Annotated in this window: 99 protein-coding genes, 2 tRNA genes and 1 riboswitch (1 of these 102 running past the window's edge); of the genes, 52 read left to right on the top strand and 49 right to left on the bottom strand. The window is 63.7% G+C overall.

The window, feature by feature from the left end:
- The 6 genes from QFZ88_RS03735 to QFZ88_RS03760 all read right to left on the bottom strand — a co-directional run.
- Window positions 1-1101, bottom strand: partial view of an NAD(P)/FAD-dependent oxidoreductase gene (locus QFZ88_RS03735; protein WP_024926830.1) — the 5' portion only. The gene continues 78 nt to the left of window position 1, outside the view; 1101 of the gene's 1179 nt are visible here — the first part of the coding sequence; its start codon is at window positions 1099-1101; its stop codon lies beyond the left edge, outside the window.
- A gap of 93 nt (window positions 1102-1194) precedes the next feature.
- A complete protein-coding gene (locus QFZ88_RS03740) occupies window positions 1195-1935 on the bottom strand; it encodes a dienelactone hydrolase family protein (protein ID WP_373426365.1) in 741 nt (246 codons plus the stop codon).
- Between the two features lie 68 nt (window positions 1936-2003).
- A complete protein-coding gene (locus QFZ88_RS03745; RefSeq protein WP_024926828.1) occupies window positions 2004-3317 on the bottom strand; it encodes a CynX/NimT family MFS transporter in 1314 nt (437 codons plus the stop codon).
- A complete protein-coding gene (locus QFZ88_RS03750) occupies window positions 3314-3991 on the bottom strand; it encodes a FadR/GntR family transcriptional regulator (protein ID WP_024926827.1) in 678 nt (225 codons plus the stop codon). Before QFZ88_RS03750 ends, QFZ88_RS03745 begins: the two co-directional genes overlap by 4 nt.
- 171 nt (window positions 3992-4162) lie before the next feature.
- Window positions 4163-4882, bottom strand: coding sequence for a hypothetical protein (locus QFZ88_RS03755; RefSeq protein ID WP_373426366.1), 720 nt, complete (start codon window positions 4880-4882; stop codon window positions 4163-4165).
- Between the two features lie 130 nt (window positions 4883-5012).
- Window positions 5013-6587 carry a trimethylamine methyltransferase family protein gene (locus QFZ88_RS03760; RefSeq protein ID WP_024926825.1) on the bottom strand — a complete coding sequence of 525 codons (1575 nt, stop codon included), beginning with the start codon at window positions 6585-6587 and terminating at the stop codon, window positions 5013-5015.
- Between the two features lie 253 nt (window positions 6588-6840).
- Between QFZ88_RS03760 and QFZ88_RS03765 the strand changes: the two genes are divergently transcribed.
- On the top strand, window positions 6841-7539 hold the full coding sequence (locus tag QFZ88_RS03765; protein ID WP_024926824.1) for a corrinoid protein: 699 nt from the start codon (window positions 6841-6843) through the stop codon (window positions 7537-7539).
- Window positions 7540-7597: 58 nt separating this feature from the next.
- On the opposite strand, the gene QFZ88_RS03770 is transcribed toward QFZ88_RS03765, so the two are convergent.
- Entirely contained in the window at window positions 7598-7732 is a 135-nt protein-coding gene (locus QFZ88_RS03770) for an entericidin A/B family lipoprotein (RefSeq protein WP_065998064.1), read from the bottom strand.
- A gap of 104 nt (window positions 7733-7836) precedes the next feature.
- Between QFZ88_RS03770 and QFZ88_RS03775 the strand changes: the two genes are divergently transcribed.
- The 11 genes from QFZ88_RS03775 (at window position 7837) to QFZ88_RS03825 (ending at window position 19369) form a co-directional block, all read left to right on the top strand.
- Window positions 7837-8517, top strand: a complete 681-nt coding sequence (locus QFZ88_RS03775; protein ID WP_024926823.1) for a DUF1638 domain-containing protein — start codon at window positions 7837-7839, stop codon at window positions 8515-8517.
- Between the two features lie 128 nt (window positions 8518-8645).
- Window positions 8646-9221, top strand: coding sequence for a DUF4893 domain-containing protein (locus QFZ88_RS03780; protein ID WP_024926822.1), 576 nt, complete (start codon window positions 8646-8648; stop codon window positions 9219-9221).
- Window positions 9222-9338: 117 nt separating this feature from the next.
- Window positions 9339-10118 (top strand): formyl transferase, encoded by a 780-nt coding sequence (locus tag QFZ88_RS03785; protein ID WP_024926821.1) that lies wholly within the window; start codon window positions 9339-9341, stop codon window positions 10116-10118.
- A gap of 53 nt (window positions 10119-10171) precedes the next feature.
- A complete protein-coding gene (locus QFZ88_RS03790) occupies window positions 10172-11080 on the top strand; it encodes a fatty acid desaturase (RefSeq protein WP_210270964.1) in 909 nt (302 codons plus the stop codon).
- Between the two features lie 1044 nt (window positions 11081-12124).
- Entirely contained in the window at window positions 12125-12427 is a 303-nt protein-coding gene (locus QFZ88_RS03795) for a virulence factor (protein ID WP_024926819.1), read from the top strand.
- Window positions 12420-13058: a methylenetetrahydrofolate reductase C-terminal domain-containing protein gene (locus tag QFZ88_RS03800; RefSeq protein WP_024926818.1), complete on the top strand. Its 639-nt coding sequence runs from the start codon at window positions 12420-12422 to the stop codon at window positions 13056-13058. Before QFZ88_RS03795 ends, QFZ88_RS03800 begins: the two co-directional genes overlap by 8 nt.
- Window positions 13055-14155, top strand: coding sequence for a methylenetetrahydrofolate reductase (locus tag QFZ88_RS03805; protein ID WP_024926817.1), 1101 nt, complete (start codon window positions 13055-13057; stop codon window positions 14153-14155). Before QFZ88_RS03800 ends, QFZ88_RS03805 begins: the two co-directional genes overlap by 4 nt.
- A 78-nt stretch (window positions 14156-14233) precedes the next feature.
- Complete coding sequence (locus QFZ88_RS03810) at window positions 14234-15205, top strand: methyltetrahydrofolate cobalamin methyltransferase (protein WP_024926816.1); 972 nt, start codon at window positions 14234-14236, stop codon at window positions 15203-15205.
- 15 nt (window positions 15206-15220) lie between these two features.
- On the top strand, window positions 15221-17299 hold the full coding sequence (locus QFZ88_RS03815) for an ASKHA domain-containing protein (protein WP_024926815.1): 2079 nt from the start codon (window positions 15221-15223) through the stop codon (window positions 17297-17299).
- A 314-nt stretch (window positions 17300-17613) separates the two neighbouring features.
- Window positions 17614-18285 (top strand): L,D-transpeptidase, encoded by a 672-nt coding sequence (locus QFZ88_RS03820; RefSeq protein WP_024926814.1) that lies wholly within the window; start codon window positions 17614-17616, stop codon window positions 18283-18285.
- Window positions 18286-18445: 160 nt separating this feature from the next.
- Window positions 18446-19369 (top strand): alpha/beta hydrolase fold domain-containing protein, encoded by a 924-nt coding sequence (locus tag QFZ88_RS03825; RefSeq protein WP_024926813.1) that lies wholly within the window; start codon window positions 18446-18448, stop codon window positions 19367-19369.
- A gap of 11 nt (window positions 19370-19380) precedes the next feature.
- On the opposite strand, the gene QFZ88_RS03830 is transcribed toward QFZ88_RS03825, so the two are convergent.
- Window positions 19381-20280 carry a LysR substrate-binding domain-containing protein gene (locus QFZ88_RS03830; protein WP_024926812.1) on the bottom strand — a complete coding sequence of 300 codons (900 nt, stop codon included), beginning with the start codon at window positions 20278-20280 and terminating at the stop codon, window positions 19381-19383.
- A 186-nt stretch (window positions 20281-20466) separates the two neighbouring features.
- Between QFZ88_RS03830 and QFZ88_RS03835 the strand changes: the two genes are divergently transcribed.
- The 3 genes from QFZ88_RS03835 to QFZ88_RS03845 all read left to right on the top strand — a co-directional run bounded on the left by QFZ88_RS03835 (window position 20467) and on the right by QFZ88_RS03845 (window position 22396).
- Complete coding sequence (locus QFZ88_RS03835) at window positions 20467-20649, top strand: hypothetical protein (RefSeq protein ID WP_024926811.1); 183 nt, start codon at window positions 20467-20469, stop codon at window positions 20647-20649.
- A gap of 330 nt (window positions 20650-20979) precedes the next feature.
- Window positions 20980-21114 carry a hypothetical protein gene (locus QFZ88_RS03840; RefSeq protein WP_137900549.1) on the top strand — a complete coding sequence of 45 codons (135 nt, stop codon included), beginning with the start codon at window positions 20980-20982 and terminating at the stop codon, window positions 21112-21114.
- A gap of 262 nt (window positions 21115-21376) precedes the next feature.
- On the top strand, window positions 21377-22396 hold the full coding sequence (locus QFZ88_RS03845) for a GlxA family transcriptional regulator (RefSeq protein ID WP_210270965.1): 1020 nt from the start codon (window positions 21377-21379) through the stop codon (window positions 22394-22396).
- 36 nt (window positions 22397-22432) lie between these two features.
- On the opposite strand, the gene QFZ88_RS03850 is transcribed toward QFZ88_RS03845, so the two are convergent.
- Both QFZ88_RS03850 and QFZ88_RS03855 read right to left on the bottom strand, forming a co-directional pair.
- Complete coding sequence (locus QFZ88_RS03850) at window positions 22433-23275, bottom strand: DUF1194 domain-containing protein (RefSeq protein ID WP_024926809.1); 843 nt, start codon at window positions 23273-23275, stop codon at window positions 22433-22435.
- 103 nt (window positions 23276-23378) lie between these two features.
- The gene (locus tag QFZ88_RS03855) at window positions 23379-25940 is read right to left on the bottom strand and encodes a GcvT family protein (RefSeq protein WP_024926808.1); all 2562 of its coding nucleotides are present in this window, start codon (window positions 25938-25940) and stop codon (window positions 23379-23381) included.
- 213 nt (window positions 25941-26153) lie between these two features.
- On the opposite strand from QFZ88_RS03855, the gene QFZ88_RS03860 reads away from it, so the two are divergent.
- Window positions 26154-27893, top strand: a complete 1740-nt coding sequence (locus QFZ88_RS03860) for a hypothetical protein (protein ID WP_024926807.1) — start codon at window positions 26154-26156, stop codon at window positions 27891-27893.
- Window positions 27894-28036: 143 nt separating this feature from the next.
- Here the strand turns inward: QFZ88_RS03860 and QFZ88_RS03865 are convergent, their stop codons facing one another.
- From QFZ88_RS03865 to QFZ88_RS03895, 7 genes are all read right to left on the bottom strand, one after another.
- Window positions 28037-29494 (bottom strand): aspartate aminotransferase family protein, encoded by a 1458-nt coding sequence (locus tag QFZ88_RS03865; RefSeq protein ID WP_373426367.1) that lies wholly within the window; start codon window positions 29492-29494, stop codon window positions 28037-28039.
- Between the two features lie 70 nt (window positions 29495-29564).
- Window positions 29565-30572: an NAD-dependent epimerase/dehydratase family protein gene (locus QFZ88_RS03870; RefSeq protein WP_024926805.1), complete on the bottom strand. Its 1008-nt coding sequence runs from the start codon at window positions 30570-30572 to the stop codon at window positions 29565-29567.
- Complete coding sequence (locus tag QFZ88_RS03875) at window positions 30569-31027, bottom strand: EamA family transporter (RefSeq protein WP_024926804.1); 459 nt, start codon at window positions 31025-31027, stop codon at window positions 30569-30571. The genes QFZ88_RS03870 and QFZ88_RS03875 overlap by 4 nt, the downstream gene beginning before the upstream one ends.
- 120 nt (window positions 31028-31147) lie before the next feature.
- Window positions 31148-32497, bottom strand: a complete 1350-nt coding sequence (locus QFZ88_RS03880; protein ID WP_036254707.1) for an FAD-binding oxidoreductase — start codon at window positions 32495-32497, stop codon at window positions 31148-31150.
- Between the two features lie 2 nt (window positions 32498-32499).
- Window positions 32500-33939, bottom strand: a complete 1440-nt coding sequence (locus tag QFZ88_RS03885) for a UbiA family prenyltransferase (RefSeq protein ID WP_024926802.1) — start codon at window positions 33937-33939, stop codon at window positions 32500-32502.
- A gap of 208 nt (window positions 33940-34147) precedes the next feature.
- Entirely contained in the window at window positions 34148-34411 is a 264-nt protein-coding gene (locus QFZ88_RS03890) for a hypothetical protein (RefSeq protein ID WP_024926801.1), read from the bottom strand.
- A gap of 140 nt (window positions 34412-34551) precedes the next feature.
- Entirely contained in the window at window positions 34552-37221 is a 2670-nt protein-coding gene (locus QFZ88_RS03895) for a mechanosensitive ion channel family protein (RefSeq protein ID WP_024926800.1), read from the bottom strand.
- A gap of 213 nt (window positions 37222-37434) precedes the next feature.
- Between QFZ88_RS03895 and QFZ88_RS03900 the strand changes: the two genes are divergently transcribed.
- From QFZ88_RS03900 to QFZ88_RS03925, 6 genes are all read left to right on the top strand, one after another.
- On the top strand, window positions 37435-38694 hold the full coding sequence (locus QFZ88_RS03900) for a sarcosine oxidase subunit beta family protein (protein WP_024926799.1): 1260 nt from the start codon (window positions 37435-37437) through the stop codon (window positions 38692-38694).
- An 18-nt stretch (window positions 38695-38712) separates the two neighbouring features.
- The gene (locus tag QFZ88_RS03905) at window positions 38713-39015 is read left to right on the top strand and encodes a sarcosine oxidase subunit delta family protein (RefSeq protein WP_024926798.1); all 303 of its coding nucleotides are present in this window, start codon (window positions 38713-38715) and stop codon (window positions 39013-39015) included.
- On the top strand, window positions 39012-42005 hold the full coding sequence (locus QFZ88_RS03910; protein ID WP_024926797.1) for a sarcosine oxidase subunit alpha family protein: 2994 nt from the start codon (window positions 39012-39014) through the stop codon (window positions 42003-42005). Before QFZ88_RS03905 ends, QFZ88_RS03910 begins: the two co-directional genes overlap by 4 nt.
- On the top strand, window positions 41998-42585 hold the full coding sequence (gene soxG, locus QFZ88_RS03915) for a sarcosine oxidase subunit gamma family protein (protein WP_024926796.1): 588 nt from the start codon (window positions 41998-42000) through the stop codon (window positions 42583-42585). Before QFZ88_RS03910 ends, soxG begins: the two co-directional genes overlap by 8 nt.
- Before the next feature lie 26 nt (window positions 42586-42611).
- Complete coding sequence (locus tag QFZ88_RS03920; protein WP_024926795.1) at window positions 42612-42998, top strand: RidA family protein; 387 nt, start codon at window positions 42612-42614, stop codon at window positions 42996-42998.
- 159 nt (window positions 42999-43157) lie between these two features.
- Window positions 43158-44600 (top strand): MFS transporter, encoded by a 1443-nt coding sequence (locus tag QFZ88_RS03925; protein ID WP_024926794.1) that lies wholly within the window; start codon window positions 43158-43160, stop codon window positions 44598-44600.
- A 103-nt stretch (window positions 44601-44703) separates the two neighbouring features.
- Here QFZ88_RS03925 and QFZ88_RS03930 read toward each other — a convergent pair whose 3' ends face one another.
- Complete coding sequence (locus QFZ88_RS03930; RefSeq protein ID WP_024926793.1) at window positions 44704-45414, bottom strand: nitroreductase; 711 nt, start codon at window positions 45412-45414, stop codon at window positions 44704-44706.
- A 188-nt stretch (window positions 45415-45602) separates the two neighbouring features.
- On the opposite strand from QFZ88_RS03930, the gene QFZ88_RS03935 reads away from it, so the two are divergent.
- From QFZ88_RS03935 to QFZ88_RS03955, 5 genes are all read left to right on the top strand, one after another.
- On the top strand, window positions 45603-46190 hold the full coding sequence (locus QFZ88_RS03935) for a helix-turn-helix domain-containing protein (protein WP_051504891.1): 588 nt from the start codon (window positions 45603-45605) through the stop codon (window positions 46188-46190).
- Window positions 46191-46316: 126 nt separating this feature from the next.
- Window positions 46317-48770 (top strand): GcvT family protein, encoded by a 2454-nt coding sequence (locus QFZ88_RS03940; protein WP_024926791.1) that lies wholly within the window; start codon window positions 46317-46319, stop codon window positions 48768-48770.
- Entirely contained in the window at window positions 48767-49462 is a 696-nt protein-coding gene (locus QFZ88_RS03945) for an HAD-IA family hydrolase (protein ID WP_024926790.1), read from the top strand. The genes QFZ88_RS03940 and QFZ88_RS03945 overlap by 4 nt, the downstream gene beginning before the upstream one ends.
- Window position 49463: 1 nt before the next feature.
- The gene (locus QFZ88_RS03950; protein ID WP_024926789.1) at window positions 49464-50645 is read left to right on the top strand and encodes a pyridoxal phosphate-dependent aminotransferase; all 1182 of its coding nucleotides are present in this window, start codon (window positions 49464-49466) and stop codon (window positions 50643-50645) included.
- The gene (locus QFZ88_RS03955) at window positions 50642-53086 is read left to right on the top strand and encodes a GcvT family protein (protein ID WP_024926788.1); all 2445 of its coding nucleotides are present in this window, start codon (window positions 50642-50644) and stop codon (window positions 53084-53086) included. Before QFZ88_RS03950 ends, QFZ88_RS03955 begins: the two co-directional genes overlap by 4 nt.
- Window positions 53087-53230: 144 nt before the next feature.
- Here the strand turns inward: QFZ88_RS03955 and QFZ88_RS03960 are convergent, their stop codons facing one another.
- The 6 genes from QFZ88_RS03960 to QFZ88_RS03985 form a co-directional block, all read right to left on the bottom strand.
- The gene (locus QFZ88_RS03960) at window positions 53231-53815 is read right to left on the bottom strand and encodes an NAD(P)H-dependent oxidoreductase (protein ID WP_024926787.1); all 585 of its coding nucleotides are present in this window, start codon (window positions 53813-53815) and stop codon (window positions 53231-53233) included.
- Window positions 53816-53817: 2 nt separating this feature from the next.
- Window positions 53818-55218 carry an FAD-binding oxidoreductase gene (locus tag QFZ88_RS03965; protein ID WP_024926786.1) on the bottom strand — a complete coding sequence of 467 codons (1401 nt, stop codon included), beginning with the start codon at window positions 55216-55218 and terminating at the stop codon, window positions 53818-53820.
- Window positions 55218-56528, bottom strand: coding sequence for a cytosine deaminase (locus tag QFZ88_RS03970; protein WP_036254704.1), 1311 nt, complete (start codon window positions 56526-56528; stop codon window positions 55218-55220). The genes QFZ88_RS03965 and QFZ88_RS03970 overlap by 1 nt, the downstream gene beginning before the upstream one ends.
- A 210-nt stretch (window positions 56529-56738) precedes the next feature.
- Entirely contained in the window at window positions 56739-57590 is an 852-nt protein-coding gene (locus QFZ88_RS03975; protein WP_024926784.1) for an ABC transporter permease, read from the bottom strand.
- Window positions 57587-58396, bottom strand: a complete 810-nt coding sequence (locus QFZ88_RS03980; RefSeq protein WP_024926783.1) for an ABC transporter ATP-binding protein — start codon at window positions 58394-58396, stop codon at window positions 57587-57589. Before QFZ88_RS03980 ends, QFZ88_RS03975 begins: the two co-directional genes overlap by 4 nt.
- 237 nt (window positions 58397-58633) lie before the next feature.
- Window positions 58634-59641 (bottom strand): ABC transporter substrate-binding protein, encoded by a 1008-nt coding sequence (locus tag QFZ88_RS03985; RefSeq protein ID WP_024926782.1) that lies wholly within the window; start codon window positions 59639-59641, stop codon window positions 58634-58636.
- A 335-nt stretch (window positions 59642-59976) separates the two neighbouring features.
- Between QFZ88_RS03985 and QFZ88_RS03990 the strand changes: the two genes are divergently transcribed.
- Window positions 59977-60360, top strand: coding sequence for a RidA family protein (locus tag QFZ88_RS03990; protein WP_024926781.1), 384 nt, complete (start codon window positions 59977-59979; stop codon window positions 60358-60360).
- A gap of 256 nt (window positions 60361-60616) precedes the next feature.
- On the top strand, window positions 60617-61414 hold the full coding sequence (locus tag QFZ88_RS03995) for a creatininase family protein (RefSeq protein WP_024926780.1): 798 nt from the start codon (window positions 60617-60619) through the stop codon (window positions 61412-61414).
- A gap of 48 nt (window positions 61415-61462) precedes the next feature.
- Here QFZ88_RS03995 and QFZ88_RS04000 read toward each other — a convergent pair whose 3' ends face one another.
- On the bottom strand, window positions 61463-61972 hold the full coding sequence (locus QFZ88_RS04000) for a tyrosine phosphatase family protein (RefSeq protein ID WP_024927114.1): 510 nt from the start codon (window positions 61970-61972) through the stop codon (window positions 61463-61465).
- Window positions 61969-63024, bottom strand: a complete 1056-nt coding sequence (gene cobD, locus QFZ88_RS04005) for a threonine-phosphate decarboxylase CobD (RefSeq protein WP_024927115.1) — start codon at window positions 63022-63024, stop codon at window positions 61969-61971. Before cobD ends, QFZ88_RS04000 begins: the two co-directional genes overlap by 4 nt.
- Between cobD and cbiB the strand changes: the two genes are divergently transcribed.
- Window positions 63023-63985 (top strand): adenosylcobinamide-phosphate synthase CbiB, encoded by a 963-nt coding sequence (gene cbiB / locus QFZ88_RS04010; protein ID WP_024927116.1) that lies wholly within the window; start codon window positions 63023-63025, stop codon window positions 63983-63985. The two genes, cobD and cbiB, sit on opposite strands and share 2 nt — an antisense overlap.
- 219 nt (window positions 63986-64204) lie before the next feature.
- Here cbiB and cobO read toward each other — a convergent pair whose 3' ends face one another.
- The 5 genes from cobO to QFZ88_RS04035 form a co-directional block, all read right to left on the bottom strand.
- The gene (gene cobO / locus QFZ88_RS04015; protein WP_024927117.1) at window positions 64205-64819 is read right to left on the bottom strand and encodes a cob(I)yrinic acid a,c-diamide adenosyltransferase; all 615 of its coding nucleotides are present in this window, start codon (window positions 64817-64819) and stop codon (window positions 64205-64207) included.
- Between the two features lies 1 nt (window position 64820).
- Entirely contained in the window at window positions 64821-65336 is a 516-nt protein-coding gene (gene cobU / locus QFZ88_RS04020; RefSeq protein ID WP_065998066.1) for a bifunctional adenosylcobinamide kinase/adenosylcobinamide-phosphate guanylyltransferase, read from the bottom strand.
- Window positions 65329-66102 (bottom strand): CbtA family protein, encoded by a 774-nt coding sequence (locus QFZ88_RS04025; protein ID WP_024924629.1) that lies wholly within the window; start codon window positions 66100-66102, stop codon window positions 65329-65331. Before QFZ88_RS04025 ends, cobU begins: the two co-directional genes overlap by 8 nt.
- A gap of 16 nt (window positions 66103-66118) precedes the next feature.
- Window positions 66119-66298 (bottom strand): CbtB domain-containing protein, encoded by a 180-nt coding sequence (locus tag QFZ88_RS04030; protein ID WP_024924628.1) that lies wholly within the window; start codon window positions 66296-66298, stop codon window positions 66119-66121.
- Window positions 66299-66331: 33 nt separating this feature from the next.
- A riboswitch (cobalamin riboswitch) is annotated at window positions 66332-66530 on the bottom strand.
- 114 nt (window positions 66531-66644) lie between these two features.
- On the bottom strand, window positions 66645-67844 hold the full coding sequence (locus QFZ88_RS04035) for an MFS transporter (protein WP_024924627.1): 1200 nt from the start codon (window positions 67842-67844) through the stop codon (window positions 66645-66647).
- A 291-nt stretch (window positions 67845-68135) separates the two neighbouring features.
- On the opposite strand from QFZ88_RS04035, the gene QFZ88_RS04040 reads away from it, so the two are divergent.
- Window positions 68136-69122, top strand: coding sequence for a DUF1624 domain-containing protein (locus QFZ88_RS04040; RefSeq protein ID WP_024924625.1), 987 nt, complete (start codon window positions 68136-68138; stop codon window positions 69120-69122).
- On the top strand, window positions 69119-69592 hold the full coding sequence (locus tag QFZ88_RS04045; protein WP_024924624.1) for a methyltransferase family protein: 474 nt from the start codon (window positions 69119-69121) through the stop codon (window positions 69590-69592). The genes QFZ88_RS04040 and QFZ88_RS04045 overlap by 4 nt, the downstream gene beginning before the upstream one ends.
- Before the next feature lie 181 nt (window positions 69593-69773).
- Here QFZ88_RS04045 and QFZ88_RS04050 read toward each other — a convergent pair whose 3' ends face one another.
- The 3 genes from QFZ88_RS04050 to QFZ88_RS04060 are packed head-to-tail and all read right to left on the bottom strand — an operon-like array spanning window position 69774 to window position 72801.
- Complete coding sequence (locus tag QFZ88_RS04050; RefSeq protein WP_024924623.1) at window positions 69774-71087, bottom strand: homoserine dehydrogenase; 1314 nt, start codon at window positions 71085-71087, stop codon at window positions 69774-69776.
- 51 nt (window positions 71088-71138) lie between these two features.
- Complete coding sequence (locus tag QFZ88_RS04055) at window positions 71139-72356, bottom strand: LL-diaminopimelate aminotransferase (RefSeq protein ID WP_024924622.1); 1218 nt, start codon at window positions 72354-72356, stop codon at window positions 71139-71141.
- Between the two features lie 46 nt (window positions 72357-72402).
- A complete protein-coding gene (locus QFZ88_RS04060) occupies window positions 72403-72801 on the bottom strand; it encodes a hypothetical protein (RefSeq protein WP_024924621.1) in 399 nt (132 codons plus the stop codon).
- Between the two features lie 129 nt (window positions 72802-72930).
- Between QFZ88_RS04060 and phaC the strand changes: the two genes are divergently transcribed.
- From phaC to QFZ88_RS04075, 3 genes are all read left to right on the top strand, one after another.
- Window positions 72931-74763, top strand: coding sequence for a class I poly(R)-hydroxyalkanoic acid synthase (gene phaC, locus QFZ88_RS04065; RefSeq protein WP_024924620.1), 1833 nt, complete (start codon window positions 72931-72933; stop codon window positions 74761-74763).
- Between the two features lie 222 nt (window positions 74764-74985).
- Window positions 74986-76272 (top strand): D-Ala-D-Ala carboxypeptidase family metallohydrolase, encoded by a 1287-nt coding sequence (locus tag QFZ88_RS04070; RefSeq protein WP_036255055.1) that lies wholly within the window; start codon window positions 74986-74988, stop codon window positions 76270-76272.
- Between the two features lie 492 nt (window positions 76273-76764).
- Window positions 76765-76839 (top strand) — tRNA-Glu (locus QFZ88_RS04075).
- Between the two features lie 379 nt (window positions 76840-77218).
- Here QFZ88_RS04075 and QFZ88_RS04080 read toward each other — a convergent pair.
- The 3 genes from QFZ88_RS04080 to QFZ88_RS04090 are packed head-to-tail and all read right to left on the bottom strand — an operon-like array spanning window position 77219 to window position 82229.
- On the bottom strand, window positions 77219-80389 hold the full coding sequence (locus QFZ88_RS04080; protein WP_024924618.1) for an efflux RND transporter permease subunit: 3171 nt from the start codon (window positions 80387-80389) through the stop codon (window positions 77219-77221).
- A complete protein-coding gene (locus QFZ88_RS04085; RefSeq protein WP_024924617.1) occupies window positions 80386-81825 on the bottom strand; it encodes an efflux RND transporter periplasmic adaptor subunit in 1440 nt (479 codons plus the stop codon). The genes QFZ88_RS04080 and QFZ88_RS04085 overlap by 4 nt, the downstream gene beginning before the upstream one ends.
- On the bottom strand, window positions 81822-82229 hold the full coding sequence (locus QFZ88_RS04090; protein ID WP_024924616.1) for a FixH family protein: 408 nt from the start codon (window positions 82227-82229) through the stop codon (window positions 81822-81824). Before QFZ88_RS04090 ends, QFZ88_RS04085 begins: the two co-directional genes overlap by 4 nt.
- A 136-nt stretch (window positions 82230-82365) precedes the next feature.
- On the opposite strand from QFZ88_RS04090, the gene QFZ88_RS04095 reads away from it, so the two are divergent.
- A complete protein-coding gene (locus tag QFZ88_RS04095) occupies window positions 82366-83214 on the top strand; it encodes a hypothetical protein (RefSeq protein WP_161773041.1) in 849 nt (282 codons plus the stop codon).
- Between the two features lie 67 nt (window positions 83215-83281).
- On the opposite strand, the gene QFZ88_RS04100 is transcribed toward QFZ88_RS04095, so the two are convergent.
- The 7 genes from QFZ88_RS04100 to QFZ88_RS04130 all read right to left on the bottom strand — a co-directional run bounded on the left by QFZ88_RS04100 (window position 83282) and on the right by QFZ88_RS04130 (window position 88393).
- Window positions 83282-83722: a DUF411 domain-containing protein gene (locus QFZ88_RS04100; protein ID WP_036255079.1), complete on the bottom strand. Its 441-nt coding sequence runs from the start codon at window positions 83720-83722 to the stop codon at window positions 83282-83284.
- A gap of 115 nt (window positions 83723-83837) precedes the next feature.
- A complete protein-coding gene (locus QFZ88_RS04105; protein WP_024924614.1) occupies window positions 83838-84119 on the bottom strand; it encodes a copper-binding protein in 282 nt (93 codons plus the stop codon).
- 45 nt (window positions 84120-84164) lie between these two features.
- On the bottom strand, window positions 84165-84629 hold the full coding sequence (locus QFZ88_RS04110; protein WP_024924613.1) for a cupredoxin domain-containing protein: 465 nt from the start codon (window positions 84627-84629) through the stop codon (window positions 84165-84167).
- Between the two features lie 13 nt (window positions 84630-84642).
- Entirely contained in the window at window positions 84643-86052 is a 1410-nt protein-coding gene (locus tag QFZ88_RS04115; RefSeq protein WP_024924612.1) for a copper oxidase, read from the bottom strand.
- Window positions 86053-86071: 19 nt separating this feature from the next.
- Window positions 86072-87520 carry a TolC family protein gene (locus tag QFZ88_RS04120; RefSeq protein ID WP_081766889.1) on the bottom strand — a complete coding sequence of 483 codons (1449 nt, stop codon included), beginning with the start codon at window positions 87518-87520 and terminating at the stop codon, window positions 86072-86074.
- On the bottom strand, window positions 87517-87735 hold the full coding sequence (locus QFZ88_RS04125; RefSeq protein ID WP_081766888.1) for a hypothetical protein: 219 nt from the start codon (window positions 87733-87735) through the stop codon (window positions 87517-87519). The genes QFZ88_RS04120 and QFZ88_RS04125 overlap by 4 nt, the downstream gene beginning before the upstream one ends.
- Window positions 87736-87997: 262 nt before the next feature.
- Window positions 87998-88393, bottom strand: coding sequence for a hypothetical protein (locus QFZ88_RS04130; protein WP_139116493.1), 396 nt, complete (start codon window positions 88391-88393; stop codon window positions 87998-88000).
- A gap of 479 nt (window positions 88394-88872) precedes the next feature.
- On the opposite strand from QFZ88_RS04130, the gene QFZ88_RS04135 reads away from it, so the two are divergent.
- The 5 genes from QFZ88_RS04135 to QFZ88_RS04155 all read left to right on the top strand — a co-directional run bounded on the left by QFZ88_RS04135 (window position 88873) and on the right by QFZ88_RS04155 (window position 100304).
- The gene (locus QFZ88_RS04135) at window positions 88873-89163 is read left to right on the top strand and encodes a hypothetical protein (RefSeq protein WP_179654193.1); all 291 of its coding nucleotides are present in this window, start codon (window positions 88873-88875) and stop codon (window positions 89161-89163) included.
- A 586-nt stretch (window positions 89164-89749) separates the two neighbouring features.
- Window positions 89750-90427, top strand: coding sequence for a response regulator transcription factor (locus QFZ88_RS04140; RefSeq protein ID WP_024924608.1), 678 nt, complete (start codon window positions 89750-89752; stop codon window positions 90425-90427).
- Complete coding sequence (locus tag QFZ88_RS04145; protein ID WP_024924607.1) at window positions 90414-91772, top strand: sensor histidine kinase; 1359 nt, start codon at window positions 90414-90416, stop codon at window positions 91770-91772. The genes QFZ88_RS04140 and QFZ88_RS04145 overlap by 14 nt, the downstream gene beginning before the upstream one ends.
- A 381-nt stretch (window positions 91773-92153) precedes the next feature.
- Window positions 92154-93221 carry a porin gene (locus QFZ88_RS04150; protein WP_024924606.1) on the top strand — a complete coding sequence of 356 codons (1068 nt, stop codon included), beginning with the start codon at window positions 92154-92156 and terminating at the stop codon, window positions 93219-93221.
- A 411-nt stretch (window positions 93222-93632) separates the two neighbouring features.
- Window positions 93633-100304, top strand: a complete 6672-nt coding sequence (locus tag QFZ88_RS04155) for an autotransporter outer membrane beta-barrel domain-containing protein (RefSeq protein WP_244434273.1) — start codon at window positions 93633-93635, stop codon at window positions 100302-100304.
- 112 nt (window positions 100305-100416) lie between these two features.
- On the opposite strand, the gene QFZ88_RS04160 is transcribed toward QFZ88_RS04155, so the two are convergent.
- Entirely contained in the window at window positions 100417-101175 is a 759-nt protein-coding gene (locus QFZ88_RS04160) for an SDR family NAD(P)-dependent oxidoreductase (protein ID WP_024924604.1), read from the bottom strand.
- A 155-nt stretch (window positions 101176-101330) separates the two neighbouring features.
- Here QFZ88_RS04160 and QFZ88_RS04165 point away from each other — a divergent pair, with 155 nt between their 5' ends.
- From QFZ88_RS04165 to QFZ88_RS04205, 9 genes are all read left to right on the top strand, one after another.
- Window positions 101331-102740 (top strand): aldehyde dehydrogenase family protein, encoded by a 1410-nt coding sequence (locus QFZ88_RS04165; protein WP_024924603.1) that lies wholly within the window; start codon window positions 101331-101333, stop codon window positions 102738-102740.
- On the top strand, window positions 102718-103527 hold the full coding sequence (locus tag QFZ88_RS04170; protein WP_161773042.1) for an N-formylglutamate amidohydrolase: 810 nt from the start codon (window positions 102718-102720) through the stop codon (window positions 103525-103527). Before QFZ88_RS04165 ends, QFZ88_RS04170 begins: the two co-directional genes overlap by 23 nt.
- Before the next feature lie 83 nt (window positions 103528-103610).
- On the top strand, window positions 103611-104183 hold the full coding sequence (locus QFZ88_RS04175; RefSeq protein ID WP_244431116.1) for a helix-turn-helix domain-containing protein: 573 nt from the start codon (window positions 103611-103613) through the stop codon (window positions 104181-104183).
- 176 nt (window positions 104184-104359) lie between these two features.
- Entirely contained in the window at window positions 104360-105085 is a 726-nt protein-coding gene (locus tag QFZ88_RS04180) for an ABC transporter ATP-binding protein (protein WP_024924600.1), read from the top strand.
- Between the two features lie 44 nt (window positions 105086-105129).
- Window positions 105130-106284: an ABC transporter substrate-binding protein gene (locus QFZ88_RS04185; protein ID WP_024924599.1), complete on the top strand. Its 1155-nt coding sequence runs from the start codon at window positions 105130-105132 to the stop codon at window positions 106282-106284.
- Between the two features lie 53 nt (window positions 106285-106337).
- The gene (locus QFZ88_RS04190; protein WP_024924598.1) at window positions 106338-107042 is read left to right on the top strand and encodes an ABC transporter ATP-binding protein; all 705 of its coding nucleotides are present in this window, start codon (window positions 106338-106340) and stop codon (window positions 107040-107042) included.
- 7 nt (window positions 107043-107049) lie between these two features.
- Window positions 107050-107949 carry a branched-chain amino acid ABC transporter permease gene (locus QFZ88_RS04195; protein ID WP_024924597.1) on the top strand — a complete coding sequence of 300 codons (900 nt, stop codon included), beginning with the start codon at window positions 107050-107052 and terminating at the stop codon, window positions 107947-107949.
- A gap of 1 nt (window position 107950) precedes the next feature.
- Window positions 107951-109042, top strand: a complete 1092-nt coding sequence (locus QFZ88_RS04200) for a branched-chain amino acid ABC transporter permease (protein WP_244431117.1) — start codon at window positions 107951-107953, stop codon at window positions 109040-109042.
- 35 nt (window positions 109043-109077) lie between these two features.
- Window positions 109078-110472, top strand: a complete 1395-nt coding sequence (locus QFZ88_RS04205) for a glutamine synthetase family protein (RefSeq protein ID WP_024924595.1) — start codon at window positions 109078-109080, stop codon at window positions 110470-110472.
- A gap of 48 nt (window positions 110473-110520) precedes the next feature.
- Here QFZ88_RS04205 and QFZ88_RS04210 read toward each other — a convergent pair whose 3' ends face one another.
- The 4 genes from QFZ88_RS04210 to mgtE all read right to left on the bottom strand — a co-directional run bounded on the left by QFZ88_RS04210 (window position 110521) and on the right by mgtE (window position 113384).
- A complete protein-coding gene (locus QFZ88_RS04210) occupies window positions 110521-110757 on the bottom strand; it encodes a hypothetical protein (protein WP_024924594.1) in 237 nt (78 codons plus the stop codon).
- Window positions 110758-110838: 81 nt separating this feature from the next.
- Window positions 110839-111216 carry a hypothetical protein gene (locus tag QFZ88_RS04215; RefSeq protein WP_024924593.1) on the bottom strand — a complete coding sequence of 126 codons (378 nt, stop codon included), beginning with the start codon at window positions 111214-111216 and terminating at the stop codon, window positions 110839-110841.
- 194 nt (window positions 111217-111410) lie between these two features.
- Window positions 111411-111797, bottom strand: coding sequence for a MerR family transcriptional regulator (locus QFZ88_RS04220; protein WP_024924592.1), 387 nt, complete (start codon window positions 111795-111797; stop codon window positions 111411-111413).
- A 177-nt stretch (window positions 111798-111974) separates the two neighbouring features.
- Window positions 111975-113384: a magnesium transporter gene (mgtE, locus tag QFZ88_RS04225; RefSeq protein ID WP_024924591.1), complete on the bottom strand. Its 1410-nt coding sequence runs from the start codon at window positions 113382-113384 to the stop codon at window positions 111975-111977.
- Between the two features lie 238 nt (window positions 113385-113622).
- On the opposite strand from mgtE, the gene QFZ88_RS04230 reads away from it, so the two are divergent.
- Both QFZ88_RS04230 and lipB read left to right on the top strand, forming a co-directional pair.
- A tRNA-Leu gene (locus tag QFZ88_RS04230) sits at window positions 113623-113707 on the top strand.
- A gap of 212 nt (window positions 113708-113919) precedes the next feature.
- Window positions 113920-114663, top strand: coding sequence for a lipoyl(octanoyl) transferase LipB (lipB, locus tag QFZ88_RS04235; RefSeq protein WP_024924590.1), 744 nt, complete (start codon window positions 113920-113922; stop codon window positions 114661-114663).
- Window positions 114664-115343 lie beyond the last annotated feature (680 nt).

The following is a 115343-nucleotide window of genomic DNA, read 5'->3' on the forward strand; positions in this document are numbered from 1 at the left end:
GACGACCTCGCCGATGAAATAGAGCCCGGGCACCGACTTCGCCTGCATGGTCTTCTGGTCGAGCGCCTTGGTGTCGACGCCGCCAAGCGTTACCTCGGCCGTGCGATAGCCCTCGGAACCCGCTGGCTTGATACGCCACTGGTTCACCGCGGCATCGACCGCTTTCAGGTGAGCATCGTTGAGATCGGCCAGATTGCCGTTGAAGCCGAGCCGCTCAGCGATTGTCTGCGCCAGCTTCTTGGGCAAATGCGCGCCAAGCACGGTCTGCACCGCCTGGCGGCCATTCATCCGCTTGGCGTCGCGCAGGATGGCTGCAACATCGGCGCCCGGCAGCATCGAGATAGAGATCTCGTCGCCCTCGCGCCAGTAGGAGGAGATTTGCAGGATGGATGGGCCGCTGATGCCGCGATGGGTGAACAGCATCGCCTCGCCAAAGCGCGTCTTGCCACAGGAAACCTCGGCGTCGACGGCAACCCCCGACAGTGGCGCTAGCTTTGCCAGCGTGTTTGCGTCGAAGGTGAGCGGCACCAGCGCCGGGCGCGTCTCGACGATGGGGAGATCGAACTGCTCGGCGAGCTCATAGCCGAAGCCGGTAGCGCCCATTTTGGGGATCGACTTGCCGCCGCAAGCGATCACCAGCGACTTGCAGCGCGTCTTGCCGCTGTTGAGCTTCAGTTCGAAACCATCATCCGCAGGCACCACGCTCTCGACCGAGGTAGCAAACCGCATCTCGACGCCGCCGTCCCGCATTTCGGTGACAAGCATGTCGATGATCTGGCGCGCCGAACCGTCGCAGAACAGCTGGCCAAGCGTCTTTTCGTGATAGGCGATGCCGTAGCGCTCGACGAGCCCGATGAAATTCTTCTGGGTGTAGCGGCTGAGCGGCGAGATGCAGAAATGCGGATTCTGCGACAGGAAGCTCTTCGGACTGGCGTGGATGTTGGTGAAGTTGCAACGTCCGCCGCCGGAGATGCGGATCTTCTCGCCAGGCACCGAGGCATGATCGATGATCAGCACGGAGCGGCCGCGCTTGCCCGCCTCGGCTGCGCACATCATGCCGGCTGCACCCGCGCCGATCACGATGACATCGAAAGAATGCATTTGGGGGGTTCCGCAACTGAGAACTGGCCGCCCGACAATTTGGGCGCACCGCCGGCCTGATAGCCAACCGCGGCGGAATTGGCAAAGTCTGGACTAGCCCAGTGTTTCACCAAAAAAGGCGACGAGCCGCTTCCAGTGTCGTTCGCTACCGGTAACATCGAAGACGCTGTGATCGGATACGCACCAGCCATGCTGCATGCCGACATAGTTCTCGATGATGTGGTCGACTTGTGCCTCGCGCAGCGCCTGCGCCAGCCGAGCCGACTGCTCCGGCGGGAAACTGCCGTCGACGCCGGCCGAGCCGACATAAACCCGAGCCTTGATCTTGCCAGCATTCGTTGCCGGGCTGTCCGGCGCATCCGTGCCCAGCCGGCCGCCGTGGAAACTGGCGGCGGCGGCGATCTTGTCGGGATAGGCGGCTGCGGCATTGAGGGCGCGCCCGCCGCCCATGCAGTAACCTACGACGCCGATCGGTCCCTTTATGCCCGTAGCCTCCAGCGCCGAAATGAAGGCGCCGCTGTCGCGAACCGTCATCTCCTGCGTCAAGCCGCCGATCATCGCCATCAGCACGGCCTTGCTCTTCTCCTCGACAAAGGCCGTCTTGGCGTCGAACGGTCCATAGGGCGCATTGCGATAGAGCAGGTCCGGCACCTGCACCGCATAACCGTGACCGGCTAGGCGCTCGGCCATCGAATACAGCGCGGGTCGCGGGCCGAAGGCGTCCATGTAGAGGATGACGCCGGCCTTCGCCCCACCACCGGCACCGAACAGCGCCGCTTTGGCGATGCCGTCCGCCGTCTTGATATCGATGTCGCGTCTGTCGACCGAACTCACCATACGTCTCCTAGCGGGTTGCTCAGCCGCGATAGATAGAGGCCACGCAGCGCAGGGCAAGCGCCGCGCTAGCCTCGATCCTCAATGCGTATCGTGCGGGCGCCGACCAGCGACGCCCTGCCCGCGCCGAACCCCATGACGGCGACGCCGAGACCAAGCGCCACGAACAGGATGGCCGCGGCGGCGAAGCTGCCGGCCCAGCCATGGATCAATCCCACCAGCAATGGCCCGATCGCCGCCAGCACATAACCGACACCCTGTGCCATGCCGGACAGATGCGCCGCCACATGCGGATCGGGCGAACGCAACACGATCACCGTCATCGCCGCCGCGATCAGCCCACCCTGGCCGATGCCCTGCAGGACAGCAAGCGGCAACACCATCGAGGTTGGCGCAAACAGGATGCCGAGCAATGCCGCGACCGCGATGGTGACCAGTACGACATTGACCGCGCTCTGGTTGCGGCAGCGCACGGCGATCGGCGGCACCGCAAGACAGGTGACGACCTGCGCCATCACCGAGACCGAGACGATGGCGCCAGCGGCGGTGGCGTCGAAGCCGCGTTCGCGCAGGATCGGCGCCAGCCAGCCGAAGATGCTGTAGGCCAGCGCCGACTGCAGGCCCATGAACAGCGTGACCTGCCAGGCCAGCCGATCGCGCCACAGGCCGGTGACGCGAAACCCGCTGTGGCTGGCCTTACTGCGGCTAGTCAGAGCCTGCGGCAGCCAGAGCAGCAACACGGCCAGCGCCGGCACCGCCCAGGCGGCGAGCGCACCAGCCCAGGAGCCGGTGACGTAATGTTCGACCGGCAGCGTCAGGCCCGACGCCGCGGCAGCCCCCGCGCACAGCGCCATCGTATAGAGGCCGGTCATCAATGCCATGTTGTCGGGAAAGTCGCGCTTCACCAGTCCCGGCAAAAGCACATTGCCTATGGCGATGGCGGCCCCGGTGATGAACGTGGCGGCAAACAGCAGCGGCACCGATCCGAAGCCACGCAGCGCCGTGCCGAGGGTGACCAGCACCAGAACCCCGAGCAAAACGCGTTCGGCGCCGTTGCGCTGTGCCAGCTTCGGCGCGAAAGGCGCGAAGACGCCGAGACAGACCACCGGCAACGTCGTCAAAAGTGAGGCGCCGGTGCTGGACAGGCCGGTTGCCTGCATCACCTCGGGCAGAAGCACCGAAAGGCTGGAAAACAGCGGGCGCAGGTTGAAGGCGATCAGCACCAGGCTGGCGCCGAGCAGGATGCGGGCGCCACGGCTTGCAAGAACCGGCGGTTGCGGCGGCGGCAGGCTGTCGACCTCGGCGTCGACGAATTGATCGTCGATACCGTCCGTCGCGGAAACCCCGGCCTTCTTGCCGGATTGGCGAAAAGTCTGGTTCATTGCGCAAGCATCCGGTCGAGCTGGAGAAGCACCGGTGCCATGAAGGCGCGCACCGTCGCACCCGCGCGATCGGGGTCGCCGGAGGCGATGGCCTCGATCACCAGCGCATGCGCCGATGCATCGGGTTCCGGAAGATCGTCGCCCAAGGTGGCCTGGATGGTTTCGGCGATGGCGGCAGTGAAGAAATCATAGAGTTCCACCAGCGCCCGGTTGCCTGACATCGCCACGATCGCCTTGTGGAAAGCGAGGTCGCGGCAGACGAAGCTTTCCTGGCCCCCATCCGCGCTGTCGCCACGCTGTTCGAGCAGTTGCCGAAGCCGCGCGATATCGGCGGGCGCATGGCGCAATGCCGCCAGCCGCGCCGCCTCGATGTCGAGCGCCGTGCGCGCCTCCCACTGGTCGCGCAGGCAGGCATGCCGGACCCGCAACAGCGGTCCGGCCGGATCGATGGCCGAGCGCACATAGGTGCCCGATCCCTGCCGGGTGTCGAGAAGGCCTTGCGAGACCAGGGCCCGGACCGCCTCCCGCACGGTTCCGCGGCTGACCGAAAGCTGTTCCGATAAGGCAGCCTCGTTGGGGATGCGATCCCCCACTGGCCAGCGGCCGCCGACGATTTCGGCGCGCAGGTTTTCCGTCGCTGAGTCCGTGAGATTGGTTCGGGTCGCCGGTTGCATGGATACACTCATCAAGTCATCAGATGACTTGATGAGTAGGCCCATCATTGCGTCTGGTCAATCGCGCAAGGCTGCCGACTATGGTGGAACGATTGGGCCAGATCACGCGGTTGAGCCGGTCCGTTACATGCGAACAGGCGCGGCCTCGCCCATTCCGACAATCGCCGGCGTTCAGGCCAATCCGGCAAAGCTCGCCATATGAAAGGCTTGCACCTCCGGAGGGTAACGATACGCGACCCCAAAAGGACAAGCGTTGCGATCCAGACACCCGCCGCTCCGGCAAGGTTCGCCTACGGCCCCATGCACATGCGCAAGACAGGCGTCATAGGCAAAACCATCCGCCGAATAGGCATCGACGGGACAGGATTTCAGGCAAGGTTTTCCGACACATAGGCTGCAAAGATGAATCGGCTTCTCAGGTGTTTGAATCAAAACCTCATCGGCGAACAGCAGCGCGCCGCGGTAGGCATGCCACAGGCCATATTCAGGATGCATGAGGATGCCGAGCGGCGACGGCTTCAACCCCTCCGCCCGCATCGCCCATTGCTGGAACGGCATGTAGGGCTTTTCGGATGGATAGACGGCTCGCGCGCCGAAACTTGCCGCGACACCGTCAATGACGCCCCGCGACCACGTGTCGAGCGGGTTGTCGAGCCGCCGCGGTTGCCGCTGCCGCCACTCCAGGAAATGCGGCCAGGGTGCTGCTCCCGCCTGACCGACCAGAAAGACGGATTTTGCAGGGGCGCCGGTGGGGCCGATTGGCGCCTCGTCGTCAACGCCGAAAACAAAACCGCCGCGCAGGATGAGACCGTGCGCGGCGAGTTGGGTTGCGATATTCCGCGACTTCAGGTCATCGGCTGAAGAAGCCGGTGGGGCACGATGGCTGCTCACACCAATATCTCCGCGCTCCGATCCGGCTTGCTGCCCAGCATCATCCCTCGCCTGGCTGCTTGAAAGCGCTGCGCCAGACTTCCTTGTGAATGATGTTGGCGACTTTAGCCCCGCCTGAATCGGGCTCCTTTCACGTGAAGGCGTCGGGCATCGACTCCTTCTTCTTGGCGATGAAGGCCTGCAATGCCTCGTCGAGGCCCTCATCAAGATGCGGCGCCTCGTAGCTTTCCAGCCAGCGGCGGGCGAGCTCGTTGGCCCGCTGCGGCGCGGTCTTCTGACCTTCGGCCAGCCACTGCTCGTAGGAATTGTTGTCGGCGATGGACGAGCGGTAGAAAGCCGTCTGGAAATTGGCCTGGGTGTGATCGCAGCCGAGGAAATGGCTGCCCGGGCCGACCTGGCGAATGGCATCCATCGCCTGGCCGTTTTCGGAGAGATCGACGCCCTCGGCGAACTTTTGGCTCATGCCGAGCTGGTCGATGTCCATCATGAACTTTTCATAGCAGGAGGCGAGGCCGCCCTCGAGCCAGCCTGCCGAATGGAGGACGAAATTGGTGCCGGCAAGAAGCGTGGAGTTCAGCGTGTTGGCACTCTCGTAGGCGGCCTGCGCGTCGGGCACTTTCGAGGCGCAGAGCGAACCGCCGGTACGGAACGGCAGCCCGAGCCGGCGTGCCAGCTGCGCCGCGCCGTAGGAGACCAGTGACGGTTCCGGCGTGCCGAAAGTCGGCGCACCCGACTGCATGGAGATGGACGAAGCAAAGGTGCCGAACAGCACCGGCGCACCCGGCCGGATAAGCTGCGTGAAAGAAGCACCGGCCAGCACCTCGGCCAGAACCTGCGTCAGCGTGCCGGCAACCGTCACCGGGCTCATCGCACCGGCCAGGATGAACGGCGTGACGATGCAGGCCTGGTTGTTGCGGGCGTAAACCTTCAGCGCGCCGAGCATGGTCTCGTCGAACACCATCGGCGAATTGGCGTTGATCAGGCTGGTCAGCACTGTGTTCTGGTCGACGAAATCGTCGCCGAACACGATTTTCGCCATCGCCACCGTATCCTCGGCGCGTTCCGGCGCCGTCACCGAACCCATGAACGGCTTGTCCGAATATTTGATGTGGCTATAGATCATGTCGAGATGGCGCTTGTTCACCGGCACGTCGACCGGCTCGCAAACCGTGCCACCCGAGTGGTGGATGGACGGCGCCATATAGGCAAGCTTCACGAAATTGCGGAAATCCTCGATCGTCGCATAGCGGCGATTGCCGTCGAGGTCGCGCACGAAGGGCGGGCCATAGACCGGCGCGAACACCGTGGCGTTGCCGCCGATCTGCACCGAGCGCTCGCTGTTGCGCGCGTGCTGGATATACTGGCTCGGCGCGGTCTTGAGCAGGGAGCGGCACAGGCCACGCGGGAAGCGCACGCGTTCGCCCTTGACGTCGGCCCCGGCCTCTTTCCACAGCGCCAACGCCTCGGCATCGTCGCGGAATTCGATGCCGGTCTCTTCAAGCACCGTGTCGGCGTTCTTCTCGATGAGCGCCAGGCCTTCCTCGTCCAGCACTTCGTAAACCTTGATCTTGCGCCGGATATAGGTGAGCTGCGTGCCCGGTCCGCCGCCGCTGCGCGCCGCACGCCGCGCAGCCGCGCCACCACTGGCACCGCGCCCTCGCCTGCCGCCCGCCGCTTCCTGATCGACCGCCGCGTTCTCGCTCATAATGGTTCTTCCTTGAATCCTTCGACCGTCCGGCGGTCCCTCTCCGGATCGTAGCCATGCACCCTATCGGAAACGGCCAGAGAGCGCCAACGCCTGTCGCAAAATCGACAAGAAGAACAACAGATTCCCGGTCGCTTTCCTTTTGCGGAAAGTCGCAAATCAGCTATGGATGCGCGTCGTCGCAGGGTAGGTATTGACGCGACGTTTGATGCCTTGCGACACAGTCGCGCGGCCGCAGGGAGATGGATCAGCAATGTCCGACGACGAGATCATCCTTTCCGAGCTCTCCGATGAGGAACTTGTGCAGCAGATGCACGACGACCTCTATGACGGTCTGAAGGAGGAAATCGAGGAAGGCACCAACATCCTTCTGGAGCGCGGTTGGGCACCTTACGCGGTGCTTACCGAAGCGCTGGTCGAAGGCATGCGCATCGTCGGCGAGGATTTCCGCGATGGCATCCTGTTCGTGCCGGAAGTGCTTTTGTCGGCCAACGCTATGAAGGCCGGCATGCATATCCTGCGCCCGCTGCTCGCCGCCACCGGCGCGCCGAAGCAGGGCAAGCTGGTCATCGGTACCGTCAAGGGCGATATCCACGACATCGGCAAGAACCTTGTCGGCATGATGATGGAAGGTGCCGGCTTCGACGTCATCGACCTCGGCATCAACAATCCGGTCGAGAAGTATCTCGAGGCGATCGAGCAGCACCAGCCCGACATCATCGGCATGTCGGCTCTGCTCACCACCACCATGCCCTACATGAAGGTGGTCATCGACACGATGAAGGAAAAGGGCATTCGCGACGACTACGTCGTCCTGGTCGGCGGCGCGCCGCTGAACGAGGAATTCGGCAAGGCCGTCGGGGCAGATGCCTATTGCCGCGACGCGGCCGTGGCGGTCGAGACCGCCAAGGACTTCATGAAGCGCAAGCACAATCTGCGCGCTTCCGCCTGATCACGAAAAGGCCGCGCCTTGCAGCGCGGCCTTTTTGTCACCAGATTGTCAGGGTCGGCTACTGCAGGGTTTGCTTGACAGCGTGGGCCGTGCTTTTGACGTCCTTGCCGACGCCGCGGACCGTGTTGGCGCAGCCGGACAACGCGAGTGCCACGGCGATGACGGCGAGCGGTACGATGCGTGACAGTTTCATGGACGGTGTCTCCATTGTAGCGATGCAACAGACATCAACGCGACAAGGATAAACCTGTTCCACGGCGATGCCGAGTGTGTCCGGCGATGTTGGAGCGATCCGCCATGGCGGCAAGACAGAACCTCGATGCGACAACCATCGCCGACGCCGTCATCACCAAGGATGGCGAAGTTCGCGCAACCGCGCCGCTTGCCCAGCGCGTGCGCGTCATCGCCTGCGGTGCCATTGCCCGCGAAGTGCTCGCCGTTTGCAGGGCCAACAACCTCGATCACGTCGACCTGATTTGCCTGCCGGCGATCTGGCACGTCTATCCCGACAAGATCGCCCCGGCCATGCGCGAGGCGATCAGCAAGGCACGCGACGAGGGCTACCGGCGTATTTTCATCGGCTATGCTGAATGCGGCACGCGCGGCGAGCTCGACAAGATTTGCGCCGAGGAAGGCATCGAGCGCATCGGCGGCCCACATTGCTACGCTTTCTTCAGCGGCAACGACGCATTTGCCAAGATCGTCGACACCGAATTCACGGCGTTCTACCTGACCGACCTCATCACCCGCCAGTTCGAGGCCTTCGTCATCGAGCCGCTCAAGCTGGACAAGCATCCCGAACTGATCAGCATGGTGTTCGGCAACTATACCAAGATCGTCTATCTGGCGCAGACTGAGGACGAGGATCTCCAGAAAAAGGCGAAATGGGCGGCCGACTATCTGGGCCTCGACTACGAATACCGCTTCACCGGCTATGGCGATCTTGCCCCGGCCATTCTTGCCGCGGCGACCCGCTGAACGCGCCACCGAGGCGACCAGGTCAGAAAATGGCCTAACACCGGCAACACTCACGCTCTGGTTTTCTGGCCGCTGCTTGCGCTATAAGTCGCGCAACGGGGCGCTTGATCGAAATACCGGGGGAAATCATGACTTTGCGAGCCATCATGTTTGCGGTCGCCGCCACCCTGGCGACCGGCTCCGCCCATGCCGATGGCACCGTGCAGAAGATCATGACTGCCGCCGACAAGACACGGCTCGCCCAATATGGCGAAACCCGAAAAGCTGCCCTGGCGGAAGCGAAGGCGGGCCAGCCCGCCGAGGTGAAGGAACTGGATGAAGTCCTGGCCAGGCCGATGGTCGCTTTCTCCAACAAGGATCTCACCGGCATGTGGCAATGCCGCACCATCAAGGCCGGAGGACTTGGCCCGCTCGTCATCTATGGCTGGTTCAAGTGCCGTATCAGCGACGACGGCTCCGGCTGGATGCTAGAGAAGACTACAGGCTCGCAGCGTACCAGCGGCCGCTTCTACGACGACGGCGAAAAACGCTCGATCTATCTCGGTTCCGGCTTCGTCGCGGGTGAAAAGCCCAAGCGTTATGGCGCCGGACCGAAGACCGATCAGGCCGGCTATGCCTTCCGCACCGGCGCCAATGCCTGGCGGATCGAGTTTCCGGCGCCCTATTACGAATCCAAGCTCGACATCATCGAATTCAAACGCTGACGGCCTGCGGTTTGTGCACATAAGCTGACATAAAGGATTAACCCGCGCCGTCGAGAATGATGGCGCGGCACGACTTCGAAAGGCGCTACTCCGCGTCGAACGGTTGGACTTTCAGGAATGAGCGAAGTTGCGGGCACCGCGCCCATCGTCATTGTTACCGAGGGCGGCGGACACATCTGGGCGATCGTCAATGCCATTGCCGATCGCTTTGGCCCGGTGACGGTTATTCTGGAAACGCCGATCTCGAAATGGCTGCTGCTTAAGCGCCGTGCCCGCCGGCAGGGCTGGATCTCGGTGCTCGGCCAGATGGGAACCATGGTGCTGGTTCGCCTCGGCAAGCGTTTCGGCGCCAGCCATGTCGAGGAAATCGTAGCTGAATACAATTTGAAGACCGAACCGGCACCGAACCAGCACATCGTGCAGGTGCCTTCCGCCAATGCGCCACAGACGGTCGAAGCCATTGCCGATATCAGACCGAGCGTCGTGTTGCTCGCGGGCTGCCGGGTGCTGACCAGCGAGACACTGGCATCCATCCCCTGCCCGGTCATCAACTATCACGCAGGCATCAACCCGAAGTACCGCGGCATGAACGGCGCCTATTGGGCGCTGGCGAACAACGACGCGCAGAACTTCGGCACCACCGTGCATCTCGTCGACGCCGGCGTCGACACCGGAGCGGTGCTGCGCCACACCCGCGGCAAACCGGAGCATGGCGACACCATCTCGTCCTATCCGCTGCGCCAGGCCGCGATTTCACGCGATGCCTGCATCGAGGTGATCGAGAAGGTGCTGGCCGGTCGCATCGAACCGTTCGATCCTGGCCTGCCTTCGCGAATCTGGTTTCACCCGACGATCTGGTCCTACCTATGGACCGGGATACGGCGTGGCATCTGGTAGGCCAGAACGGTCCGCTCGTTTACCTAAGGACAGGCGAGCGTTAGACTTCGATCATGGCTGAGATTGACCACCGGCAGATCATCGCGTCCCTCTCGACCGAGGATCGGCGCGACCTCACCGAAAAACAGGATGCGCCAGGCGTGCTGCGGCTCGCCGCCCATGGCGGGCTGATCGTGCTGCTTGCCATCCTCATCCTGCTCAAGGTGCCGTTCTGGCCCGTTCTGATGCTGCCGCTCGGCATCCTGATCGTCTTCCTGTTCACGCTGCTGCACGAGACCATCCATGAGACGGCGTTCCGCACGGAAAAGCTGAACCGCATCGTTGCGGTTGTTAGCGGCTTCCTCATTCTGTTGCCGCCGGCATGGTTCCGCTATTTCCACTTCGCCCATCACCGCTACACGCACGACCCCGACAACGACCCGGAGCTGATGAGCCCGAAACCGGAGACGATCGCGCAATATCTGCGCTACCTGTCGGGCTGGCCGTATTGGAGCGGCATGGCGAAGGTGGTCACAGCCAATGCGCTCGGTCGAAACAGCGATTCCTTCGTGCCTGAAAAAGGCCGCGCCAAAGTATTGTCCGAGGCTCGCTGGTTCCTCGCTCTCTATGCCCTGATGTTCGCCGGTTCGGTCCTGCTGCAGTCGACGGCACTGCTCTGGACATGGATTGTGCCGGTATTGATCGGCCAGCCGTTCCTGCGCACCTATCTTTTGGCCGAACACACACGCTGCCCGCATGTCTCCAACATGCTGGAGAACACGCGCACCACCTTCACCACGGCAATCGTTCGTTTCGTGGCGTGGAACATGCCCTACCATGCCGAACATCATTCCTACCCGGCGGTGCCGTTCCACCGCCTACCGCGCTTTCACAGGATCATCGCCGAACATCTGCGCTCGACCGAGCGCGGTTATGTGCGCTTCCACCGCAAGCTTGTCGCCAACCTCGGCAAACCTGAGTAGCAAGACCGCGAGAGATCACATGGAATTCACCAGGCGGCATCGATGCTGGTAAAACCGGACGATCAGCTACTGGTCAGCGCTTCTTCCGTCGCGCGGTTGCGCGAATGTCTGGTTCCCGGCCTTCGCGCCAATCGATGGAATGGCGCTTCGACGAGCGTGTAAAAAGTGCATGTCGCGGCAGCGATCGCGCAGAGCTGCGCCGTCCAGGCGAGGAGATTCGCGGCAACAGTGTCGTTGAAGGCCACGCCCGACACTTACTCGGACTCGAAATACCCGATCACTGGGTAGTGGACGAGATAGAGCGAGAACGACGACCCGGAACCCGCGCGAATATTCCGCACGCAGACCGTTGCTTCGGCGAGCACTCAGCCGAGAATCCAGTTCGGTAGGCCAACAATGATCAGCGTCGGCATCGAGAATTCCCAACAATGTTGGATCGGCCAGCGCGCCGCGACAATTGCCAAAGCGACGAGTGACGTAACCAGGAAGGTCGCCGTTATAAGACCGCGCCTGAACAAGAGGAAGAAAGCCAGCCTCGGAAAACAAGCCGTCCCACCGGGACCAAAGGCTGCTGAAGAATTCTACTGCTCTCCTCCGCGAATTGCTCGCAACATCATCCCCGGCAATCGACAAGACCAATGTCCACGAGATAGGCAACTTCAATGAGATAGGCAAATGTTCTAAAGGAACCGTATCGAACTCAACCCCAAGGCGAGTTCGGGTGGAATCCTTCGCGGAACAGCTCTCTGGCTCGGCCTGTCACACTTTCCGTATCTCGGATCGCCCCGCGACAATGGCCGCGCCGAGATGCTCGGGTGGCCTGCAACACGAAGTTAGCCCCCTTGGCTGCGTCTTGAAGGAAAGATGTGGCTTGTCGCGCAAGAGCCGTTTTTTCCAGTTGTCGGCTGGTGCCTTGAACTCGCGGCCGGTCTATCGTTTTGCGACATCGTCGCGCGTCGCTTTTGAAGGCGCGCGCGTCGTCTGATGAGAAGCGGGCTATTCCCGCTTTCGGCAATGCTCCAACCATCGAAGGAACAAGTACAAATGGCCGATCTGATCGTCGTCTACTGGCGTGACATCCCCGCCCAGGTCATCGTCAAAAAAGGCAGGCAGAACGCCAAGCGCGAATTGCCGTTGCGCTTCACCGAAGCGATCGACATGGCCGCGATGCGTTCGGGCGCGGCCGAGACCGACGCCTATCTCGCGGAATGGCGCAAGGCCGACCCGATCCCTGTCGGCGAGGACCTCGAGGCAGAGGTGGAAAAGGCAGCGGCGGCCATCGACGCGGAGTATAGCCGGGAGCGGCTGGTCGCTCTCGCCAAGGCAGGCGGCAAGGAAAATGTCTGAGACCCAGCCGACACCGAATAAGAGCCCGGCAGGCGATACGCCCGCGGCAGGCGGCGTCACCCAGGCGACGCTGGTGCGCAAGGCGGCGCCGAAAAGCGACTACAAGCCCGCCGACGTGTCGCCGCAGCGACGCGTGCAGCGCTCCTATTCGGTTCGGTTATGGGCAATCCGCCATTCCAAGCTGCTCGAATGGTTCTACAGCCGCTTCGCCGATGCCTTCCTGTTGCTCCATCCGCTGTGGAGGGGCATCGGCTACGGCCGCGTCGAGGCGCCGGTCAAATTCGTCGAGAAGCGTGTGAAAGGCCTGATGTTCGACTGCCGTATGTGTGGCCAGTGCATCCTGTCGTCGACCGGCATGTCCTGCCCGATGAACTGCCCCAAGCAGTTGCGCAACGGCCCTTGCGGCGGCGTACGCGCCAACGGCAATTGCGAAGTCGAGCCCGACATGCCCTGCGTATGGGTCAAGGCCTGGGAAGGCTCGCGCAACATGGTCAAGGGCGATGCCATCCTCAACGTGCAGAAGCCCGTCGACCAGTCACTCAGGGAAACGTCGGCGTGGCTGCGTGTCACCGCACAGGCCGCTGCCGCGCGTGAGGCGGCCAATAACCCCAACACCGGAGCACCAGCATGACCCCGCCGCGTCCGCCACAGCGCGACGAGAACCCCGCTGGCATCCACCTGCCGCTGGAACCCCTGCCCGGCCATTCCTCGCGCGGCCGCCTCGAACGCGTCCTGCGCCGTGGCGAGTTCGCGGTGACCACCGAACTCAACCCGCCCGACAGTGCCGATCCGGAAGACGTCTACAACCGCGCCAAGGTTTTCGATGGCTGGGTCGATGCGATCAACGCCGTCGATGCCTCCGGCGCCAACTGCCACATGTCCTCGGTCGGCATCTGTGCGCTGCTGACCCGCATGGGCTATGCCCCGGTCATGCAGATCGCCTGCCGAGACAAGAACCGCATCGCCATCCAGGGCGACGTGCTGGGTGGCGCAGCCATGGGCGTGGCCAACATCCTTTGCCTCACCGGCGACGGCGTCCAGGCCGGCGACCAGCCCGGCGCCAAGCCGGTGTTCGACCTCGATTCGATGTCGCTGCTCGAAACCGTCCGCATCATGCGCGACAACGGCAAGTTCCTGTCCGGCCGCAAGCTGTCAACGCCGCCGCAGGTTTTCCTCGGCGCTGCGATCAATCCTTTCGCCCCGCCTTATGACTTCCGCCCGATCCACCTTGGCAAGAAGATCGCCGCCGGCGCGCAGTTCGTGCAGAGCCAGTATTGTTTCGACGTGCCGATGTTCAAAACCTTCATGCAGAAGGCCCGCGATCTCGGTTTCACGGAAAAGGTCTTCATCATGGTCGGCGTCGGCCCGCTGGCCTCTGCAAAGACGGCAAAATGGATCCGCTCCAATGTGCCCGGCATCCACATTCCCGATTCCGTCATCAAGCGGCTGGAAGGCGCGCAGGATCAGAAGAAGGAAGGCAAGCAACTCTGCATCGACATCATCAACGAGGTGAAGGAAATTCCCGGCGTCTCCGGCGTCCATGTGATGGCCTACCGCCAGGAAGAATATGTCGCCGAAATCGTCGATGAATCGGGCGTGCTCAAGGGCCGCCAGCCCTGGAAGCGCGAGGCGCGCGCGGACGACGCCCGTGTTGCCGAGCGCCTTGATCATCTCTTGCATGATAACGTCACCGAAACCCAGATCGACATGGTCAAGACCGCGCATTGATAGCGCGGGCGTCACCATTTGCTTGATCCACACCAGATAACGATATAAAGAAGTCTTTATATCCAGAGGGAGTTTGAAATGACCCGCACCATCGTCGCCTCGGCGACCCGTGAAATCGTCATCGGTTTCGACCAGCCCTTCTGCGTCATCGGCGAGCGCATCAACCCGACCGGCCGCAAGAAGCTGGCCGCCGAGATGGTCGCCGGCAATTTCGAGACCGTCATCAAGGACGCACTCGAACAGGCTGCCTGCGGCGCCACCATGCTCGACGTCAATGCCGGTGTCACCGCCGTCGACCCCAACGCCACCGAGCCGGCGCTTCTGGTGCAGACGCTGGAGATCGTGCAGAACCTGGTCGACCTGCCGCTGTCGATCGACTCCTCCGTCACCGCGGCCATCGAGGCCGCACTGAAGGTCGCCAAGGGCCGCCCCCTGGTGAACTCGGTCACAGGCGAGGAAGAGAAACTGGAAGCGATCCTGCCCCTGGTCAAGAAATACAACGTCCCCGTCGTTGCCATCTCCAACGACGAGACGGGCATTTCGATGGACCCGGATGTGCGTTTCGCCGTGGCCAAGAAGATCGTCGAGCGTTGCGCCGATTTCGGCATCCCGGCGCATGACGTCGTCGTCGACCCGCTGGTGATGCCGATCGGCGCGCTGGGCGATGCCGGCCGCCAGGTGTTCGCGCTGCTGCGCCGCCTGCGCGAGGAACTCAAGGTCAACACCACCTGTGGCCTGTCGAACATCTCGTTCGGCCTGCCGCACCGCCATGGCATCAATGCCGGCTTCATCCCGATGGTTATCGGCGCCGGCATGACCTCGGCGATCATGAACCCGGTTCGTCCGCAGGAAATGGAGGCCGTACGCGCCGCCAACGTGCTCAACGGCACCGATAAGGATTGCATGAACTGGATCAAGACCTACAAGGACTACAAGCCGGCCGAGGGCGGCCACCCCGTTGCCGCTCCGGTCGCGGTCAATGCGCCCGGTGACGCCGCTGCTGGCGGTCGCCGGCGTGGCGGCCGCGAAGCACGCATGGCACGGGGGTAATCGGTCGCAATTGAAATGAACTCGCCCGCCAACATCACCGATCCTCTCGTCCTGTTCATGCCGTCCGGCAAGCGCGGGCGGTTCCCTGTCGGCACGCCGCTGCTCGACGCAGCCCGCCAGCTCGGCGTCTATGTAGAATCGGTATGCGGCGGGCGCGCCACTTGCGGGCGCTGCCAGATCGAAGTGCAGGAAGGCAACTTCGCCAAGCACAAGATCGTCTCCTCGCTCGACCACATCTCGCCGAAGGGCCCGAAGGAAGAGCGCTACGAACGCGTGCGCGGCCTGCCCGAAGGGCGGCGCCTGTCCTGCTCGGCCACCGTCCAGGGCGACCTCGTCATCGACGTGCCGCAGGACACGGTGATCAACGCCCAGGTCGTGCGCAAGGCCGCCACCGACCGCGTCATCGAGCGCAACTCGGCGGTGCAGATGTGTTATGTCGAGGTCGAGCAGCCCGACATGCACAAGCCAACTGGCGATCTGGAACGCCTTAAGGCGGTGCTGGAGAACGACTGGGGCTGGAAGGATCTGCGCGTCGCGCCGCATCTCATCCCCGAGATCCAGAAAATCCTGCGCAAGGAGAACTGGGCGGTCACGGCGGCAATCCACAAGGACATGGAGTTCTCGCGCGCAACCGTCATCGCGCTCTATCCGGGCCTCAAGAACGAGGCCTACGGCATAGCCTGCGACATCGGCTCGACCACAATCGCCATGCATCTGGTCTCGTTGCTGTCAGGTCGCGTCGTCGCGTCTTCCGGCACGTCGAACCCACAGATCCGCTTCGGCGAGGATCTGATGAGCCGCGTCTCCTACGTGATGATGAATCCGGACGGACGCGAGGCGATGACCAAGGCCGTGCGTGAGGCCATCAACACGCTGATCGGCAATGTCTGTGAGGAAGGCGGCGTCGATCGCCACGATATCTTCGACAGCGTCTTCGTCGCCAACCCGATCATGCACCATCTGTTCCTCGGCATCGACCCGACCGAACTCGGCCAGGCGCCTTTCGCGCTTGCCGTTTCGGGTGCGGTGCAAGGCTGGACCAACGACATCGGCATCGACGTGAACAGCGGTGCGCGTTTCTACACGCTGCCTTGTATCGCCGGCCATGTCGGCGCCGATGCCGCCGGCGCGACGCTGTCGGAAGGCCCTTATCGGCAGGACAAGATGATGCTCCTGGTCGATGTCGGCACCAATGCCGAGATCATCCTGGGCAACAGCGCACGTGTCGTCGCCGCCTCGTCGCCGACGGGACCGGCCTTCGAAGGTGCTGAAATCTCGTCCGGCCAGCGCGCTGCCCCCGGCGCCATCGAACGCGTGCGCATCGATCCCGAAACGCTGGAACCGCGCTATCGCGTCATCGGCACCGACAAGTGGTCGGACGAGGAAGGCTTCGAGGAAGCATCCTGGACGACCGGCGTCACCGGCATTTGCGGTTCGGCCATCATCGAGGTGGTGGCGGAGATGTATCTCTCCGGCATCATCTCGGAAGACGGCGTCGTCGATGGCTCGATGATGGCGAAAAGCCCGCGCATCATCCAGAACGGCCGCACCTTCTCCTATCTGCTGCGTGAGGGCCGCCAGGGCGAACCGCGCATCACCGTTACCCAGAACGACGTGCGCGCCATCCAGCTCGCCAAGGCTGCCCTCTACGCGGGCGTCAAGCTGCTCATGGAAAAGCAGGGCGTCGAAACTGTCGACACCATCCGTTTCGCCGGCGCCTTCGGCTCCTTCATCGACCCGAAATACGCCATGGTGCTTGGCCTTATCCCCGACTGCGACCTTTCCGAGGTCAAGGCTGTCGGCAATGCCGCGGGTACCGGGGCGCTGATGGCGCTGCTCAACCGCGACCATCGCCGCGAGATCGAGAAGCAGGTGGCGAAGATCGAAAAGATCGAAACCGCGCTCGAACCGCATTTCCAGCAGCTGTTCATCGATGCCATGGCGCTGCCCAACAAGGTCGACCCCTTCCCCAAATTGGCCGAGCAGGTGAAGCTGCCACCACGCAAGGCAACCAGCGAAGACGGCGTTGGTGGCGAAGCCACGCCGCGACGCCGCTCGCGCGAGGAACGGGCAGCACGGCGCGGCCGCGAATAGCGGTCCGCCGGGCTGATTGCCATTCAGGCCGGATGACGCGACGAGCCCCGCTGTGGCATCCGGGACACAGGGAACGGTCAAGGCCCCGGTCACGCCGGCTCTCCTTGACCGGGTGCCATGTTCTCGCCCCCTTTTGCGGCCAGTCACAGCTTTCCATTCGCGCCGCTCGACGCTCGTTTCCGGTCGCCACAATCCCTTTCTTGATACGCGCATCTTCACCGAAGCGTGATCGCCGGTGATTGGAAGCATTCAGACTTTTCTGCGACGAACCGGCTCAACCGAAATCAATACGATCAGGTTCCGCAATGTCCGTTATGCTCACCCGCCGCATGTTCGTCCTCGCCATCCCCTTCGTTGCGGCTGGCTGCACCATGACGCAGAAAGTGGCCTCGATCAAACCGGGCAAGCGGGAAGTTCCGCAATATTACAAAGACATGTATGCGCCGGTTGCAGACGATGCATTCCCCATCCCCGCCCCGGACCTTACCAAGATCAACCCGAAATTTTACCGTCAGGAAGTCGCCTACCAAGGCTCCGAGCCGGCAGGCACCGTTGTCATCGACACGCCGAAACGCTTCCTCTATCTGGTGCTCGGCGAAGGACGCGCACTGCGTTACGGCGTTGGCGTCGGCAAGGCCGGGCTGGCGTTCGAGGGCAGCGGCGTCATCCAGTACAAGCGCGAATGGCCGCGCTGGACGCCGACGCAGGATATGATCGCCCGCGAGCCGGAGCGCTACGGTCCGCTCTCCGCCGGCATGGAGCCTGGCCCGACCAACCCGCTTGGCGCCCGCGCGCTCTATCTGTTCAAGAACGGCGCCGACACGCTCTACCGCATCCACGGCACCAATGAGGATTGGTCGATCGGCCGCTCGATCTCATCCGGCTGCATTCGCCTGCTCAACCAGGACATCATCGACCTGCACCGCCGCGTGCAGAGCGGCACCCGCGTAGTCGTGTTGCAGCAGGATACGGTGCCCGCCGCCTGATACGCGGCCGCACGCACCTTTCCTGGGCGACGCTACCCGCGTGCGGTGGCGCAAGCCGATAACGCTGCGTGATCCTTGACATTTTCCGGCGCAGACCAAAATTTGGGATGGGGGCATTCAAAGGCCGGCCTGCCGGCTCAGCATCCGTCGGTCGCATCGCATGGCCAGCATCCGCAGCAACGTTGTCTCGTTTGTCCTGAAGCACACCCGCAAGAAAGCATTTTCCAGCCCTGAGGCTATGCATCGCTGGATCCAGCATGCGCGCCGCAAGCAGAGCCATCAGCCACCGCCGGCAATCATCCAGCGCTTCGACGTCAAAACGCGCAGCGTCGACGGCTTTCCCGTCTATGAGATCGCGCCGCGAGACGGCGGCACCCGGCGGATTCTTTACCTGCATGGCGGCGCCTATGTCTTTGAAATCACGTCCTATCACTGGGCGTTGATTGCCGAGATGGCGGAACGGCTGGGCTTTGGCGTCACCGTGCCGATCTATCCGATCGCGCCGGAACACGACTTCCACGACATGTTCGGCATGGTCGGTGCAGTCTATCGTGGAATGCTCGAAGAGACGGCGGCCAGCGAGATCGTCTTCATGGGCGATTCAGCCGGCGGCAACATGGCCGTGGTGCTGACCATGATGATGGCGCAGGATGGCCTGCCGGCGCCCGGCAGCCACGTGCTGATTTCGCCCGGTCTCGACATGTCGCTGACCAATCCGGACGTTTTCGCGGCCGAGCAGCATGACCCCTGGCTGGGCATCCCCGGCGGCCTGGAGGCGGTCAGGCTCTACAGCGCCGGTATGGATCGCAGCGACTGGCACATCAGCCCGCTCTATGGCGACCTCACCGTCCTGCCGACAACCCTGCTCCTCACCGGCTCGCGCGACCTGTTGACGCCCGACAATCTGATCTTCGCCGAAAGGGCGCGTGCCGCCGGCGTCGACATCGAGCTGGTCCACGAAGAAGGCATGTTCCACGTCTGGCCGCTGATCAACATGCCGGAAGCGCGGCGCGCGCGCGACCGCATCGTGACGTTCCTGAGCAGGCGCGAGAGGCAGCCCGGCCTGGCCTTCGCGGCCGAATAGCCAGGAACGGCCTAGAACTTCCCCGTTTCCCGGAACACGTCGAAGGTAGCGCGGATATGGTCGGCCACCGCCTTGACCGGCGCACTGGCGTCCGGCGTCACGATCATCGCCAGATTGTAGCTGCCGATATGCGGCAGACCGTCCTTCGGGCCGAGCTCGACCATGTCGTTGCCAAGGAAGGATTTGGGCAGCGGCGCCACGGCGAGATCCGCGAGAATGGCGGCGCGCTGGCCAGCAGTGTGTGCACTCATATAGGCAACGCGATAGTTGCGGCCATCGCGGCCGAGCGCATCCAGCGCCCCTGCCCGCCACACGCAACCTTCTTCCCAGATCGACACCGGCAGCGGCTCGCGCAGATGCGCGCATCCACCCTTGGCGCCCGCCCATACAATCGGCTCGGTTAGAAGCACCTCGGCGCCGATAGCGCTGGTCTTGTAGGAATTGGTCAGCAAGGTGATGTCGAGCACACGGTCATCCATGCGCCGGCGCAGATTGATCGACTGGTCGATGGTGACATCGACGGCGATCGAGGGATGCGAATGCGCGAAGCGCTTCAGCACATGCGGCAGGACCCGTTCGCCGTAATCGTCCGGCGAGCCCAATCGCACCACGCCGACGATATCAGGCACGATGAACTTGGAGACCGCCTCGCGGTTGATGGCCAGCAGCCGTCGCGCATAGCCAAGCAGCATCTCGCCATCGGTGGTCAGCGCGACCGAGCGCGCGTCACGCGCGAAGACGGAGCGGCCAAGCACGTCCTCCAATTTCTTGATCTGCATCGAAACCGCCGAAGGTGTGCGGAACACGGCCGTGGCCGCCGTGGTGAAGCTGCCGGTCTCGGCGATCGCAACGAATGTGCGCAACACATCCAGGTCAAGCAGCGGAAGTGGATGGTTGAGTGGCGCGTTCATCGGCGTTCCATTCAAATTTTCTGAACTAAAGCATCATGTCATTTCGTTTGATTGAACATCACCGCAGGTTCATAGTCAACACTGTCAAGACGGCCCTATCGATCATTGCTGACAAGCTGTTGGAGCAGCAGCAATTCGATGGGAACCAGCAGCCGAATTTCCAGCCAACCGTGGAAGGAGAAGTGTATGACCGTTCTGTCGACCATCGGTCGGATCGCGACCGAACTCGGTGCCGCCCGCAGCCGTTATCTCACCGAGCGCGCCATCCGCGCACTGCCCGCCGAGGTGCAGAAGGATATCGGCTGGCCGGATGTGGCTTCAAACACCGCCCATGCGGCCGGCGTCGGCAGCTGGGCCGGCGGAAAATGACCGGACAGGCAGTCGCATGAGAGCCCGCCGCGATGTTTCCGGCGGGCTTTTTTGTTGCCGCAACGCCCATTCAGCTCGCCATGCAATGGACGCATGACGCATATGAACAAGCCGCATAGCGGCGCAAAATTCAACCAACTCATTGTAAAAAATAAACAAAATATGGTTTCTGGCTGAAACATGCCAATTCCCATGTCGCTTTTCCATATGAAGCGCTTCGCTTTTGCGATTTTGTTTTTGCGTGGACAAGCCTATATGCACTGCAGCAAACGAGCTGCCCCACTCCATCAAGCGAAGGCGACCCGTCTGAGCAACCGATTGGAGAAAGTCATGAAGCTCTTTACCCGCCTGTTCACCCGCCGCCAGACCAACCTGACCACCGCTCTGGAGCGTCAGCGTTTGGCCAAGACCATGCCTGGCCAGACCGCAGCGGTTGCGGCCGCCCGTCTCGGCTTCGTGGCATGATCGTTCGAGGCTCCGACGAGCCTCACTTTCAGCCGTAAAATTGCAAACGCCGCCTCGCTTCGACCGGGCGGCGTTTTGCTATTGGCGACACCGCGCGGGCGTTGACGAAAGCCGCCGACGCGCCCCCGATCTTTCCAAAGCGCTTGCGATGGCCCGTTTGCGACCCATGTCGCAAATTTTGTCTTCCCTACCCGCTCTAGCCAATTGACAGAAAATAATTTTCCTGATGACGCTATGCTGATCGCGACATTCTGTTCGCGTCATGGGAGGTAGATTTTTCGTGAGCGCCGCAAAGCAGCCGATCAAACGATCGTTGGTCTTTTTCCTCGTCCCTGATTTCACCATGGTCGCGTTTGCGACAGCGCTTGAGCCATTGCGCATCGCCAACCGAATGCTCGGCTACGAAGCCTATCGCTGGCGGCTGGCAAGCACCGATGGGAGCCCCGTGCCGGCCTCGAACGGCGTCCTATGCGCGGTCAACACCTCGCTGGACGAGGAACGCCGCAAGATGGCAGGCCCTGACCGGCCGTCCATGGCCATCATCTGCACGGGCATGGATGTCGAGAAATACCATAACAAGTCGGTCTTCGCCTGGCTGCGCGAGGAGTATAATCGCGGCGTCGCCGTGGGCGGACTGTGCACCGGCGCCTATGTTCTGGCCGCCGCCGGTCTCTTGTCCAACAAGCGCTGCGCCATCCACTGGGAAAACCTGCCTGGCTTCCAGGAAGCCTTCCCGAAGGCCAACGTCTTCGCCGACCTGTTCGAGGTCGACCAGAATGTCTACACCTGCGCCGGCGGCACCGCCGCGCTCGACATGATGCTGAAACTGATCGGCGACGATTTCGACGAAAACCTCGTCAACCGCGTCTGCGAACAGGTGCTGACCGACCGCGTAAGAAGCCCGACCGACCGCCAGCGCCTGCCGCTGCGCGCACGGCTAGGCGTGCAGAATTCCAAGGTGCTCACCATCATCGAGCTGATGGAGGCGAACCTCGCCGAACCCTTGTCGCTGATCGAAATCGCCGACCATGTCGACCTTTCGCGCCGTCAGATCGAGCGGCTGTTCCGTACCGAGATGGGCCGCTCGCCCGCCCGTTATTATCTGGAAATCAGGCTCGACCGCGCCCGTCATTTGCTGATCCAATCGTCGATGCCGGTGGTCGAAGTCGCGGTGGCCTGTGGCTTCGTCTCGGCTTCGCATTTCTCCAAATGCTATCGCGAGCTCTATGCGCGCTCGCCGCAGCAGGAGCGCATCGACCGCAAGCAGCTTCTGGCGGCCTGATATCGGAAAGCCCTCCCCTGCCTGGGGAAGGTCAAGTCACCGGTTGTCGAGCAGATAGTTGCGGTCACGCCATCTCTTCTCGCCGGCGAGGCAATCGACCGTGGGGGTTGCCTGAGCGAGCACCACTGGGGGCTGCACGGCCTCGGCCGCAGCCCAATGCGGCGATGCCGGACCGGCCAGTTCCAGCACCAGCTTGCGGCGGACCGCCTCGGGGAACTGTTCCCAGCCATTGACCGGAATCATGAAGGCCCCGGGGCCGCCGATGACGCAATCGTGGTAGTAGCGATCGAGATCGCGCAGATCGTAGGGCGATTCCGCCAGGCCACTGGTCATCAGCGGCAATCCATTGATGGTGATGCCCTGCTTGACCACGGCGTCGCGGGCGAAAGGCGCCGGCGCGCCCTGGTTGTTCGGTCCGTCGCCGGAGATGTCGATGACACGTTTATCGCCCTGAAACGGGCTTTCGGCGAACAGGTCGGCGCCGAATTGCAGCGCCGCCGAGATCGACGTGCGCCGCGCGCTGTTAGGCGGCCGGGCCGACAATTGCGAAACCACGCCCTCTGCATCGGCGCGGTTGGCGATTACTGTCCACGGCACGATCACATATTGCGACATGGTGCCGGCCCATTCGACGTAGGTGACGGCGATCTTGCCGTACCGGCCGTCGGCAATCGCCCGCAGCACGGCTTCGTCGGTCAACGCCGCGGCATAGCCGTGCCGCTGGATCTCCAGCTCTTCCGGCGACATCGACAAAGAGACGTCGACGGCAAGGACTAGCTCCACGTCAACCGGTTCGGCTGCATTCGCCGCCGCGATCAGCCCAAGCGCCAGCGCCGAAGCGACACCCACGAAAAGGGAGCTGACAGAGGCTGCCGACATGGTCGAAGAGTAAGCGAAAACCGGCCCCTTACAAAGCAAAAGCCCGGCTGGTGCCGGGCTTTTGTATGATCGTTCGAAGGTTTGCTGCGGCCGAGTGACGGTCTCAGCTTCTCGGCTTCAAATTCTCCGGGTCGTAGAGCGGTTTGTAGCCGACCCCTGCCACCTCGACCGGATAGGTCTCTCCGAAATAGCCAACCTGAAGCTTGCGCCCCTCCTGCGCATAAGCGTGCGGCACGTAGGCGAGCGCGATGTTCTTGCCGATGGTCGGGCCGTAAGCGACCGAAGTGGTATAAGAGCGCCGGCCGAGCTCGTCGATCAGCACCTCACCGGTTTCCGGATCCATGACCGGCATCGAGCCGACTGGGTAGCGCTTGACGCCCTTGCCGTCGGTGTTGTCGGTCATGATGAGCGTGCAGAGCATGGCGGGCTGGTGGGCGCGCGCCTTGTACTCCAGATGCTTGGCCTTGCCGCGGAAGTCGGCTTCCTTGACCTTCGGACGGGCAAGGTCGGCCTCGATGAGGTTGTACTGGGTGAGAAGGTCCGCATTCTGCAGGCGCAGGCTCTTTTCCATGCGGCGCGAATTGGCGTAGGTCTCGACACCGAAGGCCATGACGCCGGTCGAGCGCAGGGCATCCCAGACGGCCAGGCCGTCCTCGTATTTCATGTGCAGTTCCCAGCCCTGCTCGCCGACATAGGAGATGCGGAAAGCTGTAACGTTCTTACCGGCGATCTCGATCTGCTTGATCGCGGCGAAGGCGAAGTTTTCCTGGTCGAGACCGGCGGGATCGGACACCACTTTCTTCAGGTTTTCGCGGGCGTTCGGTCCCCAGATGCCGATGGTGATGTATTTTTCCGACGTGTCGGTGATGGTAACGTCGAGACCGCGATCCTCAGCCACACGCTTCATGTAGTGGAAGTCGCGCGGGCCGGCATCGGCACCGTTCACCAGGCGGCAGCGGTCCGCCATGCGGAAGACGGTGAAGTCGGCGCGCACCATGCCCTCGTCGTCGAGGAAATGGGTGTAGATGCCCTTGCCGATATTGCTATCGCCGCCGATCTTGGCAGCACAGAGCCATTCCAAGAGCTCGACATGGTCGGGACCTTCGATATCCACCATGTGGAAGTGCGAGAGGTTGACGATGCCGCAATCCTCGCTCATCGCCAGATGCTCGGCGTTGGACACGCGCCAGAAATGGCGGCTGTCCCATTCGTTCTCGCGCACCGGAACGCGGTTGCCGTATTTTTCGAGCAGGTGCTCGTTGGCGGCATAGCCGTGGGCACGCTCCCAACCGCCAAGCTCCATGAAGTATCCACCGAGTTCCTTCTCGCGCTCGTAGAAGGGCGAACGCTTGACGTTGCGGCCGGTGGCGTAGGGCTCGCGGGTATGCACGGCCGGGAAATAGATCTTCTGGGCGGCCTCGAAAGTGCGGCCCTCGATGAATTTTTCTTCCAGCTGGTGCGGGTAGAAGCGCGAATAGTCGATCGAGTTGTGGTCGATCTCGGTGCGGCCGTCGGTCATCCAATCGGCGATCAGCTTGCCGTAACCGGGACCGTCCTTGACCCAGATAGCGACGCAGTACCAGAGGCCGCGCACCTTCTGGCTCTCGCCGCAGGACGGGCCGCCGGCGGCGGAAACCTGAAGCAGGCCGTTGAAGGAATGGCTTTCATTGTAGCCGATCTCGCCGAGGATCGGCGTCAGCTCCATGGCGCGCTCCAGCGGCACCATGATCTGTTCCATGTCGAGGTCGCGCTGCGACGGCGACAGACGTGCCTCGTGCTTTTCGAGGATCTCGCGCGGATGGCAGAGACGCGGATTGGTGGTCTCGTAATAGCCCCACTCGATCTGGCCGCCTTCGGTGGTCTTGGGGTCGCCGGTGTCGCGCATATAGGCGGAGTTGCCCTGGTCGCGCAGCAACGGGAAGCCGATCTCCTTGCCGGTGCCCTCGAACTCGTTGTACGGGCCGAAGAAGGTGAGCGGATGATCGACCGGCATAACAGGCAGGTCCTCGCCGACCATCTCGGCGATCAGGCGGCCCCATATACCGGCGCAGACGACGACATGGTCGGCCATGATCGTGCCGCGATGGGTGACGACGCCTTTGATGCGGCCCTTCTCGACGATCAGCGAGGTGGCCGGCGTGTTGCCGAAGACCTGGAGCTTTCCGGACTTCTCGGCGGCGTCGACCAGCTTGCCGGCAACCGTCTGCGAGCGCGGGATGACCAGGCCGGCGTCGGGATCAAACATGCCGCCCATCACCTGATCTTCCTCGATCAGCGGGAACATCGCCTTGATCTCGGACGGCGAAACATAGTGTGCGCGGGTACCGAAGGCCTTGGCGGAGGACAGCTTGCGCTTGATCTCTTCCATCCAGGTGTCGTCGCCGGTGCGAGCGACTTCGAGGCCGCCGATGCGGGCGTAGTGGCCCATCTTCTCGTAGAAATCGATCGAGTACTGGGTAGTCCAGACCGAAAGGTAGTCGTGGCTCGTCGTGTAGCAGAAGTCCGAGGCGTGCGCGGTCGAGCCGATGTCGGTCGGGATACCCGACTTGTCGATACCGACGATGTCGTCCCAGCCACGCTCGATCAGATGATGGGCAATCGACGCGCCCACGATACCGCCAAGCCCGATGATGACAACCTTCGCCTTTTTCGGAAACTCTGCCATTGCCCGCGACTCCGAGATGATATTGCGCGCACACTATAGGGCGGCGCCGGTCGATTGCAGCCTGTTTGCGACATTGCAAAAAAGCCGCGCGACGCCACCGCGCCAGTCCTTTTGGCTCCGCCGGCCGGGCCGGTTTAACGCTTGTTTTCGATTTTTCTTATAGACAGGCCGAATGAACCGGAATTCCTTCCCGGAGCGCCGCGGATACTGGAGATGAGCGTGGCCTTCGAACAGTCCTCCAAGACAAGCCCCCGGCCTTTCCTGTCGGTACTGACCGCGCCCGTCACCTTGCTGGTGCTGGCCCTGCTCGTCGTCCTCGTCTTACTTGCCCTGCCGGTCCACCTGCCGATCGGCCCGATGTATTGGGACGTCTTCATCTACTATGACGCCGCCAACCGCATCTTCGACGGCCAGGTACCGGTCCTCGACTTCTTCGTGCCGGTCGGCCCGCTCGGCTACTACCTGTTCGCCGGTTGGGTAGCGCTGTTTCCGGAAGGCCATCCCGTGTTTCTCGCGCACTGGTCGCTGCTTGCCATCACCGCGCCGGCGATGGCGGCCATCGTGTGGCATGTCGACAGGAGCTCGCGTTTCACCGCGTTCGCCTTGCTGATCCCCTTCCTGATCTTCGCGATTTTGCCCTTCAACACGCGCGAAATGTACACCTATCCGGGTTCCGACGGTTTCGGCATCTATAACCGCCAAGCTTGCCAGATGCTCTATGTACTGGTGGCGGCCTTCACCTTCGTGCGCGACAGGCGGCTTCTGGTCGGCCTGATCGCTGTCTGCATGGGCTCGCTGTTCTTTCTGAAGATCACCGGTTTTCTCGCGGCGGGCATGATCTGCGCCTACGCGCTCGTCGCTGGGCGTATCGCGCTACGCGATGCGCTGATCGCCGCGGTCGCCTTCATGGCGATCATCGCCGGGATGGAGGTGTCGTCGGGCCTCGTCGGTCGCTACATCCACGACATCCTGATCCTGATCGGCTTGAACAGCGGCTCGCTGCTGCCCCGCATTCTGCAAGCCTCTTCCTTGAGCTTCGGCATCGTCGGCTCCGCCGGAATACTGGTGTTCGTGCTGTTGTGGTCGGAATGGCGCAAGACCGCGTCCCAAGCCGTCGAGGGGACATCGGTTCTGGCCCGCGACAGCCTGTGGCTGGCAGTGGTGCTGATCGCCGGCATCCTCTACGAAACGCAGAACACCGGCAGCCAGGCCTTCATCTTCCTTTGGCCCGTGCTGCTCGCCATTCTCATGAAGACCCGAGGAATCGTCGAGCGGCCGGTTCTGGTGCTGACCATCACCTCGTTGGTCGCCGCCGCGGCTTTGCCGCCAGTGGTGCGCATCATCGAGCGCGCCGCGCGCACCTATCTCGGCGCGATCAAGAACGTGCCACTGGCCGAACGCAACCTGAAGAGCCTGGGTGCCGTCAACATGCGGCCCGACATAGAGGCGCGGACGGACCATATGCTCCATTTCTATCCCGAGCATCGTAAACTTTACGAAGATCTCGCCGGCATCTACGAACTGCCGACGCCCCTGCTCTACTCCGACTTCGACTTCCAGATCGGCTATCTGAGCGCTGTCGACACGGCGATCAGTTCGATCCGCGACATCGAAACCAAGGCCGGCATCCGTTTCGACACCATCATGTCGCTGAACTTCGTCAATCCGTTTCCCTGGCTGATGCAACGCTCCGCGCCGCTGCACGTGGCGATCGGCGCTGATCCGGGCCGCGCCGTGCCGCCGCCCGGTTTGGAGGAGGAACAGGCGGTCGCGGATACGGACCTGGTACTGTTGCCGACCTGCCCACCGACGGCGAACAACAGCATCCTCTACACGCTCTACATACCGGCGCTCACCAATCATCGCCGCATCAAGCTCGACGCCTGTTACGACGCTTTCATCCACCCGAAATTCGACACGGCGCTCGGACCCCGAAACGCCCCGGCCAGCTGACCTGCGGCGAAGCGTCTGTCGCATCCAGACCGGCTTTCGGTTTCCGGGATAAGCAGCGCACCTGCGTCGTTGGCGCCGCGACAAAGAAAAAGGCCGGGATCACTCCCGGCCTTTCACATTTCCCAACCTCCGTCGGACTGCGATCAGCGCATCTGGCTCTTCACGAAATCCTTCACGATGGCCACGATGCCGCGCGACAGAAGACTGTCGAAGGCCTCGATGAAACGGTCCACATGCTCGCACTGGCAGATCAGCGGCGGCTCGAGGCGGATGACATTGCGATTGTATTCGGTGAAGGCGACCAGCACGTCGTAATCGCGCAACAGTAGCGCGCCGACAAACCCAGACAGCGAACCCTTGAGCTTGTCGTCCAGCACGCTGACCACCGGGCGTAACACCATCGGCAAGGTCTGCGAGAAATCGTGGAACTCCAGGCCGACCATGAAGCCCTTGCCGCGCACATCCTTGATGATCTTCGGATACTTTTCCCGCAGCGCGGTGAGCCGCTCAAGAAGGTAGGCGCCGGTGTTGGCCGCGTTGTCGATCAGCCCTTCATCGTAGAGCACGTTGATGCCTTCGATGGCGGTCACGCAGGCCTCGCCCATGCCGCCAAAGGTGGCCATGGCGTGGATCATCGCCGTCTTCGGCGTGCCATAGGCCTTCATGTAGACGTCGCGTTTGGCGATCATGGCGCCGACCGCCGCCTTGCCCGCGCCGAGCGACTTCGCCAGCGCCGTCACATCGGGCACCACGCCATGGTGCTCGAAAGCATAGAAACGGCCGGAGCGGCCATAACCGCACTGCACTTCGTCGGCCACCCACAGCACGCCATACTGATCGCAGAGAGCTCTGAGCTTCTGCCAGTATTCAGTCGGCGCCTGGATAATGCCGCCGCCGCCCTGGATGGTCTCCAGCACGATGACGCCGATCTCCGGATCGGAGCGGAACAGCCGCTCGACGGCATCGATATCGCCGAACGGCACGCGAACCGTGTTGTCGACCACCTTGAAGTCGGCCCGGTAGAGCGACCCGTCGGTGATGGCCAAAACGCCCTTGGTCTTGCCGTGGAAGGAGTTCTCCGCATAGACGACCTTCGGCCGCTTCGGGCCGGCGGCGCGCTCGGCGAGCTTCACCGCCGCCTCCATCGCCTCCGAACCGGACGAGCCGAGGAAGACCATGTCGAGATCGCCCGGCGAACAGGCAGCGATGTTGTGGGCAAGGGCCGCTGCATATTGCGACATGAAGGCGATGGCGATCTCCTGCCGCTTCTCCTCCTGGAACTTCTTGCGCGCCTCGAGGATGCGCGGATGGTTGTGCCCAAAGGCCAGCGAGCCGAACCCGCCAAAGAAGTCGAGGATCTTGCGGCCGTTCTGGTCGACATAGAACATGCCTTCGGCGCGCTCGATCTTCACCTTGTGGAAGCCGAGCAGCTTCATGAAATGCAGCTGGCCGGGGTTGAGGTGTGCCTTGAACAGGTCGGTGATGCGGGCGACGTCCAGCGCCTTTGCCTGCTCGACGCTGATCAGCTCCGGCTTGCGCCTGGTGTTGCCAAGCGGCGCGGCTGCAACGGCGCGGGCATTATCCTGTTCTGGCTTGGTCATGACAGTCATCTCGAAATCCCCCTTGTCGGTGCCTGCCCGGCCGGTTGCGGCCAGGTCTTGCGGGCCAAATTCACTCGGCGGGCGCGTGTTTCACCGCCGTCGCGGCAGCGCCCTTCTTGGCCCGGTATTCGCGGTAGGCGGCGATCAGCATGTCCTCGTCGCGATATTGCGGCACCCAGCCGAGCTGGCGCTCGCCCTTGGACACGTCGAGCACGCAATCCTCATCGGCGATGAGATATTGCTCGGGATCCATGATCGGCATGTTGAGACGGTCGAGCAGGTCGAGCGTGCGTTTCACCGCCCAGCCAGGCGTCGGCAGCAGGATCGACTTCGACCCGGCATGGCGGATCAGGTCGCCCAGCAGCTTGCGCACCGGCGGCGGCTTGAGCGAACCGAGATTATAGGCCTCGTTGGGCACGCCAGCCTTCCAGGCCAGCCGTGCGGCTTCGGCACAATCGAACACCGAAATGAACTGGTATGGATTGCGGCCCGAGCCGATCATCGGCACCGGCAGGTTCCAGTCGATCAGCTTGAACAGTTTTTCCAGGATGCCGAGACGGCCGGGACCGATGATAAGGCGGGGCCGGAACAGCGAAATCGACATGCCGCGCTTGCGCCATTCGGCGGCAAGCTGCTCGGTCTCCCATTTCGACATGCCGTATTCGCCAAGCGGCGCGACCGGATGTTCCTCGGTCATCGGCTGGGTGACCGTGTGGCCATAGATCATGTCGGTGGTGAAATGCACGAGCTTTGGCGCACCGGCCTTGTCCATCGCCTCGATGATGTTGACGGTGCCGTGATAGTTCACCGGATAGAAGAAGTCGTGGCGTTTGGCGCGCACCTGGATCGGCGACAGCATCTTGGCCGAGAGATTGTAGACCATGTCGTCGGCCTTGATGCCGAGCGCGGCCACCGAGGCCGGGTCGGTCACGTCGCATTGGACATGGCGCACGGCGCGATAGTGCGGCAGGTCGCTCTTGACGATGTCCGCGACAACGACCTCTTCACCATCGGCGACAAGCTTGGGAGCAAGGTGGCGGCCGACGAAGCCGTCGCCGCCGATAATCACATGTCTCATCGAACGGTCCCGCTGATCTTGTCGGTGGAAAGGGAGGTGGTCTGGGTGGCCTTGCCGCCCTCGCCCGGCTCATGCCCCTGATCAGCCCCGCCGCTCTGGGCGATCAGCACGGTGCCGACGCAGATGAAGGCGATGCCGGCGATGCGCCAGGCGTTCAGGTCTTCCCGGAACACGAAATAGGCGAACACCGCGACCACGACATAGGCAAGGCTGAGAAACGGATAGGCGAAAGAGAGCTCGACTTTGGACAGCACATAGAGATGCGACGCCATCGAGATGACGAAGGTGCACAGGCCCAGGAACACCCAGGGGCTGAAGACAATCTGCAAAAGCTTGATGATCGGGTTGACGCCCTCGAATGAAATCGGCCCGAGCGACATCATGCCTTGCTTCAGCATGAGCTGCGCGGCGGCGTTGGTCATCACCGTGAATAATATGAAAGCAATGTATTTCATTTCACCCCCAATACCCGTCACCCGTCTAAGATAAAGCCGAAAAGAATTCGTGAAACGGCACCAGTAATTTTAGGCAAGTCTAATTTTATCTTTGTTTACCGACGACAGATCGGAATTCTGTCATTCCGCTGCTTCGGCCAGACCGCCGCGCTGCGGGCCGAGCCGGTATGCGGTGCGGGCCCAGAAACTCGACAGGAAGGCAGGATCGCGCACGGTTTCGAGCCGCCGCCAGTCCGGGAAAGACGCGGCGAAGGTTTCGGCGCTCATGCGCGCATCCTTGTATGGGTTGACCGCGCCGCCGGCCGCGACTGTGATGCGGTCGAGTTCGGCAAGCAGCGCCAATGTCTTGCCGCCCCGGTTAGGAAAATCGAGCGTCAGCGTGTAGCCAGGGCGCGGGAAGGACAGGATACCGGGCGAACGGATCGCGCCGAAACGCTTCAACACGGTCAGGAACGAGCCCTGCCCGGCCCGATGCGCCGCAGCAAGCAGCGCGGGTACGGCCTCTCGCGCGGCTTCGTCGGGGATGACGCTCTGATGCTGGAACAGACCCGCCGGGCCGTAGAGCCGGTTCCAGTCGCGCACGCCATCAAGCGGGAAGAAAAAGCCCTGATAACCGACCATATGCGGGCCGGAAGCCCTGCCCTTCTTCCAGCGGTAGGCGGCATTGAAAGCCTTCAGGAAAGGCCGGTTGAGCACGGTAAGCGGCGGCTGGAACGGCACGGAGAGCCGGCCGCCCGGCTTCTGCGCCGCATGCGAGCCGTGATCGGCATGGTTGCCGGCAAATAGCAGGCCACGGCCGAGATTGCGGCCGCCGGCAAGCTGGTCGATCCAGGCCACCGCATATTCGTTGGCCGCGTCGGCAGCCTCGGCAAGATCGAAATATTCCGCAAGGTTGCGGAACGGCGTCACCGTCTCGGTCACATCCAGCGACGGCACCCGCATCAGGCGGATCGATGCCGAGAGGATCAGCCCGGTCAACCCCATGCCGCCGATCGTCGCCCAGAACAGGCGCGTGTTCTGGGTTTCCGAGCAGGTATGGACGCGACCATCCGAACGCAGCAGCGCGAAGGATTCGACATGGCAGCCGAAGGTGCCGCGCCGATGATGATTCTTGCCATGCACATCGTTCGCGATGGCGCCACCCAGCGTGACGAACTGCGTGCCGGGCACCACAGGCGGGAAGAACCCGAATGGCGCCGCATAGGCGATGATGTCGGCCAGCATAACGCCCGCATCGGCCTCCAGCAGGCCGTTCTCGGCGTTGAAGGAACGGATCTTGCCCATCGGCCGCATATCGACCACCGTACCGGCGGCATTCTGGCAGCTGTCGCCATAGGAGCGACCATTGCCATAGGCGAGCAGCGAATCCGGCCGCGCCGTCCCACCTTTCAGAAGCGCGATGGCCTCCGAGGCAGTGATGGCCTTTACGGCCGGCGGGATCACCCGCCCAAAGCTTTGAAAACGGTTCATGCTCAATTCGGCCAAGCTCCGGCAACCAGCAGCGCAGCTCCGATCAGGACGACGACCTGGCTTCGCCAGTCACCCATGATGAAGACGACCGGATCGTCATGCATCTCGCCGCGGCGAGCGAGGATCCAGATGCGCATTGTCAGATAAAGAACGATCGGCGGCAGAGGCCAAATCATCCAAGGATGCGGATATAGCTCACGCATCTCGACACTGTCCATGTAGAGCGCCAGCACCAGCGCGGAGGAAAACGCCGAAGCAAGACCTGCCTGGGCGATGATGTCGTGATCCTCGGCACGATAGCCACGGCCGGCGATGCGCTCGCCCGGCGGCGGCGGCGCCGTACGCAGTTCGACGAAACGCTTCACCAGTGCCAGCGACAGAAAGAAGAAGATCGAAAATGCCAGCAGCCAGAACGAAACCTCGACACCGGTTGCCGCGGCACCGGCCAGCACGCGCACTGTATAAAGTCCGGCCAGCGTCAGAACGTCGATCAAAAGCATGCGCTTCAGGCTCAACGAATAGGCCAGCGTAATGATCATGTAGCCGACCAGGACAAAGGCGAACGCGACAGGCAGGAACAGGGCGGCGACGACACCGATGGTCACCAGAACGGCGATCGAAGCGAGGCCAAAGGGGATCGACAGCGTTCCGGCGGCAAACGGCCGTTTGCGCTTGGTGGAATGGCGACGGTCGAGCGCCAGATCGAAGAAGTCGTTGACTATGTAGATGGCGGAGGCGACCGCGCTGAACGCGATGAATGCGATGGCGGTCTGCCACAGCATGATCGGGTTGAAGTACTCCGCCGACAGCATCATCGGCACCGCGATCAGCCCGTTCTTGGCCCATTGATGCACACGCAGCATCTTGAGAACAGTCTTCAACGACCGCTCGGGGCCTCGCACCAGTTCGCCGCCATTTCTGGCCTGCCAGCGCGTCGCCGCGCGATCTGGTGCAACCACGATGGCGAGGCGCGCGGCATCGAAGACCTCGAGGTCATGGCGGCTGTTGCCGGCATAGTCGAAGCCGCCATCGCCATAGATCGCGACAAGCGCGGCACGTTTCCTGGCGGAGGTGAGATTGTCGACACCGTCGGTGGCGATGACCTTGTCGAAAATGCCGAGATGCGCAGCGATCGCTTCGGCGAACTTGCGCGGCGTGCCGGTTGCCAGCACCAGCTTGCGCCCGTCCGAGCGTTCGGCGTGCAGCCTGGACAGTAGCGGCTCGCGATAAGGCAGGCTGGCTGGGTCGATATCGACGCGGCTGGCGATTTCCTGCTTCAGCCTGGCAGGCCCGCTGGCGAGCCAGATCGGCACAAGGAAGAGATAGAGCGGGTTCTTCTTGAGAAGGATGAACAACCCCTCCCACAAGAGATCGGTCGCCAGCAGCGTGCCGTCGAGATCGACAGCAAGTGGCACTGCGTTCCTGTCAGACCGCGCATCCATGAAAGTGTTGCCCCGCCTACCCCATGACCGCCTGTTCGCGGTCCCGGATCGGATATAGTGGCGGGACACATTACCGGACGCTGAAAAAACCGCGAAAACAAGCGCCCACCACGCTGTTTTGCCAGTCATCGTTAAATGGAGCTTACCACAAAAAATAAAAGGCCGGACAGATGTCCGGCCTTGGTTCTCGACGGCAGTTCGTTCGCGGTTACTTCACCGTCGCGGCGCCGCCGGAAATCACGATCGTCTCCGAGCCGGTCAGCGCTTCCAGGTCGCCATTCGGCAAGGTGACGAAGCAGCCGTTCGGGCAGAACTGGACGGTCTCGCCGCCGGCGAGCGTCAACTCGCTCCGGCCACCGCCTTCCGTGACCACCAGCGTGCGGGTCTCGGCGTCCTTGTTGACCGCGCTCGCGGTATGGCCAACCCCGCTCGCGGCGAAAAGAGCTGCAGCGGCGATGAGGGACTTCCACATTGCAATTCCGGTGTTTCCACCGCCTCTGTTGCGTTACGCGAGACGTTTCAAGCCTTCGCGGAAAAGCTTATAGGACAAACAAGCTGAACCGCAACTGAATGCCTCATTCATGCCGCAATTGGCTTTGGAGAGGCGGAAAACTAGTTCGGATCGGGCCTGCGCGGCTTGCGCCGGCCTTTCGTGCGGTTGCGTTCCGCTTCCGCTTTCACCGCTTCCTTTTCAGCGTGCAACGCCTCGGTCTTGTCGTCGTCGACCGGCCACGGTTCGTGGTGGATATGGGGTTGTGCCTGCCGCGGAGCCGACGGAATCTCGATGCCTTCGCGGGTGAACGCCTCGATGACGGCGAAGCGGATATCGTTTTGCGCGCTGCCACCATTCATGATGTCGGCGAGGAAGATGCGGATTTCGAAGTCCAGCGCATTCGGACCGAAATTGACGAATTGCACGAACGGCTCCGGGTTCTTCAGCACCAGAGGATGGCCGCGCGCGATCTCCAGCAATATCTCGTGGACGCGGCGCACATCCGAGCCATAGGCGACACCGACCTTGATCTCGACGCGACCGAGCTTGTTGCGATGGGTCCAGTTGCCGACTGCGCTGTTGATGAGGTTGGAATTCGGCAGGATCACCGACTGGCGCTGGAAGGTCTCGATCTCGGTGGCGCGCACGCTGATCTTCTTGACCGTACCGCTGACATCGCCAGCGACAATCCAGTCGCCGACCTTGAACGGACGCTCGGCAAGGAGGATGAGGCCCGACACGAAATTGGAGACGACGTTCTGCAGGCCGAAACCAAGGCCGAGCGAGAGACCGCCGGCGATCAGCGCCAGGTTCGACAGATCTATCCCGGCGGCCGAGACACCGATCAGCGCCGCCAGCGCCATGCCGGCATAACCGACGATAAGGCGGATCGAATTGCGCACGCCGGTGTCGACACGCCCTCGCGCCATGACCGAATCGTCGAGCCACGCCTGGAACCAGCGTGTCACGAAATAACCGACGACGAAGACGACAATGCCGGTAAGGATGCCGGTGAATGAAATCGTTACCGAGCCGATTTTGACCCCGGTGGCCAGTCTGTAGGCCCAGGCCTGGATGTCACCTGGCTGGAAGCCCCACAACAACAGGATCAGCGGCAGGAACACCAGCACGATCAAGAGGTTGATGGCGATGCTGGTGGCGAGCCCGAACTGGTCGAGCGTGCCGTCTTCCAGATTGGTTTGGGCGGCAAACCAGCGGCCGACCGAGGATTCGGCGAAACCGCCCTCCGCGCCGATGGCCCGGGCCGACAGGAAGCCGATATAGGCGGTGATCAGGATCGTGCCGGTGACAACGATCTGGATCGACAGGAAGATCGCAAGGCCGATGAAGCCGAGCAGCGCGGCGATGATGGTGAACAGGCCAAGCGCATAGGCAAGATACCGGAGCCATACCGGCCACGGTCGCCATTCGCCGGTGTGAGTGCGGAAGGGCCGCACCAGCCCCATCAGGATCAGGATCAACCCGATGATGATCGTGGCGATGAAGCTGCGCCCGACCGTTAGCGACAGTGGCGAACCCATCTGCTCGTTGACGACGGAGAGGAAACTGTTGATGCCAAGCACCACCGCCATGGCCGTCGAAAGGCGAACCAGCCAGCGGGCCGGACCGGACTCCACCGGAATCAGCCGCCACTTGGGCATGCGCGGCGACAGCGCCGCATTGGTCAGCCGGTTGACGCAGAATGCCACGCCGATAGCCGACATCAGCGCGCGCAGGAACACGCCGATGTCGCCGCGCAGCACGCCATAGTAGTCGAAGAAGAAATAGGTCGAGAAGAAGAAGACGCCGAGTGCCAATGTCGGCAGAAGGGTCGACCAGAACGCCAGCGAGAGCCTGGAAAGATAGGAGGGCTCCTCGATGTTCGAATTGAACTCGAACACCCGTCCGTACAGACGCCGCCCGCCAATCAGCAACACGGCCGCCGCCACCAGCGCCATGATCGTCGCCACCAAGGCCGCCTGATACTTGAACTTCAGGACAAAGCCGAACCAGGACGACACGGCTGCGTAGAGATTGGTGAATTCGGAATTGGCGTCCGAAACCAGTTCGCTGCTGACCACCTTGTCCAGCGCGTAACGCTTGGTCAGAAGATTGCGGAACAGCTTCGAACGCAGCGTCGAGATGTTGTCGACCATCGTCGTGATGCGCAACGAAAGCGTCTGCGCGCCCGCGATCACCGCATTGATCTCGGCCTTTTCGTTGTTCAGCGCCTTGCGCTCATTGGCAACGATTTCCGGCTCGGCCGGCTGGCCCTGCGCCGGCGGCGGGCCCAACTGGTCAAGCTTGCTGCCGATCTCGGTGAGACGCGGGCGAAACACGGTCGCCGTATTCAGCGCCTGTCGGGCGAGGTCTTCGAGTTGCAGGCGGATGTCGACAAGCGCGCCATCGTCGTCGGAATTCTGCTCGATCTGCTTGGCGAGACCATCGGTCTTGGTCACCAGCGACTTCAACGCCTTCTGCTGCTCGACGACCAGACCGCCCGGCGGCGGCGCGGGTGCAGCCTGAGCTGGAGCGGCAGGCGCCGCCTGGGCAGGCGTTGCCGGGCCCGGCTGCGATGCGGGGGCCGCCTGCGCCGGCTGGACATTCGCGGCCGGCGGTGTGGCCTGTTGTGTCACCGGCTGCTGCTGAGCGGGGGCCGCTTGCGGGGCCGGCACAGCCTTGGGCGGGCTATCGTTCAGCGCCGGAATCTCGGCCTGCGCCAACGCGGCGACCGATGTCGCGACGGTCAGGAAGACAATCAGGAAAAGGCGTACGAATCGAAAAAGCATAAGTCGGCAACCCGCGAAGCAGCGTTCAAGGCTGCGAAATCTCGCCCTTGATAGAGACGGCAATGGGGCGGGGCAAGCATGACCGGCATTTCAACCGGAGTCGGCCAGTCGAAAAGCCATGGCGCAATCTTGGCTTTGGCCGTGCGCCCTGCTCTATAGTCTACTGCAAAATAGGGTGCCCGAATCCGCGCGCGGTTTGGGGGTGGAGTTGGTATGGCGGAATATTCGGCTTTCTCGCTGCTGCGCAATGCGCTGTCTGGCAACAAGGACTGGAAGCCGGCCTGGCGCAAGCCGGAACCCAAGGCCTCTTATGATGTCATTATCATCGGCGGCGGCGGCCACGGCCTGTCGACAGCCTACTATCTGGCCAAGGAACACGGCATCACCAACGTCGCCGTGGTCGAAAAAGGCTATCTCGGCTCCGGCAATGTCGGGCGTAACACCACGGCCGTGCGCTCCAACTACCTGCTGCCGCAGAACACGCGTTTCTACGAACATTCGATGAAGCTGTGGGAGAACCTCTCCCACGACCTCAACTACAACGTCATGTTCTCGCAGCGCGGCGTGCTCAACCTTGCCCATACGCCAGCGCAGTTCGACGACCTCGCCCGCAAGGGCAACGCCATGCGCCATCTCGACGTCGATGCCGAACTGATGTCGGTGGCCGAGATCAAGCGGCTGATGCCAGCGATCGACATATCGGCAAACGCCCGCTTCCCCATCGTCGGCGGCCTGATGCAGCCGCGCGCCGGCACCGCCCGCCATGACGCGGTCGCCTGGGGTTATGCGCGCGGCGCCGACCGGCGCGGTGTCGATATCCTCGAGAACTGTGAAGTCACTGGTTTCCTGCGCGACGGCGACCGCATCACCGGTGTTGTCACCACGCGCGGCGAAATCCGCGCCAAGAAAGTCGCGGTCACAGCCGCCGGCAGCACCGGCCGCGTCATGCAGCTGGCCGGCATCGACAGGCTGCCGATCGAAAGCCATGTGCTGCAGGCCTTTGTCTCCGAATCGCTCAAGCCGTTCATCGATACGGTCGTCACCTTCGGCATGGGCCATTTCTACATGGGCCAGTCCGACAAGGGCGGCCTGATTTATGGCGGCGACCTCGACGGCTACAATTCCTACGCCCAGCGCGGCAACCTGCCGATCGTCGAAGAGGTGATGTCGGAAATGCTGGCGCTGTTCCCGAGCCTCGCCAGCGCGCGCATGCTGCGCTCCTGGGCCGGCGTCTGCGACATGTCGATGGACGGTACGCCGATCATCACCACGGGGCCCCTGCCAGGCATGTATCTCAACTGCGGCTGGTGTTACGGCGGCTTCAAGGCCACGCCTGCGTCCGGCTTCTGCTTCGCCCACACCATCGCACGCGACGAACCGCACGAACTCAACGCCGCCTTCACCCTCGACCGCTTCCATCGCGGCATTCTCATCGACGAGAAGGGTCAAGGCGCCACGCCGCGACTGCATTAGAGGCCGCCAGGAAAAACCATGCTTCTCACTTGCCCCTATTGCGGCCCGCGCGACGTGTCCGAATTCACCTATCAAGGCGATGGCAACCGCCAGCGCCCCGCCCCCAATTCGCAGGACATGCAGGCCTGGAATGAATATGTCTACGACCGGCTGAACCCGGCCGGCGACCACAACGAGATATGGCAGCATTCCGGCGGCTGCCGCAGCCATATCCGCGTGGTGCGCAACACGCTGACCCATAATGTCTCCAGCGCCGTGCCGGTGCGTGGCGACGCCCATCATCGTTCGACCGAACGGCGCAAGTCGGGAGCCAAGGCATGAGCCCGCGCCGCACCACGGCCGGCGGCCAGATCGACAGGCTGAAAACCGTCCGCTTCACCTTCGATGGGGCCCCCTTTACCGGCCATGCCGGCGACACACTGGCCTCGGCCCTGCTCGCCAACGGCGTCTCGCTGATGGGGCGGTCCTTCAAATACCACCGGCCGCGCGGTGTGCTGAGTGCCGGCGTGGACGAGCCGAACGCGCTGGTGACCGTGCTGCGCGGAGCCGCGCGCGAACCCAACATTCCGGCGACCGCCATCGAGATCCATGACGGCCTGCGCGCCGAAAGCCAGAACCGCTTCCCGTCGCTCAATTGGGATGTCGGCGCGCTCAACCAGCTGGCCGGCAAGGTGCTCGGCGCCGGCTTCTACTACAAGACCTTCATGGGTCCGGTGGTCGGGCCGCTGAAGGGCACCCGCTTCTGGATGTTCTGCGAGCATTTCATTCGCCGCGCCGCTGGCCTCGGCCGCGCCGGCACGGTCGCCGACGACACCCGCTACGAACGCATGAACGCCTTCTGCGACGTGCTGGTGGTCGGTTCCGGCCCCGCCGGCCTGATGGCCGCCAAGGCGGCCGCCGACCGTGGCGCGCGTGTCATTCTGGCCGAACTCGATCCCCGCTTCGGCGGTTCCGCCAACTGGTCCGGGGAGACAATCGACGGCACCCGCGCTGCCGACTGGGCCAACGACATTGTGAACGGCCTCAAGGGCCGCAACAATGTGCGACTGCTGCCGCGCACCACCGTCTGGGGTTATTACGACGGCAATACCATGGCCGCGCTGGAACGCGTGTCCGACCACAAGGAAACGGCGGCGCGCGGTGAGCCGCGTCACCGCCATTGGACCATCCGGGCCAAGTCGGTCGTTCTGGCGACCGGCGCGCTGGAGCGGCCGCTGGTCTTCCCAGGCAACGACCGGCCGGGCGTCATGCTGGCCAGTGCGGCACAGCGCTACGCCAATCAGTTCGGCGTGTTGCCGGGCGAAAAGATAGCGCTATTCACCAACAACGACACGGCCTACGCGGCCGCTGCCGCGCTCGGCAAGGCCGGCGCGAACGTGACCGCGATCATCGACGTGCGCTCCGGCATTTCGGACGAGGCACGCGGGCTGGCCGCTTCTTGCGGCGCGGAAGTGCTGGCCGGGCACGCGGTCGTCGCCACCGAAGGCGGGCGCGCGCTGACCGACATCAAGATCCAGCGCTTCGACCAGGCAAGCGGTACGGTGACCGGCGATGCGCGCAGCATCCATGTCGACGGCCTGCTGATGTCCGGCGGCTGGTCGCCCGTTCTCCATCTCGCCAGCCAGGCCGGCGCGAAACCCGAATGGGATGACAGGCTGCAAGCCTTCCTGCCGCCCAAGCCGACACAGAACTGGGCAGGCGCCGGCGCTTGTACCGGCCGCTTCGCGACGGCGGAAGCGATTGTCGAAGGCCATCTGACCGGTCTTGCCGCCGCGGGCGCGGCGGCATCGGCCATCGAGGTACCGGCCGTCGAGCCGTCGTCCGTCGCTCCGCAGCCGGCGCCGGTTTTCGAGATCAAGGCCGAGGGCAAGAGCTTCGTTGACTTCCAGCATGACGTGACCGCCGATGACGTGCGCCTGGCGCATCGCGAAGGCTTCATCTCGGTCGAGCACCTCAAGCGCTACACCACGCTCGGCATGGCGACCGACCAGGGCAAGAGTTCGAACGTGCCGGGCCTCGCCATCATGGCCGAGACACTGGGCAAACCGATCCCGGAAGTCGGCACGACGCGCTTCCGTCCGCCTTACACCGCGGTCTCGATCGGTTCGCTGGCGGCCGAGCGATATGGCGACCTGAGGCCCGAGCGGCTGACGCCGATGCACGACTGGCACCTCGCCCACGGCGCGACCATGTATTCCGCCGGCCTCTGGTTCCGGCCGATGATCTATGGTCTGGCCGGCGAGACGGTCGAACAGGCCTATGTGCGCGAGGCCAAGGCCGTGCGCGAAACGGCCGGCATCGTCGATGTCTCGACGCTGGGCAAGATCGCCGTCCAGGGACCGGACGCCGCCGAGCTCCTCGACCGGGTCTACACCAACATCTTTTCTACTCTGCCGGTCGGCAAGGCCCGCTACGGGCTGATGCTGCGTGATGATGGTGTCGCCTTCGACGACGGCACCACCTGGCGCCTCGGCGACGACAATTTCCTGATGACCACCACCACGGCCAATGCCGGCAAGGTGATGCAGCATCTGGAATATTTCCTCGACGTGGTCTGGCCGGATCTTAAGGTCACCGTCACCTCCGTCACCGACGAATGGGCGGGCGCGGCGATCGGCGGACCAAAGGCGCGCGACATTCTCGCCGCCTGCGTCAAGGGTACGGCGGTGGACAACGCCGCCCTGCCCTTCATGGGCATCGTCCATGGCGAGATCGCCGATGTTCCGGTGATGATCTGCCGCCTCTCCTTCTCCGGCGAGATGGCCTTCGAGGTCTATTGCGGCGCCGGCCACGGCACTCACGTCTGGGAAGCGCTGATCGAGGCCGGCAAGCCTTTCGGCCTCGTCTCCTACGGGCTCGAGGCACTGGGCACGCTGCGCATCGAAAAAGGCCATGTCACCGGTGCCGAGATCGACGGCCGCACCACCGCACGCGACCTGCATCTCGGCTGGATGCTGTCGAAGAAGAAACCCTTCATCGGCTCCGCCACGATGGAACGCGAGGGTCTGGTTGCCGCCGACAGGCTGCAGCTTGTCGGCATCGTCGCGCTAGACAACCGACCGCTCAATGGCGGCGGCCACATCGTGGAAGCACTGGACGAAAACAACCCGCACGGCTCGATCGGCCATATCACCGCCTGCTGTTACGCACCGGCGCTCGGCAAATACATCGCCCTGGCGCTCGTCCAGGGCGGCAAGAGCCGCCATGGCATGCGCGCCTTCGTCTCCGACCCGCTGCGCAAGCGGTTCGGACCGGTCGAGATCGTCAGCCACCACTTCTTCGACCCGGAAGGGAGCCGCATGCATGGTTGAGCGCCTTTCACCGCTGGAACCGGCCTATCGACTGGGTTCGCACGGCCGTTTCGAGGATGGCGTCGGCGTCATCCTTTCCGAGACGCGGCCGGGCTCCATCGTGCAGATAGCCGCCTGGCCGGGCGAGGAACGGCAAGCCATCGCCGCCATCCGCAAGGTGACCGGCCTCGCCTTGCCGGATGGCGCCGGCGGCGGTGTCGTCAACGGCGCCAAGGCGGTCTTCGGCTTTGCGCCGGGCAAATTTACCGTGGTTGACGAGGAAGAAGGCCTCGCCGCCGCTTTCGCCAAGGCGATGACCCCGGCGATCGGCACCGTGACCGATCTGTCGCATGGCCGCACCGCCATCCGCATCGAAGGCCCCGAGGCCGAATGGGTGCTGGCAAAATTCTTCGCGCTCGATTTCGCCTTGCCAGCCTTCCCGGTCGGCGCGGCGCGCTCGACCACCCATCACGACATCTTCGCCCAGATCCAGCGGACTGGCGGCGACAGGTTCGACCTCTATGTCTTCCGCTCCTTCGCGCGCTCCTTCTGGAAAGCGCTCGGCCATGCGGCCGAGGAAGTCGGTTACGAGGTAGCCTGAACCGACCGTCGAAGGGGAGGCACGTGATGGAATTCATCAATTCACCGGCCGCCAAGGCCGCCAGGCTGCCTTTCAGCCAGGCCGTGCGCGTCGGCGACGTGCTTTATCTGTCGGGCGCGCTCGGCAATGTGCCGGGCAAGCTGGAACTGGTGCCGGGCGGTATCGAGGCCGAAACACGCCAGACGATGGCGAACATCGAGACCGTGCTCAAGGAAAACGGCCTCACCTTCGCCGACATCTTCAAATGCACGGTCATGCTGGCCGACATGTCGCAATGGGCTGCCTTCAACCGGGTCTATCTCGAATATTTCGACCCGGACAGGCTTCCGGCGCGCTCGGCCTTCGGTGCCAACGGTCTCGCGCTCGGCGCTCGGCTCGAACTTGAATGCATGGCCCATATGCCGCGGCGATAGCCTTAAAACCGCCTCGGACGACCCTAAACTGGCCTTACGAAGAGCCGGTCCTGCTGCTTGAGGCAAATGGGGGCTGGCTCGATAGTCGCCCGAGAGAATCGATGGTTTCGGCCGCCGTCGATTGACTGAAAACGGCCGATACGTCGACTTCTTTTACCCATGGATGCACAGCCTTCCGCGACCGCAACCGGCCGCGTCGCCCCACCGGACAGCGTCTCGTCGCTCATTCCGGTCACTGTTGCCTGTGGCGTCTTCATGACCAGCCTCGACCAGAATGTCGTGGTCACCGCCCTTCCCGGTATTGGCGAAACGCTGGCCCGGCCGCCAAGCCAGCTCGGCCTTCTGGTCACCGCCTATGTCGCCAGTCTGATCATCATGATGCCGGTGGGGGCATGGGCGGCCGACCGCTTTGGGCTGCGCAATGCCTATTGCTTCGCCCTCGTCATTTTTGGCGTGGCCTCCGCGCTGTGCGGCATCGCCAACGAAATGTGGACGCTGGTCGGCGCGCGCGCCTTGCAGGGTTTTGGCGGCGCGCTGATGGGTACGCTCGGCCAGATCGTCGTGCTGCAGAGCTTTCCGCGCAACCGCACGCTGAAGATCAACATGTATATCTCGCTGGCCGGTCAGTCGGGGCCCTTGGTCGGACCGCTCGTCGGCGGCGCGCTCACCACCTACATTTCCTGGCGCTGGATCTTCTTCATCAACGTGCCACTGGCGCTCGCCGCGCTGGTGCTGGCGGCTGCCTTGTTCCCGGCATCCCGGAAACCGATCCGAACGCCATTCGATTTCCCCGGCTTCATGCTGGTGGGAGCCGGCATGGTGCTTCTGGTGCTCGGCATGGATTCGCTTGCCGCCAAGGATATGGCGGCCGGTCTGATCGCCGGGCAAGTCCTGCTCGCCGTCGCACTGCTCGGCCTCGCCATCTTCTATCTGCTGCGGGCGCGCAACCCGGTACTCGACCTGAGACTGCTGCGCATCCGCACCTTCCGCATCTCGTTCCTCACCGGTGGCGGCCTCGACACGATCGGCCTGAGCTCGGTCGTGTTCCTCCTGCCGCTGATGTTCCAGCTCGGCTTCGGCATGAGCGCGGTGCAGGCCGGTTCCCTGACCTTCATCGCTGCCGTCGGCTCGCTGCTGACCCGCTTCGTCATGCCGGCCGTGTTGAAGCGTTTCGGCTTCCGCCGCGTGCTGGTCTTCAACACGCCGATCGTGGCGGCACTGGTCGCCGGCTTCGCGCTGATCCAGGTCACGACGCCAGTGTGGATCGTGCTCGCCTATATCTTCATCTTCGGCGTGTTCCGCTCGGCGCAATGGGCATCGACCGGCAATCTCTCCTATGCCGACATCGAGCCCGAACAGCTCGCCCGTTTCAGCGCGCTCTATTACATCCTGTGGCAGCTTGCCGTGGCAATCAGCGTCGGCGCGGCCGCCGCCTTGCTGTCATTGCTGGCCGGCAGCGAAGGCCACGCCTCGGTGAATGATTTCCGCGTGCTTTTCGTCATCGAAGGCCTGGTGACACTGTGCGCCCTGCTCGCCTACCGCCATCTGACGCCGAAAGACGGCGCCCATGTCAGCGGGCATGGGTCGGTGAGTAATGAGTAGGCAGTCGGCAGTCGGCAGTCGGCAGTCGGAAAATCTCAGAACTTAGACAGTGCAAGAACTGTCGCCGAAACACACAGCTGCCGACTGCCTATTGCCGACTGCCTCACTCCACGAACTTCACCCACTCCTCGAGCGGGGCGCGGTCGGTGCGGAAGGTGCTTTCGGGCTTGGACGTGTCCTCATGACCAAGCGCCATGCCGCAGACGACGATCTCCTCCTCGGAGATGTCGAGCACCGGCCGGATCTGCCGGTGGTAAGGCGCGAAGGCCGCCTGCGGGCAGGTGTGCAATCCCCTCGCCCGCGCTGCGATCATGATGTTCTCCAGGAACATGCCGTAGTCGATCCAGGAACCCTGGTTCAACCGCCGGTCGATGGTGAAGATCATGCCGACCGGCGCGTCGAAGAAGACGAAGTTGCGGTCGTGCTGGGCGCGCATCTTGTCGACCTCGCGCCGACCGATGCCGAGCACACCATAGAGGCCGAAGCCGTTGGCGCGGCGTCGCGTCAGGTAAGGCTCGAAGAACTGGTCGGGATAATAGCGATATTCGTCCCATTCCGCCTTTTCGGCGCGAATGCCTGAATTGAGGATCGCGTCGCTCAGCCGCTGCTTCACGTCGCCCTTGGCGACATAGACCTTCCACGGCTGCATATTGGTGCCTGAGGGCGCGCGCGAGGCCACCGACAGGATGTCGCGGACGACCGCATCGTCGACAGGGTCGGGCAGGAAAGCGCGCACGGACCGGCGCGAAACGATCGCCTCGTCCACGAGCGCGGTTTCGTCCAACTTCGGGGTTCTGCTTTCCGGTGCCAGCATGGCAATCTCTTCGACGCAGGATTTCGGCGGCGCGTCCCCCAATTCCACGCCGCTTGTTTGCGGTGCCTTTGCATGAACCGCAAAAATACCGCAAGCAATTTTGTCTGGACCATGAGATCACCCTTGATCTTTTCACGGGCTTGGCATCACATGAAATTCTGCTTGATTTTTTCACGGACCCGCAAGACGTGACCGAACCCGCTGCCCAATCCGACGCGCAAACCGGCGAGCGTTTCCTCGCGGCCGACATCCGCGCGCTGCGCAAGACGCGAGGTCTGACCCTGACCGAGATCGCCCTGAAACTCGGCCGCTCGGTCGGTTGGGTCAGCCAGGTTGAGCGCGGCCTTTCGGTTCCTTCGCTCGGCGATCTGCGCGCCATGGCGGACCTGTTCGACGTGCCGCTCAGCCTGTTCTTCAGCCATGACGTGCCGGAAGAGAACGAACGCGGCGTGGTCGTGCGCGCCGGACGTCGCCGTTCGCTCGGTACCAGCGATTCGGGATTGGTGGAAGAGCTGCTGTCGCCCGATCTCGGCGGCAGTTTCGAGATGCTGCGTTCGGAATTCGCGCCTGGCGCGGAATTGAAGAAGGCCGCGCTCAGGCCGACCGAGGAAGCCGGCTACGTGGTGGCCGGCACATTCGAGATCGAGATTGACGGCACCTGGCACAGGCTTGGCGAAGGCGACAGTTTCCGCTTTGCCGGCAAGCCGTTCCGCTGGAAGAACCCCGGAACGGTACCTGCCGTGGTGATCTGGGTCGTTTCGCCGCCGGTCTACTAGAGCGCCGCGCGTCCATTCGGACGCGCAAAGGACGCTCTAGCACTTTGTAGTTGCGCATCGTGCTTACCGAAAATCGATTCCGATTTTCGGTAAGCACGATGCGCTAGGAAATTGGGGAGGGATAAAATGGCCGGAATTCCGACGACCGCGCGCGTGGTCATCATCGGCGGTGGCGCGGTGGGCGTGTCGGCCCTCTACCATCTGGCCAAGGCCGGCTGGACGGACTGCGTCCTGCTCGAAAAGAACGAGCTGACCTCCGGTTCGACCTGGCACGCGGCCGGCAACGTGCCGACCTTCTCGTCCTCCTGGTCGCTGATGAACATGCAGCGCTATTCGACCGAGCTCTACCGGGGGCTGGCGTCCGAGGTCGATTATCCGATGAACTATCACGTCACCGGCTCGATCCGGCTGGCGCACAGCAAGGAGCGCATGCAGGAGTTCCAGCGCGCCAAAGGCATGGGCCGCTACCAGGGCATGGCGATCGAGGTCATCGGCACCGACGATATCAAGGCACGCTATCCTTTCATCGAGACGCACGAGCTGAAAGGCGCGCTCTACGACCCCAATGACGGCGACATCGACCCCGCCCAGCTCACCCAGGCGCTGGCCAAGGGCGCGCGCGACAAGGGTGCCAAAATCATCCGCTTTTGCCCGGTGACGGGCGTGCGCCGCGATCGCGACGAATGGGTCGTGGCGACCGAACAAGGCGAAATCCGCTGCGAATATGTCGTCAACGCCGCCGGCTACCGCGCAGCCGAAGTCGGCAAGATGTTCGGCCGCGATGTGCCCATGATGGTGATGAGCCATCAATACATCCTCTTCGAGGAAATTCCCGAGCTTGCCGCCTGGTCGAGGGAAGCAGGACACAAATTGCCGTTGCTGCGCGATGTCGATTCTTCCTACTATCTGCGCCAGGAAAAGAACGGCATGAACCTCGGCCCGTATGAGCGCAACTGCCACGCGCATTGGGCCACACCCACCGATCCGATGCCGGCCGACTTCTCGTTCCAGCTTTTCCCCGACGATCTTGAGCGGCTGGAATGGTACCTGAACGATGCCATCGAACGCGTACCAATCCTGGGCACTGCAGGCCTTTCGAAGGTCATCAATGGCCCGATCCCCTACGCGCCGGACGGCAATCCGCTGCTCGGGCCCATGCCCGGCGTGCCCAACGCGTTCGAGGCTTGCGTGTTCACCTTCGGCATCGCCCAGGCCGGCGGCGCCGGCAAGGTGCTGGCCGAATGGGTGACCGAAGGGCAGACCGAGTGGGACATGTGGTCTTGTGACCCGCGCCGCTTCACCGCCTTTGGATCGGCGCCAGACTACGCCGTCGCCAAGGGCATGGAAGTGTATGGGCACGAATATGCCATCCAGTTCCCGCGCCATGTCTGGCCGGCAGTGCGCGACCGCAAGCTTTCGCCGTTGCACGAACGCCTGAAGGCGATGGGCGCGCAGTTCAGCGCCTATAATGGCTGGGAACGTGCCACCTGGTACGCCCGGCCGGGCGACGACACGTCGGAGGACTCGACACAGACCTTCGCACGTTCCGGACCGTGGGAACCGCGCATCCGCGAGGAATGCCTGGCCGTGCGCGACGCCGCCGGCATTCTGGATCTGCCGGGTTTCAGCCGCTTCCGCCTCAAGGGCGCTGGCGCTCGTGCCTGGCTTTCCACCCTGATCACCGGCGTGGTGCCCAAATCTGGTCGCATCGGTCTCGGCTATTTCGCCGACGACAATGGTCGTATCGTCACCGAGATGTCGATCATGGCGCTGGAGGAAGATACCTTCTTCCTGATCACCGCCGCCGTGGCGCAACTGCATGATTTCGAGTGGCTGTCGAAGCAGCTTCCCGAAGCCACGGAAATTGCGCTGCAAGACATGACGGAAGCATTTTCCTGCCAAATCCTCTCCGGGCCGAATTCACGGGCCATCCTGGCTGCGGTTGCTGACGCCGACCTGTCCTTGCCCTGGCTGTCGCACCAGTCCTGCCAGATCGCTGGCCGCTGGTGTCAGCTCGTCCGGGTCTCGTTCGCTGGCGAACTCGGATGGGAAATTCACACCAAGATCGAGGATACGGCGGCCATCTTCGATGCCGTCTGGGTCGCAGGCCAAAAGCACGGGCTGAAACCCTTCGGCATGTACGCGCTCGACAGTCTGCGCCTCGAAAAGGGCTACCGCGCCTGGAAGGGCGATCTTTCCACCGACTACACCGTGCTGCAGGGCGGGCTCGACCGCTTCGTGAAATGGGACAAGCCGGAATTCCGCGGCAAGGCCGCCCTGCTCAACGAAAAGCAGCAGGGCGTGAAGAAACGTTTCGTCACGCTCGTCGTTGAGAATCCCGGCGATTGCGACGCGCCCTATATGTCGACGCTCTGGCATGGCGGGACCATCGTCGGCGAAACCACCTCGGGCGGCTGGGGCTACAGGGTGGACAAATCCATCGCGCTTGGCATGGTGCGCGCCGATCTGGCCGTGCCGGGCACTGTTGTCGAAGTCGAGATTTTCGGCGAGCGCTTCAAGGCCGCGGTCCAGGAAGACAAGCCCTTGTGGGACTCTGAAAACGAAAGGCTACGCGCTTGACGACCCTGCCCTTCCCAGACCACGCCTTCGGCGCTTTCCTGTTCGACATGGACGGCACGATCCTGAGTTCGATCGCTTCCGCCGAGCGGGTGTGGGCGGCGTGGGCGCTGAAACATGGGCTGGATGTCGAAACCTTCCTGCCGACCATTCACGGCGTGCGCGCGGTCGAGACGGTTCGCAATCTGAACCTGCCCGGCGTCGACGTGATGGCAGAGGTTGAGGCGTTGACCCAGGCCGAGCTGGACGATGTCGACGGCGTCGAGGCCATTGCGGGCGCCGCCGCCTTCCTCGGCGCATTGCCGCCTGAGCGTTGGGCCATCGTCACCTCCTCGCCGCGACGCCTGGCGCTGCGCAGGCTGGAGGCCACCGGCCTGCCTTTGCCCCGGCTGATGATCACCGCGGAAGATGTCGTCAACGGCAAGCCGGCGCCGGACTGCTTCCTGCTCGCCGCCGAACGCCTTGGCCAGAAGCCGCAGGACTGCCTTGTTTTCGAGGACGCACCCGCCGGCATCCAGGCGGCGGAGGCGGCCGGTGCCAAGGTCATGGTGATAACGGCCACGCATACACATGTCGCCAGGACACCGCACCCAACGATCCCCGGATATGGGGCGCTGACGCCGCTGCTGGACACCACCGGCAGGCTCACGCTTGCAGCAACCCATCGAACTTCTTTCCAAGACGCGAGCGTTTGACATGCCCAAACCCTCTTCCCGCATTTCCGGCATCACCCCTTCCGGCAAGGACGGCTGGGAGGTGCATTTCGCCGCCTGGCAGCGCAAGGAAGCCGGCGAGGACATCATCATGCTCTCGGTCGGCGACCACGACTTCCATACGCCCGCCGAAACCGTCGAGGCCGGCGTCGCCGCCCTGCGCGCCGGTCATCATCACTACACCCAGCTTCCCGGCATTCCCGCCTTGCGCGAAGCGATGGCGCGGATTTCGACGCGCTGCACGGGCGTTGAAACAAGCGCCGAACAAATCATCGCCACGCCGGGCGGCCAGGCCTCCCTCTATGCCGCCGTGCAAGGCGTGCTTGACCCAGGCGACCACGCCATCGTCGTTGCGCCCTACTATGCCACCTATCCCGGCACCTTCCGTGCCGCCGGCGCCGATTTCACCGTGGTCGAAACCCGCGCCACCGACGGCTTCCAGCCGGATGCAAAGACGATCGAGGCCGCGGTGCGGCCGAACACCCGCGCCATGCTGATCAACACCCCGAACAACCCGACCGGCGCCGTCTATTCGAGGAAATCGCTGGAAGGCATCGCCGATGTCTGCCGCCGGCACGATCTGTGGCTGTTGTCCGACGAGGTCTACTGGACGCTCGGCGGTGGCGAACATTTGTCGCCGCGTGCCCTGCCCGGCATGGCCGAGCGCACGCTGGTCATCAACTCCATGTCGAAGAGCCACGGCATGACCGGCTGGCGCCTTGGCTGGCTGACCGGGCCGGAGGAACTGGTCGCCCTGCTGATCAGCCTCAATCTCGTGACGACCTACGGGCTGACCGATTTCGTCAGCCGCGCGGCGATCGAGGCGCTGAACAACGACTACGGCGTCGACCAGATCGCGGCGCTCTATGCGCGGCGGCGCAAGCTCTTCCTCAACGCCGTGCACGGCATGAACGATGTCACCGTGCGCGGTTCCGAGGGCGGCATGTATGCCATGCTCGATATCAGCGCGGTCGAACCGGACGACGAAAAATTCGCCTGGGCGTTTCTCGAAAACGAGAATGTCGGCGTCATGCCCGGCTCTTCCTTCGGCGATGCCGCGGCCGGCCACATCCGCATCAGCCTGTGCCAGCCCGAACCCGTTCTGCTCGAAGCGGCCGAGAGGCTGCGCCGCTTCGTTTCAGCCTATCGACGCGAGGCCGCATGACCGCACTTCCCCAGAAAGCCCGCGCCGTTATCATCGGCGGCGGCGTATCCGGCTGCTCAGTCGCCTACCATCTCGCGAAACTGGGCTGGACCGACATCGTGCTCCTGGAGCGCAAGCAGTTGACGTCGGGCACCACCTGGCACGCCGCCGGCCTGATCGGCCAGCTGCGCGCCTCGCAGAACATGACGCGGCTCGCCAAATATTCGGCCGACCTCTACGTCAAGCTGGAAGCCGAGACCGAGGTCGCCACCGGCATGCGTCAGGTCGGCTCCATCACCGTCGCGCTCACCGAGGAGCGCAAGCACGAGATCTACCGGCAGGCATCGCTGGCCCGTGCCTTCAACGTCGATGTCCGCGAGATTTCGCCCAGCGAGGTCAAGGAGATGTATCCGCATCTCAATGTGTCCGACGTGGTCGGCGCCGTGCACCTGCCGCTCGACGGCCAATGCGACCCGGCCAACATCGCCATGGCTCTGGCCAAGGGCGCGCGGCAGCGCGGCGCAAAAATCGTCGAGAACGTCAAGGTGACGAAGGTTCATAGCAGGGATGGCCGCGTTTCCGGCGTCTCCTGGGCGCAAGGTGACGAACAAGGCACGATCGAAACCGACATCGTCATCAATTGCGCCGGCATGTGGGCCCGCGAACTGGGTGCGCAGAACGGCGTCACCATCCCGCTGCACGCCTGCGAACACTTTTACCTCGTCACCGAGGCGATTCCCGGCCTTGGCCGCCTGCCAGTCCTGCGCGTGCCTGACGAATGCGCCTACTACAAGGAAGACGCCGGCAAGATGATGCTCGGCGCCTTCGAGCCGGTCGCCAAGCCCTGGGGCATGGACGGCATCCGCGAGGATTTCTGCTTCGACCAGTTGCCCGAGGACATGGACCATTTCGAACCGATCCTCGAAATGGGCGTCAACCGCATGCCGATGCTGGCCACCGCCGGCATCCACACCTTCTTCAACGGGCCGGAAAGCTTTACCCCCGACGATCGCTATTATCTCGGCGAAGCGCCGGAACTATCTGGCTACTGGATGGCCACCGGCTACAATTCGATCGGCATCGTCTCGTCGGGCGGCGCCGGCATGGCGCTGGCGCAATGGATCAATGACGGTGAAGCCCCGTTCGACCTTTGGGAGGTCGACATCCGTCGCACCCAGCCCTTCCAGAAGAACCGCCGCTATCTGAAGGAACGCGTTTCCGAAACACTCGGCCTGCTCTACGCCGACCATTTTCCGTACCGACAGATGGCGACGTCCCGTAACATCAGGCGCTCGCCCCTGCACGAACACCTGAAGGCGCGCGGCGCCGTGTTCGGCGAAGTCGCCGGCTGGGAGCGCGCCAACTGGTTCGCCAGGGAGGGCCAGGAGCGCGAGTACCGCTATTCCTGGAAGCGGCAGAACTGGTTCGGCAACCAGCGCGACGAACATCTCGCCGTCCGCAACGGCGTCGGCCTGTTCGACATGACCTCGTTCGGCAAAATCAGGATAGAAGGCCGCGACGCGTTGACCTTCCTGCAACGCCTCTGCGCCAACGACATGGACGTGGCGCCTGGCAAAATCGTCTACACACAGATGCTGAATGGCAAGGGTGGCATCGAGAGCGATCTCACCGTGTCGCGGCTTTCCGAGATGGCCTTCCTCGCCGTCGTTCCAGGCGCCACCTTGCAGCGCGATCTTGCCTGGCTGCGCAAGCATCTCACCGACGAATTCGTCGTCATCACCGACGTCACGTCGGCCGAAAGTGTGCTTTGCCTGATGGGGCCTTACGCGCGGGATTTGATTCAAAAGGTGAGCCCGAACGATTTCTCGAACGACAGAAATCCGTTCGGCACCTGGCAGGAAATCGAGATTGGCATGGGCCTCGCCCGCGCCCACCGCGTCACCTATGTCGGCGAGCTCGGCTGGGAGCTTTATGTGCCGACCGACCAGACCGCGCATGTGTTCGAAGCCATCGAAGAAGCCGGCCAGGACTTCGGTTTGAAACTCTGCGGCCTGCACACATTGGATTCCTGCCGCATCGAAAAGGCGTTTCGCCATTTCGGGCATGACATCACCGACGAGGACCACGTTCTGGAGGCCGGTCTCGGCTTCGCCGTGAAAACCGGCAAGGGCGATTTCCTCGGCCGCGACGCGGTGCTGCGCAGGAAGGATGCCGGCCTCGACCGCCGTTTGGTGCAATTCCGCCTCACCGATCCCGAACCCTTGCTGTTCCACAACGAGGCGATCGTTCGTGACGGCAAGATCGTCGGAACCGTCACTTCCGGCAATTACGGCCATCATCTCGGCGGCGCCATCGGGCTCGGCTACGTGCCTTGCCAGGGTGAAACGGAAGCGGATGTGCTGGCGTCATCCTACGAGATCGAAATCGCCGGCGAGCGTTTTGCCGCCGAGGCTTCATTGAAGCCGATATACGATCCAAAGGCCGAGCGGGTGCGGATGTAGGCGCCCCTTCCTTCTCCCCGTTCACGGGGAGAAGGTGACCCGAAGGGTCGGATGAGGGGCAGCGCTAGCCTCGGGGAATCCGGCGCTGCCCCTCACCTGCCTGCCGGCATCCTCTCCCCGTAAACAGGGAGAGGAAAGCTAATTTCAAAACGCCTGCAATTTCTGGCGCACCTGGCCAAGGAAAGCCGCGCGGCTCTCCGGCGTCGAGGCGTCCATCAGGTAGTGCGCCAGGAACAGCGTCTTGCAACGCTTCGCGCAAAGCGCGCGAATGCCGCGCAGAATGGTCTTGCGGCCAGGATGGCCAACCACGTGCGACCACCAGCGCGGTGCGCCGCAAGTCGTCACCACCGCGATCTTCTGGACATGGCCCATCAGCGGCGTGATCCGTCCGCCCGCGTCGAGCGAAAAGGCCACGTCCTTTGCCCAGACGCGGTCGAGCCAGCCCTTCAGCATCGCCGGCAGCCCATACCACCAGGTCGGATAGATGAACACGATCGCTTCGGCCCAGTTCAGATGCGCGATATGGGCGGCGAGTGCCGGATCGACCGGGGCGCGTTCATTGTAGTCGCGCCGCTCGCCATCGCGCATCACCGGGTCGAAATTCTCGGCATAGAGGTCGACCAGCCGTGCCTCGCACCCTTTCCCGGCGATGCCTTCAAGTGCGGCATCGCGCACGGCAGCGCAGAAGCTCTCCGGCACCGGATGGCAATAGACGACGAGTACCCGCATGCCTACCTCGCCGCCAAGCCTTTGAACAGAAACGTCTTTCCCGAGCGATAGTCGTAATCTGGATTTTCCCACGCGATCATCTTGCCGGGATTGAGCAACCCCTGCGGGTCGGCTTGCCGCTTGAAGGCAAGCTGGATGGCATCAGTCTGTTTCATGCCGCCCTCCTCCAGCGTGTAGCGGTGCGGGTTGAAGATCGGGCAGCCATTCTCCTCGAACAGCCGCACGATCTCGTCCAGCCGTTCCTCCGTGGTGAAGCGCACGAGATTGAGCCCGAAACAGGTGATGTTGCCGTCGAGACGCACGAATTCGAGGTGCGAAAAGACCTCTCCCGGGAACATCGCATCCATCTTTTCAACCAGTGCCAACTGGTTGGGGAACGGGTAGAGCGACTGCAGATAGGTGATCGACGGGTCGACCCGCAAAGCCCTCAGCGTCGTGTGGTTCCAGGCAAGCTCATAGGCCGGCGGCAGGCCCTTCTTGTCCTCGTCTCTTGCCGTCGCCGCATTGTAGGCGATTTCGCCGCCCTCGCGGCGGGTGAAGGCCAGGAAAGCATCGAGCGCATGCGGCGCGACCATCACCGCGCAGATGCTTTGCCCCTCACGCAGGAATTTCTGGTGCCGCTTGAAATAGAGTTGCGGCACGGGTGCGGCGATCGGCGTGATCAACTTGGTCAACAGCCCGTCCTGGCAGGCGAGCGCGTTGCCGTAGCGCGCCGCGCCCATGAAGCTGTCAAAGCCGACCAGCACGTCCACCCAGTCATAGGCGGCCGTCAGCGGCATCTCGACCTCGGTGATGATACCGTTGGTGCCGTAGGCGTGGGTCACCTTGTGCAGATCCTCGCCGGTCAGTTCCAGCACCTTGGGTTCCGCCTCCATGGTGACGACACGCAGCCGGATGATGTTGCCGAAGTCGCGCAAGCCGCCGAAATTGATCGATCCGACGCCACCCGAGCCGCCGGCGATGAAGCCGCCGATCGAAGCGGTGTTGTAGGTGGAAGGGTGCAGGCGCAATTCCTGCGCCGAATGGGCACGCGTCGCGCGGTCGATATCGGCCAGGATGGCGCCCGGTCCGCACACCACACGACCCGGAGAAATCGCAACGATTTCATCGAGTTCGGCGAGATTGAGCACGACGCCACCAGACAGCGGCATCGCCTGCCCGTAATTGCCGGTGCCGGTGCCGCGCGGCGTGACCGGGACGCCAAGGCGGTGGCAAGCGGCGAGCACGCGGATGACCTCGGCCTGCGTTTTCGGCGTCACCACCAGATCGCCGCTGACATGGTCGAGCTGCCGCTTCAGAACCGGGCTGTACCAGTAGAAATCGCGGCTCTTCTGCTGGACGATCTTCTCGTTGTCCTCGATCTTCAACCCATCGAGATCGCGTTTCAGCGCCGCAAGATCCATCATTCCACCATCAGTTCGTCGAGTTCGGCATAGTCGGGCAAGGCAGCGTCAACCGGTTTTCCCGCTCGGATGACGACGCGGTCGGACTCCGGCCGCGACAACAACTCGGTCCAGCTTCTTCCTTTGAAAACAATAAGATCGGCCGGGCCGCCGGCGGCCAAAGTGCCCGCGCTGTCCAAGCGCATCATCGCCGCCGGCGTCGCCGTCACCGCCTTCGGCCAGTCGCCGACCGGGTGGTCGAGATGCAGAATGCGTGTCGCCATGCGGTAGACTTCCAGCATGTCGAGATCGCCATAGGCGTAGAACGGATCGCGCGTGTTGTCGGAGGCGACCGCGACCGGAATGCCGCGCGCCTTCATTTCATGCAGCAGCGTCACCCCGCGCCAGCGCGGTGTCGTGCCATCCAGCCGGCGGTCCTGGAGATAAAGATTGCACATCGGCAGCGAGACGACGGCGATCCCGGCTTGCGCCACCTTGTCCAGGGTGTCGAGAACATCGCTGTCCGGTTGGCGCGCCAGCGAGCAGCAGTGGCCAACCAGGATCTTGCCCTGGAAGCGATGTCGAAGTGCGGCTTCCGCTATTCTTTTCAAGGAGATAGCGTCGACCGCGTCGGTCTCGTCGGCATGGAAGTCGAGGTCGAGATCATGCTCGATCGCGAGTTGGAACATCCGGTCGAGCAGCAGGTCGAGGTCGGGTACCATATAGGTGACGGCGCCCAGCATACCGCGGGCCGACGCCACACGCCGGGCCAGGCCGGCAAACCAGGCCGCGTCGCGGGTTTCCTCGATACCGACCAGGCAGACGGCCTGCAAGTCCATGATTCCGCGCCATTTTTCCCGCGTTGCCTCAAACACCGGCCAGGAGATCGCATCCTGGGGTGCTGCGCTGTCGAGATGCGTGCGGATGGCTTTGGTTCCGTGCGCGAAAGCCGTCCGCAATGCAAAATCCATGCGCGCCGACACGTCTTTTGCGCTCCAGCGCGTCGTTCTGTCGGCATTTGTCGCATGCAATGCGCCCGCAAAGGAACCGTCCGGATTGGGGCTGCGCGGCCAGATATGACCCTTGTCGAGATGGGTGTGGCAATCGACGAAACAGGGTAGAACGATGCGGCCCTTGAGGTCGATGGCGCCCGGCGAAGGCGACGGCCGATGGGCCGCGATCGACGCGATGCGGCCGTCGGCAACCGTGATATCGGCGCGCACGAAGCCGTCCGCGTCCGCTGGACCGTCCAGCTCGGCCGTCAGCGACAGGTGAAGGCGGGCGTTTTCAAGCACATAACTGCCAGATTGTGGGATCGGCAGCCTGCTCATGTCGCCGCTCCGCCGACCTTCGGCCAGCGCTTGGATGTGGAGAGAATCCGGATTTCGCGACGCGGTGAAAAAGTTTTGCGCTTGTTTGTCATGGCTTTATCGCGAAAGGGCTGTCGATGGCGGTCGGGATTTGTTCACCTGCCCCCTTGATGGTGCAGAATCCGCCTGAATTGATGCAAGTTCCCGCCAAAACGCGGCATCTGTCCGCCATCACGCCTCCTGCTTCAAGGCGCTCTCGTGCCAGCGACGCAGGACGAGATGCGACAGCAGCGACAACACCAGGAAAATGACGATGCCGGTCACCGAAATCAGGATCAGCGCCGCGAACAGGCGCGGCGCGTTCAGCCGGTAGCCCGCCTCGATGATACGCGAGGCGAGACCCGACGCCTGGCCCGACGTGCCGGCGACGAATTCGGCCACCACCGCGCCGATCAAGGACAGGCCGCCGGCGATCTTCAGGCCGCCGAGGAAATAGGGCATGGCGGCCGGCAGGCGCAGGTGCCACAGCTCCTGCCAGCGCGAGGCGCCGTTCAGCCGGAACAGGTCGCGCAGATTGCGGTCGACCGAATTCAGACCCAGCGTCGTGTTGGACAGGATCGGGAAGAAGGCGACGATCCAGGCGCAGAGCAGAAGCTTGGCGGTCTGGTTGTCGACATAGATGTTGATGAGCGGGAAGATCGCCACGATCGGCGTGACCTGCAAAATGACGGCGAACGGGAAGAACGACATCTCCACCCATTTCGACTGGGCAAACAGCACCGCCAGCCCCACCCCGCCGACGATGGCGAGCGCGAGGCTCAGGAAGGTGATCTTGAGCGTCACCCACAGTGAGGAGAACAGCAGCGGCGCATCGTCCTGCAGGGTCTGCAGCACCACGCCCGGCCTCGGCAGGATGTATTTCGGAATGTCGTTCCACACGCACAGCCGGTCCCACAGCCAGACCGAGACCACCATGATGGCGAGCGGCAGCACCCAGCCGCCGATCTTCTCCAGCCGTTGCTGGCGCACGCGCCGCGCTTCTTCCGGGTCGAGCGCCACCGGCCGCACCTCGAGCGTCGTCATCGCCGCGCCTCCGCCTTGGCGCTCATCGCCGCGCCCAGCACCTCCGATGCCTGCCGGCACAGAGCGGCATAGGCCGGCGAGGTGCGGAAGGCCTCGTCGCGCGGGTAATGCGCCTCCACCGCCATGTCGCGGAAGACACGGCCCGGCTGCGCCGCCATCACCACGATGCGGTTGGAGAGAAACACGCTTTCGAACACGCTGTGGGTGACGAAGATGGCGGTGAACCGCTCCTGCTGCCACAGTTCCAGAAGGTCGTTGTTGAGCTTGAAGCGGGTGATCTCGTCGAGCGCCGCGAATGGCTCGTCCATCAACAGAACGCGCGGCTTGGTGACCATGGCGCGCGCGATGGAGACACGCATCTTCATGCCGCCGGAAAGCTCGCGCGGCACCGCGTCGGCGAAGTTTTCCAGATGGACGCGCGCCAGCATCTCCATCACCGCCGACGTGGCCTTGAGCCGCGACACGCCGCGCAGCCGCAACGGCAGCCAGACATTGTCGAAGACGCTCGCCCAGGGCAGCAGGGTCGGCTCCTGGAAGACGAAGCCGACGCAATCGTCGCCCAGCGCCTTTTGCCATTCCAGCGCGCCGGACGTCGGCGTCGACAGCCCGGCGATCAGCCTGAGCGCGGTCGACTTGCCACAGCCGGAAGGCCCGAGCAGGCTGACGAAATCACCCTGGCTGATGGTGAGATTGACATTGTCGAGCGCGGTGACCCCGTTGGAGAACACCTTGCCGACGCCGCGCAGGTGAAGCAGCGGCGTGCCGCTGTCGATGCCCTCCCCGCGCATAACCGTCTGCTGCAACATCAGTGCCTTTCCGTGGATAAATGCTCATCCCTTCTCCCCTTGCGGGAGAAGGTGGCCGAGCCGAAAGCGAAGTCGGATGAGGTGGGCCGGACGGAGTGCGAACTTGCCACGCCTAGGCGGGCGACCGAACAGGACGGCAGGATTTTGAAGTGCATCGTTTCTTCCAACACCCCTCATCCGTCCCGGCACTGCGCGCCGGGCCACCTTCTCCCGCAAGGGGAGAAGGTGAAGCCGCACTCACTTCTTCAGATTGAGCCCGACGCCCTTGTTCACGAACTGCAGCGTATAGGCCTTCTTGATGTCGATGCCGGCGGGCAGAACCTTGGCCTTGACCATCTTGTCGTAGAAACTCTGCATGCGTTCGTCGGTCATGGCGCCGATGCCGAGCTTCTCGCTCTCGCCGGAATCGACGATGCCGTACTTCTTCATCATCTCGATGGAGAAGGCGATCTGCTCGTCGTTGATGTCGGGATTGTCCTTCTTGATGGCGGCGTTGGCGGCCTTGTTGTCGCCGTAGAGGTAGTTGTACCAGCCCTTGGCCGAGCCATCGACGAAGCACTGCACCACCTCCGGCCGCTTGTCGATCGTGGTCTGCATGGCCTCGATGGTGGTGGCGTAGGTGTTGAAGCCGTAGTCGGCGAGCAGGAAGAGGTTGGGCTGGAAGCCGCCCTCCTTGGCCACCGCATGCGGCTCGGAGGTGACGTAACCCTGCTGGACCGACTTCTTGTTGGCGATGAAGGCAGCCGGGTTGAAGGTGTAGACGGCGCGCTTGGCGGGATCGAAGCCGAACTCGGAGACCATCCACAGGAAGAAGGAGGTCGCCCCCTCGTCGCCGATAATGTACTGGTCGGCCTTCGGCAGGTCCTCCCACTTGTCCAGGCCCTGGCCCGGATGCGCCATGATGACCTGCGGCTCCTTCTGGAAGGAGGCGGCGACGACGCGCAGCGGAATGCCCTGCTGCACCGCGTCGAAGGCCTGCAGCATGTTGCCACCCATGTAGAAATCGACCTTGCCGGCCAACAGCAGCGGCCGGCCGCTGCCTTGCGGCCCGCCTTGCTGGATGGTGACGTCCAGCCCGCAGGCGGCATAGGAGCCGTCGGCCACAGCCTGGTAGTAGCCGCCATGTTCGGCCTGGGCCAGCCAGTTGGTGGCGAAGATTACCTTCTCGTTCGCCGCCGCCGTCGACATCCAGCCGCCAAGCAGCGCCGCCGCGGCCACCATTGTTCCTGCCAATACCCGTGTCATCGATTTCCCCTTCCATCCGCCCGCAACGGGCACAAAGACACCGTCGATCGATCACGCAAGACACATGCCACCCAACCGGTGGCGGCATTGCGCCGACGGTGCCAGCCTTCGACCCGTGACGTGAACCCGTGACCTGCAGCTCCTGTCGCCATCGTGCCCATTTTCCGGGCAGCTGTCCATCAGCGCTTCGTGTTGAAAGTAATGCCGGCAGTGCAAAAGCAGTGCTTGAACCAAGCCCCCGCCCGGCTCTAGTTTCGCCGCCTCGGATGCGTCGAGATTAGAGCTGGTCGGCCGACCTCGCCCGGGTCTCAACGCGTCCCCAAAAGGAGACCGCCATGTTCCGATATCTGATGCCGAAGACGATCAAGCCGCCATTCGCGCGCTACAGCCACGGCGTCGAAGTGCCGGCCGGCAAGCGGCTCATCCTGTGCGCGGGCCAGGTGGCGATCACCGCCGACGACCAAATTCCCGAAGGCGTCGAGGAACAGGCCGAACTCTGCTTCAAGAACATCGCCGCGGTGCTGGCCGAGGCCGGCCTTGGCCTGAACGACGTGGTGCGCATCAATGCCTATGTCACCGACCGCGCCTATCTGAAACCCTATATGGCGGTGCGCGACCGGACATTTTCGGACCCGGCGCCGGCCTCGACGCTGATGATCGTCACCGGTTTCGCCAGGCCCGAATTCAAGGTCGAGGTGGAAGTGATCGCGGCCGGGTGAGAAACGGAACCTTCCCCTTCTCCCCTTGCGGGAGAAGGTGGCCGAGCCGGGCGGCGTAGCCGCCATTGGCGAGGTCGGATGAGGGGTGCTGGACGGAACGCCATGGTAGGATGAAATGGGGTGAGAGATATGGAATTGAAATGCCTCGTTTCTTCCAGCACCCCTCATCCGTCTCGGCGCAACGCGCCGATCCACCTTCTCCCACAAGGGGAGAAGGGAAATGCACCACCCCAGCAACGATGCGGAGACTGACATTATGACGAAAAGACGCGTGTGGTGGGGCGACTACAGGACCACCGAATATGCCTCGATCGACCCGGAAACGACGATCGCGGTGCTGCCGGTGGCGGCGATCGAGCAGCATGGGCCGCATCTGCCGGTGTCGACCGACACCTCGATCATGAACGGCATGCTGGAGACGGTGATCGCGCGCCTGCCGGCCGATCTCGACATCCGCATCCTGCCGGTGCAGGCGGTCGGCAAATCCAACGAGCATCTCGAAGCGCCGGGCACGCTGACCTTGCCGCCGGCGACGCTGATCGACGCCTGGACCGAGCTCGGCCTCTCCATCGCCCGCGCCGGGGTGAGGAAGCTCGTCATCGTCAACTCGCATGGCGGCAATGAAGAGATCATGGGTATCGTCACGCGCGAGCTGCGGGTGCGCGAAAGGATGTTGGCGGTGAAGACGAGCTGGTCGCGCTTCGGCCGCCCGGCCGGGCTCTACAGCGAGGCGGAAGACCGCTGGGGCATCCATGGCGGCGACTACGAGACCTCCATGATGCTGCATTTCCGGCCCGAGCTGGTCGACATGGGCAAGGCCGAGAATTTCGTCTCGAAGGTGGTCGAGGCCGAGAAGACGTTTTCGCTGCTGCGCCACACCGGCACCCATGCCTTCGCCTGGATGTCGCAGGACCTCAACCCGCATGGCGTGGTCGGCGAGGCCGCCAAGGCAACCGCCGACAAGGGCCGGCAGACCGCCGAACACCAGGCCGACGGCTTCATCACGCTGCTGAAGGATGTGCGCAAGGCGAGGTTGGATGAGTGGGTGAAGTAAGAGGCGCCTTATCTCCCCCCGCAAGGGGGAGATAGAGGCGCCAGCACCCTACCCTTCAATCTCCAGCTCGAACGGCACGCCCTCGAAGGCATCGGCGCCGCGGCCGATCGAGGCGATGGCGGCGACCATGCGGCCGTTGCGGCCAAGAATGTGGTCGGCCACGGCGACGAGGCGCGGATTGGGCGTCGCGGAGGGAGAGAGAAAGCGCAGCGTCCTGGCCAGTTCCAGCTCGTCGCGCTTCGGCGCCAGTGCCGCGGCGATGATATAGGCGGAAGCCGTCGAGCGGCTGATGCCGGCATAACAGTTCACCACCAGCGGCCGCGCGCGGTTCCAGCCCTCGGCGAAGGCAAGCAGCGCGCGCACATGCTCCTCGCCGGGCAGCGTCATGCCCTCCTGCGCCTCGGCGATGTCGTGCATGACCAGATGCAGATGGTTTTCCGGCCGGATCGCGGCGGGGCGCAACATGTCGGTGCCGGCGGCAAGCAGCGACAACAGCCGCTCGGCGCCGGCGCGGTTGACGGTGGCCTCGACCTTGGAGAGCGGGCAGACGATGATCATGCGCGGATCCTGTTTTGGCGAGCTTCGCCCGTCGCGGCCCAACCGGCAAGGGCGGCTTCGAGGCGGCGCCACTCGTCCTCGTTGCCGGGCAAGCCGGACCGCAGCGCATGCGGGCGCTGCGCGAAATGGCGCAAAAGGATGCCTTGCCGGCCGAGCGCTTCGAACAGGCCGGGCGCGCCGGCGAAATCGAGATAGCGGAACAGCGTCGTGCCGCCGGCGACCGTAACGCCATGGTGGGCAAACAGCGCATCGAGCCGCGCGGCATCCTCAGCCAGCCGCTGCCGCATCGCCTGCTGCCAGGCAATATCGCCGAGCGCCGCGATACCGTATTCCAGCGTCGGGCCTGCCACCGCCCATGGCCCAAGCTGGCTGTCGAGTAGTGCGGCCGTCGCCGTGTCGGCGAGCGCGAAGCCCAGCCGCACGCCGGCGAGGCCGAAGAATTTGCCGAAGGAGCGCAGTACCACCAGCCCGCCCCGCCCAATGTCGCCGGCGAGGCTGTCCTCGCGCGGGCCGACATCCATGAAGGCTTCGTCGACCACCAATAACCCGCCTTTGGCTTTCATCCGGGCGGCGAGCGCCAGCAGATCGTCGCGCGCGACGACGCGGCCGTCGGGATTGTTGGGATTGACCAGTATGGCCAGATCAGCCTCGGCAAGCGCCGCGAAATTTGTCACTTCGGCCACCTTATGACCGGCGACGGCGGCGGCGCGCGCGTGTTCGGCATAGGTCGGCGACAACACCAGCGCGCGACCGGGCGCCACCAGCGAGGCGACACGCGGCAACAGGATCTGGGTGCCAGGTGCTGCCACCACATTGGCCCGCGCCGGGGCGCCATAGGCGGTGGCGGCGACAGTCGCCAGCTCGGCCGACCTCGCCGCCTCCGGCAGTCTGGTGAAGGCGGTGGCGGGCGGCTCGAAAAGCGGATAGGAGTGCGGATTGATCCCGGTCGAGAGATCGACGAACGGTTCCGGTGCGCCAGGAAACAGCGCCCGCGCCCGGCCGAGGCTTCCGCCGTGATCCACCGCTGCAATCGCCTCGCCTGGAAGCCGCATGTTCGCCCTGACCGCCTTTCTGTCGCTGCTGATCGAATCTCGGCTCGGCTATCCCGACCGGCTGTTCCGTGCCGTCGGCCATCCGGTGACCTGGATCGGCGCCCTGATATCCTGTCTCGACCGCGGGCTCAACCGCGCCGCCGACAGCGACGCCGCGCGTCGCATGGCCGGCGTCTTTTCGCTGCTGGTCATCGTCATGGTGCCGGCAACCATCGCCCGCCTGGCCGAGACGGCGCTTTTGGCGCTGCCGCTCGGCATTGTCGCGGTGGCGCTGCTGGCGAGTTCGCTGCTGTCGCAGAAGAGCCTGGCTGCCCATGTCGAGGCGGTGGCGGACGCGCTGGACTCGGGCGGGCTGACGGCCGGCCGCAAGGCGGTCTCCATGATCGTCGGCCGCGACCCTGAAAAACTCGACGAGGCGGCGGTCGGCCGCGCGGCGATCGAAAGCCTGGCCGAGAATTTCTCCGACGGCATCGTCGCGCCCGCCTTCTGGCTGGGCATCGGCGGGCTGGCCGGCGGCGTCGCCTACAAGGCCGCCAACACCGCCGATTCCATGATCGGCCACCGCAGCGAGCGCCACGAGGCCTTTGGCTGGGCGGCGGCGCGCTTCGACGATCTGATCAATTTGCCCGCCTCGCGCCTGACCGGCCTTTTGATCGTCGCTGCCGCCTTCTTCGTCAGGGGTGCCGACCCGGCCGAGGCCTGGCGCGCCATGTGGCGCGACGCGCGCTTTCACCGCTCGCCCAATGCCGGCTGGCCGGAAGCCGCGATGGCAGGTGCGCTGGGTCTGGCGCTCGCCGGTCCACGCTCCTATGGCGGCGTGCTGGTCGAAGGCCGCCATATGGGCGAAGGCGGCCGCACCGCCGTCACCAGCGCTGACATCCGCCAAGCGCTCCGGCTCTATTGGGCGGCCGACATGCTGCTGATCGCGCTGTTCGGGGTGGTGGCGCTGGTGCTGTGGTAGGCGACGGCGGTCTTCCTTCTCCCCTTGTGGGAGAAGGTGGCCGAGCCGAAGGCGAGGTCGGATGAGGGGTGTTGGCCGGAGCGCAACTTACCCAAACCAGGATAGCGCCGAAGCAATTCTATTCTCGCGCCGTCTCGTTTCTTCCAACACCCCTCATCCGTCTCGGCGCTACGCGCCGATCCACCTTCTCCCTCAGGGGGAGAAGGGAAGTAAAGGTGCCTAAAACTCGATGCCCTGCTGCGCCTTCACGCCGGCGGAAAAGTGGTGCTTGGTGGCGCCCATTTCGGTGACGAGGTCGGCGGCTTCGACCAGCGACGGCTTGGCGTTGCGGCCGGTGACGACGACATGCAGCCCCTCGCGCCGGCCCTTCAGCGCCGCCACGACACGGTCGAGGTCGAGATAATCGTAGCGCAGCGCGATGTTCAATTCGTCCAGCACCAAGAGGCTGATCGACGGGTCGACCATCAGTTCCTCGACCTTGACCCAGGCGGCTTGCGCCGCCGCGACGTCGCGCTTCAGGTCCTGCGTTTCCCAGGTAAAACCCTCGCCCATCGAATGCCACACGACGCGCTCGCCGAAAGCCGCGAAGGCCTCGCGCTCGCCGGTGTGCCATTTGCCCTTGATGAACTGCACAACGCCGACGCGCCGGCCGTAACCCAGCATGCGCAGCGCCAGGCCGAAGGCGGCGGTGGTCTTGCCCTTGCCGGGCCCCGTGTTGACGATCAGCAGGCCTTTTTCGATTGTCTTTGCCGCCACCTCGGCGTCCTGCACGGCCTTGCGCTTGGCCATCTTGGCGCGATGGCGCTCGGCTTCCGCCTCGTCGATCCCGGTCATGTCATTTCACCTTGAGCGGCAGGCCGGCAACCGTCAGCACCACTTCACTGGCGACCGAGGCGACCTGCTGGTTGAGACGCCCGGCGGCGTCGCGAAAACGGCGGGCCAGCGCATTGTCGGGCACGATGCCCAGGCCCACCTCGTTGGAAACCACGAACCATGGGCCGCGCGGTTTGGCGAGCGTGGCGACAAGGCGCGCGCATTCGGCCTCGACATCGTGTTCGGCCAGCATGTGGTTGGTGAGCCAGAGCGTCAGGCAATCGACCAGCACCGGCCGCCCCGACGGCAAACTCGTGAGCGCGCCGACAAGGTCGAGCGGCGCATCGAGCGTTTCCCACCCTTCGCCACGGCGGGCGCGGTGATGGGCGATGCGCTCGCGCATCTCCTCGTCATAGGCTTGTGCGGTGGCAATGTAGGTCCACGGCGCCGGCAGCGCTGTAATGAGTTTTTCGGCATGCGCGCTCTTGCCCGAGCGCGCACCGCCGATGATGAAGCAAACGCTTTGCCGATCAGGCAAAGCTGTCGCGAAGGTTCGACGCCTGCCCGGTGAAGCGACCGCGCACGATGCCGACGACGGCGCCGAGCACCAGCCAGAACACCAGATTGGTGATGGTGACCGCCACCACGAACTGGTGGTGCAGGCCTTCCGGGATCGGCGTGTCGTAGCTTGCCGGCTGCGGCGCGCCGACGATGTGCGGCGCGACGATCAGCGCGACCGCCAGGATCGTCAGCGGCAGCGAGCGGCGGAAGGCGATCAGCGCCAGGCCGATCGCCGTTGCCACCACCGTTGCCACCCACCAGATCTGCCGGGGCAGAAGGTCGGCGGCGGGCATGGCCGGCAGTTCCGGCGGCAGGCCGAGGCCCGGCGCCAGCGTGAAGACGGCAAAGCCGGCCAGACCCCAGAACACGCCCTGGCGCCAGTTGCCGATGCCGCCGGCGAATTCCGAGAAGGCGACAAGGATCAGCGCGAAGCCGATGCCGGTGACGATATTGGAGACCACGTTGAAGGAGAAGCGCTCGGCGCCATCGGCGGGCGCCCAGCCTTCCTCTTCGGCCGGAGCGGCGGCGGCCGGGGCCGGCGTGCTCATGGCGGTGGTGGCCGCGCCGGCATCAGCCGCGGGAGCAGCCGGCGCCGGATGCTCGTGACCGCCGCCGGCCTGTTCATAGACCTCGGCCTTCAGGATCAGCGGAACGGTGGCATAGGCCTGCAGGCAGGCGAGCACGATGCCGGCCAATAGCCCAGCGATCGCCGCGACGAACACGACGTTGCGAAAAACAGACATGGTGGGTTCCCCCTGGTTAGTGGCAGGGGAACGCCATCGAGTGGCGTGCATCGTGGGCGGCGTTGTGCACGGCCTCGATATGCGAGAAGCCAGTGAAGCCGACGATGAAAATGCCGAGCAGGCCGGCCAGCGCCAGTTGCAGGAAGCGCGACTGCGAGGAGGTCGAGGCGCCGAGGGAAATGGTTGCGGTATTCATGGTCTGTCCTTTCGCCCTCCACCCGAGGGCATTGCCATCATTGCTGTCGCCGGCAGGTCTCCTGGCTTGCGGATCTGCGCCCTTCTCCACCTTCCCGAGGCGAACCTCAGTGGCATTGGAGAGGACTACCGCTCACAGTTGCGGGGGCAGCCACGGTTTCGGACGGACATTTTCTTCCCTCCCCACCGTATTCCCTCTTGGTCCCGAAGGGACCGACGACATCGTGGACTATAGGGAGAATTGCGCCGCCCGGCAAACCAAATTCCGCCATCGGTGGATGCAGAAGCGTCATCGTGCGGACCGGGCGCCATCCCTTCTCCCCTTGCGGGAGAAGGAAAGGCGCTCGCTACATCGACTTCGGCAGGTAGCGCCAGGTGACAAGGCCGCAGACGGCGGCGAGGCAGCCAAGCGTGGCGAAGACCGAGCCCAGCCCGAAAAAGGCCAGCACCACGGAATAGACCAGCGGCGGCGTCAGCTCCGAAAAGTCGAGATAGGTGCGGTAGACGGCCGCCATCTGCGGACGCTCATAGGTGCGCACCGAGCGCATGAAGGCGGTGGAACCGATGGCATCCAATGCGATGGTGAACAGGGCGCCGACCAGCAACAGGCCGGCAGTGGCGAGCGGCACGAGTTCGCCGATGGCGCCGGCCAGCCAAAGCGATATCGCCATCCCGGCAAAGGCGAGCGTCATCACGTTGCGGGCGCCGTAGCGTTTGCCCGCCCTGCCCCAGAAGATCGCCAGGAACAGCATCGCGTTGCCGGCCGAAACCAGCAGACCGCCAGCCAGCTTGCCCTGGCCGGTGATGACCATGAACAAGGGACCGTAGACGAAGAAGGTGGTCCAGTAGCAGGAGCGGCCGAAGGCGATCAGCCAGGCGAGCCTCAGCCGGGGCTGGCGCACGAAGCGGCCGATATTGGCGAGCGGATTGATGGGTCGGCTCTTGCCCGGCACGATCATCGGGTTGTCGCCCAGCCGGTAGTACCAGAACAGCGCCAGCAGGCAGAGCGCGAACACCGCGACCGCGCCATGCGCGGCATAGATGCCGTAATGCGTGTAGAGGAAAATGCCGAGCGTCGGACCGGTGGTCCAGGCGATCATCGACCACGCCATGCGCAGCGACTCGGCCTGCATCAGGTCCGCCTTGCGGATATGATCCATGATGTAGAGGTTGAGCGTGATCGACAGCGCGCTCGCCCCCATCACCCGGCACAGCATGCCGAAGATCTGCCCCGGCAAGGAATGGGTGACGAAAAACAGCGAGCCGATGGCGAGCAAAAGCGCGCCGGCGGTGTAGACCCAGCGGCGCGCGAAGCGGTGGATCAGCATCGGCATGAACAGCGTCGCCGACAGGCCGAGCAACGAGACGATGGTGTAGAGGATCGACACCGTCTGCTCGTTCTTCAGGATCTCGTAGGCCTGGATGGGAATGACCGAGGCGATCGTCGCCCGGGCGCAGGATTCGATCGAATAGAGCGAAGCGAAGGTGCGCGCATCCGCCGGCGGTACGGCCGGTAGCCAGATGGGATGGCGGACATGCGTGGACATGAATTCTCGAATTCGCGACTCGTGAAGGAAATCTGCGTCGGCGACGCTCAGGCCAGTAGCAGGAAACCGACGCACTCGTGCCCGATTGCGAAGCCGGCCAACGGGTTTGCGCGATTTGGCACAATGAGGTCTTGCACCGCCTCGTTCCTTGCAGCCCACTCACCCGTCTCGGCGCTGCGCCGAGCCACCTTCTCCCGCGAGGAGGAGAAGGGAAAGCCCTCGCCTCGCCATTCTTGTTTCACCCGCATCCGTGCTAGGCATGGCCCAGTCGCAATTTCCGAATCCCGCCGCATGAGCCTCGAAACCTCGACCTCCCCCTCCCGTCGCATTCCGCTGATCGACGTCCTGCGCGGCGTGGCGCTGTTGGCGATGGCCAGCTACCACTTCACCTGGGATCTCGAATTCTTCGGCTATACCAGCCTTGGGCTGACCGCGCACGGCCCGTGGAAGATCTATGCGCGCTGCATCGCCTCGACCTTCCTGTTCCTGGTCGGCGTATCGCTGCTTCTGGCGCATGGCGAGCGCATCCGCTGGCCGGGTTTCTGGAAGCGGCTGGCCATGGTGGTGGCGGCGGCGGCCGCGATCACGCTGGTGACCTATTTCGCCACGCCGGGAAGCTTCATCTTCTTTGGCATCCTGCACCAGATAGCGCTCGCCAGCCTGCTCGGCCTTCTCTTCCTGCGCCTGCCGGCGCCGGTGACGCTGGCGGTGGCGGCGCTGGCGGTTGCCGCCCCCTTCTATCTGCGCTCGCCCTTGTTCGACCATCCGGCGCTGTTGTGGGTCGGCCTGTCCACGGCCGATCCGCGCTCGAACGACTATGTGCCGCTGTTTCCCTGGTTCGGCGCCGTGCTGGCGGGTATCGGCGCGGCGAAGCTTGCCAAGGCCGCCGGCCTGTTCGAGCGGCTGGCGCGCGTCTCCACCGGCCAGGCGCTCAACCCGCTCTCCTTCATCGGCCGGCATAGCCTCGCCTTCTACCTCCTCCACCAGCCGGTTCTGATCGCCTCAGTGTGGCTGTTCGCGCAAATCTGGCCGGCACCGGCGCAGGACCCGAAGATCGGCTTCCCCAAAGCCTGCCAGGCCTCGTGTCTCGAGAGCCGCGACGCCGCCTTCTGCGTGCGCTATTGTGGTTGCATGCTGACTGCGGTCGAGAAGGACGGATTGCTGGCCGGCATCATGAAGGGCGACCCATCGGCCTCGACCAGAGCCCGCATCGGCGACCTGGCCAGCACCTGCACCGCCCAGACCGATGACGCGATGAGTACGGGAGAGCCGCAATGACCGACACCGCCGCACGCCTGCCGTTTCCGCTGCCGCCAGTGATCTTCCTGGTCGCGCTGATTGTCGGCATCGGGCTGGACATCGTCTACCCGCTGCCCTGGTTCGGCGACGTTCTGGGCGACATCCTGTTCGGCTTCGGCTGGCTGGCGGCGCTCGGCGCGGTGGCGTTGTGGTTCACCGCCATCCGCATGATGTTTCGGGCCAAGACGCCGCTGAACCCGGTCGCCATGCCCACCCAGCTGTTGACCGGCGGTCCGTTCGGCATCAGCCGCAACCCGATCTATCTGTCGCTGGCCACACTCGTCATCGGCATCGCCCTGATCACCGGCAATCCCTGGCTGATACCGCTCGCCTTCATCGCCGGCTTCGTCACCCAGAAAGCGGTGATCGAGCGCGAGGAAAAGACGCTCGCCGGCAAATTCGGCAAGAAGTATCACGACTACGCCAAGCGCGTGCGCCGCTGGATATGAGCTAGCGATTACGCCCGTGTGGCTAGTCACTCACAACTCACACTATTCAAGCGCGGAGCATATTAGGCAGCCGCAACCTGTCGCGCCGTCATTCCCGACCTCGTGAGGGAGCGAAGCGACCGGAGAGTGTCGGGAATGACGGAAATCTCGGCCGGCTGCCCGAAATCAGGTGGCTCCGGGATTAACCCGCCCGTTCGATACGGATGACCTGCGGCTTGTCGGTGAGATGACCATCCTTGGTGATGCCCTCGACCGCCTTGCGCACCGCCGCTTCCGTGGTTTCGTGGGTGACGAGGATGACGGTCTTCTTCTCGGCCGCCTCCGGCCCGACCGCGTGCTGCACGATCGATTCCAGCGAAATGTCGTTGTCGGCCATGCGCTTGGCCACCGCCGCGAAGACGCCGACGCGGTCGTGCACGGTCAGCCGGATGAAATAGCCGCCGGCGTGGCTGCGCATCTGCGCCTTCTTGTAGGTCTTGAGCTCCTTGGCCGGGCGGCCGAACACCGGTCCGTGCTGGAAGCCGGGGCGGCTCTTGGCGATGTCGGCAAGGTCGCCGACCACCGCGGACGCCGTGGCATTGCCGCCGGCGCCGGGGCCGGAAAGCAGCAATTCGCCCAGAATGTCGGTCTCGATGGCCACCGCATTGGTGACGCCATGCACCTGCGCGATCACCGAAGCGGTCGGCACCATGGTCGGGTGCACGCGCTGCTCGATGCCGCTTTCGGTGCGCTGAGCCACGCCCAAGAGCTTGATGCGGTAGCCGAGCTCGGCGGCGGCGCGGATGTCGGCCTGGCTGATGTTGGAGATGCCCTCCAGATAGATGTCGTCGGCCGCGATCTTGTTGCCGAAGGCAAGGCTGGTCAGGATCGCCAGCTTGTGGGCGGTATCGTTGCCCTCGATGTCGAAGGTCGGGTCGGCTTCGGCATAACCCAGACGCTGGGCGTCCTTCAGGCATTCCTCGAAGGTCAGGCCCTCGGCTTCCATGCGGGTGAGGATGTAGTTGCAGGTGCCGTTGAGGATGCCGAAGACCCTGGTGACCGAATTGCCGGCCATCGCCTCGCGCATGGTCTTGATGACCGGAATGCCGCCGGCCACCGCCGCCTCGTAGTTGAGCAGCACGCCCTTCTTCTCGGCGATCTCGGCCAGCGCCACGCCATGCTTGGCGAGCAGCGCCTTGTTGGCGGTGACCACATGGCGGCCGGCCTCGAGCGCGGCCTTGACGCTTTCGCGCGCGGCTCCCTCGTCGCCGCCGATCAATTCGATGAAGACGTCGATCTCGTTGGAACGGGCGAGATCGACCGGATTTTCGAACCACGAGACGGTGGAAAGGTCGACGCCGCGGTCCTTGTTGCGGTCGCGCGCCGAGACGGCTGTGACGGTGATGGTGCGGCCGCACTGGCGGGTGAGCTCGGCCGCCTTTTCGGTGAGCACGCGCACGACCGAGGCCCCGACGGTGCCGAGGCCGGCAATTCCAACACGCAAGGATTCAGCCATGATGGACGGCCCCTCTTTCTCGATCTTTCAGGATGATTGGTGGCAGGCGGCTCAGCGATGCGCCGCCAGCGGCACCACGTTGTTGGGCTGCTTGGCGACGGTCGCCAGGAACTTCTTGATGTTGCGGGCCGCCTGCCGGATGCGATGCTCGTTCTCGACCAGCGCCAGGCGCACATAGTCGTCGCCATGCTCGCCGAAGCCGATGCCCGGCGCCACCGCCACGTCGGCGTGCTCGATCAGCAGCTTTGAGAATTCCAGCGAGCCGAGATGCTTGAACGGCTCGGGGATCGGCGCCCAGGCGAACATCGTCGCCGCCGGTGCCGGAATGTCCCAGCCGGCGCGGCCGAAGGCGTCGACCATCACGTCGCGGCGCTTGTGATAAACGTCGCGCACTTCCTCGATGTCGGTCCCGTCGCCGTTCAGCGCGGCGGTCGCCGCCACCTGGATCGGCGTGAAGGCACCATAGTCGAGATAGGACTTCACCCGCGTCAGCGCCGCGATCAGGCGCTCGTTGCCGACGGCAAAACCCATGCGCCAGCCGGGCATGGAGAAGGTCTTCGACATCGAGGTGAACTCGACCGTGCAGTCGATGGCGCCCGGCACCTGCAGCACCGAGGGCGGCGGGTTGCCGTCGAAATAGATCTCCGAATAGGCGAGATCCGACAGGATGATGATGTCGTTCTTCTTCGCGAAGGCGACGACGTCCTTGTAGAAGTCGAGCGTCGCGACATAGGCCGTCGGGTTCGACGGATAGTTGAGGATCAGCGCCAGCGGCTTCGGGATCGAATGGCGCACGCCGCGCTCCAGCGCCGGAATGAAGCTGTCATCGGGCTTGGCCTGCAGCGAACGGATGACGCCGCCCGACATGATGAAGCCGAAGGCGTGGATCGGATAGGTCGGATCGGGGCACAGGACCACGTCGCCCGGCGCGGTGATGGCCTGCGCCATGTTGGCGAAGCCTTCCTTGGAACCGAGCGTGGCGACGACCTGGGTGTCGGGATTGAGCTTCACGCCGAAACGGCGGGCATAATAATTGGCCTGGGCGCGGCGCAGGCCGGGAATGCCGCGCGAGGAGGAATAACGATGCGTGCGCGGATCGCGCACCACTTCGCACAGCTTGTCGACGATGGCCTTCGGGGTGGGAAGGTCGGGATTGCCCATGCCGAGATCGATGATGTCGGCGCCACGGGAGCGCGCGCTGGCCTTCAGGCGATTGACCTGCTCGAAGACGTAGGGCGGAAGACGGCGGACCTTGTGAAATTCTTCCATGTCAGTTCCAGCGATCGAGGGGCGCGCTTGGCGGCGCCCTATATACTCATTTGCAATTCGGGTCGAGGGCGGGGTCGCACTTGGCGCCGATCTGCTTCAGCGCATCCTTGGCGTGATTGGCCTTCAGCGAATCGAGCTGGGCCGCGTCCGCCGCCGCCGTCGTGTCGCCGGGGTTCGCCTGCGCCGTCGACTTGGCGGCGGTGAGCTGCGCCAGCTTGGCGTTCTTCTCGGCGTCGGTGAACTGGGTCGCCGCGTTCTGCGGCCTGAGGTTGAGGTTGGGGAAGGAACCGGTGTCCTTCGGCCCGGTCACCGGGCCGTCCGACAGCGCCACGGCATTCTGGTTGCGCGTGCTGGAGCAGCCGGCAACGGCAAGGCTGCCGAAAATAGCGGCCGCGAGCGCCAGCCGACCGGCGGCGCCAAGAACCTGACCAACACGATCCGTCATTTCACCTTCCCGCAATGGCCGGCCAAGGTCATCCATTTGATAGATTCCGACCCTATTGCCTATTGGCTCCTATTCGACCTTGCATGATACTATGTCAAGAAAACGCTTTCGGGAGGAGCTGCTTAAGTCATGGCCGACAGACCCGATGCAGGCAAGACGGACACTGGTGATGGCGCTTCCGTCGAGCAGTATCTGGTAAAGGACCCGGAGCGCTTCGCGCTCAACATGGCCCGCATGATCGAGCAGGCCGGCAAGGCGGCTTCCGCCTGGGCCGAGCCGCGCGAAAAGGGCGAGGTGCGCGACAGCGTTGCCGAGCCGATGGCCGACATGGTCAAGACCTTCTCCAAGCTGACAGAATATTGGCTGGCCGACCCGAAACGCGCGCTGGAAGCGCAGACGCGGCTGTTCGCGGGTTACATGGGCGTCTGGGCCAACGCCATCCAGCGCGTCGGCGGCGTCGAGGACGAGGCCGCGGGCGTCAAGCCCGATCGCGGCGACAAGCGCTTCCAGGACCCGGAATGGGGCAAGAACGCCTTCTTCGACTTCCTGAAACAGGCCTATCTGGTGACGTCGCGCTGGGCGAACGACCTGGTCGAGCACGCCGAGGGGCTGGACGAGCACACCCGCCACAAGGCCGGCTTCTATGTGAAGCAGGTGTCCAACGCCATCTCGCCTTCCAACTTCATCCTGACCAATCCGGAGCTGTTCCGCGAGACGGTGTCCTCGCATGGCGAGAACCTGGTGCGCGGCATGAGGATGTTCGCCGAGGACATCGCCGCCGGCAAGGGCGACCTGAAGCTGCGCCAGGCCGACTATTCGCAGTTCGAGATCGGCCGCAACATCGCGGTGACGCCGGGCAAGGTGGTCGGCCGTTCCGACGTCGCCGAGATCATCCAGTACAGCCCGGCGACCGAGACGGTGCTGAAGCGGCCGCTGCTGATCTGCCCGCCATGGATCAACAAATTCTACATCCTCGACCTCAACCCGGAAAAATCCTTCATCCGCTGGGCGGTCGAACAGGGCCACACCGTCTTCGTCATCTCGTGGATCAACCCCGACGAGCGCCACGGCACCAAGAACTGGGAGGCCTATATCCGCGAAGGCCTGCAATATGGCCTCGACATCGTCGAGAAGACGACCGGCGAGAGGGAGGTCAACGCCATCGGCTATTGCGTCGGCGGCACGCTGTTGGCGGCAGCACTTGCGCTGCTTGCCCAGGAAGGCGACGACCGCATCCGCTCGGTCACCTTCTTCACCACCCAGGTCGACTTCACCTATGCCGGCGACCTCAAGGTGTTCGTCGACGAGGAGCAGGTGGCGGCGCTGGAACAGGCGATGCGCGGCAAGGGTTTCCTCGACGGCACCAAGATGGCGACCGCCTTCAACATGCTGCGCTCGGGCGACCTGATCTGGCCCTACGTGGTCAACAACTACATGCGCGGCAAGGAGCCCCTGCCCTTCGACCTTCTGTACTGGAACGCCGATTCGACCCGCATGGCGGCGGCCAACCACTCCTTCTACCTGCGCAACTGCTATCTGGAGAACAATCTCTCGCAGGGCCGCATGGAGCTTGCCGGGCGCACCGTCTCGCTCTCAGACATCACAATTCCCGTCTACAACCTCGCTTCCAAGGAAGACCACATCGCACCGGCCCGCTCGGTCTTCCTCGGCTGCCAGTATTTCGGCGGCCCTGTCGATTACGTGATGGCCGGCTCCGGCCACATCGCCGGCGTCGTCAACCCGCCGGCGCTGAAGAAATACCAGCATTGGACCGGCGGCAAGCCGGTTGGGCGATTCGAGGACTGGCTGGTCTCCGCCACCGAGAACCCAGGCTCCTGGTGGCCCCACTGGCAGCGCTGGATCGAGGCGATGACCGACGACAGGGTGCCCGCCCGCATCCCCGGCAAGACCTTGGAACCGCTGGGCGACGCGCCCGGCAGCTATGTCAAAGTCCGAGTGTAACAATCTGTAATGTGTGGTGAGTTGACCCGCGCGTCAAAGCGGGCGAAATGAGCACGTCAATCACAAAGTTGACGCAAATCACGCAGGCCAGCACGATTTCATAAAAACGCTTGCGGATTTGTCACAGGTCTCGTTTCCGATCGCGGAAACTCGATCATTCGGCGACGCCCCGCGCGTCGGTAAAATGACGGTTCGGATCGGTTAGCGAGGGGGAATTCGGATTTGAGCACAGACAAGCCGCGCCTCGCGAAGGGAGAACGCCGCGCTATTGCGGCGGCATTGTGCTCGCTGCTGCTGGCCTCGTGCACCTCCACTGGCGAACCGGTGCTCAACGTCGCCTCCCCTGCCTACAACAACACCGCCCATGCCGGCCCCACGACCGCGCCAGGGGCTGCAACCGTCGAGACCGCCGCCGGCCCCGCTCTTGCCGCCACGGGCCCGCAGGTCGCGGCGGGCCAGCAAACGGCCCCGCAGCCGCTGATGGCATCGACCGGCGACACCATGCTGCCCGACCAGGTCGCTTATCTGCCCACCGCCAAGCCTGGCACCCACCCCTTCCCGCTGACGGTTCCCGCCGACGCGCAGACAATCGCCGGCAACACGCCGCAGCAGCTCGTCGCGCCCGCGCAGACCGAAGAGCAGACCGCCGATGCCGCCGCCAAGGTGGCCGCCGGCAGCGCCGCCGTGCTGGCCCAGAAACCGGCAAGCCAGACGGCGCAGGCCGCCCAAGGCCAGACGCCTGAGATGAACCATCCGGTCTACGTCACCGCCGGTGAAATGCCGGCAGCGCCGGCCAAGTCCGAGAAGAAGGGCTTCCTCGCCTCGCTGTTCGGCTCGTCGCCGGCCAAGGCCGCACCGGCAGCCGCCAAGGCGCAGCCCGTGACGCCGGCCGCGCAGCCGGCGCAGGCGCTCATCCCCGAGCAGAAGTCGGCCAAGCCGATCATCACGCTGGCCTCGGCCACTGCCGGACAGAAGCAGGCGATGCTCGCCTCCGTCGACGGCGCCTCCGCCTTCAACGGCCTGCCCGGCGTGCGCAAGACCGCTCTGTTCGAGATCACCCGCCGCTCCGGCACCTATGACGAGAGCGACGTCGACCTGAACGAAAACGATAGCGGCGCCTATCAGGTGGCTTCGGCCGCCGGCATGGCCCGGCTGGCACCCAACGGCCTCTTGAAGCAGACCGAGAGCGTCGATGTCGCTTGCCTCAAGCCCTCGCTGGTGCGCGTTTTGAAGCAGATCGAGGGCCATTACGGCCGCAAGATGGTGGTCACCTCCGGCTATCGCAATGAGGACCGCAACCGGCAGGCACGCGGCGCCAAGAACTCGCTGCACATGTATTGCGCCGCCGCCGACATCCAGGTTCCCGGTGTCACCAAATGGGATTTGGCGACCTATGTGCGCTCGCTGCCCGGCCGCGGCGGCGTCGGCACCTATTGCCACACCGATTCGGTGCATGTTGACGTCGGCCCCGAGCGCGACTGGAACTGGCGCTGCCGCCGCCGCGGCTGAGCCGGATATAAGACACAACCGACAGGCATGAGAGTTCAGCGCGCCCCTTCGGACGCGGCAAGGCACACTCCAGCACTTTGCCCTGGCGCATGACCCTTTCTCGAAATCGATTCCGATCTTGGCGGCATACGCCCATTCGAACGGGCCGAGGAACGCAGCGCGATTCGCAAACCTCGGTCGCCGATCGCAACCGGACACCTGCCGGCTAGGGTAACCGGCGCCCACGCAGGCAAAAGCGCGTGGCCTTGCCCCGCCCTAGCAGCCGAATCTCCGGGCCTTGCCAGCCACGATTTTCGCCCGAGCATGCCGCCTGCACGGGTTTCATGGGCCCAAAAGCTCGTTTGCGGCATCCATTGGGGACGGATTACCCTGCAAACACCGGGGTTTAGGCTCGGCAGGCGAGGCTTTCTCCGCAAAGCATCAAAAAAATGCAGAAAGCCGGTTTTGACGGGTTGCCCGCCGCCCGCATCGCCACTATAAGCCGCCTTGGCTGCGCCCATCGTCTAGCGGTTAGGACACCGCCCTTTCACGGCGGTAACAGGGGTTCGATTCCCCTTGGGCGTACCAATTTCCTCACAAGATGAAACCTTCAGCGACCTATCGTTTAGGTCGTTTAAAGCGGCGCACCAACACGGCTTTGGTGTCCCGGAGCCGGACTTCCTTATCCTTCACAGTCACTTGCTGAACGATGAGGCGGGCAACGGCCTGCTGAACTCAGGCAGGCCGTTGCGGAGTTTGTCGGAAGGCAGATGCGATCGCCTGTCGATTTTCCGGGTCTATCGAAGGCACGTTGTTGGCATTGATAGAGCGCATGGCCTACGACCCAGTGCAAGGCGCAAACTGGCTTTGCGCCCGAGATCTCGGCCGCCCCATACAGCCCCGTGTTAGTTGGAAACCGGGCTACCTCTGACGATTTCGGTCAACAACGGCTTGTTGAATGCCAAACCTATGATCCAACTGGTTCCCTTCCCGCTGTCGGCTCTCCTTTCCGGTCAATCGATGCTTCGGCCCCAATCAATCGAGCTTTCACCAAACCGTAGATGGCCGGAATGACGATCAGCGTCAGGACGGTTGACGATATCATGCCGCCGATCATCGGCACGGCGATGCGCTGCATCACCTCGGAACCCGTCCCCGTGCTCCACAGGATGGGAACCAGCCCGGCCATGATGGCGACGACCGTCATGATCTTGGGCCTCACGCGCTCCACCGCACCCAGCATGATTGCCTGGTGAAGATCGGCGCGTGTGAACGGCCGCTTTTCCTCGGCGCATTCCTGCTTCAGCTCGGTCACGGCCTGTTCCAGATAAATGAGCATGACCACGCCGGTCTCGGCGGCGACACCGGCAAGCGCGATGAAGCCGACGGCGACCGCCACCGACATGTTGAAGCCCAGCCACCACATCAGCCAGACCCCGCCGACGAGCGCGAATGGCAACGAGGCCATGACGATCAGCGTCTCCGTCAACGCCTGGAAGTTGATGTAGAGCAGCAGGAAGATGATCAGCAGCGTTACCGGAACGACGATCTTCATGCGTGCCTCGGCGCGCTCCAGATATTCGAACTGACCGCTCCAGCCGATGCTGTAGCCGGGTGGCAGCCGCACCTCGGCCGCGACCGCCTTCTGCGCATCGGCGACATAGCCGCCAAGGTCTCGTCCGATGATGTCGACGAAGATGTAGGTGGCGAGCTGGCCGTTCTCGGTGCGGATCGACGTGGCTCCGCGCTTGAGCTCCACCTTCGCCACCTCACCAAGCGGCACGGCGCCACCACCCGGCAGCGGCACCTGCACGTCGGTCTCGATCGCGACCGGGTTCGACCTCATGTCCCGCGGATAGCGGATGTTGACACCGTAGCGCTCGCGACCTTCCACCGTGGTGGTCACGGTTTCGCCACCGAGCGCCGTCGCGATCACATCCTGCACGTCGCCGACCGACAGCCCGTAACGGCCGAGCACCTGCCGGTCCGGGACGATGTCGAGATAATAACCGCCGACGACGCGCTCGGCATAGGCGCTCGACGTGCCCGCAACAGCTTTCAGGACGCGTTCGATCTCGCGCGCAACCTTTTCCATCCCGGCAAGATCGGGACCGAACACCTTGACGCCGACCGGCGTGCGGATGCCCGTGGAAAGCATGTCGATACGGGCGCGGATCGGCATGGTCCAGGCGTTGGACACGCCGGGGAACTGCAACGCAGCGTCCATCTCGGCTTTCAGGCTGTCGATCGTCACACCGGCGCGCCACTGATCCTTGGGTTTGAGATTGATGATGGTCTCGAACATCTCCGTCGGCGCCGGGTCGGTCGCGGTCGCAGCCCGCCCGGCCTTGCCGTAGACCGTGTCCACCTCCGGGAAGGATTTGATGATGCGGTTCTGCATCTGCAGGAGCTCGGCCGCCTTGGTCACCGACAGACCGGGCAGCGTCGTCGGCATGTACATCAGCGTGCCTTCATCAAGGCTCGGCATGAATTCGGAACCGAGCTGGCGCGCCGGCCAAACCGAGACGGCGAGCACCAACAGGGCGAGCAGGATGGTCGGCAATTTCGCGCGCAGGACAAGACGGATCACCGGCCGGTAAAGCCAGATCAGCAGGCGGTTGATGGGGTTCCTGTGCTCGGGAATGATGCGGCCGCGCACGAAAACCACCATCAAGGCCGGCACCAGCGTGACCGACAGCAGCGCTGCCGCAGCCATGGCAAACGTCTTGGTGAAGGCGAGCGGACCGAAGAGCCGGCCTTCCTGCGATTCCAGCGTGAAGATCGGCAGGAAGGAGACGGTGATGATGAGCAGACTGAAGAACAGTGCCGGCCCGACCTCGCTTGCGGCATCGATCAGGACCTGCACGCGCGGCTTGCCAGGTTCGGCCCGCTCCAGATGCTTGTGGGCATTCTCGATCATGACGATGGCGGCATCGATCATGGCGCCCACGGCGATGGCTATACCGCCGAGGCTCATGATGTTGGAGCCAAGCCCAATGGCCTTCATGCCGGCGAAGGCGATGAGGATGCCGACCGGAAGCATCAGGATGGCCACGAGCGCGCTTCTCAGGTGAAGCAGGAAGACCACGCAGACCAGCGCAACGATGATGCTTTCCTCGATCAGCGTCCCCTTCAGCGTCTCGATCGCTGCCTCGATAAGGTGCGAGCGATCATAGACGGGGATGATCTCGACGCCCTTGGGCAGGCTTGATGCCGCATCGGCGAGGCGCTGCTTGACGTTCTCGATGACGTTCAGCGCATTGGCGCCGAAGCGCTGCATGACGATGCCGGAGGCGACCTCCCCTTCCCCATTCAGTTCGGTAATGCCGCGCCGTTCGTCCGGGCCGATCTCGACGCGGGCGACGTCGCGCAAGCGCAGCGGCACGCCCTGATCGGTCTTCAGGACGATATCCTCGATATCGGCCGGCGACTTTATGTAGCCGCGCCCGCGCACCATGAACTCGAATTCGGAAAGTTCGAGCGTGCGTCCGCCGACGTCACGATTGCTGGCGCGAACGGCATCGCGCACCGCCGCCAGCGAGAGCCCCTGGGCGCGCAACCGCAGCGGATCGACGACAATGTTGTACTGCTTGACGAAACCACCGACACTGGCGACCTCGGCAACGCCTTCAGCCTTCGAAGCGACATAACGCACGCTCCAATCCTGCAGCGCGCGCAGTTCGGCGAGCGTCATTTCCTTGGCGACGACGGCGTATTGATAGACCCAGCCGACCCCGGTGGCATCCGGCCCCAGGCTGGGCGTGACACCCGGGGGCAAACGCTGGGCAGCGGCATTCAGATATTCAAGCACCCGGCTGCGCGCCCAATAGGGATCGGTGCCGTCCTCGAAGATCACATAGACGAAGGAGACGCCGAAGAAGGAAAAGCCGCGCACCACCTTGGACTTCGGAACGGTGAGCATGGCCGTGGTGAGCGGATAGGTGACCTGATCCTCGACGACCTGCGGTGCCTGGCCGGCGTAGTCCGTATAGACGATGACCTGAACATCGGAGAGATCGGGAATAGCGTCGAGAGGCAGCGTCTTCAGCGCATAGAACCCGGCGGCGACCGCAAACAGGGTGCCGACGAAGATCAGGACGAGATTGCGGGCCGACCATGCGATAAGCTTGGCGATCATGGCTTGACCTCCTCGCCGGTCATGCCACTCAACGCGGCTTTCAGATTGCTTTCGGCGTCGATCAGGAAATTCGCGGCAACCACCACCTTGTCGCCGGATGCAACGCCGGCGCGGATTTCGGTGAAGCCGCCGCCTTGCCGGCCAACCTCCACCGCGCGCGGTTCGAAGCGCCCCTCGCCCTTGTCGACGATGACGACCTGCCGGGTTCCCGTGCTGATCACGGCGCTGTCGGGAACGGCAACGACGCGGTCGTCGGAACCGCTGGCGATCTCGACATCGGCATACATGTCCGGCAACAGCACGCCATCGGGATTGGCGAGCTCGATCCGCACCTTGGTCGTGCGGGTCGCTGTCGCGACCTGCGGATAGATCAAGGTGACGCGGCCGCCGAATGTCCGGCCAGGCAGGCTGCGCAGCCGCACCGTGGCCGCGGCCCCGACCTTGACGGCGCCGAGCTGATATTCGGGAACATCGGCGACAATCCAGATCGTCGAAATGTCCGCGATGCGGAACAGCACGTCGCCCGACGCTGCCTTCATGCCCTCGACGGCGTTTCGTTGAAGCACGATACCGTCGCGCGAAGCCCGCCAGGTGATGGAGAGCGGTACTTTTCGCGTCTGCTCGATTTCGGCGATCGCATCGGGCGGAACGCCGAGATTTTCAAGCCGCTGGCGCGCACCGCCCAAAGTGCTGTTGTGCGTGGCGGCGCCGAGATCGTTGAGGAACTGCGCACCAGCCGCCGCGATTTCGGGCGCATAGAGCTGGAGCAGCGCCTGCCCCTTGGTGACCCGATCGCCGGTCGTGACCTCGGCGACCTTGTTGACGAAGGCGTCCGCACGCGTGCTGACAACGGTAACGCGCCGCTCGTCGAGCTGGATGGTCCCCGGCACGCGCACGCTGGCGACAATGGCCTTGTCGACCGCTGTCGCGGTGCGCACGCCCGTCTGCTGGAGCCTACCCACGGCGACCTTGATCGACGAGCCGCCCGCCCCCTCGCTCTCATAGACAGGGATGTAGTCCATCCCCATCGAATCCTTCTTCGGGGTGGGCGACGTGTCCGGCAGCCCCATGGGGTTGCGGTAGTAAAGGACGCGGCCTTTGTCCGCGCCGGGAGTTGCCGAAGCTGCCTCCTTCACTGGAGCGCCGGTGTCGAGGCTGACGTCCTCGCCGGCATAGACCGCGAGAAATTCGCGGCCGTCGGCTGTCTTGCGTGGAGCGGCCGAATAGAATGGCCGCCCGTCCGGATCACGGTAGTAGATCACGCGTCCGGTCTTTGCTGCACCGCCTGCTTCCGGCGATGCATTGGCTGGCTCCATCTCGGAAACCAACCGGGCCCAGCCAGGCAGCGCGAGATCGCGACGGCCTGCTTCATAACCACCGATCCCGGCCGCCAGAACGGCAGCCGGGACGAGGCTCATCGCGAGTGCCCGCTTCATGGCAGGACCTCGACGACGAGCTTGTTTTCAAGCGTGCCGGTCTCGCCCTGCACTTTCGCGACGAGTGACAGACGCCATCTGCCTTCCATGCTCAGGGCCGCCTCGAACTTGTAGGTTCCAGGCTCGGCCGATGGCAGCGGCTTGATGGGCGCCGCCATCATCTCCATGCCGTCGGGCGCCATGTCGATCCGCTGCGCGAAGACCACGGCATCCGGAACAGGCGAGCCGTTTCGTTTGTCGACCAGCCGGACCGCGACCTCGACCTTTTGCCCCTGTTTCACGCTTTTCTGGATGAGCTGGAATTCGTAGTCGGTGACGGCGGCATGGGCCGCTGTCGTCGACTGCGTCCAGACAAGGCCGATCGTCATCGCGGCAGCGATGTATTTGTTCACTGAAGTTGTCATTTGGATATCTCATAACGTTCGTTGAACGCGCAAATGCGCGGCGACGCGCGCCGTGAGGCAATCACGGCCCGCGAAACTCGGCCTTAGAAGAGCCGATGGCGAACGTCAGGATCGGGGTGGTGGATGGGGTGGCGAAATGGCCGTCACCGCCAAAGCGGCGTCATCCCATCGAACAAGCAGATCCACCATTTCCAGACGGGTGCCGCCGAAATCAGTCAGTAAGGATGCATTGGCAAAACACTTGGCCACGCAAATTGCCGCCAGCGGGCACGACTTCTGGCAATCGGGAACCGGCGCTTTCTGGTCGGGGCAGCACGGCATGCCGTCGGACATGCCTGACATTTCCGCCATCCCACCCATCGCCGCCGACGGGCTCGCCATCGGCGCAAGGATGAGGCCGACGACAGCGAAAACCCAAAGCAGGCGGGAGAAGGTGTTCAAGAACTGCACTTGGCCATTCTTTCACTTCGCTCGGCGTGAAAAAAGGTCTTCGTTCGCAAATCCGGTCATGCCGGCGGCGATTGTCGGAAAAGTAAGCTCCGCGACAACGCAGGTTGAGGGTCCCTTGCTCGAATGGCGACGCGCTGTTCGAACAGAAAGACTTATGGTGTCCCTCTTCATTTTCGGATCCCTCATCGTCGCGGCAAGCTGCGCCAACGCCGCGTCTCAGCTATTACTTAAAAAATCAGTTTCAAGTAAATACAAAAATTCATACAAAATTCTTACATTAAATACGAACATAGATTTAAGTTTACTTTTCGTCGCCGCCTTGTGTTTCGCAGTTTCCATTTCGATATACATGTATCTTTTGCGACACCACGATGTAAGCATCGTTTTCTCTTCGATGGCACTGACCCAGGTTTTGGTCTACGCGCTCTCGCGCCTTGTACTTCGGGAAAAAGCCTCCTCTTACCGGCGCGCCCTGGGAACAGCGGCCATCGCCATCGGACTTGGCCTCATGGTTGCCAGCGACATTTCGCCCTAGGCGACGCGAGCTTACGTTCGCCGGGCAGTTCCGTCGCACGAAAAACCGAAGGTCAGCTCCGGCCTCGTCAACCAAACTTCATGAAGACGGAACTCGTTGCTCCAAACGTCATCACCTCGAAAGGTTCAGGCTGCACGCCCGGCATCTCCATGCCCGGAGAACCGGCTGGCATGCCGGCGACGGCAAGGCCCTTGATAGCGGGCCGCTCGGTGAGCAATCGGCGCAGTGCTTCGGCCGGAACATGGCCTTCGAGCACATAGCCGTCGACAAGCGCGGTGTGGCAGGATTGCAGCGCTTCGGGGATTCCCATCTGCGTCTTGAGCTTTTCAAGGGCGGTGTCCTCCACGATCTTGACCGGGAATCCGGCCTTGCGGATGTGGTCGGCCCAGGCTCCGCAGCATCCGCAGGAAGGATCCTTGTGGACGGTGACCAAAGGCAGCGTGGTCGCCCTTGCCTGTGAGGCGGCCAGCATCGCAGTCGTCGCAAAAAGAAATAGTCTGCGGTTCATCGTCGTCTCCTGTCCCCGTTCGCAGGCTGCCTGCATCGGCCGGCCCAAAAATTCATTCGCCTTCGCGGGGCTCAACAAGCGAGCCCCGCGAAGGCTTTACGGTTTTCAGTATAGCTTACTTGGCTTTTTCAATCTTGGTCACGGTCAGGCGGCCGTTGACGCGATCGGCCTCGAACTTGACCTTGTCGCCGACCTTGACGGCCTTGAGCGCGGCCGGATCAGCGACCACGAACACCATCGTCATGGCATCCATCTCCAGATTGGTGATCGGGCCATGCTTCAGCGTGACCTTGTTCTGGGCCGTGTCGATCTTGGTTATCTGGCCGTCCACGGGCGCGGCGAAAGCGGAAGTGGCGAGGGCCAGAACAAAAGCCGCGGTGGTTACGATCTTACGCATTGGGTTTCTCCTTCAGTTGCGTTGGGTAGTCGGATTGTGTCGTCTTCACTTGACGACGATGGTGCCGGTCATGCCGGCTTCACGGTGCCCGGGAATGAGGCAGGAGAAGTCGAACTCGCCCGCCTTGGTGAACTTCCAGACGATCTCGCCGCTCTTCTTCGGCGCCAGACGCTTGGCGTTCGGATCGTCATGTTCCATGTCGGGGTTCTTCTGCATCTGTTCGCCATGCTTGAGGTTTTCGGCAAGCGTGCCGAGCACCAGCTCGTGGTCGAGCTCGCCATTGTTGCGCAGCATGAACTTCACCTGCTCGCCCTTCTTGATCTCGACGCGGTTGGGCAGGAATTCCATCTTGCCGTCGGCTTCGCGCATGACGACCTGCACCACGCGCGCCGGCTTCTTCGGGTTGCCGGGCTCGCCATAGGCGCGTTCGCCGTCGTGGCCGGGGTCGGCGATGGCGGCCGCAGGCCACGCCAACATGGCCAGGACCGCAATGAGGGTTCGGGATTTCATGTCGTTTCTATCCTTAGTGATTGTTGTGGGCGTTCTTGGGGGAGGATTGCCCGCCGGGCTTCACCACAGTGACTTCGGCGGTTTTTGACCTGTCGAAGGCGGGCGCTTCCTGACGCGCCGCCTGTTGGGTCTGTCCGGTCCACTCATAGGAGACCGTACCCGACGGGTGCTGATACCAGCCAGGGTCCTTGTAATCCCCGGCGGCCAGCCCTTCGCGAACCTTGACCACCGAGAACATGCCACCCATCTCGATCGGGCCGAACGGACCGAAACCGGTCATCATCGGCAGCGTGTTTTCGGGCAGCGGCATTTCCATTTCGCCCATGTCGGCCATGCCGGCGGTGCCCATCGGCATATAGTCGGGCACCAGGCGCTTGATCTTCTTGGCTACCTCCTTCTTGTCGACACCGATGAAGGTGGCGAGCTCATGCCCCATGGCGTTCATGGTGTGGTGCGACTTGTGGCAATGGATCGCCCAGTCGCCCGGATTGTCGGCCACGAAGTCGAAAGCACGCATCTGGCCGACCGCGCAGTCGATGGTTACTTCCGGCCAGGCCGCCGCTTCCGGCACCCAGCCGCCATCCGTGCACGAGACCTTGAAGTCGTAGCCGTGCATGTGGATCGGATGGTTGGTCATGGTGAGATTGCCGAAGCGCACGCGCACCTTGTCGCCCTTGCCGACCACGAGAGGGTCGATGCCCGGGAAGACACGGCTGTTCCAGGTCCACATGTTGAAGTCGGTCATCTCCGCCACGCGCGGCACATAGGCGCCCGGCTCGATGTCGTAGGACGACATCAGGAAGACGAAGTCGCGGTCGACGCGGCGGAAGGCCGGGTCCTTCGGATGCACGACGAAGAAGCCCATCATGCCCATGGCCATCTGCACCATCTCGTCGGCATGCGGGTGGTACATGAAGGTACCGCTCTTCTGCAGCTGGAACTCGTAGACGAAGGTCTTGCCGACCGGGATGTGCGGCTGGGTGAGACCGCCGACGCCATCCATGCCGCTGGGCAAAAGCTGGCCGTGCCAGTGGATGGTGGTGTGTTCCGGCAGTTTGTTGGTGACGAAGATGCGCACCTTGTCGCCTTCGACCGCCTCGATGGTCGGTCCCGGCGACTGGCCGTTGTAGCCCCACAGATGACCGACCATGCCGGGCGAAAACTCACGCACCACCGGCTCGGCGACGAGATGGAACTCCTTCCAATCGCCGTTCATGCGCCAGGGCAAAGTCCAGCCGTTCAGAGTGACGACGGGGTTGTAGTCCGGCCCGGTTTTCGGCACGAGCGGCGGCTGCATGACGGCCTCCGTCATGGTCGGTGCTTCGGGCACCGAGGCGAAGGCGGTGCGCCCCGATACCGCGCCGGCGCCAAGCAAGGTCATGGCACCGGTGGCGCCGAGGAAGTTGCGACGGGAAACCGTCATGTCTCTTTTCTCCTTGGGGTCACTCATCGCCGCCTCCCGAACCGCCGCCGATGATGGCGCTCTGGTAGTCGACGCCGGCGAGCAAGGCGTCACGCTGTGCCTCGATGGCCGCGACATTGGTCTCGATGCCCTCGCGCGTGGTCGTCAAAAGCTCGAACACGTCGATCAGCATGCCGTTGTATTGAAGCTGGGCCTCTTCCGAGATCACCTTGCGCAGCGGGATGATGCTGCCGCGATATTGGCGGGCGATATCGTTGGCGGCGCGATAGGCAAGAAGTGCCGCGCGCGCCTCGGACCGGATGTTCACGGCCTTTGCCGCGAAGCGGTTGACCGCTTGCATGTAGGTCTCGGCATTGCGCCGCCTGGTGGTCTCGCCCAGATCGAAGATCGGGATCTCCAGTTCGAGGTCGAGCACCCCACCCTTCGGATAGTCCTTCTCGACCTCGCCGTGATCGTTCTTCGTGCGCTCGAAATTGGCGAAGCCGGCGAGCTGGAAGGCCGAGACGTATCGCGTCGCGTTGTCGAGTTTCAGCTGGCGGGCCAGCGCATCCAGCTCCAACCGCGCCGAGATCAGATCGACACGCTTGCGGATCGCCTCCGTCTCGGCCTGATCGGATGTCTGCAGTTTCTTCGGCAGGCCAGGCAGCCTGTCCGGGATCTTGTAGGTCGTATCGGCGCCCCACAGGCCGAGTTCACGCGTCAACGCTTCGCGCGTGACGCCCGCCTCCAGCCTTGCCGTGGCAAGCTGGCTCGATGTCTCCGCGTTGAAGGCCCCTGCCCGCGCCTGATCGAGCTTGGTGGCGGCACCGGTCTCGCCCAGTTTGCGGGTGAGGTCCGCCGCCGCATCGGCTGAAGCGCGCGCGCGCTCGAGATAGGCAACGCGATGTCGGGCGGCGACGGCCTTGTAGTAGGCCTTGCGGGCATTGGCGGCCTGGCGGAACGTCGCTCCGACCGCGCGGTAACGCGCCGCCTCGAATTCCTTCTCGGCGATCGCCTTGCGCGCCGGCAGGGTGAGCAAGGACAGCAGCGAGCCGACAACGCGCCGTTCGATTTCGAGCGATCCTTCCCGCAGCGTGCCACCGAGCGAAATGCCCGGATTGGGTGGCAGGCTGGCTTCGACGAAGGCCGCTTCGGATATGCCGAGCGCATTGTATTCGGCTTGCAGGTTTCTGTTGCCGAGCAGAGCCACCTGGACGGCGCTGTCGGCTGACAACGGCTTGGCGAGAAGTGCCCTGACGCGGGCGTTGGCCGCCTGGGCGTCGGCCTTCGAAGCGATCTTCACCGCGTTGGCACCGAGTGCCGACGACACCTGTGCGCCGACCGGCGACATACCGCCATCCTTGGTGAAGGAGGCGCAGCCAGCGAGGGTCAGAGCAAGCAGGCTGACACCGCCCAGCCTGGCGAATTGCCGCGAAATACGTTGGCCCGCAGGCGGACTGGAGGCGACAAGGGAGATGGGCACGGTCATTTGCCTTTCTCCTTGGGTGCGACCTGTCGGTTGCTGTCGGTCCAGGATTTCGGGGCGACCGGCCGGTAGTCGGTGGTGCCGGCAAGCACCGGCGTGTAGCGCGCGGGCGGCACGGCGACGCCGGCGTCGGCGGGCGACGCTCCAGCGCCGACCTCGGGCAAGGCCGTGCAGGCAGACAGGATGATGGCAGGCGCCATCATGAAGAGAGACCTCATGAATTTTCCTCAACAACGAAGATGAATGGGTTCGCGCCGGCCTTGCGGACCAGGGGTCCGGCGAGGCCATGCATCGATCGATAGGAGGCGCAGCAACGGGTCCGGTGCTATGAAAACACCGAACAGGCGGCAGCAAATCGGCGCGCGATCCTGCGCGAGCGTCATTGGGACGCTCGTCAAGGTCGATGAGAAATCAGGGAATGGCTCTAGATGCGGGGAAATGCCCGCCTAGTGCGCGATGACCCGGTTCTGCGCCGACGCCTCAGGCGCGGGCCAGCCGGGGTGGGCGTTCGAGCCGCACGGTGGCGGCGCCTTCCAGCTCGTCGGTCGGCTGGCGATGCTCGATCTGCCAGGTCACGAAGCTGATCGGCTCGACACATGCAAAGGAAAGGATCGCGGTGTGACAGGCCATGGCACAGCAAGTCTGCGCCAGATCCTGCGGCTGGTGATGCGAACCGCCACAGCCTTGCGTACCTTCCTGGCAGGCATCGCGGTCAACGACCTGTTGGCCAGCGCCATGATCATGCGCACCCGCTGTGTGGTGATCACCAGCGGATGACTGCGTGGCCATTGTCCCGGCAGTCGCCGACAGCCCGGCGGCGGCACTCCAGCCCGTGCTGGTCACGGCCACGGCCACCACCATGAGCGCAATCGCCAACGCCCTGCCCGCCCCTGCTATCGCTGGGAAAAGGCAGCACGAGACGCTCACAATGGTTTGGCGAACTGTCATCAGGCGTGGTTCCAGCGGTTCCGACTTCTCACCTCAACACTGAGGTGCCGATATCGGCGTACAAGGCCGCGGAACAAAAAGTACAGGCCTGGTCCGGTGCTGGCCAACAAGTTTCTTTATACATTTTTGTATAGGTCTCATGCTGGCCGAAATCGTCCGCTGGTTTCCATACGTGCGGGGTGCCGCACGAATCGCAGTCAAGCCGGATATGGCGCGACTTTTGGAGACGATCCGTCAGCGCGTCAAGCGCAAGACTGCCCTCCAGGAATGCGCCGAACAAACTCCGGCAATTCGCCGAAATGAGAATCACAAAATTGTAAGTCGGGCGGAAAGGGACTGTGAGGTCGCACGCCTAGCCTCTGCTCGTCGGGCTCCCAAGACGCCCGCCTTCGAAAAGAGGAATGACCATGAAAACCACCATCGGATATGCGCTGCTTATCGCGGCCGCGATGACCTCGAGCGCGCTTGCCAACAGCGGATCGAACCCCACAAGCAATGGCGTCGACAAGATACTGCAAGGTCATGGATCGAGCGGCGACACGGCGAAGTCGACCTCCAATCCCGATGTTTCCTACAGGGTTCTCGCCAATGGCGACATCGAAAAGGCCAACAGCCGGTACAATCGTGTCGAGATCACCAAGCCGTCCTGGTGGCTCGGCATGAGCCCGCGCCAGCGCGACAGTTGGGCGGGCCGATAACGGTCGCCGTGACATTCGGCCCGTATCCTCCCACGGCGCCGTTCCAACGCATGGGAGCAATCCGCAGGCGGCCAGCCAGCGGATTGCTCCCGAATGTCGTTCATTGGAAATCGCGGAATGCCCGCGACGTTCCTGTTGGTATCACCCTCCACCGGAGGTCGCCCGCTGATGCAGGCCACATCAAACGGCCGTCACCAATCCGTGATCGCAAACCAGAATCCGCCAATCTGGCGACCCAGATTGAACACAGTTATCCCGGAAGCCGGGGGCCGTCATCGGAATCGCCTCCTGGGCGAAGACCCGCGATGACGCAAATGTGGCAGATGCGTAGGAAATGCAGAACATGACGAAATCCGTCTCCGAACACCCGGCGAAGGTTCGTGCCGTTGGTTCTCCGCGTTTCTAGCCGGGAATACAGCCCCGGCGCCAACGCCGGCACGGCAGCGCCACCGTAGACGGCGTCGAGCGGGAACACCCGCCGGTCCAAGGTTTCATTGAGACAGGGCTGTTCTGGCTCCGCCGGCAGCCCACCGAATTTCGAGGTCATCCACGCCCGGGTAAACCAGGCCAGATGAGAGCCTTTGCAATGAGAATTCTCCTAGTCGAAGATGATGAGCAGATCAGCCAGTATATTGAAAACGGATTGAAATCCTCCGGTCACGTCACTGACGTGCTGAAGGACGGACGCGATGCATTGCTGGTGGGATTGCGGGAGCCATACGATGTGGCGATCGTTGATCGCATGCTGCCGGGGCTCGACGGGTTGTCGCTGGTTCGAGGCTTGCGCGGCGCCGGTGGCAAGGTGCCGGTCATTTTCCTGACCTCGATGGGCGGGGTCAACGATCGCGTCGAAGGTCTCGAAGCGGGAGCAGACGACTATCTCGTCAAACCCTTCGCGTTCTCCGAACTCCTGGCACGCATCAATGCGCTGAACCGTCGCCCGCCTATCGCCGCCGAAAAGGCGAAGTTGCGCGTCGCCGATCTGGAACTCGACCTGTACAGCCGGCTGGCGCACCGGGGCGGCACGATAATCGAACTTTTACCGCGCGAGTTCGCCCTGCTCGAACTCCTCATGCGCAATGAAGGCCGCATCCTGACCAAGACGATGCTGCTGGAGCGCATCTGGAACTTCAATTTCGATCCGCAGAGCACGGTCGTGGAGACGCATATCAGCCGGCTGCGCGCCAAGATCGACAAGCCATTCAACCCGCCGCTGCTGCACAACACCCGCAACACCGGCTACAGCATCCATGGCCAGCGCTAGCATTGCGCGGAGCACGTCGCTCCGGCTCGCCGCCTTCTACACCTTGTTGTTCCTGCTCTCTTTCCTCGGCGCCAATGTGGTGGGCTACAACATGGTCGCCACCTATCTCTACGAGCGCCTCGACGCCAATGTCACGGAGCGCTTCAGGGAAATAGCCTCGGCTTACGACACAAGCGGCATCGACGGTGCGGTCGCCATGGTGCAGAGCCATGGTCCGGCCATCCGCGGCCAGGAAACGCTTTATACGCTGAAGGACGCCGACAATGTCGTTCTGGCCGGCAACATCGATATGGCCGATGTGCCGCCCGGCTTTTCCACGCGCGCTCCGACAAGCCACAATCGGCCCCTCGCCAACTACCGGCTCTACCGAAAGGCCCTTGGCAACTACGATTTGACGGTTGGCATAAGCTACGACGACACCAACCGGTTGCGCCGGATCGCGCTGGTCAGCTTCGGCTGGGCGACGGCCATCGTCCTGGCTGCCGGTCTTGGCGGCGGTGCCGTGCTGGCATTTCGCACGCGCCGACGAATCGGCCGGCTGTCCCAGGCAATGAAAGCCGTTGGCGCCGGCGAGCTCTCCAGACGCCTGCCGGTTTCCTCGCGCCGCGATGACATCGATATGTTGGCGATGGAGGTGAACGACGCGCTCGGGCAACTGCAGGCCAGTGTCGCCGCCATGACGCAGGTCACCACCGACATCGCCCATGACCTCAAGACCCCGATAGGCAGGCTGTTTCTGACGCTGGAAACCGCGCTCGAATGCGGCGATCACTCGGCCACGAGACCGCTTCTTGAAAAGGCGATGGAGGAAGTCACCCGCATCACCGGCACTTTCGAAGGATTGCTGCGCATATCCCAGATCGAATCCGGTGCGCGCCGGTCGCGATTTGCCCAGGTCAATCTTGCCGAGCTTGTCAGCGATATCCACGACATCTATCGCGATATCGCCGTCGACGCCGGCCGGCTGCTCGACCTGAGCGACGACCATCACGACGTCCCCTCATGGGTGTGGGGCGATATCGACCTGCTCAAGCAGATGTGTGTCAATCTTCTCGTCAACGCGATGCGCCACACGCCGCAAGGCGCGCGGATCGTCATCGGTCTTGCCGCCGAAGCGGACGCCCTCATCCTCATCGTCAGCGACAACGGCCCGGGAATTCCAGAGGAAGAGCGAGACAAGGTCTTCAAGCGCTTCTATCGCCTGGAGAAAAGCCGGACGACCGAAGGCACCGGGCTTGGGCTTAGCCTCGTCAAGGCGATCTCGGACATGCATGGCGCGGTCATAACACTGACGGACAACAGACCGGGCCTCGTGGTCTCGATCGCTTTTTCGAAAGCATCCTAGGATCGGGCGAAAAAATCCGCCCGTGGAGGTCAGGCACACGGGCGGATAGTTAGGCACGCATTTGGCAATGCATCGTCATTGAGACGCCCCTATCTACGACCGTGGCTTTGAGCCTGTTTGAGATGGAATATACAAATCCGCAAACGTGACAGGCGACAGGTGATCAACCTCTTCGTCCCGCAAACCCGTCTGCGAAAACGAACCGTCGGAAGCCGGCAAATTATGTGGCGAGCCGGCAACACCTGCATCGCCACGGCAAAACCCAAGCCCAGTCTTGCAGATATGTAAACTTCGTGTTCGCCGCCGGAAAATCCCCTGCCCGCAGATCAATTCGACCGCACCGAGAACCGGTCCGGCAAACTCGAATTGAAAAGGTGGGAAATGAGAAAATCTCTAATGTTGGCCGCGCTTGCCGCGTCGACGGCAAGCATCGGCAGCGCCTATGCGGCCGACCCGACGGTCATTGCCGAACCCGAGCCGGCGGAGTTTGTGAAGACCTGCGACGTTTACGGCGTCGGGTTCTTCTACATCCCCGGCACGGAAACCTGTCTGCGCCTTAGCGGTTATGTTCGCTACGACATCGGCGTCGGCAAAAATCTGGGTTCGGATGTCGACGGCGACGGTCTCGGCGACACCTACTACAAGCGCGCTCGGTTCGCCTTGAAGACGGACGCGCGCAGCCAGACGGAACTCGGCGAACTCCGGGCCTATGCCCAGATCAATTTCGACCGCGACACCAATGGTTCGATCTGGAACTACAATACGTTCGGCTCGCCGGTCGCCGACAACCTCTACATCAACCACGTCTACATGCAGCTCGGCGGGTTCCGGGTGGGCATGACCGATTCCGTCTTCACCACATTGACCGACTATGCCGGCAACGTCATCAATGACTGGCTGCTCGGCTACGGTCCGTTCCGCACCAACCAGATCTCATACACCTACACGGGCGGCAACGGCTTTGCCGCGACCGTCGCCCTCGAACAGGGTGCCGGCGGCTACACGATCGACAACTACGTGCCGCATGTCGTCGGCGGCGTGTCGCTCACGCAAGGCTGGGGCCGCGCGATGGCCGTCGCTGCCTATGACAGCGTCAACGAGGTGTGGGCGGGCAAGGCGCGCGTCGACGTCAAGGTCACCGACATGGTCACGCTGTGGGCGATGGCCGGCTACAAGTCCGACAAGAACGTACCGAACTACTACGGCAACTGGGAAGGCTCATGGGCGGTTTGGGGCGGCGGTACGGCCAAGGTCAATGAAAAGACCAGCCTCAACATGCAGTTGGCCTATGACGCCGGCAAGGAATTCGTCGCCGTGGCGAATGTCTCGCGCGAGGTGGTACCCGGTTTCTATGTGACGCCTGAACTCGTCTACACCAGCAAGATTGGCTACATCGCCAACGGCAAGGGTTCAGTCGGCGGCTTCCTCCGCTTCGAGCGCGATTTCTAAGTTCGCTACATGATTTACGGCCCGCAGCTCTCTAGAGCCGCGGGCCATTTTCCTGTCGCCGCCACCCGCAAGGGAGGTGCAAGCAAACGCGTCGATTTAGATAAAGGTCGATAGAGGGTTGTCCGGAGCATCTGCGGACAGCATGTCAAACTTCGCCAGCCAAAATACACCAAAAGGTTGAATCTGAAGATGTCGGCGACGAACGATATTAAGTATCAATATTAGTACATAAAAATGTTATTTATCACTAATATAGAGTTTTCTAAACTTAAATAACCTATACTTTTTCTACATTTAAACATTGCTTGCCTTTCACCTCGTGGCTAATAGTTCCTTGGCAGGGACTCACCACAGGTTGAAGGAACATCCATGAGGCGCGTTCGGCACCGGGTCATCTGGTCGACAACATTCTTGAGCGGTATTGCGGGACTGTCTTCGGGCGTTTTGCTCGTCCCGACTGAAGCCTTGGCGAACTGCACGACCACCGGCGGCGTCACCACTTGCGACACGACCAGCCCCAATCCCTACACGACGCGCGTCGGAACCGGTCAGAGCGACAGCAACCGCACTATTACGGTCAACAGCGGCGCGACCGTCAACACCACCAACAACAACGCCATCAGCCTCGGCGACAACGCCAACATTACCGTCAACGGGACGGTCAGCAACACCGCCAACACCCCCAATGGCGGCGGCACGGCGGGCACCGGCAACAACACGGTCGAGTTCAGGAGCAACAGCACACTCACCATCAACGCAGGCGGCTCCATCATCGCCTCCGGCACCTCGACCAATTCGGAAGCGATCAACCCGACCGGCTTCGGCAACACCATTCTCAACTACGGGCTGATCCAGGCCACCAACAGCGCTGCGATCTGGTTCGAGGACAGCTTCACGGGCGCCAAGAACGTCGTCGACAACTACGGCACGATCCAGAGGGTCGGCGGCGGTGCCGTGATGGGCAGCAGCGGCAATTCCGGCATCACCTTTTACAACCGCACCGGCGCCAAGATCCTCGGCAACCTCTCCTTCAGCGGCGGCAATGACGACCTCATCTTCGAGGCCGGGTCGACCGCGTCCGGCGGCATCAATGGCGGTGGCGGCGTCAACAATCTCACCCTGCAGGGTGCTGCGGGATCGAACGACACGCTGCCCGGCAGCATCGTCAATTTCAGCACACTGACCAAGGACGGGCTTGGCCAGTGGACGGTCTCCGGCAGCCTGAGCGGCTTCACCATCGTAACGGTCAAGAACGGCGTGTTGGCGCTGACCGGAAACAATGCCGGCTATACCGGCAACCTGGTCGTCAATCCGACCGGCATCCTCGAGGCGCGGGCGCAAAGCCTGCCGACAAAGACGCCGGCCTCCGCCAACGTCAACAATGTCCAGAATGACGGGCTGGTACGTTTCACCCAGACCGACAACGGCACCTATACCGGCCAGATCACCGGCGCGGGCTCAGTGGTGAAGCTGGGCGCCGGCGTTTTGACGCTGACGCCCGCGGCACCCGCCGGCAACACCTTTCTGGGCGGCCTTTCGATCAACCAGGGGACGGTGGCGGCTGCCGCCGACAATGCGCTGGGCGCCGCCTCCGGCGGGCTCACCTTCAATGGTGGCACGCTGCAGCTGAACAGCAGCTTCGATCTCGCGAACAACCGTGCCGTCACGCTGAATTCGGCCGGCGGCACCATCGACACGCAGGGTTTCCAGTCGACCGTGAACCAGGGCATCACCGGCTCCGGCTCCCTCACCAAGGCCGGTTCCGGCACGCTTGTCCTCAACGGGGCCAACAGCTATGCCGGCGGTACCGTCATCAATGACGGCGTGGTCCGGGTTTCCAACGACGGCAATCTGGGTGCTGTGTCCGGCGGTGTCACCTTCAATGGCGGCACGCTGCAGCTCAACAGCAGTTTCGACCTGAACAACGGCCGGGCGATTACCCTCAATGCGCCTGGCGGCACCATTGACACGCAGGGCTTCCAGTCGACGGTCAGCCAGCCGATCACCGGTGCCGGCGCGCTCACCAAGGCGGGAAGTGGCACGCTGACGCTGACCGGCGCCAACACTTACAGCGGCGGCACGACGATCTCGGCCGGCACGTTGCAGCTCGGCAATGGCGGTGCTTCCGGTTCCATCGCCGGCAATGTCACCAACAACGGCACGCTGACCTTCAACCGGTCCGATGCGTTCACCTTCGGCAACACCATTTCCGGCAGCGGTACGGTCCAGCAGATCGGTTCGGGCATCACCACGCTTACCGGCACCAACAGCTACGCTGGAATAACCACCGTCGCCGCCGGCACGCTGATCGTCAACGGCGACCAGACCGCCGCCACGGGCGCGACGACGGTCAATGCAGGCGCCACCATCGGCGGCACCGGCATCATTGGCGGCAGCGTGACTGTGGCGAACGGTGCCACGCTGGCACCCGGCAATGTCGGAACGGTGCCCGGGGCATTGACGATCAAGGGTTCGCTCGGACTGAACCAGACCTCGAACCTCAATTACAATTTCGGCCAGGCCGATGTCGTCGGCGGTCCCTTCAACGATCTCACCACGGTTGGCGGCGACCTGACGCTCGACGGCAAGCTGAACGTCAACCTGACGCCCGGCGGCTCCTTCGATCCCGGCATCTATCGCATCATCAACTACACCGGCGCGCTGACCAACAACACGCTGGACATCGCCAGCCTGCCGCCGGGCACGCCGCCGAACACCTTCTTCGTGCAGACCTCGGTGGCCAAACAGGTCAACCTCGTCAATACGGCGGGGCTGCAGCTCAATTTCTGGGACGGCACCCTCGGCCCGAAGAACAACGGCGCGGTCAATGGCGGCAACGGCACCTGGCAGAATGCCGGCGGCCTGGACAACTGGACGGATCAGCCGGGCACGGTCAACGCCCCCTGGAACGACAGCGCCTTCGCCGTCTTCATGGCAACGCCCGGCACGGTGGCGGTCGACAACGGCAATGGCGCTGTGCGCGCCGCCGGCATGCAGTTCGCCAGCGACGGCTATGTCATCCAGGGCGGCGTGCTGACCCTGGTCGGCTCGCCATCCTCGACCATCAGGGTCGGTGACGGCACTGCAGCCGGCGCAGGCTATACGGCCACCATCAATTCCGTGCTCGCCGGGACGACCCAGCTGGTCAAGACCGATCTCGGCACGTTGGTGCTCAACGGCGCCAACACCTATACAGGCGGCACCGCCATCAATGGCGGCGTGCTGCAGGTGTCGAACGACGGCAATCTCGGCGCGGCCAGCGGCGGACTGACTTTCAATGGCGGCACGCTGCGCCTCGGCGCCAGCTTCGACCCCAACACCGGTCGCGCCATTACGCTGAATGCGCCGGGCGGCACCATCGACACGCAGACCTTCCAGTCAACGGTCAGCCAGGCGATCGCCGGCGCCGGCTCGCTCACCAAGACGGGAGCCGGCACGCTGACGCTGACCAACGCCAACAATTACAGCGGCGGCACGACGATCTCGGCCGGCACACTGCAGATCGGCAATGGCGGCACCTCCGGCTTCATTTTCGGCGATGTCACCAACAACGGCACCCTCGCCTTCAACCGCTCGGATACGATGACGTTCCCCGGCGTCATCTCCGGCACCGGCGCCGTCCAGCAGAACGGCACCGGCACCACCGTGCTCCTCAGCGACAGCAACTACAGTGGCGGCACGACGATTTCGGCCGGCACGCTGCAGCTCGGCAATGGCGGCACCTCCGGTTCCATTATCGGCGATGTCACCAACAATGGCACGCTCGCCTTCAACCGCTCCAGCGCCTTCACCTTCGGCGGTGTGATTTCGGGCGCGGGCGCGATCCAGCAGATCGGCTCGGGCGTCACCACGCTCACCGGAACCAACAGCTATACCGGAACAACAACGGTGGCGGCCGGCACGCTGATCGTCAATGGCGACCAGACCGCCGCCACGGGCGCAACGACAGTCAACACGGGCGCCACCATCGGCGGTACCGGCATCATCGGCGGCGACGTGACAGTGCTCGATGGCGGCACGCTCGCGCCTGGCAATGTCGGTACCACCCCCGGCACCTTGAACATCAAGGGTTCGCTCAACCTCAACCAGGCCTCCAACCTCAATTACAATTTTGGCCAGGCCAATGTCGTTGGCGGCCCGCTCAACGACCTCACCACGGTCGGCGGCAATTTGACGCTCGACGGCAAGCTGAACGTCGACCTGACGCCCGGCGGCTCCTTCGATCCCGGCATCTATCGCGTCATCAGCTATAACGGTGCGCTGACCAACCATGGGCTGGACATCGCCAGCCTGCCGCCCGGCACGCCGCCGAACACCTTCTTCGTGCAGACTTCGGTTGCTCAACAGGTCAACCTTGTCAACACCGCCGGCCTCCAACTGACCTTCTGGGATGGCGATGCCGGCCCCAAGAACAACGGCGCGGTCAATGGCGGCAACGGCACCTGGCAGAATGCGGGTGTACAGGACAATTGGACGGAACAGAGCGGCGCGCTCAACGCTCCGTGGCAGGACAGCGGTTTCGCCGTTTTCATGGCAACGCCAGGTACCGTGGCGGTCGACAACGGCAATGGCGCGGTACGCGCCACCGGCATGCAGTTCGCCAGCGGCGGCTATGTCATCCAGGGCGGTGTGTTGACGCTTGTTGGCTCACCGTCCTCCACCATCAGGGTTGGCGACGGCACCGCAGCCGGCGCTGGTTACACCGCCACAATCGATTCCGTGCTCGATGGCGCAACCCAGCTCGTCAAGACCGATCTCGGCACGCTTATCCTCAACGGTGCCAACACCTACAGCGGCGGCACTGCCATCAATGGCGGTGTGCTGCAGGTGTCGAACGACGGCAATCTTGGCGCGACGACGGGTGGGCTCACCTTCACTGGCGGCACACTGCGCCTCGGCGCCAGCTTCGACATCGGAGCCCCACGTGCCATCACTCTCAATGCGCCCGGCGGCACCATCGACACGCAGGCCTTCCAGTCAACCGTCGGCCAGGGCATCACCGGTGCCGGTGCGCTCACCAAGACGGGAACCGGCACGCTGACGCTGACCGGCGCCAACACCTATAGCGGCGGCACGACGGTCTCGGCCGGCACGCTGCAGCTCGGCAATGGCGGCACTTCCGGCTCGATCGTCGGCAATGTCACCAACAACGCCACGCTCGCCTTCAACCGTTCGGATACGTTTACCTATGCCGGCGTCATCTCCGGCACTGGAGCGGCGCAGCAGAACGGCACCGGCACCACGGTGCTCACCGGAACCAACACCTATGCCGGCGGCACGACGATTTCGGCCGGCACGCTGCAGCTCGGCAATGGCGGCACTTCCGGCTCCATCACCGGCAATGTCACCAACAACGGCACGCTCGCCTTCAACCGCTCCGACGCGTTCTCCTTCGGCAACGGCATTTCCGGATCGGGCGGCGTAAGCCAGATCGGCTCCGGCGTGACGACGCTGACCGGTGTCTCCACCTATACCGGGCCGACCACGGTCGCCGCCGGCACGCTGGCCCCGGGCGCCGCCAACATCTTCAGCGCGGCCTCCGCCTTCTCCGTTCTTTCCGGCGGCACCCTGGCGTTGCAGGATCTCGACCAGACACTGGCCTCGCTCGCCAATGCCGGTACGGTCGATCTCGGCGGCACCAAGACCGGGACGACGCTCACCGTCGCCGGGAACTATCTCGGCAATGGCGGCACGGTCCAGCTTGCCACCCAGCTTGGCGGCGACAATTCGCCAACCGACAAACTGGTGATCAATGGCGACAGCACCGGCTCCAGCCTGTTGAAGGTGATCAATGCGGGTGGTCTCGGCGCGCCGACGGCGCAAGGCATCAAGCTTGTTCAGATCGACGGCGCTTCGAGCGGCAAGTTCTCGCTGGTCGGGGATTTCACCTTCAATGGCAGCCCGTCGATCGTTGCCGGCGCCTATGCCTATCGCCTGTTCCAGGGCGGGTCGTCGACGCCGGCGGACGGCGACTGGTATCTGCGTTCGCAGCTGAAGCCGACGCCACCCTTCCCACCCATCCCGCCGGGTCCGGATCCTGAGCCTGAACCCCAGTACAATCCGGGCGTTCCGGTCTACGAGGTCTATCCGCAACATCTGCTGGCCATGAACGGCCTGCCGACCCTCCAGCAGCGCGTCGGCAACCGCTACTGGAGCGATGCCGGCGCCAATGTCGTGGCGCAGGGCGCGGACGCGCCGGCACAGAACCCGGCGCCGGACGGCGTCAATCCGACCTATACCGAGAACCGTGCCTTCTGGGGACGCAGCGAAGGCTCGCATGCGAGCATCGATCCGGCGGTCTCGACCAGCAATGCCAGCTACGACCAGAACATCTTCCGCCTGCAGGCCGGTCTGGATTTGCTTGTGGCGGAAAACGAGGCGGGCCGACTGCTCGGCGGCATCACGCTGCATTATGTCCACGGCAAGACCGACGTCACCGCCCCCAGCGGCGATGGCAGCATCTCCACCGACGGCTACGGCTTTGGCGGCACGTTGACCTGGTACGGCAATGACGGGTTCTATGTCGACGGCCAGGCGCAAGTGACCTGGTACAACAGCGATCTCGCTTCGTTCACCGCCGCCCGGTCGCTGACTTCCGGCAATGACGGTTTTGGTTACGCCTTGTCGCTGGAGACCGGAAAACGCTTCCAGGTCGGCGAAGGCCTGACGCTGACCCCGCAGGCACAGCTGATCTATTCGCGTGTCAACTTCGACAGCTTCGTCGACCCGTTCGGGGCCGGCGTGTCGCTTCAGGACGGAGACAGCCTGCGCGGCCGGCTGGGCCTTTCGCTCGATCGCGAAAACTCATGGACCGCGGAGAACGGCACACTCACCCGCAGCCATGTCTACGGCCTCACCAATCTGCATTATGAATTCCTGCAGGGCACCCGCGTCGACGTCGCCAGCGTCGATTTTTCGAACCGCTCCGACAGATTGTGGGGCGAAATCGGCCTCGGCGGCTCTTACAACTGGAACGACGACAAATATTCGATCTATGGCGAAGGTTCCGTCGCGACCAGCCTCGCCCATTTCGGCGACAGCAACACGATCAAGGGCTCGCTTGGGTTCAGGGTGAAGTGGTAATGCGAACGGCCGGACTGCAAAGTCCGGCCGATATCGTTCGCGCTATTTGGTCGGACCGGCTCGCGACATGGCTGGGCCTGGGTCTTCGGCGGTTACCTAGCCTTCTTACCCCTCACATCCGCATCAGCAAACCGCCGTCGACGGCGAGTTCGATACCGGTGATGTAGCTTGCAGCGTCCGACAACAGAAACAGCGCCGCGCTGGCCATGTCCTGCGGCGTGCCGATGCGGCCGAGCGGCGCGTAGTTGGCGACGGCCTGGCGTTTTTCCTCGGTGTCCCAGCGCGCCTGCAGCGGCGTCAGCGCCATGCCGGGGCAGATGGCGTTGGAGCGGATGCGCTCGGCCGCCAGTTGCATGGCCAGCGACTTCGACAGCGCGCAGACGCCGGCCTTCGAGGCCTGGTAGGCATCCTGGGGAGCCGGGTCGCCGCGATACCACTGGATGGTCGAGAAATGCACCATCGCGCCGCCGCGGCCTGTCGAGCGCATCAGCGGCACTGCCGCCCGCGCGGTGTGGGCAAAGGATTTGAGGTTGATGTCGAAGACCTGGTCCCATACGTCGAGGTCCATGTCCAGCACCGACCTGTCGCGGCCGAACCACAACACGCCGGCGACATTGGCGAGATAGTCGACGCCGCCACGCGCCTTTCCGGCCGAACCGATCGCGTCGCGGACAAAGGCCTCGTCTGTGAGGTTGCCCTGCGCATAGGTCAATCGATCGCCATGGCCCGACAGCGACGCCGGGCGCTCCTTGACGTCGATGGCGGTGACCGCAGCACCGGATTCAAGCAGCGCCAGCGCGATCGCCTCGCCCATGCCGCCGCCGGCACCGGCAACGACCGCATGCCTACCGGTGAAATCGAACTCGATCATTAATACCCCCTCCTCTGCTGTCGGCCGTGCGCCGTTAAGCGGACAATAGGAGCGCGTGTTGAATCCATCAAGCCGGAATAGAAAAAATTTGCCAAAATGGAAAATAGCGATATCGTACCGGACATGAACCCTCCCATCCGGCGGATATCAAGACCATGAACCTGCGCACCGACATCCGGGCTTTTTCCGTTACATCTCCCGTCGACGGCTCCATCTATGCTCGGCGCAGCTATGCCGACGGCGCCGCCATCGAGGCGACGCTCGCCAAGGCGCGCGCGGCACTAAAACCCTGGCAACGGACGCCGCTGGCGGAGCGGCTGGCGATCCTGCTCAGGTTCGGCGAGGAGATGAAGGCGCGTTCCGCCGAGCTTGCCAAAATGGTGGCCTGGCAGATCGGCCGCCCGCTCTGGCAGGCCGACGAAACGCCGCGTCTGGCACTGGTCGGCCAACTTCTGGCCGACATCGCCGGCGAGACGCTGGCCGAGCGACCCTACCCTTCCGACGACACCATCCGCCGCTATGTGCGCCCGGCCCCCGGCGGGCTTCATCTTTCGATCTGCGCCTGGAACTATCCGACGGCGATGCTCGGCTATCTGGTGACGGCGCCGCTCGCCGCCGGCAATGTAGTGATCTTCAAGCATTCGCCGCAGACCCCGCTGATCGCCGAAGTGGCTGAAGAAGCTTTCCGCGCCGCCGGCGGGCCCGACGGCGTGTTCCAGAGCCTGCATCTAGACCATGCCGACGCCGAACGGCTGATCGCTTCCGGCGCCTTCAACGCGGTCAATTTCATCGGCTCGGTCAATGGCGGAAGGCGCGTGCACGCCGCCGCCGCCGGGACGTTCACCCAGGTGCATCTCGAACTCGGCGGCAAGGACCCGACCTATGTGCGCGCCGATGCCGATCTTGAGGCCACGGTGGCGCAGATCGCCGAAGGCACCTACTCCAATGCGGGCCAGTCCTGCTGTTCGGTCGAGCGCATCTATGTCGACCGCGCCGTCCACGACCGCTTTGTCGACGCGCTGGTGGCGGAGACTGCGAAATGGACGATCGGCCACCCGATCGAGGACAAGCCGATGGTGGGACCGGTGGTGCGCGCGACCGCTGCCGAGACCATCCGCGGCATGGCCGAACAGGCCGTTCGCGCCGGCGCGCGGCGCCTGATGCCGGAAACCGGTGCGCAAAAGGCCGCCTTGCTCGGCGCCGCCTATGTCGCGCCGGAAGTGCTCGTCGGCGTCGACCATCACATGCAGATCATGCGCGACGAACTGTTCGGTCCGATCGCCTGCGTGCAGGCCGTGGATGGCGACGAACAGGCCATCGCCCTGATGAACGACAGCGAATACGGCCTCAGCGCCTCGATCTGGACGCAGGACATCGACCACGGCACGGCGCTGCTAGACCAGGTCGAGGCAGGCACGGTCTACCTCAACCGCTGCGACCACGCCGATCTCTATCTGCCCTGGGGCGGTATCAAGAACTCCGGCATGGGCCGCACCAATGGCGGCGCTGGCCTTATCGAGTCGACGGCAGCGAAGTCCTATCATGTCCGCTCCGTCATCGCCTGATATGCGCCTGGAAAGACACGAGGCAGCAGCGCTGGCGGCAGCAGCCGTCGACTGCCTGCTGCCGCAGGCGGCGAGCCCTTATTTGCTGATCGCCGAGCATGCCGGCAACAAGGTACCGGCGCCGTGGCGCGACCTTGGTCTCACCGCGCCCTTTCTCGAAACCCATTTCGCGGTCGATATCGGCATCGACGCATTGACCCGGCGACTATCGCAGCGCCTCGTGGCGCCGGCGGTGATCGCGCGCTATTCACGGCTTTTCCTCGACTACAATCGACCCGTCGACGAATGGGATCACATGCGCCCAGACCTCGGCGGCATCCCGGTTCCGGGCAACCTCGATGTAAGCGAGGAAGATCGTGACCTACGCCGGCAGGTCGGCTGGGAGCCGCTGGAACAGGCGATCGCCGACGGCGCCGTCGACCGCAGGGCCCTCGTCTCGATCCATTCCTTCACGCCGGTGATGGGCGGCGTTCGGAGGGATGTCGATATCGGTATTCTGTGGCGCGAGCCGTCGCCCTTCGTCTCGGCCATGCTGGAAACGGTTCGCGAGAAGAGCAAGGCCGCCGGCCTCACGATGGGCGACAACGAACCCTACGATTGGCGCCAGGCGATCGGCTACACGTTGAACCGGCACGGCCTGCAACAGCAGCGGCCTTGCCTTTATCTCGAAGTGCGCAACGACCTGCTCGTCAGGCCCGACCGTCTCGAACAGGTGGTGGGCGTGCTCGGCGACAGTCTTTGCGAGATTGCGAAAACGCTATGGCCGGACCCCGCGATAGCCGTCTAAGCGCTGGACGCCCGGAAGCGGCCTCGCTACAGCTTGTCGAAATGGAAACACGACAGCCAAGGGCGCGGACCATGCAGGGCAATGTGGGATCCAAGATCCGGGACGCGCGCAAGCAGCACAACATCACGCTGCGCGAACTCAGCGAGCGCTCCGGCCTCTCGGTCTCGCAATTGTCCAAGCTGGAAAACGGCAAGGCGCGGCTGACCGTCGATGTCGCGCTCACCATCGCTGGCGTGCTGCACGTACCGGTGGCATCGTTCCTGTTCAGCCCGAAACCCGGCATGCAGGCCAGGCGCTCGATCACCCGTGCCGGCAGTGGCGTGCTGCACGAGGGCAACGCCATGGTGTTCGAGGTGTTGTGCAGCGACTTTCGCGACAAAACCAATATCTTCTGGCGTGTCACGCTGCTGGCGAAATCGTTCGAGGAAAATGGCGGTTGGCGTAGCCATTCGGGCGAAGAATTCATCCATGTGCTGAGCGGCAGCCTGGAGTTGCACACCATTCACTACGACCCGGTCGTACTGCAGCCGGGCGACAGCATCCTGTTCGATGGCGAGATGCAACACGCCTATGTTTCGGTCGGCGACGAGCCGGCGATCATGCTGATGTCGAACACGGTTCCCCGCGACAGCGTTCCACTCGCCTCGGCCGGCTAACCGATGCGCCGGCGGCCTTGCCGGCACGAGCCGTCGTCACCGATTTTCCTGAACCGGCACAAATACTTTTTCTAAAATGGAAAAAAATGCTTGTTATGGAAAAGTTGCGAGTCTAGCATCCTGATCACCTGCCGAAGGGAGCAAACAGCCCACGGCCGGAATGGGAGGCGAAACCGATGTTGTCGGTGGAGGCAGTCAGCAAGACATTTGGCGGAGTACAGGCGTTGCGCCAGGCTTCGCTGTCCTGCGCTTCCGGCGAAATCCTCGGCCTAATCGGCCCCAACGGCGCCGGCAAATCCACGCTCGTCAATGCCATTTCAGGCGTGCTCAAGCCCGACGCGGGCAGCATCCGGCTGGCGGACCAGGAGCTGACCGGGCGCGGTCCCGAACATTGCGCCCGCGCCGGCATCGCCCGCACCTTCCAGAACATCCGCCTGTTCAAGGAACTGACTGTCCGCCAGAACGTCGAGGTTGCGCACATCACCTGCCGTGACGTGCGCCCTGACGCCGCCGGTCGCATCGATATCGATGCGTTGCTTGAACAGTATGAGCTCGGCAGTGCGGCCGACGCCCCCGCCGGCACGCTCTCCTACGGCAACCAGCGCCGCCTGGAGATTGCACGCGCGCTGGCGCTTGGACCTTCGCTTTTGCTTCTCGACGAGCCGGCCGCCGGCCTCAACGAGAGCGAGTCGGAAACGCTGGCCGAGGCGATCGAAGCCATTCGCCGCGATTTCGGCTGCGCCATCATCGTCATCGACCACGACCTGCGCTTCATCAACCGGCTCTGCGACCGGCTCTGCGTCATGGACCAGGGCCAGGTCATCGCATCTGGCGACACCGTCGAGGTCTGGCGCGATCCGCGTGTCATCGAGGTCTATGTCGGGCAATCGCAGCCGTCGTGACGATCCAGACATCCAGGATAACAAGAACAAGGGAGGGTTCGGAAATGGACAAATTGACTTTGGGAGCCGCCGTTCTGACAGCGGGCCTGTTCCAGGCGGCACATGCGGGCGCTGCCGAGCTGAAGATCGGGCTGGCGGTCGCCATGACCGGCACCTACGCACCTTACAGCGAGGCCGAAGGCGCGCGCTGCATGGCCGACAAATTGAACAAGGCGGCAAGCCCCGGCGATCCCAAGATCGAGCTGATGATCGAGGACAACCGTTCCGATCCGCAGCTCTCGGTCTCGCTCGGCCAGAAATTCCTCGATGCCGGCGCGCAGGTGATCACCGGCGTTCCCTTCCCCGACGCGCTGATCCCGACAGCCCAGATCGCGGCGCCCTATGGCGCGACCGTCTTCTCCGCACCCAACACGCAGCTGGAGATGCAGCAAGCCGGGCTCGACAACTTCATCGCCGGCGCGGTGCCGGACCCGATCAACGCCGCCGCGACCGCCAATGCCCTCTATGGCAAGGGCGCGCGGACCGTGGCGCTGCTGGTTTCACCCGATGCCGGTTCCTATTCCGAAAAACTGCCGGAATGGTTCGGCGAGGTGTTCGAACACAGCGGCGGCAAGGTCGTGTCCAAGCTCAATTATTCCTGGGGCACCACCGACTGGTCACCGCAGATCGCCTCGATCAAGGCGCTGCCGCAGAAGCCGGACGCCATCCACATCTGCGCCGTGCTGCCGGATGTCGGCATCCTGATCCGGCAACTGCGCGCCAATGGCTATGATGGCTGGGTGACCGGTTGCGATGCCTTCGACGACAAGTCGCTGGAAGGCACGGTGGGCAATGCCGCGGCGCTCGACAAGGTGATGTTCACTACCCATGGCGCCACCGGCATCGACGGCCCGATCGATCACTTCCTCGCCCAGTGCAAGGCCGACGGCTACAAGGTCAACGGCATCTTCGACGCGCTCGGCGCCGACATGGTGCAGGTGAGCTACGAGGCCGCGAAGAAGGCGGGCACGACCGAGCCGGCGGCGCTGCGCGAGGCGATTCGCGCGCCCGGCGGTTATGCCGGCACCACCGCGCCGACCATCTCGTTCGCCGAAAAGAAGGGTTATCCGGTCAAAGCGGTGCCGGTCATGGGCTTCGCCAATGGCAAGCGCGTGCTGATTACCGATACGCCGCCAACCTACGTTCCGGCCCTGAAGTAACGGACAGCCATCGCCATGCAGAGCCGCGCCGCACCACAAGCCTGGACCACGCCGTGCTGACGGTCGAGAACCTCTCCGTCCGGTACGGCGCGGTCGCGGCCGTGCGCGAGCTTTCGTTGACCATCGGGCGGGGCGAACTCGTCGCCCTGCTCGGCCCGAACGGCGCCGGCAAGAGCTCGACCATCAATGCGCTGACCGGGCTGGTCGCCGCCACGGCAGGCCGGATGGTGTTCGACGGCAAGGACATAACACGCGCGCGCACCGAGGACCGCATCCGCGCCGGCCTCACCTCGACGCCGGAAGGCAGGCACATCTTCGCCAATCTGACGGTGGGCGAAAACCTGCGGCTCGGCGCCGCGACACGGCGCGACCCCAAAGGCGTGCGCCAGGACACCGAGCGTTTCCTCTCGCTCTTTCCCGTTCTTGCCGAACGTTACGCGCAGGCCGCCGGCACCTTGTCCGGCGGCGAACAGCAGATGCTCGCCATCTCGCGCTCGCTGATGTCGCGGCCGAAGCTGCTCTTGCTCGACGAACCGTCGCTCGGGCTGGCGCCGCGCATCGTCGCCCAGATCTTCGACTTCATCGGCCAGCTGAAAAACGAAGGGCTGACGCTCCTGGTGGTGGAACAGAACGCCACGCAGGCGCTTCGCTTCGCCGACCGCGTCTATGTCGTGAGTTCCGGTTCGCTGCGTTATGACGGTCCGCCTGCGAAACTCGCCGACGAACACGGCCTCCTCAACCTTTATCTCGGCGGATAGGCGCGTCATGGACTATGTCTTGCAGCAATTGCTCAACGCGCTGGCCTTCGGCGCGGAATATTCGCTGGTGGCGCTCGGCCTCGCCGTCGTCTTCTCCATCATGGGCCTGGTCAATTTCGCCCATGGCGAGATCATCGGCGTCTCCGCCTACAGCGTCTTCCTGGCGGCCGCACTTGGCCTGACCTCGCCATTCGTGGCCGTGCTGCTCGCCGTCGCCTCAGCGGCTCTGGCGGCAATCGTCTTCGAACGTATCGCCTTCCGCCCGGTGCGCTACGCCCCGACCACAACCGGCCTGCTCACCGCTTTCGGCGTTTCGATCGTGGTGCAGAACCTGTTCATGCTTCTGATCTCGCCAAAGCCGCAGTCAGTCTCGATCCTCAACGGCCTCAACCAGATGTGGTTCTTCGGCCCGTTCGCGGTGTCGTCGCTGCAGGTGCTGGAACTCGTTGTCTCCGGCCTCACCATCCTGGCGCTGGTGCTTTTTCTCAACCGCTCGACGCTCGGGCTGGCCATCCGCGCCGCCTCTCGCGACTTCGCCACGGTGCGGCTGATGGGCATTCGCGCCAACCGGGTGATCGCCACCGCCTTCGCCATCTCCGGCGCGCTGGCTGGCATCGCCGCCGTGTTCATCCTGGCGCGCCGCGGTTCGGTCTCGCCCGATCTCGGCTTTGGCCTGGTGCTGAAGGCCTTCGTCGCCTGTGTCATCGGCGGCTTCGGCTCACTGGCGGGTGCTGCCGCCGGCGGCATGTTGCTCGGCTTCATCGAGGTCGGCCTGCTGGTGGCGCTGCCGCAGGAATATGGGGGCTTCAAGGACGCGCTGACCTACGTGATCATCGTCGCCCTGCTTGTCTACCGGCCGGAAGGCCTGCTCGGCCAGCGCATCGAGCTGGGCGACAAGGAGATCTGAGGTGACCCAGAGCGCAGAGACCATGCTTTCGCGTCCGTCGGGCGAAACCACGCAATCCGGCCACGCCATGTTGCGCCGCTCGCTGGCCGGCGGTCTCGTCACCGCCCTGCCGGTCGTGGTGATCGGTCTTGCCGTGCTTGGCCTGGCGCCGGCCTACTACACCCATCTGGCGCTGGCCGCCTTCGTCAACCTGATCGTCGTCGTCGGTCTGCAGGTCTTCATGGGCAACAGCAACATCGCCAATCTCGGCCACAGCGCCTTTGTCGGCATCGGGGCCTATGGCGTCGCCATCCTGTCGACGCCGCTGGCGATGAAGAAATTGTCGATCCCCAACGCGCCGTTCGGACTGGCCCTCGTCGAACTCAACCCGCTGCTTGCCGCCGTGCTGGCCTTGCTGGCCGTCGGCATTCTTGCGGCAATCAGCGGCAAGATCATCAGCCGGCTTTCCGGCGTCGCCGCCACCATCGTCAGCCTGGCGCTACTGATCATCGTGCATTCGGTGTTTTTGAACTGGACCGACTTGTTCAAGGGTAACCAGGCGTTTTTCGGCATTCCGAAAGTGGTCGACCTGCCGGCGATGCTGGTGGCATCGGTGGTCGTCATCGTCATCGCCCGCCTTTTCAAGGACAGCCGCTGGGGCCTGCAGCTGAGGGCCAGCGCCCAGAGCCCGCAGGCGGCCGCCGCCTTCGGTGTCGATGCCAGGCGCCTGCGCCTCGGCGCATGGGTTCTTTCGGCGCTGATCTGCGGGCTTGCCGGCGTGCTGTTCGCCTATTTCGCCGGCACGATCAGCCCGAAACTGTTCTACTTCCAGCAGATCTTCATGACGCTGGCCATGCTGATCCTGGGCGGCATGGCGACGGTGACGGGCGCGGTGACCGGCGTCATCGTGCTTTCGATCGGCCTCGAATTCATCCGCAGCATCGAATCCGGCGTCACCATCGCCGGTGTCCAGCTGCCGCAGCTGCTCGGCCTGTCCGGCGTGGCACTGGGTGTGGTCATCGTGCTTTGCATGGCGTTCCGCCCCGGCGGCATCAGCGGGCGGCTTGAGCTCGACGAGCAGCTCTACAGGCTTTTCAGGCGCAATCCCCGCTAGGCGGCGCCGACATTTTTCAGGGTGGAGGATATACGGTGGAGTTTCAGGACAAGGTTGCCGACTACGGGCCGAAACTCGAGGCGTTGCAGCGCAAGCTGGCATTGGACGGCGTCGAGTTCATCCAGGTGCATACGGTCGACACCTCGGGCGCGTTCCGCTCGAAGATCACCCCCTTGAAGCTGTCGCCCTATGGCGAGGCGATCAACGCCATCCTTTATTGCGTCGCCCATGGCGACGGCCAGCCCATGGGCGACGTCGCCTTCGCCTCGCCGACGGCGAACGAGGAAAACGGCTTTCCCAACATCAAGGGCATCATCGACCCGGCAACCGTGGTGCAGCACGGCTGGAAACCAGAATACGCCTCGGCGATCACCTTTTCCTACATGCTGGACGGGGCGCCCTGCCCTTATGACCCGCGCGGCGTTCTGGCCCGCGTCGAACAGCGCGCCGCCGCGCTCGGCTACGAACCGCGTTTCGCGCTGGAATACGAATTCGGTATCTTCCACGCCGACCACGACCTGATGCGCGCCGGCCGCTATCGCGAATTGAAGCCATGGGGCCACTCGCTGACCAATTACGACCTGGTGCGCAGCGGCGAATATCAGGATTTCGCCGCCGAGCTGATCCGCCGCATGAAAAGCATCGGCATCGGCATCGCCTCGCTGGTCACCGAATACGGCTTTGGCATGTATGAATATGCGCTGACGCCGAAGACGGCGCTGCAGGCGGCGGACGACGCCATGCGCGCCAAGCTGCATCTGCGCGAGCTTTGCGCCGAACGCGGGCTGGTCGCCACCTTCATGACCCGCTTCCAGCCGCCCGGCAAGGAAAGCGCCTGCGGCGCCCACCATCATGTCAGCCTGTGGAAAGACGGCCAGCCGGCCTTCGCCGCCGGCCCCAACCGGCTGACGCCGGTCGCCGAGAAATTCCTGGCCGGCGTGCTGAACCGCATGCAGGAAACACACCTGCTGTTTCGGCCGACCGTCAATTCCTACCGCCGCTTCGATCGCGGCGCCTGGTCACCGGAGGACGTCGCCTGGGGCTTTGAGAACCGCACCGCGCCGATCCGGGCCATCACCACGCCCAATGACGGGGCATGCCGCTTCGAGCATCGCGCGCCCGGCGCCGACATCAACCCGTATCTGTCGGTTGCCGCTATCCTGGCGGCCGGCTGCGAAGGCATTGAAAAAGACCTGCCGCTGGAAGCGCCGGTAAGCGGCGACCTGGCCAAGCTGGACAAGCCGAAGCTGCCGCGCACGCTGAACGCCTCGATCGACGCCTTCGCCAACTCGGACTTCTGCGCCGAAGCCTTTGGCGAGGCCTTCCGCGACAATTACGTGGAAAGCCGCCGCGCCGAACAGGCCGCCTTCGAGGCCTGGCAGGCCTCGCACATCACCGATTTCGAGTGGCAGCGCTATTTCGTCAATTGACGCGCGATGAAGGAACTGCCCCGCCGAAGCGGGGCGGCGAACCCGCGATCAGTTGTTCGCGGGATGCGTCTCGGCTTCGTAGCAGAGCCTGAATATCCGCCACAGCGCGATCAGCGCCGGCGGCGCCATGATGGCGGCGAGCACCAGTTGCGGTGTTAGCCCGAGGCCGAGGATCGCCGACACCAGCCAGTGGATGGTGCCCAGCACGATGAGCAGCTTGGTGGACAGGAACAGCGCGGCGGCAGCCACGCCGAAGAGCGTATAGGCAGTCAACTTGGATTGCATCGGAAAATGCCCAAAAGGCGCTGCCGATACCGGCAGCGCGAACAAGGATCAGGGTTGAGGACAAAAGGCCTTGGCGGCCGCTCAGGCGGCCCGCGGCGGCGCCCTGATGCGGGCATGCGTCGAACTTTGCGCGGCACCCGGTGCTGAAATTTCGGCAATGGTCGAGCTATAGGGTGCCGGCAGCAGCAACACCGGCGCGTCGGGCACGACGGCATCGAAGGATTGCGGGGCCAGCCCATGCGGGCGTGAGGCGCGCGCGCCGGTCCAGGCCGGCGCATCGGCCTTGCCGGCAATGACGGCCTTCAGATCGGCACTGGGCGCCGATAGTTGAGCCTCGCCAACGCCGATGTCGAAGCGAGCAGGCGCCGGGCGCTCCAGGAGCAGCAGCGCCAGCAACAGGCAAAGCAGCCGTCCGAAATGGACGGCAAAACCGCTCGCGCTGTCCGGCCTTGTCAACATGGGATCATCGGTAGGCCAGGCAGCCGGCCGGTGCAAGCACGCATGGCTCCGACAAGAGAGCGCCGCCCGAAATAGTGCCGGTTTCAGGCATTGCGCGTTTGTTGGAAAAAGGCGGCGCGGCGGCCATCGTCGTCACGGCGATGACGCCAACGGGACGGTGCGGACCGCGACCAGAACGGGCGGCGCGCCGGATTTCAGGTGCTGACGCCGAGCTCGACCAGCCGCTCGACGCAGGATTCCTCGGCCTGGTCGAGTTCGGCCAGCGTCTCCTCGAGGTCGCGGCGCTTCTGGCGCAGGTCGTCGCGCTTTTCCTCGATGCGCTTGATCATCAGCTTCAGCTGGCCGACCTCGCCCGGCGGCTCCTTGTACATCTGGATGATCTCGCGGATCTCGGCGATCGCGAAGCCCAGCCGCTTGCCGCGCAGGATCTGGCGGACAAGATGCCGGTCGGAGGGGCGGAACAGCCGCGTGCGGCCGCGCCGAACCGGCGCAACCAGCCCTTCATCCTCATAAAAACGCAAGGTACGCGTCGAGATGTCGAACTCGCGCGTCAGCTCGGTGATCGTGTAATATTCCCGCATGGTCACTCCGGGCACAGGGGGCGAGATACGCCGTTGTCCGTCGTGCCGCCGCTTCACGGCTCATATCGCCAGAATCGAACAGCATGCGGGTCGACGGCAAGCTTCGCACGGCATTTACGTAAAAGTCAATTGTGGGCAAAATCACCAATTGTTTTCAAAGACGCGGGCGATTTCCAGCTAGCCCCCGCCCAGATGCAGCCACCAGGTGGCGAAGGAGAGAAAGGCCAGGAAGCCGATGACGTCGGTGATCATGGTGGTGAAGATCGACGAGGAAATGGCGGGATCGGCGCCCAGCTTGTCAAGAAACAGCGGAATCAGGATGCCGCCCAGCGAAGCCGCCAGCATGTTGACGATCATGGCGGCGGCGATGACCAAGCCGAGATCGATGTTGTGGAACCAGAGACCGGCCACCAGCCCGAGCAGCGTGGCGATGATGGCGCCGTTGAGCAAGCCGACCAGCACCTCGCGGCGGATGACGCGTCCGGCATTGTAGATATCGAGGTCGCGCGTGGCGAGCGCCCGCACCGTCACCGTCATGGTCTGGGTGCCGGCATTGCCGCCGAGCGAAGCGACGATCGGCATCAGCGCGGCAAGCGCCACCATCTCCTCGATGGTGGCGCCGAACAGGCTGATCACCGAGGCTGACAGGAAGGCCGTGCACAAATTGACCAGGAGCCACGGCACGCGCGAACGCGAGGTGGCGGCTACCGTGTCGGAGAGCTCCTCGTCACCGACGCCGCCCATGCGCAGGAGATCTTCCTCCGCCTCCTGCTGGATGACGTCGACGACGTCGTCGATGGTGAGCACGCCGACCAGCCGCTCGTTCTCGTCGACCACGGCGGCCGACAAAAGATCGTATTGCTCGAATTCGCGTGCCGCCTCCTCCTGGTCCATCGTCGCCGGAATGGCGTGGCGGGTCTCGTGCATGATCTCCTCGACCTTCACCGCGCGCTTGGCGCGCAGCACCTGGTCGAGGCCGATGGCGCCGAGCAGCTTGAAGGTGGGGTCGATGACGAAGATTTCGGAAAACCGGTCCGGCAGGTCGGTGTCGTCGCGCATGTAGTCGATGGTCTGGCCGACCGTCCAGAACGGCGGCACGGCAACGAACTCGGTCTGCATGCGCCGCCCGGCGCTTTCTTCCGGATAGTCGAGCGCGCGCCTCAGCCTGATGCGCTCGGTGAACGGCAGCTGCGAAAGGATCTCGTCCTGGTCCTCCTGGTCGAGGTCTTCCAGGATGTAGACGGCGTCGTCGGAATCGAGCTCCTGCACCGCCTGCGCGATCTGCGCGTTGGGCAGGTTGTCGACGATGTCGAGGCGGATCGCCTCGTCGACCTCGGTCAGCGCCGAAAAGTCGAAATCGGTGCCGAGCAGATCGACCAACGCCCGGCGCTGGTCGGGCAGCAGCGCCTCCAGCAGGTCGCCGAGCTCCGACTGGTGCAGGTCGCCGACTTCGTGTTTCAAGGTCAGCGTGTCGCGGTCGGCGATGGCGGCGCCGATATGGGCGACGAAAGCCGCGCGAATGACGCCGTCCTCGCCGTAGATGTCGGCGTGGAACTGGTCGTCCTGATGCTGCCCCTCAACCTGCATGATGTCCCCAGCGACGCTTTTCCGGGAAAGGATCAGCGTCCGGTTTAGAGCAAGACGATGCCGGATTGAAGCGGCGCGACTGCCGGAAAACGGCCCTGTTCCCAGCTTACGCAACGGCCGCCACGGGCCATATGCAAAGTCTGTTGCGGAACGTGCGATTATTGCCGCTTATGGCCTTGTTTCGCCGGAAACGATTTGCTACACGCCGCGAGCCGGTGCATTCCGGCTCCTACCACGGGCGGTCGTGGCGGAATTGGTAGACGCGCAGCGTTGAGGTCGCTGTGGGGCAACCCGTGGAAGTTCGAGTCTTCTCGACCGCACCATTCACCATCAGAAAACCCAGTATTTCCATGGCTTTCGGGCCATTTGTGTCCCACATTAAGACCATGCCTGGGACACATTTACTCGTTCCATAGCCTTCAGAGCGAGCAGCGGCGACGGTCGCTGTACGCCTCGTATGGCGGCTGGGACAATGGCCGGAACTGGACGTTGCCGTCGATTGCCGCCATATGATGGGCAGTCTTTCGAGAACATGATGACCGAACGCAGCCAGATAGCCACGACGTTCCTGCCCTTTGCCGGCTCCGCGCCGGTGGAATGGCGCATCGAACCCGGCCTCACCGCCTATCCCGACGCCCTGGCTTTCATGGAAGCGCGCGCCGAGACGATCCGGGCCGGCACCGCCGGCGAGATGGTGTGGCTGGTGGAACATCCGCCGCTCTACACCGCCGGCACCAGCGCGCAGGCGGCGGACCTAATCGACCCCGACCGCTTTCCCGTCTTCAACGCAGGGCGCGGCGGCGAATACACCTATCACGGCCCCGGCCAGCGCGTGGCCTATGTCATGCTCGACCTGAAGCGGCGGCGCGAGGATGTGCGCGCCTTCGTGGCCGCGCTCGAACAATGGATCATCCGCACCCTCGCCGCCTTCAACGTGAAGGGCGAGCGGCGCGAGGACCGCGTCGGGGTGTGGGTGGTGCGGCCGGACCGGCCCGCCCTGCCCGACGGCACGCCGGCCGAGGACAAGATCGCCGCCATCGGTATCCGCCTGCGCAAGTGGGTTTCCTTCCACGGCATCGCCATCAATGTCGAACCAGACCTCGCCCATTTCGGCGGCATCGTGCCGTGCGGCGTTTCCGACCACGGCGTCACTTCGCTGGTCGATCTCGGCCTGCCGGTGACCATGGCCGACCTCGACGTCGCGCTGAAGGCCGGTTTCGAGACCGTGTTCGGCCCTGCCGAGGCGGCCGAAGCCGAGCCGCAGCGCAAGGCCGGCTGAGCCAGCCCTACCCTCGCAGCATCCGTTTGATGGCTCGCAGGCCAGCACAGGGTGCTTGTTGCGACCGCAGCCTGTTGGCATGAGCCAGACGCAACTACTGCATCGGCCAGAAAATCGGAATCGATTTTCGGTAGGCCGATGCAGCAGAGTCAAAGTATTAGAGCGTCCTTTGCGCGTCCAATTGGACGCGCGGCGCTCTAGTCGACGCTCCGTGCCGAAGCTCTCACACGTCTGGCTCTGAGGGAGTTTCGCCTGCTGCCCGTACCGGTCCGGGCGTGTCGGCGATCTTGTCTTTCGCGGTCGGCAGCATCGCCGACCCGGTTCTTCACGCATGTCGCGGCCAGTTGGCCGCGACGCCTTCATCACATCGCACCGATCCACATTGCCATCGAAACGAGGAAGGCGCTCATGCACACAAGAGAGACGACATCCTGGATCAAATCAGTCATGGCTGGCTCCTGTTGTTAATATGTACGTAATTTGTTCTAATTTTGTTCCAAAGTCAACGCAGGAGAACGGCATGCCGGCCGATTCCGGATGGCCTCGAAAGGCAGGGTTAAGGAAAGGTTGATGTCGCCGGCCGCCGGTAACTTATCCCTGCTTTCCACCGGGGATGCCGGTGCACCGGGAAGCGAGCCCGACATCGCCCCTTCCGCCTCGCAGCGGAAGGGGCGGCGTGC

The sequence above is a fragment of the Mesorhizobium sp. YL-MeA3-2017 genome (assembly GCF_030814575.1).
In the GTDB taxonomy this organism is placed as follows: domain Bacteria; phylum Pseudomonadota; class Alphaproteobacteria; order Rhizobiales; family Rhizobiaceae; genus Mesorhizobium; species Mesorhizobium terrae.

What these genes read in the sequence shown, in the direction of transcription:
- QFZ88_RS03745 (WP_024926828.1), bottom strand. Translation starts at nt 3,317, where the DNA reads ATGAACCAGACTTTTCGCCAATCCGGCAAGAAGGCCGGGGTTTCCGCG.
- QFZ88_RS03750 (WP_024926827.1), bottom strand. Translation starts at nt 3,991, where the DNA reads ATGCAACCGGCGACCCGAACCAATCTCACGGACTCAGCGACGGAAAAC.
- QFZ88_RS03760 (WP_024926825.1), bottom strand. Translation starts at nt 6,587, where the DNA reads ATGAGCGAGAACGCGGCGGTCGATCAGGAAGCGGCGGGCGGCAGGCGA.
- QFZ88_RS03765 (WP_024926824.1), top strand. Translation starts at nt 6,841, where the DNA reads ATGTCCGACGACGAGATCATCCTTTCCGAGCTCTCCGATGAGGAACTT.
- QFZ88_RS03770 (WP_065998064.1), bottom strand. Translation starts at nt 7,732, where the DNA reads ATGAAACTGTCACGCATCGTACCGCTCGCCGTCATCGCCGTGGCACTC.
- QFZ88_RS03775 (WP_024926823.1), top strand. Translation starts at nt 7,837, where the DNA reads ATGGCGGCAAGACAGAACCTCGATGCGACAACCATCGCCGACGCCGTC.
- QFZ88_RS03780 (WP_024926822.1), top strand. Translation starts at nt 8,646, where the DNA reads ATGACTTTGCGAGCCATCATGTTTGCGGTCGCCGCCACCCTGGCGACC.
- QFZ88_RS03785 (WP_024926821.1), top strand. Translation starts at nt 9,339, where the DNA reads ATGAGCGAAGTTGCGGGCACCGCGCCCATCGTCATTGTTACCGAGGGC.
- QFZ88_RS03790 (WP_210270964.1), top strand. Translation starts at nt 10,172, where the DNA reads ATGGCTGAGATTGACCACCGGCAGATCATCGCGTCCCTCTCGACCGAG.
- QFZ88_RS03795 (WP_024926819.1), top strand. Translation starts at nt 12,125, where the DNA reads ATGGCCGATCTGATCGTCGTCTACTGGCGTGACATCCCCGCCCAGGTC.
- QFZ88_RS03800 (WP_024926818.1), top strand. Translation starts at nt 12,420, where the DNA reads ATGTCTGAGACCCAGCCGACACCGAATAAGAGCCCGGCAGGCGATACG.
- QFZ88_RS03805 (WP_024926817.1), top strand. Translation starts at nt 13,055, where the DNA reads ATGACCCCGCCGCGTCCGCCACAGCGCGACGAGAACCCCGCTGGCATC.
- QFZ88_RS03810 (WP_024926816.1), top strand. Translation starts at nt 14,234, where the DNA reads ATGACCCGCACCATCGTCGCCTCGGCGACCCGTGAAATCGTCATCGGT.
- QFZ88_RS03815 (WP_024926815.1), top strand. Translation starts at nt 15,221, where the DNA reads ATGAACTCGCCCGCCAACATCACCGATCCTCTCGTCCTGTTCATGCCG.
- QFZ88_RS03820 (WP_024926814.1), top strand. Translation starts at nt 17,614, where the DNA reads ATGCTCACCCGCCGCATGTTCGTCCTCGCCATCCCCTTCGTTGCGGCT.
- QFZ88_RS03825 (WP_024926813.1), top strand. Translation starts at nt 18,446, where the DNA reads ATGGCCAGCATCCGCAGCAACGTTGTCTCGTTTGTCCTGAAGCACACC.
- QFZ88_RS03830 (WP_024926812.1), bottom strand. Translation starts at nt 20,280, where the DNA reads ATGAACGCGCCACTCAACCATCCACTTCCGCTGCTTGACCTGGATGTG.
- QFZ88_RS03835 (WP_024926811.1), top strand. Translation starts at nt 20,467, where the DNA reads ATGACCGTTCTGTCGACCATCGGTCGGATCGCGACCGAACTCGGTGCC.
- QFZ88_RS03840 (WP_137900549.1), top strand. Translation starts at nt 20,980, where the DNA reads ATGAAGCTCTTTACCCGCCTGTTCACCCGCCGCCAGACCAACCTGACC.
- QFZ88_RS03845 (WP_210270965.1), top strand. Translation starts at nt 21,377, where the DNA reads ATGGGAGGTAGATTTTTCGTGAGCGCCGCAAAGCAGCCGATCAAACGA.
- QFZ88_RS03850 (WP_024926809.1), bottom strand. Translation starts at nt 23,275, where the DNA reads ATGTCGGCAGCCTCTGTCAGCTCCCTTTTCGTGGGTGTCGCTTCGGCG.
- QFZ88_RS03855 (WP_024926808.1), bottom strand. Translation starts at nt 25,940, where the DNA reads ATGGCAGAGTTTCCGAAAAAGGCGAAGGTTGTCATCATCGGGCTTGGC.
- QFZ88_RS03860 (WP_024926807.1), top strand. Translation starts at nt 26,154, where the DNA reads ATGAGCGTGGCCTTCGAACAGTCCTCCAAGACAAGCCCCCGGCCTTTC.
- QFZ88_RS03865 (WP_373426367.1), bottom strand. Translation starts at nt 29,494, where the DNA reads ATGACCAAGCCAGAACAGGATAATGCCCGCGCCGTTGCAGCCGCGCCG.
- QFZ88_RS03870 (WP_024926805.1), bottom strand. Translation starts at nt 30,572, where the DNA reads ATGAGACATGTGATTATCGGCGGCGACGGCTTCGTCGGCCGCCACCTT.
- QFZ88_RS03875 (WP_024926804.1), bottom strand. Translation starts at nt 31,027, where the DNA reads ATGAAATACATTGCTTTCATATTATTCACGGTGATGACCAACGCCGCC.
- QFZ88_RS03880 (WP_036254707.1), bottom strand. Translation starts at nt 32,497, where the DNA reads ATGAACCGTTTTCAAAGCTTTGGGCGGGTGATCCCGCCGGCCGTAAAG.
- QFZ88_RS03885 (WP_024926802.1), bottom strand. Translation starts at nt 33,939, where the DNA reads ATGGATGCGCGGTCTGACAGGAACGCAGTGCCACTTGCTGTCGATCTC.
- QFZ88_RS03890 (WP_024926801.1), bottom strand. Translation starts at nt 34,411, where the DNA reads ATGTGGAAGTCCCTCATCGCCGCTGCAGCTCTTTTCGCCGCGAGCGGG.
- QFZ88_RS03895 (WP_024926800.1), bottom strand. Translation starts at nt 37,221, where the DNA reads ATGCTTTTTCGATTCGTACGCCTTTTCCTGATTGTCTTCCTGACCGTC.
- QFZ88_RS03900 (WP_024926799.1), top strand. Translation starts at nt 37,435, where the DNA reads ATGGCGGAATATTCGGCTTTCTCGCTGCTGCGCAATGCGCTGTCTGGC.
- QFZ88_RS03905 (WP_024926798.1), top strand. Translation starts at nt 38,713, where the DNA reads ATGCTTCTCACTTGCCCCTATTGCGGCCCGCGCGACGTGTCCGAATTC.
- QFZ88_RS03910 (WP_024926797.1), top strand. Translation starts at nt 39,012, where the DNA reads ATGAGCCCGCGCCGCACCACGGCCGGCGGCCAGATCGACAGGCTGAAA.
- soxG (WP_024926796.1), top strand. Translation starts at nt 41,998, where the DNA reads ATGGTTGAGCGCCTTTCACCGCTGGAACCGGCCTATCGACTGGGTTCG.
- QFZ88_RS03920 (WP_024926795.1), top strand. Translation starts at nt 42,612, where the DNA reads ATGGAATTCATCAATTCACCGGCCGCCAAGGCCGCCAGGCTGCCTTTC.
- QFZ88_RS03925 (WP_024926794.1), top strand. Translation starts at nt 43,158, where the DNA reads ATGGATGCACAGCCTTCCGCGACCGCAACCGGCCGCGTCGCCCCACCG.
- QFZ88_RS03930 (WP_024926793.1), bottom strand. Translation starts at nt 45,414, where the DNA reads ATGCTGGCACCGGAAAGCAGAACCCCGAAGTTGGACGAAACCGCGCTC.
- QFZ88_RS03940 (WP_024926791.1), top strand. Translation starts at nt 46,317, where the DNA reads ATGGCCGGAATTCCGACGACCGCGCGCGTGGTCATCATCGGCGGTGGC.
- QFZ88_RS03950 (WP_024926789.1), top strand. Translation starts at nt 49,464, where the DNA reads ATGCCCAAACCCTCTTCCCGCATTTCCGGCATCACCCCTTCCGGCAAG.
- QFZ88_RS03955 (WP_024926788.1), top strand. Translation starts at nt 50,642, where the DNA reads ATGACCGCACTTCCCCAGAAAGCCCGCGCCGTTATCATCGGCGGCGGC.
- QFZ88_RS03960 (WP_024926787.1), bottom strand. Translation starts at nt 53,815, where the DNA reads ATGCGGGTACTCGTCGTCTATTGCCATCCGGTGCCGGAGAGCTTCTGC.
- QFZ88_RS03965 (WP_024926786.1), bottom strand. Translation starts at nt 55,218, where the DNA reads ATGGATCTTGCGGCGCTGAAACGCGATCTCGATGGGTTGAAGATCGAG.
- QFZ88_RS03970 (WP_036254704.1), bottom strand. Translation starts at nt 56,528, where the DNA reads ATGAGCAGGCTGCCGATCCCACAATCTGGCAGTTATGTGCTTGAAAAC.
- QFZ88_RS03975 (WP_024926784.1), bottom strand. Translation starts at nt 57,590, where the DNA reads ATGACGACGCTCGAGGTGCGGCCGGTGGCGCTCGACCCGGAAGAAGCG.
- QFZ88_RS03980 (WP_024926783.1), bottom strand. Translation starts at nt 58,396, where the DNA reads ATGTTGCAGCAGACGGTTATGCGCGGGGAGGGCATCGACAGCGGCACG.
- QFZ88_RS03985 (WP_024926782.1), bottom strand. Translation starts at nt 59,641, where the DNA reads ATGACACGGGTATTGGCAGGAACAATGGTGGCCGCGGCGGCGCTGCTT.
- QFZ88_RS03990 (WP_024926781.1), top strand. Translation starts at nt 59,977, where the DNA reads ATGTTCCGATATCTGATGCCGAAGACGATCAAGCCGCCATTCGCGCGC.
- QFZ88_RS03995 (WP_024926780.1), top strand. Translation starts at nt 60,617, where the DNA reads ATGACGAAAAGACGCGTGTGGTGGGGCGACTACAGGACCACCGAATAT.
- QFZ88_RS04000 (WP_024927114.1), bottom strand. Translation starts at nt 61,972, where the DNA reads ATGATCATCGTCTGCCCGCTCTCCAAGGTCGAGGCCACCGTCAACCGC.
- cbiB (WP_024927116.1), top strand. Translation starts at nt 63,023, where the DNA reads ATGTTCGCCCTGACCGCCTTTCTGTCGCTGCTGATCGAATCTCGGCTC.
- cobD (WP_024927115.1), bottom strand. Translation starts at nt 63,024, where the DNA reads ATGCGGCTTCCAGGCGAGGCGATTGCAGCGGTGGATCACGGCGGAAGC.
- cobO (WP_024927117.1), bottom strand. Translation starts at nt 64,819, where the DNA reads ATGACCGGGATCGACGAGGCGGAAGCCGAGCGCCATCGCGCCAAGATG.
- QFZ88_RS04025 (WP_024924629.1), bottom strand. Translation starts at nt 66,102, where the DNA reads ATGTCTGTTTTTCGCAACGTCGTGTTCGTCGCGGCGATCGCTGGGCTA.
- QFZ88_RS04030 (WP_024924628.1), bottom strand. Translation starts at nt 66,298, where the DNA reads ATGAATACCGCAACCATTTCCCTCGGCGCCTCGACCTCCTCGCAGTCG.
- QFZ88_RS04035 (WP_024924627.1), bottom strand. Translation starts at nt 67,844, where the DNA reads ATGTCCACGCATGTCCGCCATCCCATCTGGCTACCGGCCGTACCGCCG.
- QFZ88_RS04040 (WP_024924625.1), top strand. Translation starts at nt 68,136, where the DNA reads ATGAGCCTCGAAACCTCGACCTCCCCCTCCCGTCGCATTCCGCTGATC.
- QFZ88_RS04045 (WP_024924624.1), top strand. Translation starts at nt 69,119, where the DNA reads ATGACCGACACCGCCGCACGCCTGCCGTTTCCGCTGCCGCCAGTGATC.
- QFZ88_RS04050 (WP_024924623.1), bottom strand. Translation starts at nt 71,087, where the DNA reads ATGGCTGAATCCTTGCGTGTTGGAATTGCCGGCCTCGGCACCGTCGGG.
- QFZ88_RS04055 (WP_024924622.1), bottom strand. Translation starts at nt 72,356, where the DNA reads ATGGAAGAATTTCACAAGGTCCGCCGTCTTCCGCCCTACGTCTTCGAG.
- QFZ88_RS04060 (WP_024924621.1), bottom strand. Translation starts at nt 72,801, where the DNA reads ATGACGGATCGTGTTGGTCAGGTTCTTGGCGCCGCCGGTCGGCTGGCG.
- phaC (WP_024924620.1), top strand. Translation starts at nt 72,931, where the DNA reads ATGGCCGACAGACCCGATGCAGGCAAGACGGACACTGGTGATGGCGCT.
- QFZ88_RS04080 (WP_024924618.1), bottom strand. Translation starts at nt 80,389, where the DNA reads ATGATCGCCAAGCTTATCGCATGGTCGGCCCGCAATCTCGTCCTGATC.
- QFZ88_RS04085 (WP_024924617.1), bottom strand. Translation starts at nt 81,825, where the DNA reads ATGAAGCGGGCACTCGCGATGAGCCTCGTCCCGGCTGCCGTTCTGGCG.
- QFZ88_RS04090 (WP_024924616.1), bottom strand. Translation starts at nt 82,229, where the DNA reads ATGACAACTTCAGTGAACAAATACATCGCTGCCGCGATGACGATCGGC.
- QFZ88_RS04095 (WP_161773041.1), top strand. Translation starts at nt 82,366, where the DNA reads ATGGCCGTCACCGCCAAAGCGGCGTCATCCCATCGAACAAGCAGATCC.
- QFZ88_RS04100 (WP_036255079.1), bottom strand. Translation starts at nt 83,722, where the DNA reads ATGAACCGCAGACTATTTCTTTTTGCGACGACTGCGATGCTGGCCGCC.
- QFZ88_RS04105 (WP_024924614.1), bottom strand. Translation starts at nt 84,119, where the DNA reads ATGCGTAAGATCGTAACCACCGCGGCTTTTGTTCTGGCCCTCGCCACT.
- QFZ88_RS04110 (WP_024924613.1), bottom strand. Translation starts at nt 84,629, where the DNA reads ATGAAATCCCGAACCCTCATTGCGGTCCTGGCCATGTTGGCGTGGCCT.
- QFZ88_RS04115 (WP_024924612.1), bottom strand. Translation starts at nt 86,052, where the DNA reads ATGACGGTTTCCCGTCGCAACTTCCTCGGCGCCACCGGTGCCATGACC.
- QFZ88_RS04120 (WP_081766889.1), bottom strand. Translation starts at nt 87,520, where the DNA reads ATGACCGTGCCCATCTCCCTTGTCGCCTCCAGTCCGCCTGCGGGCCAA.
- QFZ88_RS04125 (WP_081766888.1), bottom strand. Translation starts at nt 87,735, where the DNA reads ATGAGGTCTCTCTTCATGATGGCGCCTGCCATCATCCTGTCTGCCTGC.
- QFZ88_RS04135 (WP_179654193.1), top strand. Translation starts at nt 88,873, where the DNA reads ATGAAAACCACCATCGGATATGCGCTGCTTATCGCGGCCGCGATGACC.
- QFZ88_RS04140 (WP_024924608.1), top strand. Translation starts at nt 89,750, where the DNA reads ATGAGAATTCTCCTAGTCGAAGATGATGAGCAGATCAGCCAGTATATT.
- QFZ88_RS04145 (WP_024924607.1), top strand. Translation starts at nt 90,414, where the DNA reads ATGGCCAGCGCTAGCATTGCGCGGAGCACGTCGCTCCGGCTCGCCGCC.
- QFZ88_RS04150 (WP_024924606.1), top strand. Translation starts at nt 92,154, where the DNA reads ATGAGAAAATCTCTAATGTTGGCCGCGCTTGCCGCGTCGACGGCAAGC.
- QFZ88_RS04160 (WP_024924604.1), bottom strand. Translation starts at nt 101,175, where the DNA reads ATGATCGAGTTCGATTTCACCGGTAGGCATGCGGTCGTTGCCGGTGCC.
- QFZ88_RS04165 (WP_024924603.1), top strand. Translation starts at nt 101,331, where the DNA reads ATGAACCTGCGCACCGACATCCGGGCTTTTTCCGTTACATCTCCCGTC.
- QFZ88_RS04170 (WP_161773042.1), top strand. Translation starts at nt 102,718, where the DNA reads ATGTCCGCTCCGTCATCGCCTGATATGCGCCTGGAAAGACACGAGGCA.
- QFZ88_RS04180 (WP_024924600.1), top strand. Translation starts at nt 104,360, where the DNA reads ATGTTGTCGGTGGAGGCAGTCAGCAAGACATTTGGCGGAGTACAGGCG.
- QFZ88_RS04185 (WP_024924599.1), top strand. Translation starts at nt 105,130, where the DNA reads ATGGACAAATTGACTTTGGGAGCCGCCGTTCTGACAGCGGGCCTGTTC.
- QFZ88_RS04195 (WP_024924597.1), top strand. Translation starts at nt 107,050, where the DNA reads ATGGACTATGTCTTGCAGCAATTGCTCAACGCGCTGGCCTTCGGCGCG.
- QFZ88_RS04210 (WP_024924594.1), bottom strand. Translation starts at nt 110,757, where the DNA reads ATGCAATCCAAGTTGACTGCCTATACGCTCTTCGGCGTGGCTGCCGCC.
- QFZ88_RS04215 (WP_024924593.1), bottom strand. Translation starts at nt 111,216, where the DNA reads ATGTTGACAAGGCCGGACAGCGCGAGCGGTTTTGCCGTCCATTTCGGA.
- QFZ88_RS04220 (WP_024924592.1), bottom strand. Translation starts at nt 111,797, where the DNA reads ATGCGGGAATATTACACGATCACCGAGCTGACGCGCGAGTTCGACATC.
- mgtE (WP_024924591.1), bottom strand. Translation starts at nt 113,384, where the DNA reads ATGCAGGTTGAGGGGCAGCATCAGGACGACCAGTTCCACGCCGACATC.
- lipB (WP_024924590.1), top strand. Translation starts at nt 113,920, where the DNA reads ATGACCGAACGCAGCCAGATAGCCACGACGTTCCTGCCCTTTGCCGGC.